Origin of the sequence: Amycolatopsis sp. NPDC049159 (genome assembly GCF_040648295.1) — a bacterium.
Lineage (GTDB): Bacteria > Actinomycetota > Actinomycetes > Mycobacteriales > Pseudonocardiaceae > Amycolatopsis > Amycolatopsis pretoriensis_A.
The window spans coordinates 119,909-235,251 of record NZ_JBEZDL010000015.1; the positions used below are offsets into that span (position 1 = coordinate 119,909).

The window sequence follows — 115,343 nt, forward strand, 5'->3', positions numbered from 1 at the left end:
ACGAGCTGCGCACCTGGCTTGCGTGGTGGTGTGAGAGGCGGAGCTGTTCGCCTGTCTTTCAGGTGGCGTTGACCGGCCTGGATACCGCCGGCGACCGGAATCCTGGTGAGCGCGCTGGGTGGCGTCGACCCGGTCGCCGAGCTGCGCACCCGGCTCTCGCGGTGGCGTGAGCAGCCGCAGCCAGCCCGCTCACCCGTCCTCCGAGTGGCGCTGATCTGCCCAAATGCCCCCGGCGACGGGCAAACCTGGGTTCGGTAGCACCACGGCCCGCCGAAGCTGTGCACATCGCACAGAGAGGCAGGAGCCCATGTTCAAGAAAATCCGCCAGAAGGTCGACGAGGCCACCCAGCAGGGCGCGGCCCGCGGTGCGCAAGCTTTCCAGCAGCACGCGGAGCAGTTCCGGCGGGCGGCCGCGGCCCAGGGGCACGACATCACTCCGCAGCTGCCGACACCGCAGCTCGCCGCGCAGGCTTTCCGGTCGATGACCGCCGATCCCGCGATGGCCGCGTTCCTGGCGCTGCCCGCCGAAGAGCAGCTGCGACAGCAGCAGGAACTGCAGGCCTACGGCACCGAGCTGCGGCGGCTGTACGACACCGGTGAGCCGGCCACGCTCGTCGTCCGGGCGCTGGAGCCCACCGACCGGACGGTCGCCGGGCAGGCCCGGTACACCGCGACGCTGGAGGTCACCCGCGCCGACGGCAGCACCTACCGGACCGTCGCTCCGCTGATCACGCCGCTGGCGACGATCCAGCAGTACGCGCCCGGCACCCGGCACGAGGCCCGCGTCGACCCGGCCGACCCGGCGAAGGTCGCCGTGTTCGGCCCGATCGACTAGGGGGACGCGGTGTTCGCCTTCGGACTGCCGGGGGACCCGCGGCCGGGCCGGCGCGGGCGGCGGCTGTGGCTGCTCGGGGTGCCCACGACGCTCGCCTGGGCGGCCGCGGGCTGGTCCGGCTCGCTCGGGCTGCTGGACGGCTTCCGGCTGATGTCGCTGAACCGCGTCGACGCGTGGGGGGCCGACGCGGGCCCGACGGCTTCGCTGGTGCTGTTCTTCAGCCTCGCGATCACGGTCGCGTCCTCGCTCGGCTTCGCGATGCTGTGGGCGGCGGGCCCGTCCCTGGACCGGCTGGCCACCGGCTTCCGGGCGGGCTCGCTCACCACGGCGCTCGGCGTCGCGCTGGGCAGCGGGCTGGCCATCCCGTCGTGGACGCCGCCGGAGTCGGTGGGGCGGCGGCTGCCGTTCCTCGACGGCGACGCCGAGCCGTGGTCCGATGTGGACTGGGTCGTCTACTACGAGCCCTACCTGGTGCCGGCGGTGGCCGCGCTGGTGGCGCTGGTGCTGATCGCGGTGCAGCTGCGGACGTTCCTCACCGAGGCGGAGGCCGACGACCGGGCCGAAGCCCTGCGCCGCACCGGCCGGGAGGTGACCGGCCACGTCACGCACGTCGAGTTCACCAACGTCTGGGTGCTGGGGAACCCGCGGTTCGTCGTCCACGTCCGGTTCCCGGCGGAGACGGGGGAGTGCACGGTGGTGACGACGATGATCACGCCGTTCCTCCAGGCCCCGACCCGCGGTTCCCGGGTGCGGGTCCGGTACGACCCCCAAAACCCGGAAGCCGTGCTGGTGGAACCGGATCCGGCCGAATCACCCTTCTGAGGAGCTTTCGTGTCCCTTGCCGCCCTGCTGCGCGGCTTCCTCGGCGGCGGTGTCGCCGGGGGCGCGCTGAGTGCCTTCGTCACCGGCATCATCCTCGAAGACGTCCCGCTCATCCTGACCGGCGTGGGCCTGCCCGTCGCCTACGGTGTGCTGCTGTTCGTGGCCGGCGTGCCACGCCGTGCCCGTGAGGCGGCCGTCGTTCCCCGCGTCGCGCTCGCGAAGATCGAAAGCCGGCGCGCCGGGGGTACGGAAACGGGCGACGTGCCGGTCACCCTCGTGCTCACCGTCGCTCCCGACGGGCAGCCGTCGTTCCGCGTCGAGATCGTCCACCACGTCAACCTGGCCGACCTGCCCGACGTCCGGGCGGGGGACGTCCTCGTGGTCCAGTACCCGCCGGACCGGCCGTGGCTGGCGAAGGTCGTGCCGGTCCCGGGGGCGCAGTGGCGGAGCCGGGCGGCGGACGCGGTCGTCGAGTCCGCGCCCGAGTCCGCCGTGGTCGCGCCGCCGCCGGAGGGGTGCGCGGTCACCGTGGCCGCCTTGCTGGGCCTGCTGCTCGGCGCCGCGATCGTCGTGGGGCCCCACCGGGTGGAGCTGTTCAGCAGCCACGAGGAGGAGCCGGGTTCGTCGTCCACCACGGTGGTGACGTCGTCCTCCTCGTCGGTGTCCATGACGATCGTCGTGGACTCGCCGGAAGGATTGCGCGGTGCCCTCGAGTCTTCGGGACTGCCGGCGGAGCTGATCCCCGACCTGGAACGGCAGGCGGCGAAGGCCCTCGACGCCGGAGGGCAGCGGAGGTGGCAGTTCACGGTCGGCGACGTCACCGTCCAGGTCATCCTGCCGCGCTGAGGCTCAGCTGACGGCGGACCGCCGGCTCGTCGATGCCGCGCAGAGCGCCAGCCGCTCGCGGGCGAGCGCCAGCGTCGGGTAGACCGGCAGCAGGTGCTCGAGGCGCAGCGCCGCGATCGGCCGCACGACGGCGTGCTGGTCGCTGGCGATCACGCACGGGATGCCGGCGGCGTGCGCTTCGCCGGTGGTCAGCAGCAGGATCCGCAGGGCTTCGGCCGAGCAGAAGCCGACCCGGGTGAGGTCCACGAGCAGCGCTTTCGGGCGCTTGCGCAGCTCCGCGGTGAGGCGGGCGAACAGGCGCTAGGCGATGTGCTGGTCGAGGTCGCCGACGGCGGCCAGCACAGTGGCCTCGCCGGTCGCGGTGATCGTGACGGTCGTGGTGCGCCGGTGGAACCGGGCTACCGGGTCGTCAGTGCGCATGGTTGCTGCCACCTCCGGTGTGGACGGCGGCTCCACGGAGCCAGGCCGGCGCGAAGTGCGTCACGGCTGCTGGGTTGAACCGCGGATACCTGTGCTCTTACCCAGAACTCGCGCGGCTGAAGCACCGCGTTCTCACCCGGCCGGGTACTGCTCCTTTTCGAGCAGCCGGGCCAGGTGGACGGCGTTGCGCACCAGCGTGGCGTTGGTCGACGCGACGGCCTCGGGAGTCTCGTCGAGGTCGTTGTAGTCGCCGCCTTGCATGGCTTCGCCGTTCCAGTAGGTGCCGCCCTGCGCCGGGATCGAGAACCCGGTGTCGTTGAGCGCCTGGAACAGGTCGGCGATGATCTTGTGCGCGCCGTCCTCGTTGCCGACCGCGGCGGCCACGGCGACCTTGCCGAACATCGCCGGGCGGCCGTCCTCGTCCGTTTCGGACAATTCGGCGTCGAGCCGTTCCAGCACGCGCTGCGCGACGCTGGACATGTGCCCGACCCACGTCGGCGTGGCCACGAGCAGGATGTCGGCCTCGTGGATCTTGGCGCGGATCGACGGCCACGCGTCGCCGTGGCCCATGTCGGCTTCCACGCCGGGCCGGACGTCGTGGTCGACGACGCGCACGGTCTCGCCGGTCACGCCCTGCCGCGCGAAGAGCTCGAGCAGCTGCGACGTGATCAGGTCGCTGCTCGACTTCGCCGGCGAAGGCTTGAGGGTGCAGACGAGGGCCAGGACGCGCATCGGTACCTCCGTGATCGGCGTGGGCGCCGGGGTTTCCCCGCTCACCGGGTGGTAAACCGCGGTCGATCTTGCTCGGCGGGCCACCGACGGCGTCACCGACGACGCCGGCTGATCAGTGGGGGCCTTCGCCGAGGAGACCGGAGCGGTCCGGGATGCCGGCGGCGACGCGCAGCCGCGCGAACTCGATCGCCAGTGCCTCCGGCGGGAAGTGGGCGTTGAGGCCGCTGGGGTTGGGCACGATCCACACGCGGGCGCCGCCGATCGTCGTGGGTTGCGGGCCGAGCTGGGCGGCCGGGGCGCCGAACGCCGCCCGGTAACCCGTCACGCCCAGCACCGCCAGCCACTCCGGTCCGATCTCGCGGATCCGCTCGGCCAGGTCGCGGCCGCCGTCGGCGAGTTCGGCGCGCGACAGCTGGGCGGCGCGGGCCGTCGGGCGGCGGACGATGCTGGTGATGCCCAGGCCCCAGCCGAGCAGGAGGCGCTCGTCCTCCGCGCGCAGGCGGCGGGGCGTGAACCCCGATCGGTGCAGGGCGGGCCAGAACCGGTTGCCCGGGGTGTGGAAGCTGTGCCCGGCCGCCGCCGAGGTGAGGCCGGGGTTGATGCCGGCGAACACCACCCGCAGTCCCCCGGCCAGCACGTCCGGCAACACCGCGTCCGCACCACTTCCCGGTTCCCGCACGCCTCCGACGTTACCGCCGGGCGGACCCGCCGGTGAGCACGTCCCGGCGCCGGTCGTGCGCACCTCGGATCAGCCCGGCATGTCGTGCGTCGAGCAGTGGATCCCGCCGCCGCCGGCGGCGATGGCGTCGATCGGGACCAGGACCACCTCGCGGCCCGGGAAGTGCTCCGCCAGGATGCCGCGGGCGCGGTCGTCAGCCGTGGAGTCGCCGAACTTCGGGAGGAACACCGCGCCGTTGGCCACGAAGAAGTTCGCGTACGACGACACGAACGCGTCGCCGCGGCCGGTGATCCGGTCCGGGTCCGGCTGGGGGAGGTCGACGACCTCGAGGCGCCGCCCGGCGGCGTCGGTGGCCTCGGTGAGCACTCCGCGGGCCTGGTCGCCGGCGCGGGACCAGACGTCCGGGGGTTCGCCCGGGAAAGCCTTGTCCAGCACCACGACCCCCGGCGCGACGTAGCGGACGAGGCAGTCGACGTGCGCGTCGGTGATGTCCTCGCCGCGCACGCCCGCGAGCCAGATCACCGTGCTGACCCCGAGGGTGCTTTTGAGCTCGGCTTCCACCCGTTGCCGGTCCTTGCCGGGGTTGCGGTTGTCGTTGACCAGCGAGCTTTCCGTGACCAGCAACGTGCCCCCGCCGTCGGTCTCCAGCGCGCCGCCCTCCGCGACCAGCGGGGCCACGACGCGGGGGAGCCGGTACTCCGCCAGCACCGCGCGCGCGACGCCGGCGTCGTTCGGGTGCTGCTGCTTGCCGCCCCAGCCGTTGAAACCGAAGTCGATGCCGGCCGGCTTTTCGCCCTCCTGGACGAAAACCGGTGCCGTGTCGCGGGCCCACAGGTCGTCGGTCGGGATGGGGACGACCTCGACGTCGGTGCCCACGGCGGCCTGCGCCTGGTCCCGGTCCGCGGGTTTCGCGAGCAGGACGACGTTCTCGAACCCGGCCACGGCACGGGCCAGCCGCGCGATGTCCGCCTGGACGTCGGGCAGGTCGGCGCCCCAGATCCCCGCCGACGACGGCCAGGACATGAGCGTGCGGGCGTGGTGCTCCCATTCGGCACCGAAGGTCCGCGCGGCCGGGGCAGGGCTCACGGCCGGCGAACCCGGCGAGCCCGGCGGGGTCCGCGTGGTGCACGCGGCGAGGGCGGTGGCGCCCAGCCCGGCCAAAGCCGTGAGAGCGCCGCGGCGGGACAGGAGTTCGGGTGGCATGACCCCAGCCTGACACTGACTGAAAATTCAGTCAAATCGAAACCGGCGGATCACCGGTGACGTCCGGGACAAGGGGGTCAGGAGCCGAGTTCGGCCGTGATCGCGCCGAGCAGCAGGTCGCGTGCCCTGACCAGGGGGAGCGTTCCGGACAGCCAGCGCTCCGACAGGCCTTCGACCAGCGCGGTCAGCCGCTCGGCGACGTCGTCCGCCAGGGCGGCCGGAGCCGCGGCCGCGACCAGCTCGGCGATCTCGGCCACCCACGTCCCGGTGGCGCCGGTCAGCCGGTCGCGCAGCTCGGGTTCGAACACCGCGCTGGCGCGCAGCTCGCCCCACGCGAGGCTGTTCTCCCGGACCTCGTCGACGTCCTGCAGCTCCAGCAGCAGGCTCTGCTCCAGCAGGACCCGCGCGTCCCCGGTGTCCGGCAGCGCCCGGGTCGTGTACCGCTCGGCGCGGTCGTTGACGTGGTCGAGCGTGGCGCTCAGCAGCCCGGCGCGGTCCTTGAAGTGGTAGTAGATGAGGCCCGTCGACGCTCCGGCTTCGGCCGCGACCTCTTCGACCCGCAGGCCGCGGACCCCGTTCCGCGCGATCACGGCGACCGCCGCCCGCAGGATGAGGTCGCGTTTGCCCGCCACGCCGCCGCCTTCCGTTGACTGAAGCTCCAGCCGACACCGTAGCGGGGTCCTCCGGGCCGGGAGGACCCCGCCGCGGGGTCAGCCGGCCGCCGGGAGCGGGGACAGGGCCGGGATCCGGGTGGGCAGGGTCCGCCAGATCTCCGGGGTGTAGAAGTGCCCACCGGGGAGTTCGACGTGCCGGTAGCCGTTCCCGGCCAGCGCCCGCCACTGCTCGGCCGCGTCCGGGACGATCACGTCGTCGTCGGCGCCGGTCAGCACCTCCAGCGGGACGCTCGCCGTCGCGCCTTCGGGGGCCCGGAACGTGTCGCGGACCCGGATGTCGGCCCGCATGAGTTCCAGGGCCATCTCGCTCAGCTCCGGGTCGTCGAGCACGTAGCCGGGCAGCAGGCCGTTGGTGCGCATCCACGCCACCAGCTGCTCGTCGGTGTCCTGCTGGGCCGGGAACATGTCCCGCGGGGTGAGCCCGCGGCTCGGCGCGTTCGCCGACGACACGATCAGCGTCTCCGGCAGCGGGCCGCCCCGCAGCCGCAGGCGGTGCGCCACCTCGAACGCCATCCAGCCGCCCATGCTGTGCCCGAACAACAGGTACGGGCGCGGGCGCGCGGCCGCGGTCACGGCGTCGGTCGCGTCTTCGGCGAGCGCGTCCCAGTCCGGGGCGAAGTCGTCGAGGAAACGGCCGTCGCGCCCCGGGTAGCAGATCGTCACCAGTTCGACGTCCGGCGGCAGCACGTCGGCCCACGGCAGGTACGGGCCGGAGCCGCCGCCGCAGAACCCGAGGCACACCAGCGTCTTCGCCGCGCCCGGGTTGGGTTTGGCGCGCACCACGGTGTTGCGGAGGTTGTCCATCGCCGTGCTCCTTTCAGCTCGTGGCGAGCGCCGAGACGTGCTTGGCGAGGTCGGCCAGCCGGGGGTGCCGGTAAACGTCCTTAGTGGACACCGGAACGCCGAAGTTCTTCTTCAGCCGGGCGACCACGCGCAGGGCGACCAGCGAATGCCCGCCGAGGGCGAAGAAGTCGTCGTCGGCGCCGACGCCGTCGCGGCCCAGCACCTCCGCCCAGACGTCCGCGATCAGTTCCTCCACGGGTCCGCTCGGGGCCGGGCCGCCGTCGGCCTCCGGCTCGGGCAGCGCGGCGGTGTCGAGCTTGCCGTTCGGCGTGCGCGGGAGTGTCTCGAGCCGGACGAACGCGGCCGGGACCATGTGCTCCGGCAGCTTCCCGGCCGCCGTCGCACGCGGGTCGCCGCCGCCGACGTGGTAGGCGATCAGCCGGTCGTCGCGCAGCACGACCGCCGCGGCGGTGACGCCGGGGGCCTCGCGCAGCACCGCCTCGATCTCGCCGAGCTCGATCCGGTAGCCGCGCAGCTTCACCTGGCGGTCGAGCCGGCCGGTGAACTCCAAGGTGCCGCCGTCGGTCCAGCGGACCTCGTCGCCGGTCCGGTACAACCGCGTGCCCGGCGGGCCGAAGGGGTCGGGCAGGAACCGCTCGGCGGTCAGGCCCGGCCGGCCGAGGTACCCGGCCGAGAGCCGCGGCCCGGACAGGTACAGCTCACCCGAGGGCGCCGGCCGCAGGGCGGCGTCGAGGACGTGGGCCCGGATCCCGGCCAGCGGCACGCCGATGTGCGGGGCCGGGCCGGTGATCCACGCCGCCGTGGCGTCCACAGTGGACTCGGTCGGGCCGTAGAGGTTCAGCGCCTCCAGCGGGCTTGCGGCCAGTTCCCGCCACATCGGCTCCGGGATCGGCTCCCCGCCGACGAACAGCCGCAGCGGGCGGTCGAGCAGGTGCTCCCGCAACGCCGTCCAGTGCGACGGCGTCAGGTCGAGGTCGGTGACGCCGCAGTCGTCCAGCCACGCGGCGAGCGCGGCCGGGTCGGTGCGGTGGGCGTCGTCGAGGACCACGACGGTGTCGCCGCGGCAGACGCGTGCCCACTGCTGCACGGAGGCGTCGAAGGACACGCTGGCGTTCCAGGCGGCGACCCGGGGCCCGGCCGCGTACATGCCCGCCTGCTCCAGCGCGGCGACGAGCGCGGCCACCGCGCCGTGGTGCGCCGGGACGCCCTTGGGGCGCCCGGTCGAGCCGGACGTGTAGATCACGTAGGCGGGATCGAAGTCCGACACGGCGGTGTCGGCCGCGGCCGGTCCCTCCGCACCGGGTGCGACGACGACCGCGTCCGCCGGGAGCCAGCCCGGCGTCGTCGCCGAGACCAGGGCCCGGATCGCCGCGTCGCCGGCCATGAAAGCCAGCCGGTCGGCCGGGTAAGCCGGGTCGAGGGGGACGTAGGCGGCGCCGGTCCGCCAGACGGCGAGCAGGGCCACCACGAGGTCGGTGCCCCGGCCGAGAGCGACCCCGACGCGGTCGCCGCGCCCGACGCCGTGAGCGCGCAGGGCACCGGCCAGTGCGGCGCTCCGGCGGTCGAGTTCGGCGAAGGTCAGCGCGGAATCGGTGTCCCGCACGGCGATCCGCTCGGGCGCGCGGCGGACCGCGTCGCGGAAGCGGGGGAGCAGGCCGGCCATCAGCGGGCCCCGGCCGGCGGGACGGTCGGCGCGCAGTCGGCGACGTCGACGGGCTCGCCCATCGCGACGACGATCTTGCGGTCGCCGCGGAACGGGTCGCGCCCGTGGGTGTTCAGGATGTTGTCGACGAGCAGCAGGTCGCCCGGCTGCCACTGCTTGCGCACGGTCGCGGCGTCGTAGGCGGCGTCCAGTGCGGCCATCTCCTCGCGGGTCAGCGGGCTGCCGTCGCCGATGGCGGTGTTGAACGGGAGGTCGTCGCGGCCGAACTCGTCGATCAGCGTCTCGCGCAGTTCCTCGTCGAGCGACCACTCGTTCCAGAAGGCCAGGTGGTTGAACCAGACCTCCTCGCCGGTGACCGGGTGGCTGATGACGCCGGGCCGCACCTGGCTGGTCCGCAGGTGCCCGTCGGCCTGCCAGCGGGCCGCGATGAGGTTCTCGGCGCAGTAGCGTTCGACGTCCTCGCGGGTGGTCGCGGCGAACGCGGTCCGCCAGTCGGTCGAGATGTGCTCGGAGTAGCTGCGGTCGAGCAGCCAGCCGTGCGCGCGGACCTTCGCCACGAGCTCCGCCGGCAGCGCGCGCAGCACCTTGCGGACGTCGGCGACCGGCGTCGCCCCGCCCTCGGCCGGGGCGATCAGGCAGGAGAACATCAGCAGGCCGGGGAAGGTGAGCGTGTAGCTGTTCTCGTTGTGCATCCGGATCCGCTGGGCGGCCGGCAGGTCGGTCGAGGAGAAGACGCCGTTGCCGAAGTCGCTGCGCGGGGTCGCCTTCTCGCGGTACGGCGTGCGGGCCGGCATCAGCGTGTCGCGGACGCGCCCGAAGTCCTCGACGCTCGCGATCGGCAGGCCGCGCAGGTGCACCGCGCCGTGGCGGTGCAACGCCGCCCGCAGCGACGGGGCCGCTTCGGCGAGCCACGCCACGGCGGCGTCGAGATCGGTCAGCTCGCGCACTTCGGCGCTCGCCGGCTCGCCGGGCTCGACCACCCAGTCGAGCGGCAGGAACTCTTTGACGCCCAGTGAACCCATCGTTTGTCCTTTCGCCGCACCCGCCGCGGGCGTCCACAGTGGAGCCACCCGGGTTCGCTCGTGAGCCGACGCTAGGCCGCGTCCCGGCCGCGCGGCGGCAGCCGGTGCGGCAGTGCGGCGGCAGTTTCGGTGCCCGCCGGGTTGCCGCCGCCCTCCTGCCGCCGCAACTGCCGGTCGGGCTCCGTTGCCCCGCTTAGGTTCGGGAACGTGACTTCGGAACTTCGCCCGGTCGCGGTGGTCAGCAGCACGGCCTCCGACGCGCACACCTGGAACCTCGTCTACCTGCAGCTGCTGCTCGAAGAGCTCGGCTTCGCGGTGACGAACCTCGGCGCGTGCGTGCCGGACGAGCTGGTGGTGCGCGAGTGCCGACGGCTGGACCCGGACGTGGTGGTGCTCAGCACGGTCAACGGCCACGGGCACACCGACGGCCTCCGCCTGGCCCCGCGCCTGCGGGCCGCGCTGGCCGGCGCGGCCCTGGTCATCGGCGGCAAGCTCGGCGTCGACGGCACCCGGGGCGTGGCGGCGGAAGCCGAGCTGCGCGCGGCGGGCTTCGACCGCGTCTTCGGCGACGGCGACATCGCCGCCTTCCGGCGCTACCTGGCCGCGCTGCCGGTGCGGGTGGCGTCGTGAGCGTGCCGTTCGGGGCGTTCGTCGCCCGGGAGCACGCGGCCGGCCGGCTGGTCGTCCAGCCGCGGATGGGTTTCCCGGCGCCGGACGTCATGCGGGACGGCCTGCGCCGCACCCGCGACGCGGCGGCCACCACGGTCGGCACGCTGACCCTCGACAGCTACACCCGCGTCGGCGACCTCGTCACGGCGGCCCGTGCGCTCGCCGGCGGCGCGCCGCTCAACGGCTTCCCGCTCGTCACGCACGGCCCGGAGGTGACCCGCGAGGTGCTGGCCGGCGTGCTCGGCCCGGGCTTCCCGGTCCAGGTGCGGCACGGTTCGGCCGCTCCGCGCGACATCGTCGCCACGCTCGTCGCCGCCGGCCTGGACGCGACCGAGGGCGGGCCGGTCTCGTACTGCCTGCCCTACAGCCGCACCCCGCTGCGGACGGCGGTGCGGCACTGGGCCGACGCCTGCGCCCGGCTGGCGGCGGCGAGCGGCACGGCCCACCTGGAGACGTTCGGCGGCTGCATGCTCGGCCAGCTCTGCCCGCCGGGCCTGCTGGTCGCGATCAGCGTCCTCGAAGCGATCTTCTTCGCCCAGCACGGACTCCGCAGCGTCTCACTCAGTTACGCGCAGCAGACCGACCCGGCGCAGGACGAGGAAGCCGTCCGGGCGCTGCGCCTGCTGGCCGCCCGGTACCTGCCCGGAGTCGAGTGGCACGTCGTGGTCTACGCCTACATGGGCGTCTACCCGCGGACGCCGGCCGGCGCGGCCCGGCTGCTGACGTCCGCCGCGCGGCTCGCGGTGCGGTCCGGCGCGGCCCGGCTGATCGTCAAGACGGCCGCGGAAGCCCACCGGATCCCGACCGTCGCGGAGAACGTCGACGCGCTCGAGCTCGCCGCGCGCGTCGCCGCCGGGACGCCGGCCGGGGCCGGCACCGAGGACACCGGCATCCACGCCGAGGCCACCGCGCTCGTCGAAGCCGTGCTGGACCTGGATGACGACCTGGCCGGCGCGCTGCCGGCCGCGTTCGCCCGCGGCCTGCTCGACGTCCCGTACTGCCTGCACCCGGACAACGCCGGCCGGGCCCGCAGCTACCTCGACGCCGGCGGCCGCCTGCAGTGGGCGGACACCGGCGGGCTGCCGATCGGCCCGCCGTCGCGCGCCGCCCGGCCGCACCGGACCGGCTCGGCCGGGTTGCTGGCCGCGCTGTCGCACGTGGAACGGAAGTTCGACACGCCCCCGCCCGGCCGGGCCGGGGCCGGACCCGACAGGAGCGCCATGACCGACACCCCCGACGGGCAGCTGCCACCGCCGCTGCCCGTGCACCTCGCCTCACCCGTCACCCAGGCCGCGCTGCGCGTCCAGCACCAGGTGCTGAACGCCGTGCGGGAGTTCCTCGGCGGCGAGGGGTTCACCGAGCTGCTGCCGCCGGTGATCGGCCCGGTCACCGACCCCGGTGTCCGCGGCTCGAAGCAGCTCGACGTCGACTACTACGGTCACCGCTACAAGCTGATGACCAGCGGGATCCTGTACAAGCAGGCGTCGCTGCTGGGCTTCGGCAAGATCTTCTACATCGCGCCGAACGTCCGCGCGGAACCGGTCGAGACGTGCTCGACGCGGCGGCACCTCGCCGAGTTCCACCAGATCGACGTCGAGGTCGCGGGCGCGAGCCGGGCGCAGGCCCAGGACGTCGCCGAACGGCTGCTGACGCACGTCGTGAAGCACGTGCTCGCGACGGTCCCCGGCGAGCTGACCGGGCTGGGCCGCGACCTCGCGGCGCTGACCGGCGTGCTGTCCGGGGCGTTCGGCCGCACCACGCACGCCGCCGCCGTCGCCCGGCTGCACGAGCTGGGCCACCCGCAGAGCCCGGACGCGGAGCTCGACTGGGCCGGCGAGGAACTGCTGTCCCGGGCCACCGACCGGCCGTTCTTCGTCGACGACTACCCCAAGGGCTCGCGCGGCTTCTACGACCGCGAAGCCACCACCGAGCCCGGTGTCCTGCGCAACTTCGACCTCCTCGCGCCCGGCGGCTTCGGCGAACTGGCCAGCGGCAGCGAACGCGAGTCCGACTACGCGCGGATCGTCACGCGGATGCGCGAGACCGGCGAGAACCCGGCCAAGTACGGCTGGTACCTCGACATGGTCCGCGAGGGCATCCCGGCGAGCGCGGGCTTCGGGCTGGGCCTGGAGCGGCTCGTCCGGTTCCTCACCGGCCTCGACGCGGTGTGGCGGGTCAACGCCTACCCGAAGGTCCCCGGGCTGGTGGCGCCGTGAAGGCCCCCGGCTTTCCCGAGGCGGCGGTCCGGGACCGGGCCGCGCGGGGCGCCGCCGCGGTGTTCCCGGCCGAATCCGCCTACGGCAGCGAGGTGTTCGGTGCGGCCGGACCGGAGGGCGACGAGCTGGACCGCGCGCGGCTGGTGCCACCGGTGTTCGTGCCGCTGCGGCTGGAAAAGCTGATCGAGCTGGGCCGCGAACCGCTGTTCTCCGACGTCGAGCTGGCGACCGGGATCGGCGGGTTCGCCTCGCCGCTGCCGGTGTACCTTTCGGCGTTCGGCTCGACGCAGCTCGGCGGCGGTGACCTCGCGATGGCGGCGTCGCGCCAAGCCGGGCGGCTGGGCCTCCCGATGGTGCTCGGCGAGAACGTCGTGCCGGTCAACGGGTACGCGAACGCCCTGCTCACGCGCGTGCGGGCGTACGCCGGGGAGGTGCCCGACGGGCTCGGCGGGGTCGTGGTGCAGCAGAGCACCGAGGACGCCGACGCCGAGGTCTGGAACCTCGTCTACAGCGACCCCGCGGCGTCGGCGCTGCTCGACGGCGGCCGGCTCGGGTTCGAGCTGAAGGTGGGGCAGGGCGCCAAGCCCGGTCTCGGCGGGATGACCCTGCTGGATGCGGCCGCCGCGGCGCGGGTCGACGGGCAGTACGCGCTCACCGAATTCGGCCCGCGGAAGTTGCGTTCGAGCAGTCCCGGGACGTTCACCGCCGAGATCCTGCGGCAGCAGGTCCGCTTGATGCGCAACAACTTCCCGCGCGCCCGCGTCTGGGTGAAGCTGCCGCCGGGCCGGGACGTCGCCGAAGCCGCCCGGGTCGCGTGGGCGGCCGGCGCGGACGCCGTCACCGTCGACGGCGCCGAAGGCGGCACGGGCTGGGCGCCCACGGCGTTCCTCGGCCACGTCGGGCTGCCGCTGGCCGAGTGCCTGCGCCGGATCGGGTCTCCGGCGGGCTGCCTGCTGGCGGGCGGCCGCATGTGGGAGGGCACCCGGGTGGTCAAGGCACTGGCCCACGGCGTCCGCGCGGCGGCGCTGGGCCGGGCGGCACTGGTCGCCGTCGACGAAGACCGCGCCGAGGGGCTGGTGCGGCTGGTCGAGGCGCTGGCGCTGGAGGCGCGGCTGCTGATCAGCGCACTGGGCAAGTACCGCCCGGACGCGCTGACCGCCGACGACGTCTGGCCTGCCGCTCCTGCCGCCGCGGAACTGCCGCTCGACCTGCCGGTCGCGGCGGTTCCCACCGCTTAGTTTTTCCCTCAGTGGCGCGGTCCCCGCGCCCAGCAGGTTCCGTGTCCGTCCTTTGTGGTCAGTTCGGGGTGAGCCCAGCATGTCGGTGCAGGACGAGAAACCGGCCGTGACGATCGATTCCACCCGCCCGGCCTTGCGGTGCGGGGCCCGGACGCTCACCTACGGCGAGCTCGAGGAGCTGGTCACGGCGACGGCCGAGCGCCTGACGGCGGCGGGCGCCCGGCCGGGTGACGTGGTCGCGGTGCGCAGCGAAGACCGGTTCGACCAGGTCACCGGGCTGCTCGCGATCTGGCGGGCGGGCGGGGTGCACCTGCCCCTGGACCCGGCGGCGCCGGCCGAACGCACCGAGCGCTTGCTGGCGGGAGCCGGCGCAAGGCTGCTCCTGGACGGCGGGGCAGTGCGGCCCGGCGGCCGTGAGTCCGCGGTACCGGTCGGCGGCGTGGTGCGGGTCGTGCGGCCTGGCGGCCGTGAGTCCGCGGTACCGGTCGGCGGCGTGGTCCGGGTCGTGCGGCCTGGCGGCAGTGAGTCCGCAGCACCGGTCGGCGGCGTGGTCCGGCCCGGTGGCAGCTGTCCCGAGCCCGCGGGCGGCGAGGCCCTCGCCTACCTCATCCACACCTCGGGCACCACGGGCGAGCCGAAGGCCGTCGCCGTCGGGCACCGCGCCCTGGCCGCGCACGTCGAAGCCATCTCCGCCCGCTTCGACCTCCGCGCCGACGACGTCGTCCTCCACTTTGCGCGGTCCACTGTGGACGTCGCCGTCGAGCAGATCACCAGCGCGCTGAGCGTCGGCGCCTGCCTGGTCGTTCCCGAAGCGAAGCTCCGCTCCGCCGAGGAGTTCTGGCAGCTGCTCGAAGCCGAGCACGTCACCGTCGCGAACGTCGCCGCCGGGTACTTCCACGACCTCGTCGCGTCGGTGCGGGCCGGCCGGGCCGTGCCGCCCACGCTGCGGACCATGGTCTCCGGCAGCGACCGGCTGTCCCCGGCCGCGGCCGCCACCTGGCTCGACCGGACCGGCGTCCGCCTGCTCAACGCCTACGGCCCCACCGAGACCGTCATCACCGCCACCGTGCACGAGGTCCGGCCCGGTCAGCCGGTCACCGTCGGCACGCCGGTCGGCGACCGCGTGGCGCACCTGCTCGACGAGCACCTCCGGCCGGTCGACGAAGGCGAGCTCTACCTGGGCGGCTCCCTCCTCGCCGCCGGTTACCTCGGCGACGGCGGGCGCACCGCGGCCCGGTTCGTCGCCGACCCGTTCTCGGCCGAGCCCGGCGCCCGGATGTACCGCACCGGCGACCGCGCCCGCCGCACCGCCGGTGGCGAGCTGCAGTTCCTCGGCCGCGCCGACGACCAGGTGAAGATCCGCGGCTTCCGCGTCGAGCCCGGCGAGGTGGAGAACGCGCTGGCCGCGCACCCCGCCGTCACCGCCTGCGCGGTCGTGCCGCACGAAGCCGCGAGCGGCACCCAGCTCGCCGCGTACGTCGTCGCCGAGCACCCGCTCGAATACCCGGAATTACGCGAGTTCCTCGCCCAGTCGTTGCCGGAGCACCTGATCCCGGCGAGCGTGACGCCCCTGCCGCAGCTGCCGCTCACCGCCGCCGGCAAGGTCGACCGCGCCGCGCTGCCGGAGCCGGCCCGCGCCGAGGCTGGCTACCGCGCCCCGCGCACCCCGGCCGAGCAGCTGCTCGCCGCGATCTGGGCGGACGTCCTCGGCGTCGGGCGCGTCGGCCTCGACGACAACTTCTTCCACCTCGGCGGCGACTCGCTGACCGCCGTGCGGGTGGCCGGTCGCGTGCTCGAAGTGTTCGGGCCCGTGTCGCCGTACCGGATCTTCGACGCGCCGACCCTGGAGCGCTTCGCCGCCGAGATGCACGACGGCGACGAGCGCCCCGGCCCGGTCCGCGCCCAGGCGTCCGACGCGCCGCTGTCCCGGTTCCAGCGCGGGTTGTGGCTGCTGGACGCCTGGCAGCCGGGCACGCCGACCTACAACGTGCCGTGGGTGTTCGACTTCGACGGCCCCCTCGACGCCGGCGTCCTGCGCGCGGCGCTTCAGCGGGTCGTGGATCGCCACGAGGCGCTGCGCACGACGTTCGAGGTCGCCGGGAGCCTGCCGCGCCAGGTGATCCACCCGCGCCTCGACGTCCCCTTCGAGATCACCGAGGCGGCCGACCCGGCCGGGCTGATCGCGGCCGACGCGCGGACGCCGTTCGACCTCGCGGCCGGGCCGCTGCTGCGCGCCCGGCTGGTCCGGACGTCGGCGACGACCGCGACCCTGGCTCTCGTCTTCCACCACATCGTCTGGGACGAGGGCTCGCTCGCCGTGCTCGACCGGGAGCTGCGCGAGTGCTACACGGCTCTGCTCGAGGGCCGCGAACCGCGGCTGCCGGAACTGGCCGTCCAGTACGCCGACTACGCGAACTGGTTGCAGGACAACGGGATTGCCGAAGAGCAGCTCGCCTTCTGGGCCGGGCACCTGCGCGGCCTGCCGGACCGCCCGGCGCTCGCGCCCGACCACCCGCGGCCCGCCGAACCGGCGCACCGCTGCGGCTACCACCGCTTCGCGTTCGACGCCGGCCTCGCCACGGCGGTCCGGCAGTTCGCACGGGAGGCCGACGCGACCCCGTTCATGGTGCTGCTGGCCGGCCTCGTGCTCGCGGTGCACCGGACCGGCGGCACCGCCGACCTCGTCGTCGGCACCCCGGTCAGCGTCCGCGAACGGCCGGAGCTCGACGCCCTCATCGGCTACTTCATCACGCTCCTCCCGCTGCGGTTCCGCGTCGAGGCCGAGGCGACTCGGCGGGACGTGCTCGACCACGTCCGCGGCGTCGCCCTCGACGGCTACCGCCACCAGGACGTGCCGCTGGAGGAGATCACCGGCCGGGTGCTGGGGGAGCGCTCCGGCGACCGGAACCCGTTGTTCCAGCTGGTCTTCGAGATGCACACCGCCGACCCGGACCCGCTGCCCTACGGCGAAGCGAAGCTCTCGCGGCGGCTGCACGTCAACGAGCTGTCCCGGTTCGACCTGTCGTGGTCGGTCGAGGACGACGGCACCGGCTTCGGCGGCCGGATCGAGTACGACACCGACCTGTTCGACGCCGCGACCCTGACCGCGCTCGGCGAAGCCTGGCTGACGGCGGTGACCGAGCTGGTCACCGAGCCGGACGAGTTCGTGCGGCCCGAAGAGACCGAGACCGCCGTCCTCCCCGTGCACGAGCTGTTCGAGCGGCAGGCCGCACTGAGCCCGGACGCCGTCGCCCTCGTTTCCGGCGACGACGAACTGAGCTACGCGGAGCTGAACGCGCGTGCCAACCGCGTCGCCCGGCGCCTGCGCGCCCACGGGGTGACCGAAGGCGCGGTCGCCGCCGTGCTGATCGAGCGGGACACCGACCTGGTCGTGGCCCTGCTCGGCGTCCTCAAGGCGGGCGCGGGCTACACGCTGCTGGACCCGGAGCTGCCGGAAGCCCGCCGGGCGGACGCGATCGCGGCCTCGGGAGCCCGGCTGGTCGTGGACCGCGCGTTCGTCGCGGCCGCCGACGGCCCCGAGGACGACCTCGGCATCGCCGTCAGCGTCGACGCGGTCGCGTGCGTGATGTTCACGTCCGGCTCCACCGGCCGGCCGAAGGGCGTGGCGGCCTCGCACCGCGCCCTCGCCGGGACCTACCTGGACCAGGACTACGCGCTCTTCGCGCCCGGCGAGGTGTGGCTGCAGTGTTCGCCGGTGTCCTGGGACGCCTTCGGCCTGGAGGTCTACGGCCCGCTGCTGTTCGGCGGCACCTGCGTGCTGCACCCCGGCCAGCGGCCGGACCCGGAGACGATGACCGCGCTCGTCGCCCGGCACGGCGTCACGCAGCTGCAGCTGTCGGCCACGCTGTTCAACTTCCTCGTCGACGAGTTCCCGGCGATCTTCGCCGGCCTGCGGGTGGTGTTCACCGGCGGCGAGCGCGCCTCGGTCGCGCACGTGGCCCGGCTGCGCGAGCGGTACCCGCACGTGCGGATCGTCAACGGCTACGGCCCGGTCGAGAGCATGGGCTTCACCACGTGTCACGTCGTCGGCGCCGCGGACGTGACCGCGGCCGCGATCCCGATCGGCGTCCCGGTCGCGCACAAGGACGTCCGGGTGCTCGACGAGCACTTCCGGCCGTCGGCCCAAGGTGAGCTCTACGCGACCGGGGCCGGGCTGGCCCTCGGGTACGTCGGGCAGCCGGGCCTGACCGCGGACCGGTTCCTGCCCGACCCGCTCGGCCCGCCGGGCTCGCGGATGTACCGCACCGGCGACGTCGGCGGCCGCACCACCGGCGGCCTGCTCACCATCACCGGGCGCGCCGACGACCAGGTGAAGATCCGCGGCTTCCGGGTCGAGCCCGGCGAGGTCACCGCGGCGCTGGCGCGCCACCCCGGTGTCAAGGACTGCGCGGTCGTCGCGCACGGGGGCGGGCTCGCGGCCTACGTCGTCGTGCGGGACGCCGCGCCCGGCTACCAGGACGTCTGCGACCACCTCGCCACGCTGGTGCCGGACTACATGATCCCGGCGAGCGTCACCGTGCTCGACGCACTTCCCTCGACCCCGAACGGAAAGCTCGACCGGGCCGCGCTGCCCGACCCGGACGGCGTCGTCGAGGCGGTGCCGGCGGAGCCCGCCGTCACCGAGGCCGAACGGCTGGTCTCGGCGGTGTGGGCCGAGGTCCTCGGGGTCGACGCGGTGGGTGTCGACGACAGCTTCTTCCGGCTCGGCGGCAACTCCCTCGCCGCGGTCCGCGTGGCGCTGCGGCTGTCCACCGAGACCGGCACCCGGGTCGCGCCGCGGCTGGTGTTCGCCTCCCGGACCGTCCGCGCGCTGGCCCGCCGGCTGGAGGTGCGGGCATGACCGGCCGCACCGCCCCGGTGTCCGGGCTCCAGCGCGGGCTGTGGTTCCTCGACCGCTGGAACCCCGGCTCCGCCGCCTACACCGTGCCGTGGGTGTTCACCTTCGACGCACCCGTCGACCCGGCCGTCCTGGAAAGCGCCCTCGACGGGATCGTCCGGCGGCACGAGGTCCTGCGCACGACGTTCTCGGCCGGTCCGGACGGTCCACAGCAGACGGTCCACGACGACGTCCGGATCCCGGTGCACCGCGGTGAACCCGACCTGACCGCCGGGTTCGACCTCGAAACCGGTCCCTTGCTGCGGGTGACCCTGGCGGACCCGGTGACGCTGGTTCTCGTCGTGCACCACATCGTCTGGGACGGCTGGTCGTCCGGGGTGTTCGAGCGGGAGCTGGCGGAGCTCTACACCGCGGCCGTCGAAGGCCGGGCTCCCGTGCTGCCCGAGCTGACCACCCAGTACGCCGACTACGCCGCCGAACCCGAGCCGTACGACGAACCGCTGGCGTACTGGCGCGAGCAGCTGGCCGGCGCGCCCGAGCGCCTCGCGGTGCCGGCCGACCGGGAAGCGCCCGCCCGGCAGGACTTCGGCGGCGACACCCGCGAGTTCGCGCTCCCGGCCGGGCTGGCCGCCCGGATCGGTGAGCTCGCCGCCGAGCTGGACGCGACTCCGTTCGTCGTTCAGCTGGCCGCGTTCGCCGCGCTCCTCAACCGCTACACCGGCGCGGCCGACCTGGTCGTCGGCACCCCGGTGACCACCCGCGACCGGCCGGAGCTGGCCGACCTGATCGGCTACTTCGTCAACATCCTGCCGCTGCGGCTGCGCGTCGACCGCGCCGCGGGCTTCCGCGACCTCGTGGAGCACGTGCGCGACACCGCGTTCGACGCCTACGCCTGCCTGGACGTGCCGTTCGACGTCGTGGTCGACGCGCTGGCCCTCGAGCGCTCGGCCCGGCACGCGCCGCTGGTGCAGGTCGTGTTCGGGGCGCACGCGGAGGAGTCCGAGCCGCTGCGGTTCGGGCCGGTCACCGCGACCCGGCGGGTGCACCACAACGGCACGAGCAAGTTCGACCTCACCTGGTCGACGTTCGACGACGGCGAGCTGCGCGGCGAGGTCGAATACCGCACCAGCCTGTTCGACGCGGCGACGATCGACCGGATGACCGGGCACTGGCGCACCCTGCTGGCCGCCGTGCTGTCCGAACCGGACAGTCCACTGTGGAAGGTCGAGCTGGCGCCTTCGCCGCCCGCTGCCGTCACCGCCGGCGAGTCCCGGTGCCTGCACGAGTCCTTCGAGGACACCGTGGACCGGTTCCCGGACCGGCCCGCGGTGACCTTCGGCGGCGTGAGCGTGACCTACGCCGAGCTGGACCGGCGGGCCAACCGGCTCGCGCACGCCCTGATCGCGGCCGGCGTCCGCCCCGGCGACCGGGTCGGCCTGCTGCTGGAGCGCACCGACGCGATCGTCGTCGCGATCCTGGCCGTCCTGAAGGCGGGCGCGGCCTACGTGCCGGTCGACCCGGCCGCGCCGGACGACCGCGCGGCGTTCGTCTTCGGCGACACAGGTGTGCGGCTGGTCGTCACCGACCAGGACACCGGGGGGCCGGTGTTCGACGTCGGGCAGGACGTTTCGGCCTACCCCGCGGACCGGCCGCGGGTGCCGGTCCGCCCCGGCGACCTGGCCTACGTGATCTTCACCTCCGGCTCGACCGGCCGGCCCAAGGGCGTCGCCGTGGCCCACGAGCACGCGGGGCGGCTGATGGCGTCCGGGCGCGCGCACTTCGCGTTCACCGAGACCGACGTCTGGACGCTGTTCCACAGCTACGCCTTCGACTGGACGGTCTGGGAGCTGTGGGGGCCGCTGCACCACGGCGGCCGGCTGGTCGTCGTGCCCTACCTGACCAGCCGGTCCCCGGAGGCGTTCGCCGAGCTGCTCGCGGTGGAAGGCGTCACCCAGCTGTGCCAGACGCCGTCGGCGTTGCGGCAGCTCGAAGCCACCCTCCGCGGCGGGCCCGCGTTGCCCGCCCTGCGGCAGGTCATGCTCGGCGGCGAGGCGCTGGACCCCGCGGTGGTGCGCCGCTGGTTCGCGCTCGGGCTGTCCGCGCCGCTGTGCAACCTCTACGGCATCACCGAAACCACCGTGCACGTCACCACCCACGACGTCACCGGACCGGACGGGTTCGCGCGCAGCCTGATCGGCGCGCCGCTGCCGCACCTGAGCGCCCACGTGCTCGACGAGTGGCTGCGGCCGTGCCCGGCCGGCGTGCCCGGCGAGCTGTACATCGGCGGCGGCGCGCTCGCGCACGGCTACTGGGGCCGGGCCGGGCTCACCGCGCAGCGGTTCCTGCCCGACCCGTTCTCGCCTTCGCCGGGCGCGCGGCTCTACCGCACCGGGGACGTCGCCCGTCGGCTTTCCGGCGGTGGTCTCGAGTACGTCGGCCGGTGCGACAGCCAGGTCAAGGTCCGCGGCTTCCGCATCGAGCTCGGCGAGATCGAGCACGCGCTGGGGACGCACCCTTCGGTCGGCGCCTGCGCGGTCACCGTGCACGACGACCGGCTGGCCGCCTACGTCACCGTGCCGCTGGACTACGCCGAGGTGCGGTCGTTCCTGGCGAAGTCGCTGCCGGAGCACATGATCCCGGCGACGGTGACCGTGCTCGACCGGCTGCCCGTCACGGTCAACGGCAAGCTCGACCGGGCGGCGCTGCCGGCGCCGTCCGCGCCCCGGCCGACGCGGGAGTACGCCGCGCCGAGCACAACGGGGGAGCGGCTGCTCGCCGAGCTGTACGCCGACGTCCTCGGCGTCGGCGGCGCCGGGGCGCACGACAACTTCTTCCACCTCGGCGGCGACTCCATCCGCGCGGTGCACCTGGCGGGCAAGCTGCGGGACCGCGGCTGGACGCTCACGCTGCCCGACCTTTTCGCCGCGCCCACCCCGGCGGCCCTCGCGCCGCTGCTGAAGCCGTGTGCCGCGGTGGCTCCGGCCGCGCGGCCGTTCGCCGGACTGTCCGAAAAGGACCTGGCGAAGCTGCCCGCGGACGTCGTCGACGCCTACCCGATGGCGGCGATGCAGCTCGGGATGATCTACCACATGGAGCTGTCGGGGGACGCCGGCGGCTACCACAACGTCAACAGCTACCGCGTCGCCGGCCGACTCGACGAGGACGCCCTGCGCGGGGCGGTCGCCGACGTCATCAAGCGGCACCCGGTGCTGCGGACGACGTTCGACGTGATCGGCTACCGCGAGCCGATGCAGCTGGTGCACGCTTCGGCGCCTGCGCCGGTCTCCACTGCGGACCTTCGCGGCCTTTCTCCTGCGGCGCAGAGATCCGCGGTGGGGGAGGTGTTCGACGCGTTCTGCGCGATGCGCTTCGACCTGCGTTCCGCACCGCTGTTCCGGGTGTCCGCCCAGCGGCTGGCCGACGACGTCTTCCAGCTGACCATCGCCGAGCACCACTCCATTTTGGACGGCTGGAGCTTCACCTCGCTGCTCACGGAAATCCTGGAGCGGCACGCCGCGCCGGACTCGCCGCTGGCGCCACCGCCCGCGTCGACGTTCCGCGACTTCGTCGCCGCCGAACAGGCCGCCGCGGCTTCTGCCGAGAGCGAGCAGTTCTGGCGCTCTCGCCTGGCGGGCGCGGACGGTGCTCTCTGGTCGGCCGACTCCGGGTCCGCGGCGGCGACGGCGGAGATCCCGCGCACGGTCGAGCGGGTCCTGCCGGACGCCCCGGCCCAGCTCGCGGCGCTCGCGTCGGCGGCCGGCGTCCCGATCAAGGCGGCCGCGCTGGCCGCGCACGTCCGGGCGCTGTCGCGGATCACCGGCCGCGACCGGGTCACGACGGGCCTGTCGGTGAACGGCCGGCTGGAGGAACGCAGCGGCACCGAGGCGTACGGGCTGTTCCTGAACACGGTCCCGCTGGTGGTGGACGCTGCGCAGGCGGACCTCGTGCGCGCGGTGCACGAAGCCGAGGTCGAGCTGCTGCCGCACCGCCGGGTCCCGTTCGCCCGCCTGGCCCGGCTCATGGACTCGCCGCGGCTCGAAGCGTGTTTCGCGTTCCTGCGGTTCCACGCACTCGGCCGGCTGGCGGGCTCGGCGACGAGCATCGTCGACGACCGGATCGGCTGCGAACCGGACATGCGGTACGAGCCGACCAACTTCGCGCTGGGTGTGGCACTGGTGCAGGACCCGGCTTCGGACCGGATCCTGCTGGCCGTGGACCACCTGCGGTCCTTGGTGCCGGACTCCGTCGCGGACGCGTACGTGACCGCGTACGCCGAAGAACTCGCCGCGCTGGTCGCGGAAAACCGTCAGCTGATCTGAGAGAGGAATCCACTGTGGACGCGTTCAAGGACTTCACGGTCGTCGTCAACGACGAGGAGCAGTATTCGATCTGGCCGGCTTCGCTGGACGTTCCGGCGGGCTGGCAGCTGGCGGGCAAGAGCGGCAGCCGCGAGGAGTGCGTGGCGTGGGTCGACGAGACGTGGACCGACATCCGCCCGAAGAGCCTGCGCGTCGCGCTCGGGGTTTGACGTGCTGGCGACGATCGCGGCGATGTGGGCCGAGGAGCTGGGCGTCCCCGAGGTGCGCCCCGAGGACGGTTTTTTCGAGCTGGGCGGGCATTCGCTGACCGCGTTGCGGGTGGTGTACCGGGTCCGCGACGAGTTCTCGGTCGACCTGTCCCTGCGTGATCTGATGGCGGCGGCGACGTTGACGGACTTCGTGTCGACGGTGGCCGCGGCCCGCGAGACCCCGGCCCGCCCGAAGGTGGCGCTGGTGGGCCGCCGGGGCACGCGATGACCCTCGCGGCCCCGCGCCCGGCCCTCGCGGGAGACTGGTGCTACCGGCCGTATCCGTTGACGGGCGGGGTGCCGCAGCTGGTGTGCTTCCCGCACGCGGGCGGCGACGTGACGGCGTTCAGCGGCCTGGCGGCGGAGCTGGTCCCGGACCTGGAGGTCTGGGCCATCCGCCTCCCGGCCCGCGGCGGCCGCTTCACGGACCGGATGCCGTCCGGTTTCCGTGAGCTGGTGACCGCGGTCGTGGCGGGTCTCGTCCCGCACCTGCGGCCGGGATCGGTGTTCTACGGTCAGAGCTTCGGGGCGCTGCTGGCTTACGAGGTCGCCCGTGCGTTGCCCGCGGATCGATGTCCCCGGCTGGTGGTCCCGGCGTGCGCGCCCCCACCGTCGGCGTGGCCGGGTTCGATCCCGCCGACCGACGAGGGTGCCGCGGAACTCCTCGCGCGATGCGGGCTGGCCGGGGCATTGCCGGACGACGAGACGATCCGCGAACTGGCGGTGGCGACGATCCGGGCGGACCTGACGGTCTGCCGCACCTACCGCCCTCCCGGCGTTCCGGCGACGTTCGCGATCCACGCGGTGGCCGGCGCCGGGGACGAAGCCCTGCCGCCGGGGACGCTCGCGGGGTGGTCGGCCGCGACGACGGGCCGCTTCACGACGTCGGTCGAGCCGGGTGGGCACCTGCTGGCGACGCCGCTGACCCGCGGCCCGGCGGACTTGCTGCGCAAGCTCCACCCGGCCGCACCCGCATGACCCGACCACCCAGCCGGCACTGCGGACTTGCTGCGCAAGCTCCACCCGGCCGCACCGCTTGACCCGGCCGCCCAGCCGGCACTCCGGCAGCCGAGCCGGCTACGGCGGCAGCCGCCCAGCTGGCCAGCCGGCGCCGGGGTTGGCACCCGGCCGCCCAGCTGGCACTCCGGCAGTCGAGCCGGCCAGCACCCGGCCGCCCCGGGGCGCCCGGCCGGCACCCGGCGCCCCGGCTCGCAGATCCCGTCTGCCAACGAGCCACCACCCCAGCCACATCGCCGAAGCCGCTCATCCCGCCCGAGGAGGCGCCCGTGTCCACCGTTACCGTCGATCTCACCGACCCAGGGCTCTGGGCCCGGCCCGACGTCGGCGAAATCGTCGCCGACCTGCGCAGCCGGGCTCCTGTCCACCGCACCGAAACCGCGCTCGACGGGCCCGTTTGGTCCGTGCTCGGCTACCACCTCGGCTCCCGCGTCCTCACCGACGCCGCCACGTTCAGCTCCACCGGCGGCTCGCTCCTCGGCACCGGTGGCACCCCCGCCGGCGCCGGCAAGATGATGGCCCTCTCCGACGGTCCCCGGCACCGCGAACTCCGCGCCCCCGTCCTCCCGTACTTCTCACCCAAGGGCGTGCGCACCACCGCCGACCGCATCACCGAACTCGCCGCGGAAGTCGTCGAATCCGCCTTAGATCACGAAACAGTCGACCTCGTGGACGTCCTGGCCACCGTCCCGCTCGTCGTCATGTGCGACCTGCTCGGCATCCCGGGCGACGACCGTGACCTCGTCGTCGCCGTCTGCGACGAAGCCTTCCTCGCCCAGACACCGGACGCGCGCCGGGCCGGCCACCAGAAGCTGCTGCCCTACCTCTTCGAAAAAGTCGTGCAGCGGCGCAAGAACCCGGGTGACGACCTCATCAGCACCCTCGCCACCCACCGGATCAAGAACCGGCTGCTGCCCATCGAAGACGTCGTCTTCAACCTCGACAACATCGTCGTCGGCGGGGTGCAGACCGTGCGGCACACCGCCGCCATGAGCATCTGGGCGCTGATGAACCACCCCGACGCCTGGCACCAGCTGAAAGACGCCGACCTCGACCTCGCCACCGACGAGCTGCTCCGCTACACCTCCGTCGGTCTGCACGTCCTGCGCACCGCCACGACCCAGGTCGAACTGGGCGGGCACGTCATCGACGCCGGGGACAAGGTCGCCGTCTGGACGTGGTCGGCCGATCACGACACCGCCGTCTTCGACCGGCCGCACGAACTCCTGCTCGACCGGTCGCCGAACCGGCACCTGGCCCTCGGGGTCGGGGCGCACTACTGCGTCGGCGCGCCGCTGGCGAAGGCCGAACTCAAGGCCATCTACGCCGCGCTGCTCGACCAGGTCGCCGGGCTCGAGCTCGACGGCGAGCCGGTGCACAACCGGTCGATCATCAACTTCGGCTTCGACCACCTCCCGGTGCGCCTGCGGGCCCGCTGAGCGCGAACGGATACCAGCCATGACACAAGCTCCGGTGCACGAAGCCCGGCCCACCGCGCCCTGGGGCCGGGTCGGGCTGCTGCTCACCGGTCAGGGCGTCTCCCTGATCGGCGACCAGGTGTTCTTCATCGCCGCCGTCTGGGCCGCCGCCCAGCTCGGCGGGACGGCCGCCGTCACCTGGGTGACGCTGGCCGAATCGGTTCCCCGGGCCCTCGCGATGATCTTCGGCGGGGTGATCTGCGACGCCTTCGGGCCCCGCTCGGTCCTGCTGCGGACGACGTCGGTGCGGATCGCCGTGCTGGCCGTCTCGGTCGTCGTCGCGCTGTCCGCGCAGTCGGTGACGCTGCTGGTCGTCGTGGCCGCGCTGGAAGGCGCGATGCTGGGCCTCGGCTCGCCGTCGTTCGGCACGCTCATGCCGCGCATGGTCCCGAAGGAACGGCTGAGCACGGCGAACTCGGTCCGCACCATGGTGGCGCGGTTCGCCCCGATCCTCGGGTCGCCGTTCGGCGCCTGGCTGGTCGCGACCGGGCACCTCGGGGTCGCGCTCGCGGTCGTCTGCGGCGGCTGCGTGGTCTCCCTCGCCTGCCTCGCCCCGGCGACGAAGGCGATCGACGCGCCGCGGACGGTGTCGAACGTCCCGCTGTGGAAGCGCTCGGGCGACGGCCTCAAGCTCCTGCGCGCCGACCGCCGGCTGCGGCTGCTGTTCCTTTCCGGGCTGTGCCTGGACTTCGCGTTCGCCTGGCCGATGAACCCCGGCCTCCCCGAAGTGGTCATCGAACGCGGCTGGGCGGTCTCCGCCGTCGGTCTGCTCATCGCCTGCTGGGCCGCCGGCGCGCTCGTGTCCGCCGGGCTCGGCGCGCTGCTCGGCGAGCGGGTGCCGATCTCCGTGCGGCTCGTCGGCAGCGGGATCGGCATCGGCGTCCTGCTCTTGGGCATGGTCCTGGTGACGTCGCTGCCCGCGATGGCCGCGATGGCCGTCGCGCTGGGCGTGTGCTCCGGGCAGAACGGCCCGGCCGCCGTGACGCTCTACCAGCAGGCCGCGCCCAGCGAACGGCTCGGCGTCGCCATGTCCATGGTCTCGCTGTCCGGCATCGGCTGCGCGCCGCTGGCCTACGCGGTCTCCGGCGCCATCGCCAGTTTCACCACCCCCGTCGTCGCCTGGATCTGCAGCGCCCTGCTCGCCTTCGGCGGGCCGGTGGCCGCGGCCCGGGCCCTGCGCCTGCCCGAGTGAAGGGATCCCTCCCGTGCGTCCGTTGTCGTTCGGCCAGCAGCGCCTGTGGTTCCTCGACCAGCTGGAAGGTCCCGGCGCGACCTACAACGTCCCCTTCCCGCTGCGGCTGCGCGGCCCGCTCGACCGCCGCGCGCTGCGGCACGCCGTCGCCGACGTCCTCGGCCGGCACGAGGTGCTGCGGACGGTCGTCCCGGTCGACGGCGGCGTCCCCGGCCAGCGGGTGCTCCCGCTCGAGGAGGCGACCCGCCGGCTGGTCTTCGACGTCCGGCCGGGTGCCGGCCTCGCCGCGGCCATCGCCCGGCCGTTCGACCTCGCCGAGGACCTGCCCCTACGGGTCACGCTGTTCGAACTCGGCCCGGACGACCACATCCTGCTCCTCGTGCTGCACCACATCGCCTGCGACGGGTGGTCGCTCGGCCCGCTGGGCCGCGACCTCGCGGCCGCCTACACCGCCCGGCTCGACGGCCAAGCGCCGGACTGGGCGCCGCTTCCGGTGCAGTACCTGGACTTCAGCGAGTGGCAGCGGGAGGTGCTCGGCACCGAGGACGACCCGGACAGCGTGCTGAGCGCCCAGCTCGCGTACTGGACCGAGCGGCTCGCGGACCTGCCGGCGCGGATGGTCCTTCCCGCGCACCGCACCGGCGGCACGACCGGCGCCGCGGGCCTCGTCGAGGTCGAGGTGCCCCAGGAGCTGCACAACCGGCTCGTCGCGGTCACGCGGGCCGCGCGCTGCACGCCGTTCATGGGCCTGCAGGCGGCACTCGCGGCGCTGCTGCACCGCTGGGGCGCGGGCGACGACGTCGTCCTCGGCACCCCGGTGTCCGGCCGGAGCGAGGCGGCGCTGGCCGACCTCGTCGGGTTCTTCGTCAACACCCTCGTCCTGCGCACCGACCTGAGCGGCGACCCGAGCTTCACCGAACTGCTGGCGCGGGTCCGCGACACCGGCCTCGACGCCTACGCCCACCAGGACGTCCCCTTCGACCGGCTGGTCGAGCGCCTCGGCGCCGGCCGGTCCGCCGCCGCGCACCCGCTGTTCCAGGTGATGGTCGTCCTCCAGCACGACGACGGAACGGACCTCACCCTGCCCGGCCTCGACGTCCGGCCGGTGCCACTGGACCTCGCGACGGCCAAGCTGGACCTCAGCGTCGTCTTCGCCGAGCACGCGAACGGCGTCACGTGCCAGTTCGAGTACGCCGTCGACCTGTTCGAGAAGTCCACGGTGGACGAGATGGCCGCGATGCTGGTGCGGCTGCTCGAACTGGCGCTCGCGGACCCGGAGCGTCCACTCGGGACACTCGAACTGGCGCAGGTCGCGGCCGTCGCCGTCGAAGCCGAGCCCGAGGACGAGCCGGTCGTGTTCCGGGCGGCCCGCACCGCGCGCGAAGAGATCCTCTGTGGACTTTTCGCCGACGTGCTCGGGCTCGACACCGTCGGCCTCGACGACGGCTTCTTCGCACTCGGCGGCCATTCCCTGCTCGCCACCCAGCTGATCAGCCGCGTCCGCACCGCGCTGCACGCCGAACTCGGCGTCCGCGCGCTGTTCCGGGCCCCGACCGTCGCCGGGATCCTGGCCACCCTCGACGCCCAGGCGCCCGGTCCCGTCCGCCCGGCCCTCACCCGGCGGCCGCGCCCGGACCGCGTCCCGCTGTCTTCGGCCCAGCGGCGGCTGTGGTTCCTCGCCGGGATCGACGGCCAGGACCGCGCCTACAACATCCCGCTGACCCTCGGCCTCGCCGGCCCGGTGGACGTCCCGGCCCTGGCCGCCGCCTGCCGGGACGTCGTCGCGCGGCACGAGACCCTGCGGACGGTGTTCCCGGTCGAGCACGGCGAGCCGGGGCAGCACGTCCTCCCGGTGCCCGCCGACGTGCTGGAAGTCGCCGAGTTCACGCCGGCGGCGGTCGACGCGGCCGGGAGCGCGCCGTTCGACCTGGCCCGCGAGATCCCGCTGCGCGCCCGCCTGTTCCGGGACGGCGACGAGGCCGTTCTCGTGCTCTGCCTGCACCACATCGCCGCGGACGGCTGGTCGACCGGGCCGCTGCTGGCCGACCTCGCCACGGCCTACCGGGCCCGGCTCGACGGCGAGGCGCCGGCGTGGCCGCCGCTGCCCGTCCAGTACGCGGACTACGCGCTCTGGCAAGCCGAGTTGCTCGGCGACGAGGGCGATGCGGAGAGCCTGGCGGCTCGCCAGCTGACCTACTGGACCGAGGCGCTGGCCGGCCTGCCCGACGAACTCGCGCTGCCCGCCGACCGCCCCCGGCCCGCGGTGCCGACCCACCGCAAGGACGTCGTCTCGGCCGAGGTCGACGCCGCCACCCGCACCGCGCTGGTGGCACTGGCCCGCGACAACCAGGCGACGCTGTTCATGGTCGTCCAGGCGGCGTTCGCGCTGCTGCTGACCCGGCTCGGCGCGGGGGAGGACGTGCCGATCGGCACCCCGGTCGCCGGTCGCGCCGACGAAGCGCTCGACGACCTCGTCGGGTTCTTCGTCAACACGCTCGTCCTGCGCACCGACACCTCGGGCGCACCGGCGTTCCGCGAGCTGCTCACCCGGGTCCGCGACGCCGACCTCGGCGCCTTCGCCCACCAGGACCTGCCGTTCGAGCGGATCGTGGAGGAGCTGAACCCGCCCCGCGTGCTGGCCCGGCACCCGCTGTTCCAGGTGCTGCTGTCCTTCCTCGACGCGGACACCGCCGGGGGCGGCTGGACGCTGCCCGGGCTGACCGTGACCGCCGGTGACACCGTGTCGGGCACCGCCAAGTTCGACCTGAGCCTCACGGTCGAGGACCGCGGCACCGGGCTCGGCTGCAGCCTCGAATACGCCACCGACCGGTTCGACCGGGCCACCGCGCAGGACGTCGCCGACCGCCTGGTCCGGCTCTTCGCGATCGTGGCCGCCGACCCCGAATCCCGGGTGGACAGTGCCGAGCTGCTGTCCGAAGTGGACCACCGAAGACTGGTGAGCTGGAACGACACCGCGGCCCCGGTCCCGGCGGCGACGCTGCCGGAGCTGTTCGCCCGGCAAGTCGCGCTGACCCCGGACGCGACCGCGGTCGTCTTCGAGGGCGAGTCGCTGACGTACGCGGAGTTCGACGTCCGGGTGGACCGGCTCGCCCGGGTCCTGCGTGAGTGGGGTGTGCGGCCGGGCGACGTCGTCGCGGTGCAGCTGCCGCGCTCGATCGACCTGGTCACCGCCGTGTACGCGGTGCACCGCGCCGGCGCGGCCTACCTGCCGGTGGACCCCGGCTACCCGGCCGACCGGGTGGCGTTCATGCTCGCCGACGCCCGGCCCGCCCTCGTCCTCACGCCCGGATCGGACCTCGGGGAGCCCGTTTCCGATGCCCCACTGCCCGCGGTCACCCCGGGCCACCCGGCCTACGTGATCTACACGTCCGGGTCGACCGGGCGCCCCAAGGGCGTGCTCATGTCGCACGCGGGGATCGTCAACCACCTGGCGTGGATGCAGGCCGAGCACCCGCTTGCCGCCGGCGACCGGGTGCTGCAGAAGACACCGTCCAGCTTCGACGTCTCGGTGCTCGAGTTCTTCCGCCCGCTGATCGCCGGGGCGGCCCTGGTCGTCGCGAAACCGGACGGCCACCGCGATCCCGCCTACCTGCTGGACACCATCCGGCGCGCGCGGATCACCGTGCTGTACGTGGTGCCCGGCATCCTCGACGGGATCCTGAGCCTGTCCGAAGGGGACGCGCCGGCGCTGCGGCAGGTGTTCTGCGGCGGGGAAGTGCTGACCGCCGCGCTGGCCGAGCGCTGCGCGAAGACGTTGAGCGCCGAGCTGATCAACCTCTACGGCCCGACCGAGGTCGCGGTCGACGCCACCGCCCACGTCGTCACCGGCGCCCCGATTCCCATCGGCGCGCCGGTGTGGAACACCCGCGCGCACGTGCTGGACGCGCGGCTGAGCCCGGTGCCGCCGGGCGTGCCGGGCGAGCTGTACCTCGCCGGGGCCCAGCTCGCGGACGGTTACCTGCACCGCGGCGGCCTGACCGCCGACCGGTTCCTCGCCGATCCGTTCGGCGGGCCCGGCGCGCGGATGTACCGCACCGGCGACCTCGTCCGCTGGACCGACGGCGGCGAGCTGGACTACCTCGGCCGGACCGACGATCAGGTCAAGCTGCGCGGCCTGCGCGTCGAGCCGGGGGAGATCGCGGCCGTCGCCGCGGAGCACCCGGGCGTGCGGGAGGCCGCCGTCGTCCTGCGTGAGGAGCGGCTCGTGGCCTACGTCGTGGGCGACGTGGGCCCGGCCGAGCTGGCGGAACACGTCGGCGCGTTCGTGCCGCGGCACCTCGTGCCCTCGGCGTTCGTCGTGCTCCCCGCCCTGCCGCGGACCCCGAACGGCAAGCTGGACCGTGGCGCGCTCCCGGCGCCGGACTACACCGCCGGGGTCTCGCGAGCGCCCCGGGACGCCCGCGAGGAGATCCTGTGCGGGCTGTTCGCCGACGTCCTCGGGGCCGAACGGGTCGGGATCGACGACGGGTTCTTCGACCTCGGCGGCCATTCCCTGCTCGCCACCAAGCTGGTCAGCCGGATCCGGGCCGCGTTCGACGCCGAGATCGGCATCGGCGACCTCTTCGACGCCCCGACCGTCGCCGAGCTGGCCCCGCGGCTCTCCGGCGCCGGTGCGGCCCGCCCGGCGCTGCGGCCGGTGCCGCGGCCCGAGCCGATGCCGCTTTCCCCGGCCCAGCAACGGCTCTGGTTCATCCTGCAGTTCGGCGACGACACCGGCGCGTACGACATGCCGCTGGCCTTGCGGCTGCGCGGCGAGCTGGACCGGGACGCGCTGAGCGCCGCCCTCGCCGACGTCGCCGAGCGGCACGAGGTCCTGCGCACGATCTTCCCGGCCGTCGACGGCGAGCCCCGCCAGGTGATCCTGGACGGCTGGCGACCCGAGCTGACGGAGCCCGGGACACGGCCGTTCGACCTGTCCTGTGAGCCGCCGTTCCGCGCCTCGCTGGTCGCCGACGCCCCGGACGAGCACCTGCTCCTGCTGACGCTGCACCACATCGCGGCCGACGGCTGGTCGCTGGGCCCGCTGGTCGCCGACCTCGCCGAGGCGTACACCGCCCGCCGCGCGGGCCGGGCGCCGGAGTGGGCGCCGCTACCGGTGCAGTACGCCGATTACACGCTCTGGCAACGGGATCTGCTCGGCGACGCGGCCGATCCGGAGTCGCTGCTGGCCGCCCAGCTGGCCTACTGGCGCACCCAGCTCGCCGGGATCCCCGACGAACTGCCGCTGCCGTTCGACCGGCCCCGCCCCGCGGTGGCGTCGCACCGGGGCGACTCGGTGCCCGTCGAGATCGATGCCGGGCTCGACACCCGGCTCCGCGCGCTGGCCGGGTCCGCGCAGGTGACCCTGTTCATGGTGCTGCAGGCCGCGCTCGCCGCGGTGCTGACCCGCTCGGGCGCGGGGGAGGACGTCCCGATCGGCACGGCGATCGCCGGGCGCACCGACGAAGCCCTCGACGGGCTCATCGGCTTCTTCGTCAACACCCTCGTCCTGCGGACCGACACCAGCGGCGCGCCGAGCTTCCGCGAACTGCTCGCCCGCGTCCGCGAAACCGACCTCGCCGCCTACGCCCGCCAGGACGTCCCGTTCGAACGGCTGGTGCACGAGCTCAACCCGGCCCGTTCCCTCGCGCGGCACCCGCTGTTCCAGGTGTTCCTGGTGCTGCAGAACACCGGCGACGCCGGTCTGGCGCTGCCGGGCCTCGACGTCACGCCGGAGGTCCTGGACTCCGACGCGGTGAAGTTCGACCTCGGCCTGAACCTGGCCGAGCACGACGGCGGGATCAGCGGGTCGCTGTCCTACGCCGCCGACCTGTTCGACCGCGCCACCGCCGAGGCGCTGGCCGGCCGGCTGGTCCGCCTCCTCGACGCGGTCGCGGCCGACCCGGACACCCCGCTGGACCGGATCGGCCTGCTGTCCGAAATGGACCTTCGCTCGCTCGCCGGGTGGACGGCGACCGGGGAGCCGATCTCGGCGGAGACGTTGCCCGCGTTGTTCTCCCGCCAGGTGGCCCGCACGCCGGACGCGACGGCGGTGGTGTTCGAAGGCGAGTCGCTGAGCTACGCCGAGCTGGACGGCCGCGTCGAGCGGCTGGCGCGTGCCTTGAGCGCGCACGGGGTCCGGCCCGGCGACGTCGTCGCGGTGCAGCTGCCGCGTTCGTTCGACCTGGTGGTGGCGGTGCACGCCGTCCACCGCGCCGGCGCGGCCTATCTGCCGGTCGATCCCGGCTACCCGGCCGAGCGCATCGCCTTCCTCCTCGACGACGCCCGGCCGTCGCTGGTCCTCACCGCGGAGACGCGGCTGAGTGGCGACGGGCCGCTGCCCGAAATCACCGCGGCCCACCCCGCCTACGTGATCTACACGTCCGGGTCGACCGGGCGCCCCAAGGGCGTGCTGATGCCGCACGCCGGGATCGTCAACCACCTGGCGTGGATGCAGGCCGGCTACGCGCTCGGCGCGGACGACCGGGTGCTGCAGAAGACGCCGACCGGGTTCGACGTCTCGGTGTGGGAGCTGTTCTGGCCGCTGCTGACCGGTGCGGCCCTGGTGCTCGCGCGGCCCGGGGGGCACCGCGATCCCGCCTACCTGCGCGAACTCATCCGCACCGAGGGCATCACCGTGGCGCACTTCGTCCCGGCGATGCTCGAAGCCTTCCTCGCCGAACCCGGTGCCGTGCCGTCGCTGCGGCAGGTGTTCTGCGGCGGCGAGGCGCTCACCCCGGCGCTGGCCGAGCGGTGCACGGCGGCCCTGGACGCCCGGCTCTCCAACTTCTACGGCCCGACCGAGTTCGCCGTCGAGGCGAGCCACCACCCGTTCACCCCCGGCGAGCCCACTGTCCCCATCGGACGTCCGGTGTGGAACACCCGCGCGTACGTCCTCGATGGAAGGTTAGCCCCCGTGCCGCCCGGTGTGCCCGGTGAACTCTGGCTCGCCGGGATCCAGCTGGCCGACGGCTACCTGCACCGGCCCGGCCTCACCGCCGAGCGGTTCGTGCCCGACCCCGGCGCGCCGGGCGAGCGGATGTACCGCACCGGCGACCTCGTGCGCTGGACCCACGCCGGTGAGCTGGAGTACCTCGGCCGCACCGACGACCAGGTCAAGCTGCGCGGACAGCGCCTCGAACTCGGCGAAGTCTCCGGAGCCGCCACCCGGCACCCGGGCGTCACGCAAGCCGTCGCCGTCGTGCGCGAGGACATCCCGGGTGACCGGCGGCTCGTCCTGTACTGCACCGGCACCGCCGAACCGGCCGACGTACGGGGTCACCTCGCCGCTGTGCTGCCCGAGTACATGGTGCCGGCCGCGGTCGTCGTCCTGCCGGAACTTCCGCTGACCCCGAACGGGAAGGTCGACCGCCGGGCCCTGCCCGCCCCGGTCACCGAGCCCGGCTCGCTGCGGGCGCCGCGGAACCCGGCCGAAGAGATCCTTTGTGGACTGTACGCCGAGCTGCTCGGCGTCGGCCGCGTCGGGATCGACGACGGGTTCTTCGACCTCGGCGGCCACTCGCTGCTGGCGACGCGGTTGATCAGCCGGGCCCGCTCCGCGCTCGGCGTCGAACTGGGGATCCGCGACCTGTTCCAGGCCCCGACCGTCGCCGGGCTCGCCGCCCGGATCGACCACGGCCGGGCCGTCCGGCCCGCGCTGCGCCCGCGGCCGCTCCCGGACCGGATCCCGCTTTCCCACGCCCAGCAACGGCTCTGGTTCCTCAACCAGCTGCACGGCCGCGACGCCGGGTACGCCGTGGTCTGCGCGCTGCGGCTCACCGGCCACCTCGACCGGGCCGCGCTGACCGCCGCGCTGGCCGACGTCACCGGCCGCCACGAAGCCCTGCGCACGATCTTCCCGGAGCTGGACGGCAGCCCGTGCCAGCAGGTCCTCGCCGCCGACGGTGCCCTCGACGTCCGGCCGATCGACGAGTCCGGGCTGGCCGAGGCCCTCGACGCGGCCTCGGCGGCGACGTTCGACCTCACCACCGATCGGCCGTTCCGGCCCGGGCTGCTCGTGCTCGGCGCGGACGAGCACGTCCTGGTGCTGGTGCAGCACCACATCGTCAGCGACGGCTGGTCGATGGGCCCGCTCGTCCGCGACCTCTCCGCGGCCTACACCGCCCGGTGCGCCGGAGACAGTCCGAAGTGGACTCCGTTGCCGGTCCAGTACCGCGACTACGCCCTGTGGCAGCACGAAGTCCTGGGCGACCCGGACGACGACGGCTCGATCCTGGGCGCCGAACTGGCGTACTGGCGCGAGCGGCTGGCCGGGCTCCCGGAGGAACTGGCGCTGCCGGCCGACCGGCCGCGGCCCGCGGTGGCCGGGCACGGCGGTGCGTCGGTCCCGGTCGAGATCGACGCCGCCCTGCACGCCGGGCTCCGCGACCTGGCCCGCGAGGGCGGGGTCACGCTCTTCATGGTGCTGCAGGCCGCGTTCGCCGTCCTGCTGAACCGGCTGGGCGCCGGGGACGACCTCCCGATCGGCACCCCGGTCGCCGGCCGCACCGACGAAGCCCTCGACGACCTCGTCGGGTTCTTCGTGAACACGCTGGTCCTGCGCGTCGACACGGCGGGTGCGCCGACGTTCCGGGAGCTGCTCGCCCGTGTCCGCGAGACGGACCTGGGCGCGTTCGCCCACCAGGACGTGCCGTTCGAGCGGCTGGTGCACGAGCTCAACCCGGCGCGGTCGCTGGCCCGGCACCCGCTGTTCCAGGTGCTGTTCGTGCTGCAGAACGCCGACGACGCCGAGCTCGAGCTGCCCGGCCTGCGGGTGAGCGGCGAGCCGGTCGCCGTCCGGACCGCGGCCTTCGACCTGGCGCTGTCGCTGCACGAACTCGACCCGGGCCGCGCGAGCGGGATCGGCGGCGGCCTCGCCTACCGCACCGACCTGTTCGACCGCGAGACCGTCACCGGTTTCGTGACGCGGCTGCTCCGGGTCCTCGCCGCGGCGATCGCGGCGCCGGACACCCCGATCGACCGGCTCGACGTGCTGGCCCCGGACGAGCGGCGCCGGTTGCTGACCGCGCCGGACCCGGTGGACTTCGGCCCGTGGCGCCCGGTTCCGGCGCAGATCGCCGACCGCACCGACGGTGTCGCCGTCGTCAGCGAAGCCGGGGAACTCGGCTACGCGGAGCTGAACCGGCGGGCCAACCGGCTGGCCCACCACCTCGGGATCACCCGCGGCACCCTGGTCGGCGTCTGCCTGCCGCGCGGGCCGGAACTGCTCGTCGCCCAGCTCGCCGTGCTGCGGGCCGGCGGTGCGTACGTGCCGCTCGACCCGGGTTATCCGGCGGACCGGCTGGCGTTCATGCTCGCCGACGCAGCCGCGCCGGTCGTCATCACCACGACGGACCTCGCCCCGCGGGTCGAGGGGACCGCGCGGGTGCTGTGCCTCGACGCCGAAGCCGCCGCGATCGCCGCGCGGCCGGCGGAAGCGCCCTCGGTGACGCTGAGCCCGCGTGACGCCGCCTACGTCATCTACACGTCGGGGTCGACCGGGCGGCCGAAGGGCGTGGTGCTCGACCACACCGGGCTTTCGCACCTCTGCGCCTGGTACCACCGCGAATTCGGCGTCACGGCCGCGGACCGGGGCGGGCACGTCGCCGCGCTCGGGTTCGACGCCGCCGTGTTCGAGACGTGGCCGCTGCTCACCGCGGGCGCGTCGGTGCACCTGCCCGCCCAGCGCGTGCTGGACGACACCGGCGCGCTCGCCGACTGGCTCGCCGGGATCACGGTGGCGTTCCTGCCGACGCCCCGGCTGGAGCTGATGCTCGACGAACCCGGGTTTCCCAGCCCGGACCTGCGGGTCGTCGTTGCCGGCGGGGACCGGCTGCGCCGCCGTCCGCCCGCCGGGGCCGAGTTCCGGCTGGTCAACGGCTACGGGCCGACCGAGTGCAGCGTGATGGCCACCGGCGGGGACGTCACGCCGGACGGCGACGGGCCGCCCGACATCGGCGGGCCGGTGCCGAACACCCGGGTGTACGTCCTCGACCGGCGGCTGAACCCGGTGCCCGCCGGGGTGCCGGGGGAGCTGTACCTCGCCGGGAGCGGGCTGGCCCGCGGCTACCTCGGGCGGCCGGGCCTGACCGCCGCCGCCTTCGTCGCGGACCCGTTCGGCGAGCCGGGGGAGCGGATGTACCGCACCGGTGACGTCGTGCGGTGGCGGCGCGACGGCCGGCTCGACTTCCTCGGCCGGGCCGACCACCAGGTGAAGGTCCGCGGGGTGCGGATCGAGCTGGGCGAGATCGACGCCGTGCTCGGCCGCTGCCCCGGCGTCCGGCAGGCGGTGACCGTGCTGCGCGAGGACCGGCTCGTCGCCTACCTCGCGGCGGCCCCCGGCGTCTCGGCGAAGGCGCACTGCGAGGCGTTCCTGCCCGGGCACATGGTGCCGTCGGCATTCGTGGTGCTGGACGACCTCCCGCTCACCCCGAACGGGAAGCTGGACCGCACCGCGCTCCCCGCCCCGGTCACCGCCGTGGTGGCGGGCCGGGCCCCGCGGACCGCCCTTGAACGCGCGTTGTGCGGCCTCTTCGGCGAGGTCCTCGACGTGCCCGACGTGTCGATCGACGACGGCTTCTTCGACCTCGGCGGGCACTCGCTGATTGCCGCGCGGCTGATCAGCCTGATCCGCCGGGAACTCGGCGCCGAACTGGGCATCCGGGTGCTCTTCGAGACCCCGACCGTGGCCGGGCTGGCTCGCGCGCTGGGCACGGGCACCGCGACCGGTACCGACCGCGACGAACTGGCGGTCCTGCTGCCGTTGCGTTCGGCGGGTTCCGGTGCGCCGCTGTTCTGCGTCCACCCGGCCGCCGGCCTCGGCTGGGTGTACTCGGGGCTGCTGGCGCACGTCGACCGGCCCGTCCACGCCCTGCAGTCGCGGGGCCTCACCGAGCCCGACCGGCGGCCGGCGACGGTCGACGAGCTCGTCAAGGACTACCTGGAGCAGCTTCGCCAGGTGCGGCCGCGCGGGCCGTACCACCTGCTGGGCTGGTCGTTCGGCGCGCAGGTCGCGCACGCGATGGCCGCGCAGCTGCAGGAGCAGGGCGAGAAGGTCGGGCTGCTGGCGATGCTGGACGGCTACCCGCCGTCGGGTGCCGTGGCGGCCCCGCCCGACCCGCTGGCCGCGCTGCTGGCGTCGCTCGGGCACGACGTTCCCGACGCTGTGGACCTGGCCTCGTTCCGGTCGATCCTGCTTTCGGAGGGCAGTCCCTTGGCCGCCCTCGCGCCGTCGGTGGTGGACGCGCTGCCCGCGGTGTTCGCCCACAACAGCGCCCTCGCCCGCGCGCACCGGCCGGACGGGTTCGCCGGCGACGTCCTGTTCTTCCGCGCCACGGAAGGGAAGCACGTCGATTCGCCGAGGCCGTCTTCGTGGGAGCCGTACGTCGAGGGCCGGCTGGAGGTGCACGAAGTCGCGGTCCGGCACGGCGAGCTGACCACGCCGGCGGCGCTGTCCGCGGTCGGTCCGGTGGTGGCGCGCCGGCTCGAAGGTCGCGAATGACCCATTCGGGACCGCCGGGGTCGCGAATGAGTCCTTCGCGACCCCGGCGGGGAGCCGCAGCGCTCAGACCGCGATCCGCTCGCCGAGGCCGAGGGCGTTCACCAGGTCCAAGGTGCGGAAGCGGGTGCGGTCCTGACCGGCCGGACGGACCAGGCCGTGCAGGACCAGGCGGCGGACGAACCGGGCGCCGGCCGCCGCCGGGATGCCGGTCAGGACGGCCACGTCGCCGATCGACCAGCCCGCGTCGAGCCCGGTCAGGCGCGCCAGCAGGGAGACTTCGGCGTCGTCCAGGCCGCGGACCGCCGAGTCGAGGGTGTCGCGCAGCCCCGGGCGGTGGTCCGCGGTGAGCGCGAACGGGTCGGTGCGCACGTGCTCCAGGACGTCGGCCGGCTCGTAGACCAGGAACCAGCAAGCGGCCGCCTCGAGCGCGGCCGGGATGCCGTCGAGGCGGCGGCAGAGCGCGGCGACGTCGGCCGCCGTGGTCCGGTCGACGGTGAACCCGGGCCGGACCTGGCGCACCTCGCGGACCAGCAGCCGGACGGACGGCACGGCCGCGAGCGCGCCGGGGTCGTCGACGCCGGCGTCGGGTACGGCGAGCGGCGACAGCGGGAAAACGCGCTCGCCGGGCAGGCCGAACGGCGCCGGGGCGGTGGCGAGGACCCGCAGCCCGCGGCACTCGCGCAGCAGGACGGCCAGGTCGTCGAGCCGGACGCGGTCGGCCGGGTGCCCGTCGAGGACCAGCAGCGCCGGGCGGTCGCCGACGAGGACGGCGAGTTCCCCGAGGCCGGTGGTTCTCAGCAGGTCTTGGTGGCTCGTCGCGGACGACCACAGCACGAGCACGCCGCCCGATTCGTGCGCCCCGACGGCCACCTCCTGGGCGAGCCGGCTCTTGCCGACGCCGCCGAGCCCGGTGATGGTCACCAGCCGGTGGCTGCCCGCGGCCAGCAGTTCGTGGACGGCCGCGACCTCTTCGTCGCGGCCGAGCAGCGCGTCCAGCGGCGCCGGTGGTGGCGCCGGGTCGGCGCACCGGAGCCGGAAGTCGCCGTCCGCCGGGTGGGCACCGGCCGCCTCGAAGGCCGCGCGTTCGCGGCCGCGCAGGCCCAGTCCGTCGGCGATCAGCCGCACGGTGTCCCGGCGCGGCCGGTGCGCCCGGCCCGACTCGAGGTCGCGGATGGCGCGAATGCTCACCGTGGACAGGTCCGCCAATTGCCGCTGGGTGGCGCCGCGTTTTGCGCGGTGCGCCTTCAGCAGTTCACCGAAATTCCGCTGCACGAATAGTCCGTTCTCGTCAGCGCCGTTCCCGATCGCGGGGCCCGGCTTGGTCCGGATGCGGTTTCCACCACGGACCGAGCATCGTGAGCGCGGCTATCCCGGCGGTATCACGCAGCCGCACGGTGGGGGATAGCCCGCGTGATAGCGCGCCGATATCGGGATTTCCTAACGTCGGAGGCACAAATCCAGCGCCCACTCCGGACGAAAAGAGACCAACGGTGCGTATTCTCCCGGCCCTGACCGCGATCGCCGCGGCGCTCCTCCTCCCGCTCCTCGGCAGCACGACGGCCCAGGCGGACCCGGCGGACACCCCGTGGTCGACGACGGCGGACACCCCGTGGAGCGCGAGCCCGGTCGACACCCCGTGGGCGGCCCCGCTGGACACGCCGTGGAACGGGACGTCGGCCGACACCCCGTGGTGAACCGGCCCGGCGCTTGGCCCGGCCGCGCCGACAGCGCCCGGCTCCGCTCAGCCGGGCAGGGCCTCCAGCGCCGCGAGGTCGGCGCGCACGCCTTCATCGGGATCCCCGCCCGTGATGCGGTTCTGCAGGTCCAGCGCCTCCCGCAACAACTTCCCGGCCTCGTCGCGGCGGCCGAGGTGGGCGTGGGCCAGGCCGAGCCGGTGCAGGATGCGGGCTTCGCCGGCCAAATCACGGGCCGCGCGGGCTCGCGTCAGCAGGCCCGTCAGCAACTCCACCGCTTCCTCGTGCCGGCCCTGGCGCATCAGCAGGCCGCCGAGCCGGTAGCGCAGCTGCACCTCGACGCGGGGTGTTCCCGTCCGGTCGCAGATCCGCAGCGCCTCCGCCAGGTACGCCCCGGCGCGCTCCTCGTGGCCCGCGTCGAGCTCCGTCTGCGCCAGCCTGCCGAGCACGTACGCCTCGCCGACCGGGTCGCCGGCCAGCCGGAACTCGATGAGCGCGCACTCGAACCGGGCCTGGGCCTGTGACTCCGCGCCGCGGGCCTCGTCCAGCAGGGCCAGGTTGCGGTGCGCCATCGCCTTGCCGTGGGCGTCGCCCAGGTCTTCGAACGTCGCCAGCGCGAGGGCGAGCGGCTCGGCCGCCGCGTCCGGGCGCGCGCGGCTCAGGTGCAGCGAACCCAGTGAGCACAGCAGCGCCGCCTCGCCCCGGCGGTTGGCCGACGCGCGGACGGCCGTCAGCGCCAGCCGGTGCGTGCGCTCCCAGTCGTCGAAGTAGCAGCGGTTTTCGAACAGCGCGACCAGCGTGACCGCCAGGTCCCACGCCCACTCGTCCAGCCCCGCCTCGGCGGCCAGCGCGACGATCGAGCACAGGTTGTCCTGCTCGTCCTCGAACCACACCAGCGGATCGGTGAGGATCCGGTCGACCGCGCCGGCCGGCGGGCTCAGCCGGGGCGCCGAGCCGTGCAGCACGGTGAAGTCGCCGCCGTAGATGCGGTGGTGCGCCTCGCGGGCCAGGCCCAGCCAGCCGCTCGCGACCCGGGCGAGCGCCGCGCGCCGGCCGGCCGCCTGCTCGTGCTCGTCGAGCTGCTCGCGGGCGAACAGCCGGATCAGGTCGTGGAAGCGGTAGCGCGGGCTGCCGTCCCGCTCGACGGCCGAGATCTCCAGCATCTGCGCGTCGACGAGCCGTTCGAGCAGGTCGGCCGCCCGCATCGGGTCGGTCTCCAGCAGGGTCGCCGCCACCCAGACCGGGAAGCTGAGCCGGTCCAGGCAGCTCAGCAGCCGCAGCAGACGCCGGGCGTCGTCGGCCAGGCCGTCGTAGGTCAGGGCGAGGCTGGCCCGCACCATCAGCTCGCCGTGCGCGAGCTCGTCGAGCCGGCGCCGTTCGTCCGAAAGGCGCTCCAGCATCCACGCGAGCGACCAGCTCGGGCGCGCGGCGAGCCGGGCCGCGACGATCCGCAGCGCGAGCGGCAGCCCGCCGACGAGCCGGACCAGCGCGGTGGCCGCGGCCGGCTCGGCGGCCACCCGCTCCGCCCCGATCATCGTGGCGAGCAGCTCGGTCGCCTGCTCCGGGTCGAGCACGTCGACGTCCAGCACGCCGGCCCCGGCCAGCCCGGTAAGCCGGACGCGGCTGGTCACCAGCACGACGCAGCTGGACCGGCCCGGCAGCAGCTCGCGGACCTGGCGCTCCGACTCGGCGTCGTCCAGCACCACCAGCATCCGCTTGCCCGCCAGCCGCTGCCGGTACAGCTCCGCGCGTTCGTCGACCGACCCGGGCACCGCCGGGCCGGGGACGCCGAGTGCGCGCAGGAACCGGCCGAGCACGTCGAGCGGCTCGGCCGGGTGCGCGCGGGTCCCGCCGAGGTCGCAGTAGAGCTGGCCGTCGGGCCAGTGGTCGTCGGCGATCCGGTGCGCCACGTGCACCGCGAGCACGGTCTTGCCGACGCCGGGCTTGCCCGCCAGCACCACCACCGGCGTCGCGCGCCGGCCCGGGTCGCCCAGCAGCAGCCGTTCGGTGTGCTCGACGAGCGCGTCGCGGGCGCTGAAGTCGGCGATGTCGGCCGGCAGCTGGAACGGCACGACCGGCGGCTGCGCCGGCGCCGCGGGTGCTTCGGGAACCGGGCTCCGCCGGAGCGCGACGTCGTCGAGGAGGATCGCGGACTCCAGCCGGCGCAGCTCGTCACCCGGTTCGAGCCCGAGCTGCTCGACGAGCAGTTCCCGGCCCGCGCGGTAGGTTTCCAGCGCCTCGGCCTGCCGCCCGGACCGGAAGAGCGCGAGCATCAGCTGGCCGCGCAGGCGTTCCCGCAGCGGGTTCTCGCTCACCCGGCTCGCCAGCTCACCGATCAGCTGGTGGTGCCGGCCGAGCCGCAGCCCGAGGTCGAAATGGGCTTCGACGGCGCTGAGCCGCTGTTCGTCGAGGTGGTTGGCCTTCGCCTCCAGCAGCCGGCTCCCGGTGCCACTCAGCGCGGGGCCGCGCCAGAGGGCGAGCGCGGTGTCGAGCGTGCGGGACGCGTCTTCGAGCGCACCCGCGCGCGTGAGCGCGGCGGCCTCGGCGACGAGGTCGGTGAACGTCCGGGCGTCGAGCTGCCCGTCGGCGACCTGCAGTTCGTAACCCGGGCCGCGCGTCACGAGCGTGTCGGGACCGACCGCGGCCGCCAGCGCGCGCCGCAGCCGGGAGACGCAGATCTGGACCTGCGTCCGCGCCGTCGCCGGGGGACTGGCGTACCAGATCGCTTCGATCAGCTGGTCCAGGCTCACCACCCGGTTCGCCTCGACCAGCAGCGCGGCGAGGACGATCTGCTGCCGCCCGGGCGGGATGCGCAGTTCGCCGCCGGTGGTGTCCCGGATCTCGAGGGGGCCGAGGATGCGGTAGACGGGCTGCTCGCCGGACGGCCCGCTCGTCGAACTCACGCTGTTCCTCAATGCCGATCCGTGGCCGGGCACCGCGCTGCCCCGCGCTCACCCGGCCGTTCGTGGATTCCCCCTGGAACCGAAGTCTGTCTTCTGCGTGCGGATAAGCCCATAGTCCGAAAGCGTGAAGCTGTCGACGAAGGCGGTATTTGTACTTCCGCCGTTCGGCCCAGCCACGGCAATGTCCCCTGCCGCCACGACCTCACCGTGCGTCACCGTCACGGTGTGCAGGGTGTACCGCCGGACCGGACCGGTCGCGCGGAATTGTTCAATGGCGCCCCGACCGCGGATCGGCGCCATTCCCGGGTAATGCAGAACGGCGTCGGCCGTGAAAAGCGAACCGTATCCGTCGATGTCCCCGATATCGAGGTAGTGGTAACTGAGCCGCACGTGGTCGATTCCGACGGCGACGGTGTGTTCCCCTGCCTCCGCAGGCGCCATTCGGCGTCCCTCCGCTGGGTCGTCCCGGGCCGGGGCCCCGGGGTCGGCCGCCGCCAGGACCGGCGGGTCCGCCCAGCTTGACCGGGCCCGCTTCCGAACCGCTATCAGCGGGCTATCGTCGCGACAGGAGACCGTGGAAGCGTGCCCGACGCGGATTCCGGGCCGGCCGCGCTCGGCGAGGCCGGCTACCCGAGGTGACGATCTCCGCCGCCGGGTCCGGCCCGGCCCCGGCAGGTCAGGTTCCTGGCCGGGACGACACCGAAGCCGGGCCGTCGCCGAGTGCGGTGCTGCTCGCGGCCGGGGTGCCACCGCGGCCGGGGACGCAGGTGGTGGCGGTCGGCTGAGCTCAGGCGGCCTTCAACGCGAGCAGGCTCTCCGCGGTGTCGGCGATGGTGTCTTCGATCGGCCGCGGTGACCAGCCCAGCACCCGCTGCGCCTTCGCCGAAGTGGCGTCGTAGTTCCGGCCGAGCTGCGGGCCCAGGATGCGCAGGCCGGGGTTGATCCGGGCGAGGGCCCGCGCGGTCCACACCGGCAGTTCGCGCGTGGGCACCTTCGCCGCCCGGTCGCCGAGGCGCTCGCGCAGTACCGCCGCGATCTCGCGCACCCAGAGGCTGTGCCCGGAGATCGCGAGGAACCGCTCGCCCGCCGCGGCCGGGTCGGTCATCGCCCGCAGGTGCAGGTCCGCGACGTCGCGCACGTCCACATAACCCATGGCGAACTTGGGCAGCGCGGGCAGGTCCCCGGCCAGCATCCGCTGCACCAGCCCCAGCGACGGGGAGTAGTCCGAGCCGAGCACGCCCACCGGGTTCACGACGGCGAGTTCGATGCCGCTGTGCTCGTCGACGAACCGCCAGGCCGCCTTTTCCGCGAGCGTCTTGGACTTCCGGTACGCCGGGATCCCGGCGTCCACATCGGACCAGTCCGCTTCGGTGAACACCCGTGACTTCACCCCGGCCCCGCGCGCGGCCCGCAGCACGCGCAGTACGCCGTCCCGCGCGGGCACGACCATCTCGTCGTCTTTGGGCACACTGGTGAGGGTCGGCGAAGCGACGTGGAGCACGTAGTCGCAGCCCTCGACCGCTTCGCGCCAGCCGGCGTCCTGCTCGAGGTCGGCCGGCAACACGGTCAGCTTCGCGTCCGAGGGCGCCCCACCCGCCGTGAGCATCGCCCGTACCGCGGGCTCCTTCTCCAGGTCCCGCACGGTGGTGCGGACCGTGTGGCCGTCGGCCAGCAGCGCGAGCACGCACCAGCTGCCGATGTACCCGGAGCCGCCGGTGACCAGTACTTCGGCGATGAGAAACCTCGCAAGTCGGTAGGAGTGCCTGGCGGGACGAGCGGCGCTCACCTATGGTTCCGGAGAGGTCTCCACCTAAGGTGGTGGAGACCTCTCCGGATAGCAAGGACGGCACATGGTTCGCTCGGACGCCCGGGAAAACCGGGCACGCATCCTGCAGGTCGCCCGCGAGGCGTTCACCGAAGGGGGCGACGTCTCGATGAACCGGGTCGCGCAGCTCGCGGGCGTGGGGCCCGGCACCCTGTACCGGAACTTCCCGACCCGGGAGGCGCTCGTGCTCGCCATCTACCAGGACGAGGTCGACCGGCTGCTCGCGTCCGTCGAGACGCTGCTCGCGGAGCTGCCGCCGCTGGAGGCGCTGCGGAGCTGGACGGTCGAGCTGGTGGCCGCGATGCGCAAGAAGCACGGCCTCGGTGACGCGCTCAGCCCCGGCGGCCACCAGGCGATCACGGAGCAGACCTACGGCCCGGTCATCGCCGCGATCACGCGGCTGCTCGACGCGGGCAAGACCGGCGGAACCATCCGCGCCGACGCCGACCCCCGCGACTTCCTGCAGCTCACGGGTGCCCTCTGGCGGGCGGCGTCGGGACCGGAGGACCGGTCGGGGTCGATGCTGGCGTTGATCCTCGACGGCTTGAGTGCCCGCCGCTGAAGCGTCGTGGGGTACCGCTGGGCATGGCTGACTCCCGGTGAGCCGGCCCCTGTGCGGGTGGCGGTGCCACGCAGGAGGATCGGGGTGGAACCGGTTCCGAGGATCGCTCCGCGGGGCCGAACTGTCAAGCCTTGACAGGCCGGTGCCGGTGGTATGAACCTTTCTACCGATCGTCCCCGCCGGCCCCCGTGGGCATCCGCCCGGCGCTCAGGGGCGAGCCGGACGACGCCGTCCCCTGACCGGCGGCGGGTCCGCCCACTTCCCCGGCCAGGGAGGAACCATGCCCACGAACGCCCCGCCGCGGCTGCGTCGCCGCGGACCCAGCACCCGACTGGCGACCTTGGCGGCGGCCCTCGCGGTCGCCGTGCTGGGGCTCGCCGCCCCCGCCGCGAACGCGGCCGACCCCCTGATCTCCCAAGGCAAAGCCGTCACCGCGTCCTCGGTCGAGAACGCCGGGACCCCCGCGACCGCCGCCGTGGACGGCAACACCGCCACCCGGTGGTCGTCGCAGTTCAGCGATCCACAGTGGATCCGGATCGACCTCGGCGGCGCCGCGACGGTGAGCCAGGTCGTGCTGCGCTGGGAGGCCGCCTACGCCACGGCGTACCAGATCCAGGTGTCCGACAACGGATCCACCTGGTCCACTGTGTACCAGACGACGACCGCCACCGGCGGCACCCAGACGCTGAACGTCACCGGCTCCGGGCGGTACGTGCGCCTGAACACCACCGCGCGGGCGACACCGTACGGCGTCTCGCTCTGGGAGTTCCAGGTCTACGGCACCGGCGGCGGCACCGTCCCGACGCAGCCCGGCACCCCGCCGGACTCGTTCTGGGGTGACACGAGCACCATTCCCGCCGCCCGCAACGTGCTCACCGTCAAGGTGCTCAACCGCACCAACGGCAAGTACCCGGACAGCCAGGTGTTCTGGAACTTCGGCGGCCAGACCCACTCGATCGCCGAGCAGCCCTACATCGACATGCCCGCCAACTCCGCCGGGCGGATGTACTTCTACCTCGGCACCCCGAACGGCCAGTACGCCGACTTCATCGAGTTCACCGTCGGGCCGGACGTCTTCAACGGCAACACCACCCGCGTCGACGCGTTCGCGCTGAAGCTGGCCATGCGGCTGCACGCCCACGACGGCTACGACGTCCAGGTGGGCGACGACTACCCGACCTTCCAGGAGGACCGGTCGGCCACCTTCGCGAAGTTCCAAGCCGAGGTGCCGACGGAGTTCAAGGGCCTGGCGACGGTGAACGCGCCGTACCGGATCCCCGCGCCGGGCAGCGCGCCGGACTTCCGCGCCGGCGGCAAGTACGCGAACTACTTCACCGCCTACGCGCAGTCGGTGGGCGTCAACGAGCCCACGTCGAACATCACCGGGTGCGCCGGCTCGCTGGCCGGCAACCCCGACATGTGCGCGGCGCTCAACCGGCACACCGCGCACCTCCCGCAGTCGCAGTGGCAGGACCCGGCGCGGTACTACCAGGCGGCGCCGGCGAACTACTACGCGAAGTTCTGGCACGACCACGGTATCAACGGTCTCGCGTACGGCTTCCCGTACGACGACGTGGCGGCGCAGTCCTCGTTCGTGTCCCACGGTGACCCGCAGTGGCTGGTGGTCGCCGTCGGCTGGTGATCCCCGGTGACGACGGCGTGGCGGCCCCGGTCGCCACGCCGTCGTCCGCTGTCCGGGCTCAGCTCGTGGTCGCGGCGGCGCGGCGGGCGCGGTAGGCGCGCATCTTGTGGCGGGCGCCGCAGACCGACGTCTCGCACCAGCGGCTCACCGCGTTGGGGGAGCGGTCGTAGTAGGCCCACAGGCAGTCTTCGGCACCGCAGATCTTCAAGCGCGCCAACGAGCCGTCGAGGCGCGCGGTGACCAGCGTGGCCAGCACCCGGGTGATCGCCGTGTCCAGCGCCGTGGCGCCGTCGCCGACGAACTCCGCGCCGGGCGGGCCGGCCTGCAGGAGCGGGCGGGTGCCGGTGCGGGCCAGTTCGCCGTTGAGCACGGCCGCCGCGGCGGGTGCGCCCTCGCCGCCGTGCAGCAGTTGCCGCAGCGCCTCGCGAACCCGGCTCATCCGGGTCAGGTCCGCCTCCGATGGCCGGGCCGGGCAGGGCAGTCCCTGCGCTTCCGACCACGCCAGCAGGCCGGCCGGCGCGGTGAAGTCGTCGCGGTTTTCCAGCAGCTCGCGGGTGTTCACCAGGCTCTGGAGCACGGTGAGCGGGGGTGGTGCCGCCGGTCTCGGGGTCATGACCAGCAGATTACCAGTAACTCCCACTGCTGGTTACCACGAACGGCGCAACCCTGGTGTTTCAGGTGTTTACCGAGAAATTTGCCGGGTAGTGCCACTCGGCCGGGTTACCAACACTCGGGTTGGTTGGTAACGTTGATCGTGTCGAGCCCGAGGAGGTGAACATCGTGACCGAAACCACCGCTGAACGCCGTTCACCGGCCCGGGTCGTGCGCCCGGTGCTGCCGGTGGCCGCGGCCGACCTGGCGGACGGCATGGCCTTCGGTGCCCTCGCGGCCTCGGTCGGGATGGGTGTGCTGGCCCCGGTGGCCATGTCGCTGCTGGTGTTCTCCGGCAGTGCCCAGTACGGCGCCGTCGCTGTCATCGGGCAGCACGGCTCGGTCTGGGCCGTGGTCGGCGCCGCGGCCGCGCTCAACGCGCGGTACCTGTTGATGGGCACCACGATCGCCCCGGCGCTGACCGGGTCGGCGTGGTCGCGGGCGGGAACGGCGCTACTGATCACCGACGGGTCCTGGGCGATCGCCCACCGCGGTGACGGGCGCTACGACCTGCGGACCCTGCGTGTGGCCGGAGCGCTGTGCCTGTGCGGCTGGACGGCGGGGACGGCGCTGGGCGCCCTGCTCGGCGACGCCATCGGCGACCCGGGCCGGCTCGGCCTGGACGCCGCCTACCCGGTGTTCTTCCTCGGCCTGCTGCGCGCGCACCTGAAAACCGCGCGCGCGTGGATCCTGGCGGTCCTCGGCGTCGTCGCGGCGGGTGCGCTGGTTTCGTGGGCGCCCCCGGGTGTCCCGGTGCTGGTCGCCGGCGCCGCGGGTGCCGTGGCCGGCGCGGCTTTGGGGGTGCGGCGATGACGTACCAATGGGTGATCGTGCTGGCGCTCGGCGCCACCGCGCTCACGTTGCGGGTGGTCGTGCCGCTCGCGGCGGGCGGGCGGGAACTGCCTCCCTGGCTGCGCAACGCGCTGACGTGCGCGACCCCGGCCCTCATCGCCGGGCTCGTGGTCACCTTGCTGTGGCCGACCTCGGGGGACGTGTCTTCGACGCGGACGCTCACCGCGCTGGCGGGCGTCGGCGCCGGGGTCGCGTTGCTGGCCGGCAAGCGGTCCATCCTGACCGCGATGATCGGCGCCGCCGTCGTGAGTGCCGTGCTGCGTCTGGTGTTCGGCTGATTCGAAGTCGGGGCAAGTGGCTCGGCCGTGAAACGCAGGAAAAGCTCGCAGGTTCGAAAAGTGTGCTCATCCCGCGGAGAGGATGAAGGGGATGACGGGGCGATGCTGGTCTTTTGGAGTGAAGGACGTTGCCGTACCGGCCACGGCGGGTGAAAGCGCCGAGCGCCGCCGCCCGCCCGATGGGAGCAGTTTCCCGGTCCGGGCCGGGTGGTATCCGCAAATCGGAAAACAAGAGGTCTTCCACCGGCGGGAAAACGCCGCGGATGCCGATCGGGGGAACGTCGTCGTGAAGGGTGCCGTGCCGGTGGTTTGCCACCGGCCGCTGGGAGGTTTCGTGTCCGGGTCCGGGTTGCTCCACCGCCGCGAGGACGCGGCCGATCGGAGAACTGCTCAACGCGACCACGGCGTGCGTGCGGCGGTGCCGCGAAAATCCACCCCGTTCAGCGAAAGGAACACTCGCCCTGGTACGGGGTTCGAACCCCGTACCGCTCGCGCGGACCGGTGGTGAACCGAGCTGTGGACACCGCATCGTTGACGACCTTCCTGAGCGTCGCCGAGAAGTCCAGCTTCACCAAGGCGGCCGGTGACCTGAGCGTCGCCCAGCCGACGGTCACCGCCCGGATCAAGAAACTGGAGCGCGACCTCGCCTGCGACCTGTTCCACCGCACCGGCGCGCTCGTCCGGCTCACCACGGCGGGTCAGCGCTTCCGGCGCTACGCCCACAAGATCGTGAAGCTGAGCCGGCTGGCGGAGGAGACCGTGCTGGAAGGCACCGCGGTCGGCGACGTGCTGACGGTCGGCGCCGACAGCGGCCTCACGTCCTACCGGCTGGTGCCGATCGTCGAGTACCTGTACCGGCGGCACCCCGAGCTGGCGCTGGAGATCCGGCCGCTGGAGGAAGACCCGTGGAGCCGGATCGGCGATTCCGATGTGGACTGTGCCTTTTTCATCGACGTCTGCGAATCGTCGTCGAAGGCCGACTCGACGTTGCTGTGCCCGGAGCCGCTCGTGGTGGTCGCCGGCCAGGACGGCCCGGTCGGCTCGGAGCCGGTCCCGACGGCGCGCCTGGCGCGGCTACCCCTGCTGTGCGCCCATCGGGGAAGCGGTTACCAGCGGCTGTTCGAGCGCACACTGGGCGACGCCGCCGACACCCGGGTGCGTGCCCTGACGTTCGGCTCGATCGACGCGGTGAAGCACGCGCTGACGGCGGGCCTGGGTATTTCCCTGCTGCCTCGCCTCAGCGTGGCGAAGGAGCTGGCGGAGGGCCGTCTGGTGGAGGTGCCGTGGACGGCGCCGTTCCAGGTCTTCACCCAGGTCGCCTGGCACCGTGAAATCCGCACGGACCCGAGGTTTTCGGTGTTGCTGGACGCGGCCGCCCGCGCGACGGCGGAGCAGGTCGCGGACGCGGGCATGCGCCCGGCTCGCCGTTCTGCTCTCTGAACCGAGTTCGCCCGGCAAGAAGCCCGGCCCGCCGATCCGGCGGACCGGGCTTTTCGGGCTTCGAGCGTCTGGGATCGCCAAGGGGCCTGCCGCCGACGATTGCGGTGCGGGGTTGCGGCACGCAGACCTCGCGGGCCGGTGCCGATCCGGCTGGGGACGCGGCCGACCGAGGGCCGGCTTGCCGGAAGCGGGCGAGGGCGCCGGAAGCAGCCGAGCGCCGGGCCCGCCGGAAGCAGGCCGAGCGCCGGGCCTTCCGGGAAGCCGGTGCCGGGCGTTCCTGATCGCTCATCCTCGAGAGGGTTTCGCCGCCGCCCGTGAGGCACTGTGGGCCAGCAGCGCACAGCAAAAAACCCGGCCCGCCGATCCGGCGGGCCGGGCTCTCCGGCTCCTCAAGCCCCCAACGGGTACTGCTCCCTCCCGTAAAGCACCGTCGGGGCCGCGTTCGTGTCCCGCAGCCAGACCACCTTGCCCACCACCACCGTGTGGTCCAGCAGCGTCGCGGTGTCTCCCACCTCGCAGACCAGGGCCATCCCCGCCGCCGAGAGCACCGGGATGCTGCGCTCCGGTTGCCACGGGACGCCGTCGAAGCGCTCGGCCGGGCTGCCCGTCGCGAATTTGCGGGTCAGCGCCCGCTGGGACCAGGACAGCGTGTTGACGGCGAACGATCCTGTGTCGAGGATCGCCGCGAGGGTGCGGCTGTGGGTGCCCAATGACACCAGGACGCTTGGGGTGTCCGCCGAAAGGGACATCACCGCGTTGGCCGTGCAGCCGACGGGGGTGTCCTCGGTGACCGTCGTCAGGACCGTGACGCCGGTCGGCAGTTTCGCGATCGCGCGGCAGAACCCTTCCGTCGGCACCAGGTCCGGCACGGTGGCGAGCGGGGACTGGGTGGCTTGTGCGGTTCCCATGGTCTTCCCTTCCGGTGCGCCGGCGGTCATCCGCGCTGCCCGATCGCGTGCGCGGTGAGTGCCGAACGGTCGATCTTGCCGTTGACGTTGAGCGGCAGCGCGTCCAGCACGGTGAGCCGCCGGGGCACCATGTACCCGGGCAGCCGGGCGGCCGCCGCGGTGAGCAGCCGGTCGGGGTCGAGGCCCGAACCCGTGCACACCGCTTCGAGCTCGGTCGTGCCGCCGCTGCCGGGCAGGGCCAGCACGATCGCGTCGCGAACCGCCCCCTGGTCCCGCAGCACGGCCTCGATCTCGCCGAGTTCGACGCGGTAGCCCTGCACCTTCACCTGCTGGTCCGACCGTCCCAAGTGGACGAGGGCACCGTCCTGCCAGGACACCCGGTCGCCGGTGCGGTACCAGGCGGTGTCGTCGAGCTCGTCGTCCGCGCCGTGCAGCCGCGCGGTCTCCTCGCCCGGGCCGAAGTGGTAGAACCGGCCTTCGTTGGCGGCCGGGTCGAGGTAGCCGGGGAAGCGCTGGGGGCCGCGCGCGCAGAGTTCGCCCTCCACGGCGGGACGGCCCTGGTCGTCGAGCACGACGTGGCTGACGCTGGGGTGGGGTCGCCCGATCGGCACGGTCCCGTTGGGCGTCACCGGCCAGTCCGCCGGGTCGGCAGGCAGCCGGAACTCCGCGCAGCTGATCGTCAGTTCCGTGGGCCCGTACAGGTTTTCCACGACGCCGCCGGGTGCGGCGCGCTGCCACGCCTCGGCCTGGTGCGTGGTCAGCGGCTCGCCGCAGAAGAGGCTCCAGCGCAGCGACGGCATGCTGTCCGGCCGCAGGCTGCGCAGCCGCTGGGCGTAGGACACCATCGACGGCACGGCGAACCAGTGCGTGAGCCGCTTCTCCGCGACGAACCGCACCGGCGCCAGCAGGTCCTCGCGGCTGGGGACGACGAGCGTCGCACCGCCGCTCCACGCCGTGAACATGTCGAACACCGACAGGTCGAAGGTCAGGTCGAACGTCTGCGAGACGCGGCTGCCCGGCGCCATCCCGTACCGCGGCACGACGTGGCCGAGGTAGGAGCAGACGTTGCGGTGCCGGATCGGGACGCCCTTGGGCTTCCCGGTCGAGCCCGAGGTGAACAGGATGTAGGCCAGGTCACCGGTGCGCGGCTCCGGCGGGGTGCGCGCGGCGCCGTCGCCGGGTTCGGCCATCACCAGTTCCGGCACGCCGAGGCCGGCCGTCTCCTCGGTGAGGACCAGGTCCAGGCCGGCGGCTTCGGCGATCATCCGGTTGCGCTCTTCGGGAAAGGCCGGGTTGAGCGGGACGGCGGTGCTGCCGAGCCGGTGCGCGGCCAGGTAACCGGCGTACGTCAGCACGCTGCGCTCGGCCAGGATGCCGATCCGGGCGGGCACGGACCCCACCGCGGTGACGGCTTCGGCGGCGATGTGCCCGGCGAGCTCTCGCAGTCCGGCGTAGGTCAGGGTGCGCGCTCCGACTTCGAGCGCGGGTTCGGCGGCGTGCTTTTCGGCCGACTCGGCGAACCACTGGTACAGGGTCTCCATGGTGCTCATGCCTCCGATACGGGCTCGGTGGTCGTCTTTTCCTGGACGCGCAGCAGGTCGTCGAAGGTCCGCCGCAGCAGGCCGGCGCGCGGCCGCCCCCGGACGGCGGATTCCGCGGCGAACCGGACGACCTTCGGCAGCTCGCCCCAGCTGACCGCCGCCGCGGCCGCGGCCTCCGCGCAGATGTCGCCGTTCGCGGCGAGCACTTCGAGGTGGTAGGTGTAGTGCCGGCTCGCCGCCCAGAGGTCGTCGCCGTAGCGGGCGGCGGCGGTCTCGTCCCCGGTCAGCACCTCGCTGACGCGCTCGAGCGTCTCGGGCAGGCCGTGCGTCCAGGGGGCCGGGTCGTCGGCGGGCGTCTCGCCGGTGGTGCGGGCCAGCCAGCGGAACCGGTCGGCGTGCACCGGTTCGGCGGCGGTGCCGAGCGCGTAGCGGTCGCGGTTGGCGATCTCCGCCGGCCACGGCGCGTGCGGGGCCAGCGCGCGCTCCAGCGTGGCGTCGTCCAGCCAGCCGAGGAACGGTTCCTGTTCGCCCAGCGGGGTCAGCGCGCGGAAGTGGTCGGCCACCAGCCACCGCCCGTCACGCCGGGCGAGCAGCAGCAGCCAGTGCGGCGAGTGTGCGATCTCGCACGCCGGCGACCAGGGCAGGTGGAAGGTGTCGGCGACGGTCAGCACCCGCCCCGACTGGGCGATCTCGGCGTGGAACCCGGCCGCGGCCCCCTCCCAGCCGGTCGCGCCGAAGTAGCCGAGCGGCGCGCCGTCGTCGACGCGGGTGTGCTGGGAGAACACCAGGTCCCCGGGCCCGCTGTCGCTGCGGACCGCCAGCCGGACGGCGTGCGCCAGCCGGGTCTTGACGCCGGGGTCGTCGACTTCGAGGTAGGCCACCAGGTTGGTGGTGTAGCAGCTGAGTTCCGGGACTACGTCCGGGGCGTTGATGAGGTGCACGTCGACCTCCCTTGTCGTGGTGGGTCACCGGTGGGGTGCGGGGTGGAAGGCGCAGCTCAGCGGCACCGGCGACCGGGTGCGCAAGCTCAGCCAGGTGAAGCCGCCCCAGCGCCCGGACAGCGCGCCGGGCGGGACGTCGATCGACCAGGGCCGTCCGCTCATGCCGGTGCCGGCCGCCTTGACGCACGCCTCCTGCACGGTCCACACCCAGGCGAACTCCTTCGCCCGAAGGAGCCGGGGCAGCCCGGCGACGGCGGCGGCGTGCGAGCCCAGGCACCGGCGGACGGCCGAGTCGCTCAGCCGGTCCGGCGGCAGCTGGACGTCGACGCCGACGTCCCCGTGCGCGCAGACGGCCGCCGCGATCCGCTCCCCGTCGTGGGAGACGGTGATGCCGGGCAGCGCGAGGTCCGGGGCGCCGTGCAGCCGGGGCTTCCCGGCCGGGTCGGCGTGGACCGGCAGCGCGGCCAGGTCGGGCCGCACCCGCCGGAGCAGGCGTCGGAGGAGGTGCCGCCCGGCGAGGAATTCCGGGCGGTGCCAGGCCGGCCGGGTGGCGGCTTCGGCGAGGTCGTCCGGGTGGACGGGTCCGTCGCCGAGGTCGGTGCGGTCGGCCGAGGCGACCCAGACGCCGGGAGCGACCTGGGTGCCGTCGGCGGTCACTTCGGGGTGGCCGTGGGGGTCGACCCGCGGCTCGCCGAGGCCGGCGACGGTGACGGCCTCTCGGCGGACGGCGGCGTATTCACGGGAGAGCGCCGCTCCAAGGCCCGCACTTTCACGTGAAAGTGCCGGTTCGAGGGCCGCACTTTCACGTGAAAGTGCGGGGGTGGGGGTGCTTTCGCGGCAAGGTGCGGGGGCGTGCCCGGCACCGTCACGGGAAAGGCCGAGGTGGTCCCGCGCCGGCCCGCCGTCCGCTCGGGTGCTCATGTCCGCAGCTCCGTGAGCAGGGACTCGGCGTCGTCGGCGATCGCGCCGAGCATCAGCTCGGTCACCCCGCCGCCGATGCCGAACACCGCCGCCTCCGCGCGGACCAGCTGGAGGCCGTCGTCGGCGAAGCCGTCGGCGCCGCGCCAGCGGGCGCAGCTGGACAGGACCTCGTCGGCCGTCAGGCCGATCGACGCCTTCAGCAGGGCCGCGCTCGTCGTGTCGTGGTCCGTCACCACCCGCTCGCCCAGCGCCTCGTGCAGCGCGCGCAACGAGCGCACCCGCACCAGGCAGGCCGCGAACTCCTGGCGGATCGAGTCGTGGTCCCACAGCGCGCGGCCGTCGATCTCCCGCCGCGTCAACGCCTCCCGCGTCTCCGCCAGCACCCGGCTGGTGAGCGCGGTGGCCCACTGGGCGCCGGCGAGGCGCTCGGTGCCCATGTGCCGGGCGAACAGCGCCAAGCCGCGGCCCTGCCGGCCGAGCACCGCCGACGCGGGCAGCCGGACGTCGCAGAACTCGACGTGGCCGATGCCCGCGCCCGCCAGGAGCGTCGTCGTCGCCGGGGTGACGCGCACGCCCGCCGCGTCCGCCGGGACCAGGACCCAGGTGAACGCCGTGAAGTGCCGCCCGGGCCGGTGCCGGGCCAGCACCAGGAAGTACGCCGCCCGGGTCGCCGTGGTCACCCACCGCTTCCCGCCGTCCAGCCGGACCGTGTCGCCGTCGATCTCGACTTCGGTGCCGAGCCCGGTGAGGTCGGAGCCGGCCGCCGCGGTGTCCGTGGCGGCCAGCGCGACCTCGCAGTCGCCGTCGGCGACGCGGTCGAACTCCGGCCCGGTGCCGGCGGCCAGGATCGGCAGGGCGCTCGCCGACTGGACCAGCACGCTCAACGTGATCCCGTTGTCGCCGCGGGCGTCGACCTCGCGCAGGGTGGCCGCGAGCCGCGCGGGGTCGGCGACCAGGCCGGTCGGCGTGCGCTGCCGGTACTGGTCGCGCAGCACGCCGGCCGAACCGAGCCGCTGCCACACCCGGGCGCCGCCGGCCGCCGCATCCACAGTGGACAGCACGCCGCCGTCCAGGAGGGCTGTGTCAGGCAAAGCGCACCTCCTGGTCGAGGAGGGTGAGCCGGCCGTCGGCGAGGTGCAGCCGGTCGTTGCTGTAGTTCAGCACCGCCGAACGCAGGTCCCGCAGCGACTGCTCCAGCCGCGTGGGGGAGTCCCGCAGGTAGCCGTGGCGCATCCCGACCGCGTCGACCAGCTCGTCGACCGCGCGGTAGCACTCCTCGGCCGCGGTGATCTTCACGGCGTTGATCAGCAGCTGCACCTTCGGCACGCTCAGGTCCGCGGTGGTCTCGACCACCTGGCGAGCGTGCCCGATCAGCGCGTGCACGGTGTCCAGCCGCTGGCGCGACCGCGACAGCCGCGTCAGCAGCAGCTCCGAGTTCAGGTCCGTCTTGCCGCGGCTGCCGCGCACCGACGCGATCACCCGCGACAGCGCCCCGGCCGCCGTGCCCAGCCAGCAGGACGCCCAGCCGAGGTGGGCCAGCGGTCCGAACACGGTGGTGACGATGGTGTGGAAGTCGCCGTGCCGCCCGACGACCTGGTGGGCGGGCAGCCGGCCGCGCAGCTTCATGGCCCCGCTGTCGCTGGCCCGCATGCCCAGCGGGTTCCAGCCACCGGCGGGCTCGATCTCCACCTGCTCGCGGGACGCGTAGACCAGCGACACCTGGTTGTCGGCTTCGGAGTCCGGCGACCGCATCGTGATGAGGAACCCGTCGGCCTGCTTGCCCCCGGTGACGATCGGGGCGAAGCGGTCGACGAGCAGCTCGCCGTTCTGCCACGCGGCGGCGGACTCGGCGGTCAGCAGGTGCCCGCCCTTGCCCGCCTCGGTGGTCACCGAGCCGAGGTAGAGCCGGCCCGCGGCGATCTCCGGCACGAGCTCCGCGCGCAGCTTGCCTTCGGCGTGCGCGAGCACGGCGGCGACCTGCTGGCAGTGCATCGCGAAGATCATCGCCAGCGACATGTCCACGCGGCCCAGCTCGGTGCTGGCCTCGAGCACGTCGGCCAGCGATCCGCCGAGCCCGCCGTCTTCGGCGGGCACCAGCAGCCCGAGCAGTCCGGTCGCGCGCAGCTCGTCGAGCGCCTCCACCGGGAACGTCGCTTCGTCGTCGGTCCGGCGGACGTGCTCCTCGGCGACCTTGGTCACGCGCCCGACGAGTTCGGCGAGCGGTGCGGTGGTCATGACGAGACCCCCTCGCGCTCGAGCTGGGCCTGCACGGCGGTCCACAGCGTGCCGCCGGTGGCGAAGGTCGCGTCGGTGATGTCCTCGTCCGGCAGGGAGACGCCGAAGACGTCCTCGATCTCGAACAGCACGTTGATCGACTGCATCGAGTCGAGCCCGCGCTCGCGCAGGGAGTCGTCCGGGCCGAGCTCGCGGCCGTTGAGGAACTTCAGGTACGGGGTCAGCAGTTCGGCCATGCGGGGGTCCATGTTCACTCCTCATCTCGGGGGTCAGTGGTCCTGACCAGGCCCACGCGGGAGGTCCGCGCGGGGGCGCCGGGGCGGTCGCCGTCGACGACGACCTCCGCCGGCAGGGGGTGGCCCAGGAAGGCGACGAGGCTGGCGTACAGCCCGTAGGCGCCGACGTTCGGCACCGCGACCAGGTCGCCGGGGCTCAGTTCGGGCAGTTTCGCGGTGCGCGCCCAGGTGTCCAGCGGCGTGCACAGCGGTCCGGCGACGAGCGCCTCCAGGACGTCCGGGCCGCCCGGGCCGAGCAGGCGGGGTGCGAGCGGGGGCAGCCGCCGCATCCCCGACATGCCGCCGAGGTGGTTGATGCCCGACTCCAGCACGACGATGTCCTTGCCGTGCGAGCGCTTGACGTCCAGCACCGCCGTGACGAGGGTGCCCGCTGTGCCGACGAGATAACGCCCGGATTCGAACACGATTTCCGGGCCCTCTTCGCGCCAGCCCGGCAACTCCTCGGCGAACAGCGTCTCAAGGCCTTCACGCAGCCCGGGCAGGTCGACGGCGGTGCCGTCCTTCGCGAACGGGGCACCGAAACCGCCGCCCAGGTCGAGGGTCCGGAAGCGGACCCCGTGCGGGGCCAGGGCTTCCCGCAGCCGCGCGGCGGTGGCCAGCGCCCGGCGGAACTGCCCGAGCAGGTCGTCCACTTCGGTCAGGTTGGTGCCCATGTACAGGTGCAACCCCACCGCCTCGGCGTGCTCGCCGCCGGCGAAGCGGGCGGGTTCGGCGACGATCCAGCCGGTGTCGGCGCCGAACTGCGAGGGCACGCCGGTCATCGCGAGGCCCTGCCCCGGTACCGGCTGGTCGTCGTTGACGCGCAGCAGGTAGCGGGCGCGGACCCCGGCCTCGCCGGCGAGCCGGTCGAGCTGGGTGATGGCGTGCGGGGAGTCCACGGAGAACTCCCGCACGCCGGCCCGCAGCGCGGCCGTGATCTCGGCGTCCCGCTTGGCGGGTCCGGTGTAGAGCACCTGCGCGCCCGGCCAGCCGGCGTCGAGCGCGGCCCGCAGCTCGCCCGTGGAGCAGACCTCCGGTCGGGCACCGGCTTCGCGCAACGTGCTCAGCACGTCCGGGTGCGGGTTGGCCTTGAGCGAGTACAGCAGCCCGGTGCCCCCGGGCAGGGCGCCGTCGAGCCGCCGGTGGTTGCGGCGGACCTCGGCGAGGTCGTAGACGTAGGCGGGGGTGGGCAGCCCGGCGAGTCCGCCGGGCAGCTCCGGGAGCCCCGCGGGTCGCTCAGCGAGCAGCTCCACCGGACACCTCCTCGGCCATCGACGCCAGCGCCTTGCGGTCGACCTTCCCGTTGCCGGTCAACGGAAGCGTCTCCACGCGCAGGCAGCTCGCCGGGATCTTGAACTCCTCGATCCGGGTGCGCATCCCGTCGAGCACGCCCTCGGCGGCCAGCTCGCCGGTGACGAACAGCCAGGCCGGCCGGGTGTCCTTCGGGACCAGCACCGCGGCTTCGCGGACACCGGGCACCCCGCGCGCGGCGGACTCGACTTCCGTGGCGCTGACGCGGAACCCGCGCTCCTTGTAGATGTCGTCGCGGCGGCCGTCGAAGTAGAGGTAGCCCTGCTCGTCGAGCCGGCCGTAGTCGCCGGTGCGCAGCTCCGGGAACAGCCCGTCCACGCGAGGGAACTTCTGCGCGGTGAGCTCGGGACGGCGCCAGTACCCGGCCATCACGTTCGGGCCGCGCACCACGATCTCGCCGACCTCCCCGGCGGGCAGCCGCTCGCCGGCGTCGTCGATGACGAAGACCTCCGTGCCGGGCAGGGCGCGGCCGCTGGAACCGGGCCGGTCCAGGTCGCCGTCCACCGGCATGATGGTGGCGCGCTTGCACTCGGTCAGCCCGAACATCAGCTGCACGCGCAGGCCGGGGATGGCCGCACGCAGGGATTCCAGCGTGCCGGTGGGCATCGCCGCGCCGGTGTTGGTGAGCAGCCGCAGGTCGGGTGCGGGCTTCGGGCGGCGCCGCAGCAACGCGCTGAGCGCCTCGGCGACGGCCGGGACGGCGGGTAGCACGGTGGCGCCCGAGCGCACCAGGTTGCCGACCAGCGACGGTCCCACCTCGGTGGGCGCGCCCAGCACCAGGTTCGACCCCGCCGTGACGGACAGGAACACCTGGTACAGGCCGTAGTCGAAGGACAGCGGCAGCGGGCTGTAGACGACGTCGTCGGTGCGGTACTCGAGCACCGACGCGATCGCGCCGGTGGCGAACAGCAGCTGCTGGTGCGTGCTGACCACGGCCTTGGGCAGGGACGTCGTGCCCGAGGTGTAGATCAGGCACACCGGGTCGACCGGCAGCGGGGGAGCGGGTAGGTCGACGGTCCGGCCGGGACCGGCGGCCAGCTCCGCCACCGAAGCCGTCGGGACGCCGGCGGCTTCGGCCGACTTCCGCACGTCCTCGTCGTCGGTCACCACGAGCACCGGCTCGGAGTCGGCGAGCACGTGGTCGAGGCTGCTGCCGCGAACCTGTTCGTGCAGCAGCGAAAACGCGACCCCGGCCCGGGCGGCGCCGAAGACCACGGCGGGCAGCAGTGTGCTCGCCGGGGCGTTGATCAGCAGCCGGTCGCCGCGGCGGGCGCCCCGGACGGCGAGCGAAGCGGCGACCCGCTGGGCGGCGCCGGCGAGCTCCTCGTAGGTCGCCGAGGTGCCGCGGCAGGTCAGCGCGGTCCGGTTCGGCCACAGCCGGGCGGCGTGGTCGAGCAGTTCGTGGAGCACTCGCGGTGCGTAGGTCATCGGGTTCCTCCTGCGGCCAGGACAGCCCGGCACAGGCCGTCGACGTGGGTGAGTTTTTCCGGGACCAGGTCTTCGGCGGCGAATTCGACGCCGAGGTCGCTTTCGATCCGCTCGACGATCTCCATCATGCGGAACGAGCTGAAGCCGGGGATCTCGCCGAGCGTGCGGGCGTCGGCCGGGGGCGGGGTGCCCAGCACGGTCCCGATCACCGCGGTGACGGAGTCGCGCACCCCGGTCGGCACCTCGTCGCTGTCCACTGTGGACACCGCCACCGGCTCGGTGGGCTCGGTGAACGCGACGTGGTCGGTCGCGAGGCACTCGAGGAGCCGGTCGTACACCGCGCGCGGTTCCGCCCGGCCCGCGGAGACCCGGCGGCTCGCCAGGTAGACCTGCTTCGCGAGCGCGTTCCACTCGCCGAGGTGCGCCCGGACGGTGTCGGTGTCCAGTCCCATGGCCGCGGCGTGCAGGTGGCGGCTGCGGCTCAGCAGCCACGTCTGCAGCGTCAGCCCCCGCACCGCCCGCACCCGGTCCGGGTGGTCGGCGTAGGCCGCGACGTACGTGCCGGCGTCGGCCAGTTCGACCAGCGGCGTCCGGTCGGCCGGACGGTCCCCGGCGGCGATGTCGAAAGTCAGCGCGCCTTCGGGAAGCGCTTCCGCGAGCTCCTCGCGGCTGAGGGTCCACCGGCCCGGCCGGGCCGCGCCCCACTGGGTGTCGTTGTGGTAGCCGTCCACGACGGCGACGCCGTCGCCGTCCGGCTCGACCAGGAAGCTGTGCTGCAGGTGCTCCTTGCGGTGGTAGGGGACCCACGGCAGGTGGTAGGCGTCCGCCACCGCGTAGCAGCCGGGGCCCGGTTCGAGTTCGCCGGCGGAGGCGATCCGCGCACGGCGGGTGACGCGCAAGCCCAGCAGCGCGGCGGACTCGGCCACCTGCGAGTCTACCTGCGGCTCGACGGTGGGGAGCGCGTCCGCGCCCGGGCGGGGCCAGAAGCGCAGGACGCGGCCCATCGCGAGGTGGGTGCCCGTGCCGTGCAGGCGGTCGGCGAGTTCGGCCAGGTTGACCTGGACGCAGTCGAAGAGGCGGTGGTCCAGCTGCTCAGCCATGGTGACCACTCCCCGCGACCGCCAGTCCCTGGACCGGCTTCAGCCGATCCATCGCCGACACGAGCGCCTGCTCCGCGGGCGGCTCGGCGGTGAGCTCGCCGTCGAGCAGCTGCTGGTAGGCCGACAGGTCGAGGTAGCCGTGCCCGCTCACGCAGGCGACCACGCCGCGGTCCGACCCGCCGTCGGTGGCCAGGCGCGCGGCGACGGCCAGCGCGTGCCCGGATTCCGGTGCGGGGAGCACCATTTCCGACCGCGTGAAGGCCTGGCCGGCCTCCAGCGCCTCGACCTGGCCGACGGCCTGCGCGGTGACCTGGTCCCGGTGCCGCATGGCGGAAATGACCTTCGCGGCACCGTGGAAGCGCAGGCCGGCCGAGTGCGAGTCGGGGATCGGGTAGCTGGAGCCGATCGTGTACATCGCCTCCATCGGGCTGACCCCGGTGGCGTCGGTCTTGTCGTAGGCGTAGACGCCGCGGGTGAGCTTCGGGGTGGTGCTGGACTCCGCGGCCACCAGCCGCGGGCACTCCGCCCCGGTCGTCGCGGCGTCGGCGAAGAAGGGCAGCGCGATCCCGCCGAAGTTCGAGCCGGCACCGACGCAGCCGACCACACTGTCCACAGTGGCCTCCAGCTCGGCGAGCTGCTCGATGGTCTCCAGCCCGATCACGGACTGGTGCAGGATGCTGTAGGTCTCGCCGCTGCCGATGCAGAACGCGGCCCCTTCGGTGCGCCCGGCGTACTCGACGGCTTCCCCGATGGCCAGCGCGAGGCTGTTCACCCCGCCGCCGACACGGGCGGCCACGTCGGTCAGGTCGCTCGGGCTGGCGTGCACGGTGGCGCCGAGGGCCCGCATCAACGTGCCCCGGTAGGGCTTCTTCTGCAGGCTCGTGCCGACCATGAACACCCGGCAGCGCAACCCGAACATCGTGCAGGCGGCGGCGAGGGCGGTGCCCCACTGCCCGGCCCCGGTGCCGGTGACCAGTTCCTTCACGCCGGCCTTGGCGTAGTAGTGGGCCTGCGCGAGCGCGGTGTTCAGCTTGTGGCTGCCGGAGATGTTGCCGCCCTCGTACTTGACGTAGATCGGCACCCGCGCGCCGATGGCGTCCTCGAACCGGCGGGCCCGCCACAGCGGGGTGGGCCGGAAGCTGCGGTAGGCGTCGAGCACCTCGGCGGGGATGTCCCAGAACTCGCGGTTCTGGGTGGACTGGCGGACCAGCGCGAACGGCAGGTTCACCGACACGCCGGCGTCCGAGCCGCCCGCGGGCGACTCCGGGCTCTGGTCCGGGGGCAGCGGCTCGTCCAGGTGCGGCAGCACGCTGCGCCAGCTGGTGGGCAGGGAAGTGCGGCTCATCGCAGTGCCTCCGTTCCGGTGGCGCCTTCGGCGACGACGTCGACGAGGTCGTCGACGGTCTTGAACGTGCGGCCGACGAACAGGTCGTCGGGCAGGGTCACGTCGAGCGCGTCTTCGAGGTGCACGAGCATGCCGACGAACCCCAGCGAGTTGAGGTGCAGCAGGTCGCCGTTGAGCGGTTCGTCGTCGTGGATCTCCTCCGGTGCCAGCGAAAGCCGGGATTCGGCGATCACCACGCGTTTGACCGAGTCGGAGACCGTAGTGCGATCGGGTCCGGTCGTCATCGTTGCCCTCCAAGGGGTTTCGGGGATCGGTTTCGTGCTCCGGTCAGGAATTCGTCGAGGTGGGCGAGTACGTCGGGTAGCGCTTTCCCGTCGAACACGTCGAAGTGGCCGCAGTCCAGTTCGCGGACCCGCAGCCGCGGGGACAACCGGGTCCAGTTCTCGACCTGGGTGCGGCGGTGCGGGCTCGCGCAGGCCATCAGCAGCGCCGGGCCGGGGTGGGTGCTGGTCACCCGGTGCCGTCCCGACGCGGTGACGTGCGCGTGGGCGGTGGCTTCGGCCCAGCGCTGGTCGCGGGGTGCGACCTTGGCGTGCACCGACCGCATGATCCGCTCGACGACGTCGGCGCGGTGCACCGAGCCGAACTCGTCGCGGCGGGTGAAGCTGTCGATCATCACGACGGCGGGAGCGGGCCCGGTCCGGGCCAGGCGTGCGCCCAGTTCCCAGGCGAGGACGCCGCCCATCGACCAGCCGATGAGCAGTTCCGGGCGGCGGGGCAGGGTGTCCAGCAGCGGCAGGTACCGCTCGACCATGGTCTCGATGTCGTCGTCGGGCCGCTCACCGGCGAACAACCCGCCGGCCCGGATCCCGCTCACGCCGTTGCGGCGGGCCAGCCGCACGGCCAGCGGGGTGTAGGGGCTCAGGCCACCGCCGCCGGGGTGCACGAGCACCGCCTGCGACGCTTGCGGCCGCCGGCTGAGCGGCAGCAGCAACGGCGGCGGCGCCGTCGTCAGGGTCGGCATCAGCTCGCCTCGCGCAGCCGGCCGTTGGCCTCGATCACCCAGCAGTAGTTCACCAGCGCGGCCAACGTGATCGGCCCGCGGGCGTGCAGCCTGCTGGTGCTGATCGCGATTTCCGAGCCCAGCTCCAGGGTCGGGCCGTCGTTGAGGCGCAGGGAACCGTTGACGACGATGGTGGCCGCGTCGACCCGGTTCGTGAACTCGCCGGTGACCGCCGGGTCGCTCGCCGCGATCGCCTCGCTGTGGCCGGAACCGTGCTGTTGGATGAACTCCACGGCCTCGCCGGGGGAGTCCACCGCCACCACGCCGATCGTGCTGTCGAGGAACTCGCGGCCCAGGTCGTGCTCTCCCAGCGCCTCCACCCGCCAGTCGCCGGTGGTCTCCGGCCGCGCCAGGCCTTCGCCGACCCGGATGGTCAGCGGGCGGCCGTCGTGGCGGGCTCCTTCCAGCAGCGCCTTCACGAATTCGTCGGCCACCGGGCGGTCGACCAGCGCGACCTCGAGCGAGGTGCAGCCGGCCGGGGCGGGGAGCTTGCTGTCCAGCGCGATCTCGACCGCCTGGGCCAGGTCGGCGCTCGAGTGCACGTAGAGGTGGTTGACGCCGCCGCCGCTGGCCAGCACCGGGATGGTGCTCGCGCGGTGGCAGTAGTCGATGAGGGACGGGCTGCCGCGCGGGATCAGCACGTCGATCGCGTCCGGGCGGCGCAGCAGGTCGCGCAGCACCGAGCGGCTGGGGTCGTCCAGCACGGAGACCAGGCCCGCCGGCAGTCCCGCGTCCGCCAGCGCGGCGGAGACGGCGGCGCCGAGCTCGGCGTTGGTCCGCGCGATCTCTTTGCCACCACGCAGGATCACCGCGTTCCCGGCGGCCACGTTCAGCAGCGCGCCCTCGACGGTGACGGTCGGGCGGGCCTCGAAGATCATCAGCACCACGCCCAGCGGCCGCGGCACGCGGTGCCGCACGCCCCAGTCGCCGATCGGGGTGCCCGGCGGGCGGCTGGTCAGCTCGTCCAGTTCGCCGGCGACCGTCGAAGTCAAGGCGACCAGTGCGGCGAGGTGGTCCTCGGTCAGCCGGAGCCGGTCGACGAGCACGTCGGGCAGGCCTTGCTCCCGCGCTCGTCCGACGTCGGTGTCGTTCGCTTCGCGGATCCGCGGCCACGCGGCGGTGAGCCGGTGGGCCAGCCCGGTGCAGAACCGCCCGTACGCTTCGGTGCCCAGCGGCGGTGCCGCGGTCGTCGCCGCACGTGCGGCGTCGATGATCTTGTCGACCATTGTTCTCCGATCTCGATTTCCCCCGTCGGATACCTCACGCTCTCAGCGGGAAATGATCCGGGCAAATGTGATCATGGACCGGTTGATGGGGTCATCAGGACTTTTGATAACCCCATTCGCGGCCCCTTCATCCGCGGCTTTAAACGTTGACTACGCGGAAATTTGCTTGGAGTGTCTTGAGGTATGGAACATCGACGACTCGGCCGCAGCGGCCTCTCCGTGAGCAGGATTTCCTACGGCAATTGGATCACCCACGGTTCGCAAGTGGCGGAGGAACAAGCCCGGAAATGCGTGGAAGCCGCGCTGGACGCCGGCATCACCACGTTCGACACCGCCGACATGTACGCCAACACCCGCGCCGAAGAGGTGCTGGGCCGCGCGCTGTCCGGCCTCCGCCGGGAGAGCCTGGAGATCTGCACCAAGGTCTACTGGCCGACCGGCCCCGGCGGCCCCAACGACCAGGGCCTGGGCCGCAAGCACATCATGGAGTCCGCGGACGGTTCCCTGCGCCGCCTCGGGACCGACTACCTCGACCTCTACCAGGCCCACCAGTTCGACCCCACGGTCGAACTGGAGGAGACCATGCTGGCCTTCGCCGATCTGGTGCGCCAGGGCAAGATCCTCTACGTCGGCGTCTCGGAGTGGACCGCCGAGCAGATCACCCGCGCCGCCGCGCTGGCCCGCGAGCTGCGGATCCCGCTGATCGGCAGCCAGAACCAGTATTCGATGCTGTGGCGGGTCATCGAGAGCCAGGTCATCCCGGCCTGCGAGCGGGAGGGCATGGGCCAGCTCGTCTGGTCCCCGATGGCGCAGGGCGTGCTGACCGGGAAGTACCTGCCGGGCAAGCAGCCGCCGGCCGGTTCCCGCGCCACGGACGGCGAAGGAAGCAGCTACATGGTCCGCTGGCTGCAGGACGACGTGCTGCGCCGCGTGCAGGAACTGCGCCCGGTCGCCGAGCAGCTCGGCCTGACCATGGCGCAGCTGGCCCTCGCGTGGGTGCTGCAGAACCCCAACGTCGCCACCGCCATCACCGGCGCCTCGCGCCCCGAGCAGCTCACGGACAACCTCAAGGCCGTGGACGTCGTGCTCGACGACGCCGTGATGCAGAAGATCGACGAGCTGCTCGACGGCGTCAGCCGCTTCGACCCGACGTTCATCGGCGTGCCGCTGACGGCCCTCGTCTGACCCAGGGAGGACCCGTGCCGGACACCGAGTGGGCCTACGACGGGAAGCGGTACCGGATGCACCGCTTCCCCGCGGAAGTGCGGGCCCGGATGAAACCCCTCAACCGCAGCGACAACTGGCACGCCGGGCTCGCCTGGCTCGAGGACGTCGTGTGGATCGCGGCCTGCGTGTGGCTGTGCGTCGCGGTTTCGTGGTGGTGCTACCCGCTCGCGGTGCTGGTCATCGGCGCCCGGCAGCGGGGGCTGTCCACGATCCTGCACGATTGCGCCCACGGCGTCGGGGCCGCCGACCACCGGGTGCGGATGCTGCTCGGCACCGTGCTCACCGCGTACCCGATCTTCCAGCAGCACTACGCCTACAAGGTTTCGCACGTGTTCACCCACCACCCGCGGCTCGGCGACCCGGACCGCGACCCGGACCTGCGGTTCTTCATCGAGCAGGGCGCCTACCGGGCCGCCTCGCCGCGGACCTACGTGCGCCGGGTGGTGCTGATGCCGCTGTTCGGCACGCAGACCTGGGCCTACCTGCGCTACCTCGTCCGCAACCGGTACCGCGTGCTGCGCGAGGGCCGCGGCCCGGAGGCGCCGCAAGCGGTCCGCGGTCCCAAGCGGGCGTTCGACCGCGCCGGGTTCTGGCTGTTCTGGGCCGCCGTCGCCGGCGTGTGCTGGTCGCAGGGGTGGACGCTCGAACTGCTGCTGTTCTGGTTCGTGCCGTACCTGACGAGCTTCCAGATCCTGGGCTGGTACATCGAACTCTCCGAGCACACGCCGCTCGTCCGCGACGCGCGGGTGGACCTGCACATGACGCGCAACCGCAAGAGCCGCGGCTGGGAGAAGTTCCTCACCGGCATCCACAACGACAACTACCACCTGGAACACCACCTCGATCCGCGCACGCCGTTCTGGAACCTCGGCAAGGCGAGGCGGGTGCGGCTGGCCGATCCGGACTACGCCGCGGTCGACGCCGTGCTGGGCGGGCTGTTCACCCGCGGTCCGCAGGGCCAGCCCAGCGCCGTCAGCGCGATCGTCACGTCCATGTCCGAACCGAGGGAGCTGTCCCATGCCGGTCACTGAACGCCCCGCCAGCACGCCTAAGCAGTTCCGGCGGGCCGAGTCCGCCGTGATGCACGCGGGCGCCGAGCTGCGCGCCGGCCCGACCGCGCCGGTGATCACGCCCATCTTCCAGACCGCGGCCTACGAGCTGCCCGACACCGGTGCGGCCGCGGGCATCTTCGAGCTGAGCGAGGACGGGCACGCCTACACCCGCCTCAACAACCCCACCTGCGACGTGCTGGAAGCGCGGATCGCCGCGGTCGACGGCGCCCCGGCCGCGCTGGCCGTCTCCACCGGGCAGGCCGCGACCACGGTGGCCCTGCTGAACCTCTGCCAGGCCGGGGACAACATCGTCAGCTCCGACGAGCTCTACGGCGGAACGTGGAACCTGCTGGCCAACACCTTCAGGCGGTTCGGCGTCGAGACCCGGTTCGTCAGCCCGGAAGACCCGAAGAACTTCGCCGCCGCCACCGACGAGCGCACCCGCGCCTACTTCGGCGAGACGCTGCCCAACCCGAAGCTGCGCATCTTCCCGATCGAAGACGTCGCCGGGCTCGCCGAACAGGCGGAAGTGCCGCTGGTGCTGGACAACACGCTGCTGCCGATGGTCTGCAACCCGCTGGACTTCGGCGCGAACATCCTCGTCTATTCGGCGACGAAGTACATCGGCGGCCACGGCAGTGCCCTGGGCGGGCTCATCGTGGACGGCGGCACCTTCGACTGGACCCGCCACGCCGCGCGGCACCCGCTGCTGACCGAGCCCGACCCGGCGCACGGCGGCGCGGTGTGGACCGAGACCGGCGCCGGGCTCGACAGCGCGCTGGGCCGCAGCCCGTACCTGCTCAAAGCGCGGGAAACGCTGCTGCGCGACCTCGGGGCGTGCCTGAGCCCGTTCAACGCCTTCCTGCTGATCCAGGGCATCGAAACGCTTCCGCTGCGGATGCGCGCGCACGGTGAGAACGCGGCCGCGGTGGCGAAGTTCCTCGACGCGCACCCGGCGGTGGCCTCGGTCAGCCACCCGACCCTGGCCGGCGGCGAGCAGGAGGAACTGCTGCGGCGCTACCTCGGCGGCAACGGCGGCCCGCTGGTGCAGTTCGAGCTCACCGGCGGGCAGGCGGCCGGCCGCCGGTTCATCGAAGCGCTCCGCCTCTTCGCGCACGTGACCAACATCGGCGACGTCCGGTCGATGGCCACGCACCCGGCGTCCACCACCCACGCCCAGCTGCCCGAAGCCGACCAGCTGGCGGCGGGCGTCACCCCCGGCTCGATCCGGCTTTCGCTGGGCCTGGAGCACCCGGACGACCTGCTCGAAGACCTCACCCGCGCGCTGGCGGGGGCCCGGTGAGCGCCCGGCCGCTGGTCGCGCTCGCCGCGTCGGCCGAACCGATCGGCGTGGTGCCGCACCTCGCGGTGCGCGAGGTCTACGTCCGGGCGCTGGAACGGGTTTCCGGCTGCTCGGTGGCCGTCGTCGGTGGTCCGGCCCCGGACCTGGCGGAGCTGCTCGGCCGGTTCGACGGCGTCGTCTTCGGCGGGCACGAGACCGACGTCCAGGCCGCCCGCTACGGCGGTCCGCCCCAGGACGGGCCCGTCGATCCGGCCCGCGACGAACTCGCGCTGCGGGTGCTGCCGGCCGCGCTGCGGGCGGGGGTGCCGGTGCTGGGGATCTGCCGCGGGCTGCAGGAGCTGAACGTGGCACTGGGCGGCACGTTGCGCGACCTGCCCGGCGACGAGCACCGCGAGGACCTTTCCCAGCCCCGCGACCGGCAGTACCTGCCCGCGCACGACGTCGACCTCACCGAAGGCGGCGTGCTGCGGCAGCTGCTCGGCTATGCGCGCGTGCCGGTCAACTCGCTGCACCACCAGGCGATCGACCGGGTCGCGCCGGACCTGCGGGTGGAGGCGGTGGCCGCGGACGGCGTGGTCGAGGCCGCCTCGGCGGGCGACGGGTTCTGCCTCGCGGTGCAGTGGCACCCGGAGTGGTACGCCGAGACGGACCCGGTCTCCACCGCGATCTTCCACGGGTTCGGCGTGGCGGCCCGGCTCGCCGCCGGGCAGCGTGCTCAGGGCGTTCCCTTGCCCCGTCCCATGTCCAGCATCGGCATGAACAGCTGAGCGAGCGGCCCGATCGCGCAGGCGTACAGCAGGGTCCCGATGCCCACGGTGGCGCCGAGCGCGAACCCGATCACCAGCACCGCGATCTCGATGCCCCAGCGCACCGCCCAGATCGGGTGCCCGCGCCGGGCGAGCCCGGTCATCAGCCCGTCCCGCGGGCCCGGGCCCGCCTGCGCGCCGATGTAGCAGCCGGTGGCGAACCCGTTGAGCACGATGCCGGCGATCAGCACGACCCAGCGCAGCCACAGCTGGCCGAACGGCGGCAGCACCGCCAGCGCGAGGTCCATCGAGGTGCCGACGAGCAGGACGTTGCACAGCGTGCCCAGCCCCGGCTTCTGCTTCAGCGGGATCCAGAGCAGCAGCACGGCGGCGCCGATCAGGTTGGTCCAGACGCCGATGCTGAGCCCGGCCGTGCGGGTCAGCCCCTGCGCGAGCGCGTCCCACGGCTCGACCCCGAGCCCGGCGGCGACCACCATCGCGTCGCTGAAGCCGTAGAGCACCAGCCCGGAGAGCAGCTGGGACACCCGCCGGACCGGCCGCCCGGGTGGCACCAGCGGTGACTGCACCAGTTCGGCCACCCGCACGCGTGCTCCCCCCGTTCGCCGGCACTTCGCCCTGCCAGGGTAACGGCGGCGGGGCCCGCCGGCCGGGCGGCGGGCGCTCGACCGTCCACACCGGACACCCGGTCCGCGGCGCACCGCGGGCCGGGTTGTGCCAGGGTGGAGGGGACCACCTCCGAAAGGGAACCGATGCACCGGCTCACCGTGCTCGACCCGCCGCCCGCCGACGAAGCCCACTTCCGGGAGTACTACACCGGCACCCACCTGCCGCTGGCCGCGAAGCTGCCTGGCCTCCTGCACTCGGAGTACTCCTTCGACGTGGCCTCCCTGGCGGGGGAGCGGAAGTACTTCGCCGTGTTCCACGCCGACTTCGAGTCAGCGGAGACGATGGCCACCGCGCTGGGTTCCGAAGCGGGCAAGGCCGTGGCCGCCGATGTCCCCCACTACGCCACCGGCGGCGTGGAGATGATCCACTACCCGCTCAGCGGCGGCCGCTGATCGTGCTCGCGCCGGCGTAGCGCGCCTCCGAACCGAGCTCCTCCTCGATGCGGATGAGCTGGTTGTACTTGGCGGTGCGGTCGGCGCGCGACAGCGAGCCGGTCTTGATCTGGCCGCAGTTGGTGGCGACGGCGAGGTCGGCGATCGTGGTGTCCTCGGTTTCGCCGGAACGGTGGGACATGACCACGGAGTAGCCCGCCTTGTGCGCGGTCTCCACCGTGGTCAGCGTCTCGGTGAGGGTGCCGATCTGGTTGACCTTGACCAGGATCGAGTTCCCGATGCCGCGCTCGATGCCGTCGTTCAGCAGGTTCACGTTGGTGCAGAAGACGTCGTCGCCGACGAGCTGCACGCGGTCGCCGATGGTGTCGGTGAGCTGCTTCCAGCCGTCGTAGTCGTCCTGGGCGAGGCCGTCTTCGATCGAGACGATGGGGTAGCGGGCGGTCAGGTCGGCGAGGTAGGCGACGTGCTCCTCGACGCTGCGCTTGCGGCCCTCGCCGGTGTAGTCGTAGACCTCGCCGGTGTAGAACTCCGACGCGGCCGGGTCGAGCAGCAGGGCGATGTCCTCGCCGGGGGTGTAGCCGGACTGCTCGATCGCGCGCAGCACGAACTCGAGCGCCTCGTCGGCGGAGCTGAGGTTGGGCGCGAACCCGCCTTCGTCGCCGACGTTGGTGCTGTGCCCGGCGTCGTGCAGCGACTTGCGCAGCGTGTGGAACACCTCGGAGCCCATCCGCACGGCCTCGGCGAACGTCGGCGCGCCGATCGGGCCGATCATGAACTCCTGGAAGTCGATCGGGTTGTCCGCGTGCGCGCCGCCGTTGATGATGTTCATCATCGGCATCGGCAGCAGGTGGGCGAACACGCCGCCGGCGTACCGGTAGAGCGGCAGGGAACTGGCGGCCGCGGCCGCCTTGACCACGGCGAGCGAAACACCCAGCGTGGCGTTCGCGCCGAGGCGTGCCTTGTTCGCGGTGCCGTCCAGCGCGATCAGCGCCCGGTCGACCTCGGCCTGCGCTTCGGCGTCCAAGCCCACGACCGCTTCGGCGATCTCGGTGTTGACGGCGTCGACGGCCTTGCGCACGCCCTTGCCGTGAAAGCGCGCCTTGTCCCCGTCACGCAGCTCGACCGCTTCCCGGGTCCCGGTGGAGGCGCCCGAGGGTACCGCGGCCCGCCCGAGCGACCCGTCCGCCAGCTCGACGTCGACCTCGACGGTCGGGTTGCCGCGGCTGTCCAGAACTTCGCGGCCCTTGACCCGGACGATGGCAGTCATTGCGCTCCTCGGTGAGTTCGCCTAAACGGGGGCGGCGTCACAGTGAGCCGCGAGACAGGGGCGAGGCTAGCAGAAATCTCTGAATCGATCCCGAACTTTCCGCGGCGACCGGTCGGCCGATTCGGCAGCCCCCGGCGTTCGGATTAGAGTCGGGTCTGCCAGGCAATGCTCAGCAGAGGAGTTCGCATGCAAGGAGTAGACCCCGCGGTGCCGCCCAGTGGCCCGGGCTGCGCGGACTGCGACGCCGCGGACCCGCAGGGCTGGTGGTTCCACCTCCGCCGGTGCGCGGAATGCGGCCGCATCGGCTGCTGCGACTCCTCACCGGGCCAGCACGCGAGCGCTCACGCGGCGGCCTCGGGCCACCGGATCGTCCGCAGCTTCGAGCCGGGCGAGGAGTGGTTCTGGGACTACGAGGAAGAGACGATGTACGAGTCCGGCCCCACGCTGGCGGCCCCGGAACACCACCCCTTGACCCAGTCGGCCCCGGGCCCGGCCGAGCGGCTGCCGGAGGACTGGCCCCAGCACCTGCACCGTTGAGGGGGATGGCCCGCGGAGTGCGCCGTGGGCTCGACGGGCGGGTCTCGGCCGGGCTGCCGCGCGGCCGAACCCGGAACCGCTCGAGACACGGCGCGCCGCGGCTCAGGCGCCCTGGTGGTCCGCCATGTACCGCGCGTACCAGGCCGGCCATTGCTCGTCGTGCTCCCCGGTCTCCTTCTCGTGCTCGCCGTGCGCCGCGGCGGCTTCGCGCAGGGCGCGCTCGAGGTCCTCGGCGGAGCCGTACGTCACGCCGTCGACCCGGCCCGGGAAGCGGTCGGTGATCTCCTGCAGCAGCCACGTGTTGCCGTCGGGGTCGCTGAACGACGCGAACGACGAGTACGTGCCGCGGTCGGGGTGGATGCCCGGGGCGAGGCGCCGGTGGCGTCGCGGTGGAAGACCTCGCTGACCGCGACCCGTGCCCGGCGAGCTCGGCGCGGGCGGCTTCGACGTCGGTGACCACCAGGTAGGTGTTGCGCACGCCGCCGGGGGTGGCATCGGTGATGCCGGTGCCGAAGTGCACCGACGTGCTCGATCCAGGCGGAGTCAGCTGGACGATCCGGGAAGCGCCGAAGTCGATGTCGGCGTCTTCGCGCCAGCCGAGGCTCTGGTAGAACTGCTTGGTCCGGTCGACCTCGGTGACGGGCAGGACCACGACTTCGAGCTTCATGTCCATGAGCGGAACTCCTTCGGGGTGACGGCCGGTTCGCCGCGGCTCCCCAGTGTCGTCCCGCGCGGGTCCGTTCGCCCCCGGTACCTCAGCCCCCGCGGGGGTCGTCGGCGTAGTTCACCGTGATGTTCTTGAAGCCGAGCGACTGCAGCAGTCCCGTCAGCATCGCTTTCGTGTTCCGCTCCGCGTCGGCGATCAGCGTGCTCTTCGCGGCCGCGGCCTGGATCTGCTTCTGGGCGAGCTCGTAGAGCGCCTGCTGCGAGTTCGGGTTGCCGCTGAGGAACTCGTTGACGCGGGTGAACAGGCCCTGCTGCTGCGCGTAGACGTGCGACTCGTGCACGTCCAGCGTCGCCGGCTCCAGCTGGGCGTGCGCCAGGGTGACCGTGGCGGACAGGCGGTCGTCGGAGACCTGGACCGCGTCGCCCTTCAGCCCGGAGAAGTCCACGTAGGCGTTGTCCGTGCCGACGCCGATGAACATCGTGTCGCTGCCCACGAGGAAACTGGGCAGCACCGAGCTGGTCGTGATGTCGACGACCACCTGGAACGACCCGCTGGCGGCTTCGTAGCGCGAGAGCTCGACGATCGACTGCAGCAGCACCGGACCGGAGTGCTCTTCGGTCTGCGTCGCGAACGGATTGCGCAATTGGGGTAACAGGTGAACCGCCGATCCGACGAGCGCCGCGACGGCGAGAACCACGATAGCGACGGCGATTCCGACGAGCCGCTTGCCCCATGCACCCATGCCGGAGGATTACCCAAGCGAGCGCTTGACGAACCGGTTCCGGGGGTACGTTGTGGTCGTGCGCAAGTTGTGGCTGTGGGTTCTGGCGATCGCCCTCGTCATCGTGCTCCTCGGCTTGATCTTCGGGGGCTACCGGAAGGGCACGAAGCTCGGTGAGCCCGCGTCGCTCGGTCAGAACTTGACGTGCATGGTGTTGCCGTCGCCGACCTGAACGCCCTGAGAGTCCGTCACCCGCACCGTGAACTTGGCCGGCCGCTCGTCCCGAGCACCGAGTTCGGCCAGCAAAGCGCGCGCGGCCGACAGAACCTCCGGATCGCTCGCCGTGTCGGCTGAGGTCAGCGCCGCCACCAGCTCGTCGCGGTGCTCGTCCGGATTTGCCGCGTACGCCTCCAGCAGCGAAGCTTCGCCCGGTGAGTCGTCGCGGGCCAGCAGCCGCCGGATGCCGTTCTGCAGACCGGCGTACGCGTCCTTCACCGCCGCGGTCGCGGTGTCCTTCATCCCCGCGGCGGCGCCCGCGGTCAACGCCGTCACGACCAGTTCCACCGCTTCGACAGCCACGCGTGCCACTCCCTCCGCCCGGCGGCGCCATGTCGGCGGAGTGCTCGACCGGCCGCCGAAGTCGTGCCGAGGTTACGCCATGACCCGGCTCAGGTCGGGCAGACGGTGTAACGATGGGTAGCACCTCGGCGACTACAACGCGTCATGCCCGGTCATGATCGGGTGAACGGGAAGAACTGGTCAAGCCGAAACAGAGGGCGCGTGACGACTGGCGACTCGGCCGCGGAACGAGATTTCCCGCAACCCCGTCGGACCTACGACGTACCGATCGACCGCGGTCTCGGCAACGTCGTCGGCGACGGGAACGTGCAGAACGTCTACATCGGCGATCCCGCGCAGGGCGTCGGCGTCGGAGCCATCCGGGTCGGTGCGGTTCCCCGGCGAGCCAACTGCTTCCGGGACCGCGCGGTTCTCGTCCCGCTCGCGGCGTCGCTGCCAGAACATCGCGAGGGCGTTCCAGGGACCAGGGGAGCCGCTGCGCAGGTCCTGTCGGGGCTGGGTGGCGTCGGCAAGACCCAGATCGCTGCGCAACACGCCGAACAGCAGTGGCAGGCCAAGGAGATCGACCTCCTCATCTGGATCACGGCGTCCTCTCGCGAAGCGATCATCACCGGTTACGCGAACGCCTCGAAACGAGTTCTGCAGCTCCCCGACGCCGCATTGCTCGACGCCGCCATGCGGTTGCTGGACTGGCTGCCCGGTACCGGCAAGAAATGGCTGATCGTGCTCGACGACCTCCAGCACCCCGGTGACCTGAAGGGGCTCTGGCCGCCCGCCACGGCGACCGGACAGGTCGTCATCACCACCCGCCGCCGCGACGCGGCGCTGACCCGCACCGACCACACCCTGATCGACGTCGGTGTCTTCACCGCCGAAGACTCCCTCGCCTACCTGGAAAGCGCGCTCAACTACGCACCTGACTTGATCGACACCGCCGCCGAACTCGCGGACGATCTCGGGCACCTCCCGCTGGCCTTGGCGCAGGCAGCTGCGTACATGACCGATCGAGGGCTCAGCTGTGACGAGTACCGCCGGCGACTCGCTGATAGGCGGAAGACCTTGCACGACGTGTTCCCCACACCGGACGAGCTCCCCGACGACCACAGCCACACCGTGGCCGCCACCTGGTCGCTGTCCATCGATCTGGCCGACCGGCTCCGGCCCAAAGGTCTCGCGCGGCCGCTCCTCGAGGCGGCCGCTCTCCTGGATCCCAACGGCATCGCCGTGGATGTCTTCACCAGTAAGAGCCTCGTGGGCTACCTCGGCCGGCGGACCGGCTCGCCGGTCGTCGCCGACGACGTCCGTGATGCCTTGCACGTGCTGCACCGGCTGAACCTGATCCTCCTCGACGCCACACAGCCCCACCGCGCGGTCCGCATCCACCAGCTGGTCCAGCGGGCGACCAGGGAGCACGAGCTCAGCCGCGCCCACCGGGAAGTGCTCGCCCTCGTGTGCGCCGACGCTCTCGTCGAGGTGTGGCCGGAGATCGAGCGCAGCCCCGAGTACGCGCAGATGTTGCGGGCCAACACCGACATCGTGCGCGACATCGCGGACGGTGGCCTGTGGCGGCCTCGGCTGCACGGCGTACTCCTGCGGGCCGCACGCAGCCTCGGACAGGCCGGGCTCGTCGAAGCGGCGGTTTCGCGCTGCGCGGATCTGCACGACCGCGCGCAGGGAGTCCTCGGTGCCGATCACCCCGATACGCTGACCATCCGGAACGACCTCGCCTATTGGCAGGGGCGCGCGGGTGACCCCGCGGGTGCGGCGACCGCGTTCGACGGACTGCTGGCGGATCGATTGCGGATACTGGGCCCCGATCACCCCGACACCTTGACCACCCGGAACAACCTGGCGCGGTGGCGTGGTGAGTCCGGCAACCCGGCGGGTGCCGTCGCGGCGCTCGAGCAGTTGTTGACGGATCGGCGCCGGATCTTGGGTGAGGAGCACCCGCACACCCTGAGCACCCAAGGGAACCTGGCGCGGTGGCAAGGTGAGGCGGGGGATCCCGCCGGTGCGGCTTCCGTCTTCGCGCAGCTGTTGTCCGAACAACTGCGGGTGGTCGGCCCCGACCACCCCGATACTCTGGCCGCCCGGCACAACCTGGCCTACTGGCGGGGAGAGGCGGGCGATCCCGCCGGTGCGGTGAGCGCTTTGGAGCAGTTGCTGCCCGACCAGGTGCGAGTTCTGGGCCCCGACCACCCCTCCCCGTTGCTGACGAGGGGAAGCATCGCTCGATGGCTGGGCGAAGGCGGCGATCCCCGGAAAGCCGTGTCCGCGCTCGAAGAGCTGCTCTCGGACCGGCTCCGGATACTCGGCCCCGACCACCTCCACACGCTCACCACCCGCGGCAGCCTGGCTCGGTGGCGGGGCCGGGCGGGTGATCCGGCAGCTGCGGTGACCGCGCTCGAGGACTTGTCGGCCGATCAGTTGCGGGTACTCGGTCCGGACCACCCTTCGACGTTGACGGTGCGCACCTATCTGGCCGACTGGCTGGGCGAGGCAGGCGATCCCGCGGCCGCCGTCACAGCACTCGACCGGCTGATCACCGACCAGCTGCGGGTGCTCGGCCCGGACCACCCCGCCACGCTCACCGCGCGAGCGAGTCTGGCGCACTGGCGGGGAAAGTCCGGTGACGTGAGCGGTGCCGCGGCGGCGTTCGACGACCTGCTCCGCGACCGCCTCCGGATCCTGACGCCGAGCCATCCCGAGATCGCCAGGACCCGTGCCAAGCTGGAACACTGGCGGGTGAAACTGGCGGACGGCGTCGAATGAACATTCGTTTCGACGATTTGGCCTTCTTTGTTCGGTGGCGACGCGGCGGCGGATGACCCGTTCGGATCAACTTTCGTGATCGGTTCGGAAAATGTCCTGCTTTTGTCCACAAATCAACGGTGTTGGCCTGCGCGCGACGTGTTGCGGTGTGGCGGGATCGCCCTAGACTGCAGGCTGGAAGCGAGAGGTATCCAGGGAGGGTGCGATGTCGAGCAAGGTCGTGCAAGGCGCGCGATTCTTGTCCCTGCGGATACTTCTGACCGAGCGGTGCAACTTGGCCTGCGTGTTCTGCCACAACGAAGGGCAGGAGGGTCTCACCGGTCTTTCGCCGCTAAAGGTGCGTGACCTGCGGACGTTGCTCGACGCGGCCGGGGGCCGAGGGTTGCGGCAGATCAAATTCTCCGGTGGCGAGCCGACGCTCTTCCCCGGCCTGCCCGATCTGGTCCGGCTGTGTGTCGAGGCGGGCTATGACACAGCGGTCATCTCGAACGGTGTCGATCGCCGGGCGCTCGAATCGGTCGCCGCCGCGGGCGGCCGGATCTGCGTCAACGTTCCGTCGGCGGATCAGGCTGCCTACGCACGATTGACCGGTGGTGTTTTGGAGCGCGTACGGGTGACACTCGACGCTCTCCGTGGTGTCGGGGCGGAGGTTGCGATAAACAGTTATGCCCGCCTGGTCCCGGATGTGAAGCACATTGAAAGCATGCTCTCGTTCGCGAACGAGTACCGGGTTCCGGTCAAATTCCTGCTTCCTTGCCAGGTGTCCGCGATTGAAAAGCAGAACCGCGCCCATCTGTCGTACGGTGAAGCGCTCACCGGATTCGGTTACACGCGATCGGCGGATACCCCCTACGACAGTACGTGGAACGGCGAACACGGCCGGCGGGTCCGGGTGGTCAAACCCTGGTGTCCCAGCGCTTGTCACGAGGTGGCGTCGCACTACCGCAGCATCAGGCTGACGACACGGCTGCAATTGCGGCCGTGCTTCGGGAACGGCCGGTTCGGAGAGACGCTCGATTTCGGTTCCGTGGAAGCGTGCGGGCGGGGCATCGATCGGGCGCTGTCGTCATTCGCCGAAGCGTGTGGCGACCGGGCCGGCGTCCGGGTCCGCCGACGGCACCTGGCAGGCGTGGCCGAGCGGGAGAGCCATGTACGTTGAGCGCGAGTGGCGGTTCCGGCTGACCGAGGACCGGTACCGCCGGCTGAAATGCGAATTCGACTGGAGTCCGCCGGTCCGGGTCATCGACGTCACGCTCGGCTTGGACGGCCCGGTGAGCATGAAGACGCAGGGGTGGGTCGCGCGGCTTCGATGGGTCGACGGGGTCAGCGCGCTGCAGTACAAGGGGGCGACCGCCGCCGAAAACGCGTACCTCGAAGCCGAGGTCGGTGTCGAGACGGTGCGTGGCGCGGCCGAAGTGCTGAGCCTGATGGGATTGCGGCTGGGGTTGGTGATCGACCGGACGCGAAGGAGTGTCCGCGTCCGTGACGCCCTGTTGACGTTGGACGACGTCGCCGGGTTGGGCACGTTCGTGGAAGTCGAGCTGTGTGGTGGTGCGGCCGACCACGAGTTGTCCGTGCTCGCCGCCGAGCTCGGTCTGGCCGAGTCCTGTCCGGCCTACGGGGACCAGATCCTGCACAGCGTCGAATCGTCACCGGAATGGGCGGAACGCTATGCCCGCGCGAAGGTCGAGGTGATCTCGGAGCTGGGGCTCGAGCGAGTTCTGGCGGTCGAAGACGCCGGTCAGCCGACCCGGTCATGATCTCCCAGGAACTGCTGGGTGTCCACCCCGCCGAGGTGATGCTCGAGCTCCTGGAGCGGGCAAAGCTCGACGTGCTCTTCGAAGCGCAGCACATCGGGCGGAAGGAGCCATCGGCGGCGACGGCTGGCACGATGCTCTACGCCGCGGCGATGATGCGTCCGATTCCCGACGAGACGCTCGAGCCGTACTTCGCCGAGCTGTGTTGCCTGCTCAGTGAGGCGGGATCGATCGAGGTGCCGTCGCGGTACCGCGTCACCATCGAAACCAACTGGTCGGACGCGTGGTGCTTGGCGGCACTGGTGCGCCGGCCCCGGCTGGCGAGTCCGGGCGCCGTCGAGAACCTGGCGTCGTCGTTCTTCGACCGGCAGGATTCTTCGGGTGGCTGGGGCTTGCGGCCCGACCGTCCGGGCCGGCCGCACCCGTTGTTCTGCCTGCCGGCCGCACTGGCGATCCGGAGCCTGGTCGACGACGGGGGGCCGCTGGCGCGGAAGGCCGTGGCCGCGCGTCGGAACCTCGTCTCGTACCTCAGGCGCTCACCGGCCGAAGAACCACTCGTCCAGGTCCTTCGCGAGGCGGTGCTGAAGATCGTCGGTGCACCTTCGGCGCCGGAGAAGCTGGAGCGCCTGCACGGCTTGATCTGGCGCGGCGGGGTCCTGGCCATGGAGTCGGTCTGGCTGGGCCGGGAAGATCAGCCGTTGTGGTACACCACGATCGATCGTTCGCTGATGCTGCTGGCGACGCGCCAGTTGTGGCCGGTACTCGATCCGGTCAACGTTCAGCTGGCGGGGGAGTTGCTGGACGGGTTCGACAGCGACCGCGGTGGCTGGTGCAACGACATCTCGGACACCAACGTCTGCACGTGGCGCACGGCCGAGGCATCCTTGGCGGTCGATCGCCTCGGCCGAGATCTGGAGAGCTCGCGGATCACGGCCGACGGCTGGCGATCGCGTCGCGAGGAATCCGCGGTGCTCCGGGTGACGGACGGCTTCGACGTCGGCATCTCCTTTTCCTCGATGCAACGGGGCATAGCCGCCAGGATCAGGGAAAAACTGAGAGCCGCCGGCTTGACCGTCTTCTACGACGAAGACTACGAACACGAACTCCTCGGCGCCGACCTCAACATGTACCTGCACGACACGTACATCCGTCGGTGCCGCTACGCCGTCGCCATCCTGTCGGCCGACTTCGTGAAGTCGAAGTGGAGTGGCAGCCTGGAGTGGCGCGCGATCCTTTCCCGGTTGCAGGAGGCACGGGGCAACTTCCTGCTCCCTTACTACGTCGACGAGGTGGAGGTGCCCGGCCTCAGTCCCTCGATCGGCTACATCCGGAGCCGCACCCATTCGCCGGAAGAGTTCGCGGACGTCGTGCTGCGGAAAGTTCTGGCGCACGGCGCGAGACCGCAAGAGGGGGATCGACGGTGACGAGGCGGCTGGCGGAGTCCGGTGGCAGGCGCGAACTGCTGACCGATGTCGGTGAGTACCACGTGCACGAGATGATCGAGAACCTGGTCAACGTTCCCGGCGGCCGGGTCGTCGGGGACGACTGCGCGGTCTACGAGCTGGACGGCCGCGAATCCCTGCTGCTGAACGTGGATCGTCTTCCGTTGAACGTCGAGACGTACAACCGCGCGAGACTGTGCGTGGCGCAGACGTTGTCGGACATCTTCTGCATGGGTGGCCGTCCCTGCAGCTTCATGGTCGCGCTCACCTTGCCTCGCAGCACGACGCTGGCGGCCGTCGAGACGCTGATGGCCGATCTGACGGCCGAGCTGGCGCGCTACGACGTTCGGCTGGTCGGCGGTGACACGAAGGAGGGGCCGGCCTTTCACATGGTCGGGTTCGCGTGGGGCAGGGCGGCCTCCGGTCGCCTGGTCCGGCGCACCGGCGCTCGACCGGGCATGGTCGTGGGGGTGACTTCCGCCAAGGCCAAGGACTGGGGGCTGAGGTGGGCCAACGCGGTGATCCGCGAGCTCGGCCTGTCGGTCCCGGCCGCCACCCGGGAGTTGTGCCGGTCGGCCGACGAAGTCATCGAACTGCCCGAATCCGAGTCCCGGGCCGCGATAGACACGGGCAGAGTGCGTGCCGGGCTCGATCTGTCCGACGGGGTAGGAGGCGGTATTCGCATCTTGGCCCGTGTTTCGGCGGTGAAGCTGGCGCTGGACAGGGCTGCGTTGGCAACGCTGCCGGATCGTCGGTTGCAGCCGGTCGCCGAGGCCCTGGAACTTCCCCTCGAAGCGTTCGCTCTCTCGCCGGGTTACGACTGGGAGAACATGTACGTCGTCGATGCCGATGGGGTGGAAGAGGTGGTCGACGCGGTGGCGTCGGCCGGCGGTCGCTTCACGGTGATCGGACGAGTCGACGAGGGAAGCGGTGTCGAGCTCGATGGCCTGGCGATCGACGAAAATCGACTTCCGGTGGACGAGAAGTTCGCCAGGGACTATGTATGGGAGCAGAGGTTTTCGGCCTGGCGGGACGATTGTCGCGCCGTTCTAGGGAACGGGTAGGTGACTGCCGTGTCATATCGAGACCCCGGTGAGCTGGAATCGGATGATTTCCTGCTGTTGCGCAAAGCTCGTGACGTCGGCAGGAATGCCTTCAACCCTGTTTCCGGGTTCTTGGTCGGTGCGGCGGTCCGTGACCGGCACGGACGGACCTTCGCCGGTACGTTCCTCGAGTCTTCGGCGTTGCCGCTGAGCGTTTGCGCGGAGCCCGCCGCACTGCTGGCGGCGTTCTCGGCAGGCAGCCGCGATCTGGTGACGATCGCGGTGGCGGGCGGCGATCCCACGGATTCCGGATCTGACATCCCCATCACGCCGTGCGGGGGGTGCCGGCAACGCATCTACGACACGACCGGTGGAGCCGCGGTGAACATCAGGGTCCTGTGCTCGAACCTCGCCTTGGACCGGGTGCTCGACGTGCACATCCTGGATCTCCTGCCCTACGCCTTCGATTCATCGGTGCTACCGGCCGCGGCCTGGAAGGCCTGAGGCCGCTGGTGCAGGTACGTTGAGGCGATGACCGAGGGGGTCTCGAACGAGGTCGGCACCGCGTACGGGCCCGTCGTGCAGGCGCGGGACATCCACGGTGACGTCCACGTCCACCCGTTCCCGCCGGCGTCGCCCTTGGTCGAGCGGCCTATCTCCGGGTGGTCCGCGCGGGAGCTCGGCGTGCACGAAGCCATCACGCTGGATCCCGCGGCCTCCGCCGAACCGCCGTGTTACGTCGTCCGGCCGCACGATGGCGAGATTCGCGGGCTGCTGCGGGATGCGGCCGGGTCGAGTTCGATGGTCGTGCTCGTCGGGGGTTCGGCGGCCGGGAAGACGCGTGCCGCCTACGAAGCCGTGCGGGCCGTGGCGCAGCTGGGGGAGTGGCCCGTCGTGCGGCCGAGCGGGCCGCGGCAGCTGGTGGAACTACTGGCTCGCGGTCTTCCGCCGCGGCGGGTGGTGTGGCTGCCCGATCTGCAGCGGCGGTTCTTCGACCTGCCGCACGGGCCCGCGGTCGCGGAAGGGCTCGCTGACGTCCTGGGCGGGCCGGGGCCGGTGCTGGTGGTCGGCGACGTCTGGACCGCGCACTGGGCTGCTTTGTCCACTGTGGACTCACCGGCGGTGCGGGCGTTGCTCGATCTGCCGCAGGTGCGGATGGTGCGGATCGCCGAGAGCTTCGCCGGCGCGCAAGCGGAACTGACCCGGTGCGCCGGTCTCGACCCGCGGCTGGCGCTGGCCGTGCGCACCGCCGGGGCGGCGGTCACCCAGGTGCTTTCCGGCGGACCGCAGCTGCTCCGCCACTACGTCGACGGCCTGCACGGCCCGCGGACGCACGCGGTCGTCACCGTGGCGATGGACGTGCGGCGGCTGGGGCACGAGAGCGCGATCAGCGCGGACGTCCTGCGCGCGGCCGCGGCGGACTACCTCGACGAGCGGGATCGCGTCGTCACCGGCGACTGGTTCGCCGACGCGCTGGCGGGCGCGACCCGGCAGCACCACGGCATCGCCGCCCTGACCCCCACACGGAGCGCCCCGGGGCTGGGACCGCCGGACGGCTACGTCCTGCACGACTTCCTGGACCACCACGCCCGCGACGCCCGGGAGGGTGAGCGGCCGCCGGCCGGTCTGTGGAACGCGCTGGCCGAGCACGTCACCGCGGCCGACGACCGCTCGCGGCTGGCCACCGCGGCCCTGCAGCGGGGGCTGTACCGGCTGGCCGCGCGGTACGCCGTGCCCGCGGCCGAGGCCGGGGACGTGCCCGCGATGCGCCTGCTCGCCTTCCTCCTGGAGTTGCGCGGTGCCACGGCGGAGGCGCACGCGTGGACGCAGCGCACCGGCGATCTGGACCGCACCCCGCTGCCTCTCGACCTGCTGCTGGACAGCGGCGGCGAACCTGAGGTCGAGCCGGATCCGCACGACGCCGTGTGGCAGCTCTTCCGGCTGCGCGAGGACGAGGGCCGCGACGACGAAGCCCTCGCCCTGCTGCGGCGGCTCGCCGAGACCCAGCCGCTCGCGGTGTCCATGCTGTCGGTCCGGCTGCGTCGCCGCGGCCTCGACCACGAAGCCGAGACGCTCCTCCGCGCCCATGCGGAGGCCGGTGATCCCGCGGCGATGTGGTACCTCGGGGAAATGCTCCGGGAAAGAAAAGAGATCGACGAGGCGGCCGGCTGGTTCCGGCGCAGTGCCGAACTCAGCCTGCTCGCGGTGCCGTTGCTGGCGGACGCACTGGCTGACCTGGGCCGGCTCGAAGAGGCCGAGGAGCCGTTGCTGATCCAGACGAGCAAGGGTCACCGGCTGGCGGCCAAGCACCTGGCAGCCTTGTCGGAGCGCCTCGGCCGCCCCGCGGAGGCCGAGGCGCGCTTGCGCGTGAAACTCGAAGAGGGCGGGGGCCAGGGGATGGTCCGGCCGGCCGAGCCGCACTGGATGAAACTGCTTACCGACCTCCTGGACCGGGCCGGCCGCACGGACGAGGCGGAGCAGCTGCGCCGGTACGGGATCGAACCCGGCGGCACCACAGCGGCCCCGTGGGAACTTCCGGTGCGTCCCTAGCCCGCGGCCGGCTCGTGCTCCGGGCAGTCGGTGCGCAGGGCGGTCCGGGGGAGCGGGGTCCGCAGCAGGTGGCAGTGGTGGGGTACCGCGGGGTCGGGGTGCTCGTCCCGGCCGAAGAACCGGCACGTCGTGCACGTCCGCATCGCGCCCAGCACGCCGGAGCGCTGCAGGCCGCCGATGACGTCGAGCACCGTCTGCAGGGTGGCGGCGCGCTCCGCCACCGGGACGCCGGCCAGCGCCGTCGTCAGCGGATCGTCCCAAGTGGACAGTTCGCGGGCGATCGCGTCGCCCGCCTCGGTCAGTGACAGCACCCGGCGGCGGCCGTCGCTGGTGGGGGCGCGGCTGACCAGCCCTTTGCGCTCCAGCGCGGCGATCGCGTCGACCATGGTCGGGGTGGTGACGTCGGACTCCTTGGCCAGCGCCGCCACCTCGCGCCGGCCTTGCGGCTGCCGGGCCAGCGCGAGGACCGCCTGCTGCTGCAGCGGCGACAGCCCGTGCCCGCGCGCGGTCCGCTGGGCCAGCGAACGCAGGCCGTTGCCCAGCCGTTCGAGGGCGTCGGCCAGCCTGCGGTCGAGGTCGGCGGTGCCGTCGAGACCCGTCATGCGGTTCCCCTTCGGGTAGGAGTCCTAGCGGTATCGTACCCGCGGCCCGGCCGGCACCTGCCGTGCAGGTCAGCCGTTTCCGGCGGGGCCGAGAGGGTCGCTCCGAGTGCGTTTGGTGAACGGCGGGAGGCGCGAAAACGGCCGGTGACCCTCCGAATTCCTCGCCCAATTTCGTTACGGTCCAATCGGGTGATCTGCTCCCTGTCCTGTTTCCCAGGCCGTGGGAACACCGCGAATTATGTGAAATAAAGACGGTAGCGGGGTGCACGATACGGTGCACGTGCGTCCGGCCGTGCTGGTTGACTCACCGGTAATTGACGCCGGGAAGATCGAGAATCGCGTTTCCGCAGTTGACGGGCCTGCGCGACCGCCCCGATCCCGGGCCGCAAAAGTGCCGCGAGATCCGTTGTTTGACCCCTTGTGGGGCCGGGTAACAGGCTTCAGCGGCCCCGGAACGGCTGACTGAACCAGCCGGCGGGGTGGTACGGCGATTGGCCGCTGCCCGCCGTTGTTCGACGTGTCCGCAAGTGCCGGAAACCGTCGGGTAAATGGCTGCTCAACTCGTGGAATGCTGTCGTTGTGGTTGCTACGTTGGGTAGCTCCGAACCGGCCCGATCGCAGGTTGGGATCCCACGATTGGCGGTACTGACGATCACCGGCAAACAGGCAGCGTATTAATTCCAGCGGTTCCGCGAGATGCGCTGGCGGGGATTGCGCGGGACGGCTGTGGTCTTGGTCATTCATTGTGGGCGAGCTTTTCTTGTGATATCGGAGGGTCGGGTCATGCAATCCGTGCGAGACGGTCGAAACGCCTCGGACAGACGACGGGTGACGGCGCAACAGCTGCACGCGGTGCTGGGGCGCGCCGCTCGACGGCACCGGGTGCCGGGGGCGCAGCTCGCGGTGCTGCGGGACGGCGAGCGGGTGGTGGTCCAGACCGGTGTCGAGGACCAGGACCGGGGCACGCCGATGACCGAAGACTCCGCGGTGCCGACCGGCTCGGTCACCAAGGTGGCCACGGCCACGGTGGTGATGGCCCTCGTGGCGGACGACGACCTCGAGCTGGATCAGCCCGTCGCCGACGTCCTCGGCGTGGCCGGCCTGTCCGGCGCGCTCACCCCGCGCCGGCTGCTCAGCCACACCAGCGGGCTCCCGTCCGACCCCGCCGACCCCACCGCGGGCTGCCTGAGAGAGGTGCGCGAGGCGGTCCCCGTCTGCCCGCCGGGCAGCGCCTTCTCCTACTCGAACCTCGGATACGCGCTGGTCGGAGCCGTGATCGAAGCCGTGACCGGGATGACCTGGCGGGAGGCCGTCGAGGCGATCGTGCTGCGGCCGTCGAAGATCGAGCCGGTCTACGCCGGGAGCGCGCGCGGCGTCTCCGGCCACGGGCGGGCCGCCGGTCCGGCCGGGGCGCGGCCGGTCGAGCAGGTGCTGCCGCCGATGCTGGAGCCCGCCGGGGCGCTGGCGCTGAGCGCGCGTGACCTGGTCGAACTCGGCCGGATCCACCTGGGCAAGCCGGGGCTGCTCGACGTCGTGACCGCGGCCGACATGCACCGGCTCGTCCCGGAGGCCGACCCGTTCGGGCTCGCCGACGGCTGGGGCCTGGGCATCGCCCACTTCGGCACGGGCGACGACGTCTGGCTGGGCCACGACGGCACCGCCGACGGCACGTCCTGCCACCTGCGCATCGACCAGGCGGGCGCGTGCGTGGTCGCCTTCACCGCGAACGGCGCGGCCGGCACGGACATGTGGCACGAGGTCGCCGGCGACCTGCGTGAGCTGGGCTTCGACCTGCCCGAACAGCGCTTCGGCAAGCCCGGCGCGCAACCCGTCCCGGTCCCGGACGGCGACTTCGGCACCTACCGCAACGGTGTCATCGACTACACCGTCCGCGCCGACGGCGCGGGTGCCGCGCTCGTCGTCGACGGCGAGGTCTACCCCGGCCTCGTCCTGCACGACGACGGCAGCTTCACCGTCCGCGACCCCGCGACCGGCCGCGCCACCCCGTGCGGCCGCTTCCGTGGCGCGCCCGGCGCTTCGACCGCGGTCGAAATCGGTGGCCGCCTCGCGCGGCGCTGCTGACCGGAACTCCCCCTCCCCGGGCCCGCCGTGCCGGCGGGCTCCTCAGCCTGCGCCCGGAAGGTACGACCGACGATGACCGTGCAAGACACCCCGGCGAGAACCGGGGTCCTGACCGAGCTGTTCGCCGCCCGGGTCCGCGAAACCCCCGGCGCCGTCGCGGTGGACGGTGCCGATCGGCTCACCTACGCCGAGCTGGCCGAGCGCGCCGAGCGGCTCGCCGCCCACCTGCTCCGGCTGGGACTGTCCCCGGAGGACCGGGTCGGGTTGCTGCTGCGGCGCTCGGCCGAGCTCGTCGTCGCCGAGCTGGCGGTCGTCCTGGCCGGTGGCGCCTACGTGCCGCTCGACCTGCGGGCCCCCGACGACCGGCTCCGGCTGGTGCTCGCCACGGCCGGGGTTTCGGTGCTGGTGACCGACGAACCCGAGCGCGCCGCCCGCGTCCACGGTGGACCCGTGGTCGTCGCCGGGCAGGAACTCCCGGAGCGGGACCGCGCACTGCCCGATGTGGACGGTGACCGGCTGGCCTACCTCATGCACACCTCGGGCTCGACCGGCGCGCCGAAGGGCGTGGCGGTCCGGCACCGGGACGTGGCGGCGCTCGCCGCGGACCGCCGGTTCGCCGGCGACGCGCACCGCCGGGTGCTGCTGCACTCGCCGGCCGCGTTCGACGCGACGACGTACGAGCTGTGGGTACCGCTGCTGAGCGGCGGCACGGTGGTCGTCGCCCCGCCCGGCGACTTGGACGTGGAGACCCTGCGCGGCCTCGTCGAGCGGCACGCCGTCACGGCGCTCTGGCTGACGGCCGGGCTCTTCCGGGTCGTGGCGCAGGAAGCGCCGGACTGCTTCCGCGGCGTGCGGGAGGTCTGGACCGGCGGGGACGTCGTCCCGGCCGCGGCCGTGCGGCGGGTGCTGGGCGCCTGCCCCGGCCTCACCGTCGTCGACGGGTACGGCCCCACCGAAACCACGACTTTCGCCACCAGCCACCGGATGCCGTCGGCGGACCGGGTGCCCGACGCGGTCCCGATCGGCCGCCCGCTCGACGACGTCGGCGTGCGGGTGCTGGACGCCGCGCTGAACCCGGTCCCGCCCGGCGAACCCGGCGAGCTGCACCTGGCCGGGGCCGGGCTGGCCCGCGGCTATTGGGCGCGGCCCGGTGCGACCGCGGACCGGTTCGTGGCCGACCCGGCCGGGGCGCCCGGCGAGCGGATGTACCGCACCGGCGACCTGGTGCGCCACAACGCCGAAGGCGAGCTCGAGTTCCTCGGCCGCGCCGACGACCAGGTCAAGGTCCGCGGCTTCCGCGTCGAACTCGGCGAGATCGAGACCGTGCTCGCCGCCGCGCCCGGTGTCGCCGAGGCCGTCGTCGTGGCCCGGGAGGACCGGCCCGGCGCCAAGCGGCTGGTCGGCTACGTCGTCGCGGCTCCCGGCGCCGTGCTCGGCGACCTGGGGGACGTCGTCGGCGCGGCCCTGCCGGACTACATGGTGCCGTCGGTCTTCGTCGTCCTCGACGCGCTTCCGTTGAGCGGCAACGGGAAGGTTGACCGCCGGGCGCTGCCCGCGCCGCCCGCGGACCCGGGCGAGCGCGGCGCCGAACCGCGGACCGAGGCCGAACGCGAGGTGGCCCGCGTGCTGGCCGGCGTGCTGGGCGTACCCGGCCTCGGCGCCGACGACGACTTCTTCGCCATCGGTGGCGACTCGATCCTCGCCGTGCAGGCGTTGTCGCGGTTGCGCCGCACGTTCGGCGTAAGGCTTTCAGCGCGGGCGGTGTTCGACGCGCCGAGCGTCGCCGGGCTGGCCCGGCTGATCGAAGACGCGCCGCGCGCCGACGACGCGGCGATCCCGGTCACCCCGCCCGCCGAGGTGCTCCCGCTGTCCCCGGCCCAGCGGCGCCTGTGGTTCCTCGACGAGCTCGTCGGCAGCAGCGCCGAGTACAACACCGCCGTCGGGCTCACGCTGTCCGGCCCGCTCGACGTCGACGCCCTGCGCGGGGCACTCGCCGCGTTGTGCGCCCGCCACGAGTCGCTGCGCACGACGTTCGACGCGGTCGACGGCGAAGGCGTCCAGCGGATCGCCCCGGCCGGCGAGATCCCGTTGCGCCTGGCCGGAACCCCGGCGGACGACGACGTCCTCGCGGCCGAGCTGGGCACCCCGTTCGACCTGCGCACCGGGCCGCTGACCCGGGCCGTGCTCTACCCGCAGAAACCGGGCGAGCACCTGCTCGTGCTGTGCCAGCACCACATCGTGACCGACGGCCGGTCGATCGGCATCCTGACCGGCGAACTCCTCGACCTGTACGCCGGAGCCACCCTACCGCCGCTCCCGCTGGGTTACGGCGACTACACGCGCTGGCAACATCAGTCCGAAGTGGACAGCCAGGCCACGTACTGGCGCGAACGGCTCGACGGCCTCGAGCCGCTCGGTGTGCCGACCGACCGCCCACGCCCCGCGCAGCGCGACACCGCGGGCGCCGTCCACCACCACGACCTGCCCGCCGGTCTCGTGCACCGCCTCACCGAAGCCGGCCGTCCGCTCGGGGCGACGCCGTTCATGACGCTGACCGCGGCCGTGCAGCTGCTCCTGGCGGCCTACGGCGGCCAGCGCGACATCGCCGTCGGCACCGCCGTGGCCGGGCGAGACCGGCCCGAACTCGAAGCGCTGACCGGGTTCTTCGTCAACACCCTCGTGCTGCGGTCCGCTGTGGACGGTGACCGGCCGTTCACGGACTTCCTCGCCGCGTTCCGGGAGACCGTGCTGGAGGCGTTCGCGCACGGCGACGTCCCCTTCGACCGCGTGGTCGAGGAGGTCCAGCCCGACCGCGACCCGTCGCGGACGCCGCTGGTGCAGGCCGTGGTCGTGCTGCAGACGCCGCTGGTCCGACCGCGCGAGGTGGCCGGGCTGCGGGTGCGCGAGCACGACCTGCCGCGCCCGTCCGCCCGGTTCGACCTGGTGATCGAGTTCTGGCCGCGCGAGGACGGCCTGCGGGTCACCGTGGAGTACGCCACCGCGCTCTTCGACGCGGCCACGATCGCCCGGCTGACCGCGAGCCTCGAAGTGCTCCTCGAAGGCATCGCCGCCGACCCCGCCCGCGCGATCGGCGCGCTCCCGCTGCTCACCGCGGACGACCGCCGGTTCCTGCTCCCGGCCGCGGTGGACGACCCGCCGGGGGACACCGTCACGGACGTCTTCGACCGCGTCGCGGCGAGCCGGCCCGAGGCACCCGCCGTGCGCTGCGGCGACATCCGCTGGGACTACGGCGAACTGCGTGTCCGAGCCGACCGGCTCGCCGGGCGCCTGGCCGGGCTCGGCGTCCGCCCCGAGGACCGCGTCGGCGTGCTGATGGACCGTTCGGCCGACCTCGTCGTCGCCCTGCTGGCGATCCTCAAGGCCGGCGGCGCCTACCTCCCGCTGGACCTGCGCGCCCCGGAAGACCGGCTGCGGCTGCTGCTCGACGGGACCGATCTCCTGCTCACCGACGAGCGGTGGCACGGCACCGCGACGACCGTCCACGACGGACAGACGCTGATCGTGTCCGATGTGGACGAGCCGGCGACCGCTCCCGACGTCGCGATCGACCCCGAGAACCTGGCCTACGTCGAGTACACCTCCGGGTCGACCGGACTGCCCAAGGGGGTCGCGGTCCGGCACGCCGACGTCGTGGCGCTGGCCGCCGACCCGCGGTTCGCCGGTGGCGCCCACGAGCGCGTGCTGGTGCACTCGCCGCTGGCGTTCGACGCGTCCACCTACGAACTCTGGGTGCCGCTGCTGACCGGCGGCACCGTCGTCGTCGCCCCGCCGGGTGACCTCGACGCCGACGTCGTCCGGACGCTCACCGCGGCCCACGGCGTCACCGCGATGTGGCTCACGGCGGGGCTGTTCCGCCTGTTCGCCGAGGACGCCCCGGACTGCTTCACCGGGCTGCGGGAGGTCTGGACCGGCGGGGACGTCGTCCCGCCCGACGCCGTGCGCCGCGTCCTGGCCGCCTGCTCCGGCCTGGCCGTCGTCGACGGGTACGGCCCGACCGAGACCACGACGTTCGCGACGTCCTTCCGGATGACCGGCGCGGTGCCCGAAACCGTGCCGATCGGTACTCCGCTGGACGGCATGCGCGGGTACCTGCTGGACGAGCACCTGCGCCCGGTGCCGCGCGGCGCGCTCGGCGAGCTCTGCATCGCCGGGCCCGGCCTCGCCCGCGGGTACGCCGGCCGGCCCGGCGCGACCGCCGACCGGTTCGTCGCCTGCCCGTTCGGGATCCCCGGCGAGCGGATGTACCGCACCGGCGACCGCGCCCGGTGGCGCACCGACGGGACCCTCGAATTCGCCGGCCGCGCCGACGACCAGGTCAAGATCCGCGGCTTCCGGGTCGAACCGGCCGAGGTGGAACGCGCGCTGGCCGCCGAACCCGCGGTGGCGCAGGCCGTCGTCGCGGTGCGGGTCACCGGCGGCCGCAAGCGGCTGGTCGGTTACGTCGTGCCGGCCGGGGAGACCACAGTGGACACCGAGGCGCTGCGCGGCGCGCTGGGACGCACGCTGCCGGACTACCTGGTGCCCTCGGCCATCGTCGTGCTGACCGCATTGCCCTTGAGCGCCAACGGCAAGGTCGACCGGCGCGCGCTGCCGGAACCGGTGTTCGAGGCCGGTGGCCGCGCGCCCCGCACCGAGCGGGAGGCCGTGCTCGCCGGGATCTGGGCGGAGGTGCTCGGCGTCGACCGCGTCGGCGTCGACGACAACTTCTTCGCACTCGGCGGCGACTCGATCCTCAGCATCCAGGTCAGTGCCCGCGCCCGGCGGGCCGGGCTCGCGGTGACCACCGCCGACCTGTTCCGGCACCAGACGATCGCGGCACTGGCCGCGGTGGTCACCGAGGCCGGGGCGGCCCCGGTGCGCGGGCCGGTGTCCGGCGCCGTCGTCCCGACCCCGATCCAGCGCTGGTTCTTCGAGACCGCGCGGGTGCCGGAGCGGTTCGACCAGGCGATCGCGGTCGAGCTGACCGAGGACGTCGACGTGGCGGCGCTCACCGCGGCGATGGCCGCGCTGGCGGAGCACCACGACGCCCTGCGGACCCGGTTCACCCGGGACGGCGGCACGTGGCGGCTGCACAACGACGCCGCCGGCGAGGGGCGTTCGCTGCTGCGCTGGTCGCTGTCGGGCCGCGTGCTGCACCTGGCCGCCCACCACCTCGTCGTCGACGGGGTCTCGTGGCGGATCCTCCTGGAGGACCTCGAAACCGCTTACCGCGGCGAGGACCTCGGGCCGCGCACCACCTCGGTCCAGGAGTGGGCCGCCCGGCTGGCCGCGCACGCCGACGCCGGGGGCTTCGACGACGAACTGGACCACTGGCGAGCCTTGCCCGCCGTCACCCCGCTGCCGGTCGACGGCACCGGGCCCAACAGCGTCGCCCAGGAGCGCGCGGTCACCGTCCGGCTGTCGGCCGAGGAGACGCGGGCCTTGCTGCGGCAGGTCCCGGACGTCTACCGCACGCAGGTCAACGACGTCCTGCTGGCCGCGCTGGGCCGGGTCCTGCGGGACTGGACCGGCGAGGTGCCGGTGATCGACCTCGAAGGCCACGGCCGCGAAGAGCTGTTCGACGGCGTCGACCTGTCGCGGACGGTCGGCTGGTTCACCAGCATGTTCCCGGTCGCCCTCGACGTCCCCGAGGACTGGGGCGAGGCGCTGAAGTCGGTGAAGGAGCAGCTGCGCGCGGTTCCCCGGCGGGGGATCGGCTACGGCGCGCTGCGGTACCTCACCGCCACCGCCCCGGCCGTCGACCCGCAGGTGAGCTTCAACTACCTCGGCCGGTTCGACCTCCCCGGTGACTTCTACGCGGGTCCGCCCGGCGACGTGTCTCTGGACGCCGACCTCGCCGACCGCCGCCCGCACCTGCTCGACGTGGTCGGCCAGGCCGACGGCGACACCCTCGGGTTCACCTGGCACTACGCGGAAAACGTGCACGACGAGGCCACCGTCGCGCGGCTCGCCGAGAGCTTCCTCGACGCCTTGCGCGCGATCATCCGGCACTGCGCCGAGCCGGGCGCGGGCGGCCGCACGCCGTCGGACTTCCCGCTCGCCGGGCTCGACCAGGCCGGGGTGGACGCGCTGGGCGACGGCGTCGAGGACGCCTACCCGCTGACCCCGATGCAGGCCGGGATGGTCTTCCACGGCCTGGCCCGCCGCGGCGACCGCAACTACTTCGAACAGATCTCCTTCACCCTCGACGACGTGTCCGACCCACGGCGGCTCGGCGAGGCCTGGCAGCGGGTCGTCGACCGGACGCCGGTGCTGCGCAGCCGGATCGTCTGGGAGGGCGTACCGCAGCCGCTGCAGATCGTCCAGCGGAGCGCGGAAGTCCCGGTGTCCTACCCGGACTGGTCCACAGTGGACGCCGACGCGGAGCTGCGGCGGCTGCTGGCCGGCGACCTCGCCGACGGGCTCGACCTGACGCGGGCGCCGCTCATGCGGCTGGTCATCGCGAAGGACTCGGCCACCTCGGTGCGGGTCGTGTGGACGTTCCACCACGTGCTGCTCGACGGCTGGAGCGTCTTCGGCGTCCTGTCCGACGTCCTCGCCGTGCTGCGCGGTGCGGAGCCGCCCGCGCGGCGGCCGTTCCGCGACTACGCCGCCTGGCTCGCCGCGCAGGACGACGAGCGCGCCGAAGCGCACTGGCGCGCCGAACTCGCCGGCGTGGCGCCGACGCCCCTGCCGGGCGGCCGGACCGCCACCCGCGCGCACACGGCCAGCTCCACCGGCCGTATCCCGGTCGAGCTCGACGACGAGGCTTCGGCCGCGGTCCAGGCGTTCGCGCGGCGGCACCACCTGACGGTCAACACCGTCGTGCAGGGGGCCTGGGCGGCGCTGCTGGCCCGCTACAGCGGCGAGGCCGAGGTGTGCTTCGGCGCCACGGTGTCCGGCCGCCCGGCCGAACTGCCCGGCGCGGACGACATCCCCGGCCTGTTCATCAACACGCTGCCGGTGCGGGTGCGCCTCGACCGCGACCGCGGGGTCGCGGACTGGCTGCGCGAGCTGCAGGCGAACCAGGCCGAGGCGCGCCGGTTCGGCCACCTCGGGCTGACCCGGCTGCAGGCCCTCGGCGAAAGCTCCGGGCAGAGCCTCTTCGACAGCATCGTCGTCTTCGAGAACTACCCCGCCGCCGAGGTACCCGGGCTGCGGGACGTGCGGGCGGCCGAGCGCACCAACTACCCGCTCGGCGTCGTCGCCTACCCGGGCCGCCGGCTGTCGCTGGTGCTGAACCACGACCCGGACCTGATCGGCCCCGCGCTCGCCGGGCGGCTGGCGCACCACCTCGCCGCGCTGGTCCGCGGGTTCGCCGCCGCCCCGCACGAGCCGGTGACCCGGATCCCGATGCTGTCGGCCGCCGAGACCCGGGAGCTGCTGGAAGACCGCAACGCGACGGCGTGCCCGATCCCGGAAGACACGCTGCCCGAGCTGTTCGCCGCCGCCGTCCGGCGGGACCCCGGCGCGGTCGCGCTGGTCACCGACGACGAGTCCGTCACCTACGCCGAGCTGGACGCGCGGTCGAACCGCCTGGCCCACCGGCTGCTCGAGCTCGGCGTCCGGCCGGAAGACCGGGTCGCGGTGCTGATGGGCCGCTCGCCCGCCCTCGTCGCCGCGGAGCTGGCGATCGTGAAGGCCGGCGGCGCCTACCTCCCGCTGGACCTGCGGGCCCCGGCCGAGCGGATGCGGCTGCTGCTGCGCGAGGCCGGTGCGGACGTCCTGGTGGCCGACGAGAAGTGGCTGGCCACGGCCGAAGACGTCCACAGCGGAGTGATCGTCACCGGCTCCGGCGACGCCCCGGCGACCCCGCCGGCCGTCCCGACCCACCGCGACCAGCTCGCGTACGTCATCTACACCTCGGGCTCGACCGGGACGCCGAAGGGCGTGGCCGCGCGCCACCGCGACGTCGCCGCGCTGGCGGCTGACCGGCGCTTCGCCGCGCACGACCGCGTGCTGCTGCACTCCCAGCAGGCGTTCGACGCCGCCACCTACGAGCTGTGGGTGCCGCTGCTCAACGGCGGCACGGTCGTGCTCGCCCCGCCCGGCGACCTCGACGTGCACACGCTCGGCCGGGTGCTCACGACCCACGGCGTGACCGGCGCGTTCCTCACCACCGGCCTGTTCCGGCTGGTCGCCCAGGAGGCACCGGAGGTCTTCGCCGGCGTCCGCGAGGTGTGGACCGGCGGGGACGCCGTGCCCGCGGTCGCCCTGCGCCGCGTCCAGGCGGCCTGCCCGGACACGCTCGTCGCCGACGTCTACGGGCCCACCGAGACCACGACGTTCGCGACCGTGCACCCGCTGCCCGGCGAGGTCCCGGACGTCGTGCCGATCGGCGCGCCGCTGGACAACACGCGCGTCTACGTCCTCGACGGCGAGCTCCGGCTCGTCCCGCCGGGCGCGCCCGGCGAGCTGCACATCGCCGGCGCCGGGCTGGCCCGCGGCTACCTCGGGCGCCCCGGCCTGAGCGCCGAGCGGTTCGTCGCGGACCCGTTCGGGCCGCCGGGGGAGCGGATGTACCGCACCGGCGACCTCGTGCGCTGGGACGACGAGGGCGCGCTCGAGTTCGTCGGCCGCGTCGACGAGCAGGTCAAGGTGCGCGGCTTCCGCGTCGAGCCGAGCGAGATCGAAGCCGCGCTGGGCGAGCACCCGGCCGTCGTGCAGGCCGCGGTGCTGGCCCGCGCGGACGGCGGCGTCAAGCGGCTGGTCGCCTACGTCGTCGGCGAGACCGAGGGCCTGGCCGAGTTCCTCGGCCGGACGCTGCCGGACTACATGGTCCCGGCCGCGTTCGTCCGCCTCGACCGCTTCCCGGTGAACGTCAACGGCAAGCTCGACCGCCAGGCCCTGCCCGCGCCGGACTTCGGCGGCCACGACCACGTCGCGCCGCGCACCGACCGGGAACGGGAGCTGACCGCGATCTGGGCCGAGGTGCTCGGCGTCGAACGCGTCGGGGCCACCGACGACTTCTTCGAGCTGGGCGGCGACTCGATCCTCAGCATCCAGGTGGTGTCCCGCGCCCGGCGCGCCGGGCTGGAACTGCTGCCCGGCGACCTGTTCACCCACCGCACCCCGGCCGCGCTCGCGGTGGCCGCCCGCGCCGCCGAGGAGGTCGCCGACCGCGGCCCGGTCAGCGGCCCGGTCCCGCTCACCCCGATCCAGCGCTGGTTCTTCGCGACCCAGACCGCCGAGCCGGCGCACTTCCACCAGTTCGTCCGCCTCGGGCCGGACCAGGTCGACGTCGCCGCGGCCCGCCAGGCCGTCGAGGCGCTGCTGGAGCACCACGACGCCCTGCGGATGCGGTTCACCGGCGAGCAGCAGGAGAACGGCCCGGTCGGCGCCGAGACCCCGTTGGTGCGCCTCGACGTTTCCGCGAGCGAAGTCCGCCTCGCCGTGCACCACCTCGTCGTCGACGGCGTTTCGTGGCGCGTGCTCGCCGAGGACTTCGACCGCGGCTACGCCCAGGCGCTGACCGGCGAGCCGATCGACCTCGGGCCGCGCACGACGTCGTTCCGCGAGTGGGCCACCCGGCTCACCGAGCACGCGGCGGCCGGCGGGTTCGACGACGAACTCGGCCACTGGCGCGGCCTGACCGGGGAGACCTCGGTCCCGGTCGACGGCGCCGGGCCGAACACCGTCGCCTCGATGCGCTCGGTCACCGTCCGGCTCTCCGCCGCGGAGACCGGAGCACTGCTGCGCGAGGTGCCCGCGGCCTACCGCACGCAGGTCAACGACGTCCTGCTGACCGCGCTCGGCCGGGTGCTGCGCGACTGGACCGGCGGGGTGCCCGTCGTCGACCTGGAAGGCCACGGCCGCGAGGACGTCTTCGACGGCGTCGACCTGTCGCGGACGGTCGGCTGGTTCACCAGCGTCTTCCCCGTCGCGCTGGACGTCCCCGACGACTGGGGCACCGCGCTCAAGTCGGTGAAGGAGCAGCTTCGCGCGGTGCCGCGCCGCGGCGTCGGCTACGGCGCCCTGCGGTACCTGAGCGGGACGGTCCCGGCGATCGACCCGCAGGTGAGCTTCAACTACCTCGGTCAGTTCGGCTCCGGCCGGCTGGAGTCCGACGAGAGCCCGCGCTCGGCACGGGCGCACCTGCTCGACGTCGTCGGCCGCGTCGAGAACGGCGAGCTGGAACTGACCTGGTACTACGCCGAAGGCGTGCACCGGGAGTCCACTGTGGAGCGCCTCGCCGCCGGGATGGCCTCGGCGCTGGGCGAAATCGTCCGGCACTGCGCGCAGCCGGACGCGGGCGGCCGGACGCCGTCCGACTTCCCCTTGCTGCGGCTCGATCAGTCCACTGTGGACGAACTGGCCGGGGACGGCCGGGCGGTCGAGGACATCTACCCGCTCACCCCGATGCAGGGCGGCATGGTCTTCCACGCCCTCGCCCAGCGCGAGGAGCGCGTCTACTTCCAGCAGGTCGCGTTCGTCCTCGAAGGCGTCACCGATCCCGGCGCGCTCGCCCGGGCGTGGCAGCGGGTCGTCGACCGGACGCCGGTACTGCGCACGCGGATCGTCTGGGAAGGCGTCCCGGAGCCGGTGCAGGTCGTGCAGCGGCAGGTCACCGTGCCCGTCACCCACCTCGACCGGCGGGGTGCCGAGCAGGACCAGGCCTGGCAGGACGTCGTCGCCGCCGACCGCGCCGAAGGCCTCGAGCTCACCGCGAGCCCGCTGCAGCGGCTGACCCTCGTGCGGCTCTCCGACACCGAAGTCCGCGTCCTGTGGACGTTCCACCACGTGCTGCTCGACGGCTGGAGCGTCTTCGGCGTGCTGTCGGACGTCTTCGCCGCCTACGCCGGTGGCGAGCTGCCCGAGCGGCCGCCGTTCCGCGACTACGTCGGCTGGCTCGCCCGCCAGGACGACGCCGAGGCGGAACGGTACTGGCGCGGTGAACTCGGCGACCTCGCCGCGCCCGCCCGGCTGCCGTTCGACCGGGCGCCGGCCCACGCCCACGCGACCCGCTCGTCGCAGTGGCTGCGCGTGCCGGTGGAAAGCTCGGCCCGGCTGCAGGACGCCGCCCGCCGCGCGGGCCTGACGATGAACACCGTCCTGCAGGGCGCGTGGGCGCTGCTGCTGTCCCGGCTGAGCGGCGAACGCGACGTCTGCTTCGGCACCACCGTGTCCGGCCGCCCGGTCGACCTGGCCGGCGCCGACGAGATCACCGGCATCTTCATCAACACCCTGCCGGTGCGGGTCACCGCGGACCGCGCGCCGGTCGCGGACTGGCTCGCCGCGCTGCAGGCCCGGCAGGTCGAGGCCCGCCGGTTCGGGCACCTGCCGCTGACGAAGCTGCAGGCGTGGAGCGGGACCACGGGGAGCCTCTTCGACAGCCTCGTCGTCTTCGAGAACTACCCGGTCGACGCGGCCGCGGGCGCGGCACAGGGGCTGCGGCTGCGCGACGTCGACGCCGCCGAGGCGACCAACTACCCGCTGAGCGTCGTCGCCTCGCCGGGGGAGCGGATCACCCTCGACGTCGGCTACGACCCGGACCTCTTCGACACCGCGACGGCCGAGCGGATCGCCCGGCAGCTCATCGGCGTCCTCGACGCCTTCGCCGAGGACCTGCGCCGCCCGCTCGACGGCATCGACCTGCTGACCGCGGCGGATCGCCACCAGGTGCTCGTCGCCTGGAACGACACCGCCCACCCGGTGCCGGACGGCACGCTGGCCGAGCTGTTCGCCGCGCAGGTGGCCCGGACCCCGGACGCCGTCGCGCTCGCCGGCGACGACGTCGAGATCAGCTACGCGGAGCTGGCCGAGCGCGCCGGTCGGCTGGCCCGGCACCTGGCGTCCCTCGGCGCCGGGCCCGAGACGGTCGTCGGCGTGCTGCTGGACCGCTCGCCGGACCTGGTCGTCGCCGAACTCGCCACCGTCCTGGCCGGGGCGGCGTACCTGCCGCTCGACACCCGGGCGCCGGCCCCGCGGCTGAAGACGCTGCTGACCGGCGTGCCGATCCTCGTCACCGACGAGAACCGCTCGGCGGCCGCCACCGAAGTCCACAGTGGACACCTGGTGGTGCCCGGCGGTCCGCGCGCGGAAGCCTCGCCGCGGCAGGCCGTTCCGGAGAACCTCGCCTACGTCATGTACACCTCGGGCTCGACGGGCAGGCCGAAGGGCGTGGCCGTGCGCCAGCGGGACGTCGTGGCGCTGGCCTTCGACCGGCGGTTCGCCGCGCACGAGCGGGTGCTGCTGCACGCGTCCCCGGCGTTCGACGCCTCGACGTACGAACTCTGGGTGCCGCTGCTGTCCGGCGGCACGGTCGTCGTCGCCCCGCCGGGCGACCTCGACGTCGAGACCTACCGGCGGATCATCGCCGAGCACCGCGTGCACGGCGCGTTCTTCACCGCGGGCCTGTTCCGGCTGCTGGCCCAGGAAGCCCCGGACACCTTCCGCGGGATGCGCGAAGTCTGGGCCGGGGGCGACGCCGTCCCCGCCGCCGCGGTCCGCCGGGTGCGGGAAGCCTGCCCGGAGACCGCCGTCGTCGACGGCTACGGCCCGACCGAGACGACGACGTTCGCGACGTCGCACCCGATGCCGGGCGCGGTGCCCGAAGCCGTCCCGATCGGGAAGCCGCTGGACAACATGCGGGCCTACGTCCTCGACGCGGACCTGCGGCCGGTGCCGCCGGGCGCGCCCGGCGAGCTGCACCTGGCCGGCGCGGGCCTGGCTCGCGGGTACTTCGGCGATCCCGGCCTGACCGCCGACCGGTTCCGGCCCGACCCGTTCGGGCCGCCGGGGGAGCGGATGTACCGGACCGGCGACCTCGTCCGCTGGAACGCCCGCGGCGAACTGGAGTACACCGGCCGCGCCGACGAGCAGGTCAAGGTCCGCGGGTTCCGGATCGAACCCGGCGAGATCGAGGCCGCGCTGGCCGCCCACCCGGGCGTCGGCCAGGCCGCCGTGCTGGCCCGGGAGGACCACGGGATCAAGCGGCTCGTCGCGTACTACACCGGGGAAGCGGACGACCTCGCCGCGTTCCTCGGCCGGACGCTGCCCGACTACATGGTGCCCGCCGCGTTCGTCCGGCTCGAGCGCTTCCCGTTGACCGTCAACGGGAAGCTCGACCGGCGGGCCCTCCCCGCACCGGAGTTCGGCGCGGCCGGCGCGCGCACCGCCCTCACCACCGAAGCCGAGCGGACGCTGGCCGCGATCTGGGCCGACGTCCTCGGCACCGGCGACCTCGGCGCCGACGCGAACTTCTTCGCACTCGGCGGCGACTCGATCCTCAGCATCCAGGTCGTGTCGCGGGCCCGCCGGGCCGGGCTGACCCTGCTGCCGCACGACGTCTTCCGGCACCCGACGCTGGCCGCGCTGGCCGCGCACGCCGGCGGTGAAGCCGGGCCGCGCGCCGAGCAGGGCCCGGTCACCGGCACGGCCCCGCTCACCCCGATCCAGCGCTGGTACTTCGCCACCCAGCCGGCCCGGTTCGACCAGCGCGTGGTGCTGGAGTTCGCCGAAGACGTCGACCTGCCCGCGTTGCGCCGGGCCCTCGACGCGGTCTGGGCCCACCACGACGCCCTCCGCCTGCGGTTCGAGCAGACCCCACGCGGACGCGTCCAGCACGGCGAACCGGTCTGGCCGGCGCGCTTGCTCACCGACGACGTCGATTTCGACGCCGGGCACGGGCCGCTGCTGGCCGCGGTGCTCGACGGGCGGCGGGTGCTGCTGGCCGTGCACCACCTCGTCGTCGACGGCGTGTCGTGGCGGATCCTCCTGGAGGACCTCGAAACCGCCTACCGCGGCGGCGAACTCGGGCCGAAGACGACGTCGTACCTCGACTGGGCCCGGCGGCTGGCCGGGCACGCCGAGGCCGGCGGGTTCGACGACGAGCTGGACCACTGGCAGGCGCTCCCGCCGGTGCCGCCGCTGCCCATCGACGGCGACGGGCCGGCCACGATCGACGGGACCGCCGAGGTGACCGTCCGGCTCACCGGCGACGAGACGCGCGCGCTGCTGCGGGACGTTCCCGACGTCTACCGCACGCAGGTCAACGACGTCCTGCTGGCCGCGCTGGGCCGCGTGCTGCACGACTGGACCGGCCACGCGCCGGTGATCGACCTCGAAGGCCACGGCCGCGAAGAACTGTTCGACGACGTCGATCTTTCGCGGACGGTCGGCTGGTTCACCACGATGTTCCCGATCGCCCTCGACGTCCCCGAAGACTGGGGCGAGGCGCTCAAGGCGGTGAAGGAGCAGCTGCGCGCGGTGCCGCGGCGGGGGATCGGCTACGGCGCTCTGCGGTACCTGACCGGCACCGCCCCGGACATCGATCCCCTGGTGAGCTTCAACTACCTCGGCCGCTTCGACGACACCACGGAGGGCTCGTTCCGGACCGGCGCGCTCGACGCCGACGTCGATCCCGACGCGCCCCGGACCCACGCGCTCGACGTGGTCGGCCGGGTCACCGGCGGGACGCTGGAGCTGACCTGGTCGCACGCCACCGGCCTGCACCACCGCGAGACGGTCGAGGCGCTGGCCGACCGGATGCTGGCCGCGTTGCGGGAGATCATCGCCCACTGCGCCGAGCCGGCCGCCGGCGGCCGCACGCCGTCGGACTTCCCGCTCGCCGCGCTCGACCAGGCGGGAGTGGACGAGCTGGCCGGCGACGGCCGGGCGGTCGAGGACGTCTACCCGCTCACCCCGATGCAGGGCGGGATGGTCTTCCACGGCCTTTCCCAGACCGAGCAAGGCATGTACGTCGAGCAGGCGACGTTCGTGCTCGACGGCGTCACCGACCCGGACCGGCTCGCCGAGGCGTGGCAGCGGGTCGTCGACCGCACCCCGGTCCTGCGCACGGCCTTCGTCTGGGCCGGCGTCGAGGAGCCGCTGCAGATCGTGCGGAACGGGGTGCGGCTGCCGGTCCGCCGGCTCGACTGGACCGGCCTCGACGCGGCCGCGGAACTGCCGCGGCTGCTCGCCGAGGACCGAGCGCGGGGGCTCGACCTCGCTGTCGCGCCGCTGATGCGGGTCACGCTCGCCCGGGTGTCGGCGACGGAAGTCCAGGTGCTGTGGACGTTCCACCACGTGCTGCTCGACGGCTGGAGCGTCTTCCAGGTGCTTTCGGACGTCTGCACCGCCTACGCCGGGCAGCCGCTGCCGACCCGGCCGCCGTTCCGGGACTACCTGGCCTGGCTGGCCGGGCACGACCAGGCGGAAGCCGAACGCTTCTGGCGCGCGGCGCTCGCCGGGGTCGAAGGCCCCACGCCGATCCCGGGCGACCGGGCGTCGGGGAGTGTTCCCTGCTCCTCCGAGTGGCTGCCGGTGCACCTGGCCGAAGCCGGGACCGCGCGGCTCGACGCGTTCGTCAAACGGCACGGCCTCACCCACAACGTCGTGCTGCAGGGCGCGTGGGCACTGCTGCTGGCGGCCTACAGCGGGCACGACGACGTCGTGTTCGGCGCGACCGCGTCCGGCCGCCCGGCCGAGATCGCGGGCGTGGACGAGATCACCGGCATCTTCATCAACACGCTGCCGGTCCGGGTCGCCGTCGACCGCGGTGCCGCGGTGGCCGGGTGGCTGGCCGCCCTGCAGGCCGCGCAGGCCGAGGCCCGCCGCCACGGCCACCTCCCGCTGGCCAAGGTCCAGGCCTGGGCCGGGCTGCCGGGCGGGGTGAACCTGTGCGAAAGCCTGGTGGTGTTCGAGAACTACCCGATCACCGCCGCCGAAGCCGGGCACGGGCTGACCGTGCGCGACCTGTCGGCGCGGGAGACGACCAACTTCCCGCTCACCGTCGTCGCTTCGCCGGGCCGCGAGCTGGCGGTCGACTTCGGGTACGACCCGGCGCTGTTCGACGCCGCCACGGCCACCCGGCTCGCCGGGCACCTGCTGACGCTGCTGCGTGAGCTGACCGCCGACGGCGACCGCCCGGTCGGCGCGGTCCGGATGCTCTCCCCGGCCGAGGACCGGCTGCTGCGCGAGTGGACGACGACCGGCGCGGAGCCGCCGTCGCGCTCGCTGCCGGAGCTGTTCGCCGAGCAGGTCCGCACCCGGCCGGACGCGGTCGCGGCCGTCCTCGACGGCTTCGCGATCAGCTACGCCGAGCTGAACCGGCGCGCGAACCGGCTGGCCAACCGGCTGGTCGGGCTCGGGCTGCGGCCGGAGGAGCCGGTCGGCCTCGCCGTCGGGCGGGCCGGCGCGGTGGTCGCCGAGCTCGCGGTGGTCAAGGCGGGCGGGGCCTACCTCCCGCTCGACACGCGCGCGCCTCTGGACCGGCAGCGGCTGCTGCTGGACGGCGTCCGGTTCGTCGTCGCGGAGGACGAGTACCCGCACGCGAACACGATCCTGCTGTCCTCCGTGGACGACGAGCCGGACACCGACCCGGTGGTCGCCGTCGACCCGGAGCAGATCGCGTACGTCATGTACACCTCCGGCTCGACCGGTACGCCGAAGGGTGTCGCGGTGCGCCACCGCGACGTCGCCGCGCTGGCCGCGGACGAGCGGTTCCGCGGCGGCGCGCACGAGCGGGTCCTGCTGCACTCGCCGCTGGCGTTCGACGCGACGACGTACGAGCTGTGGGTGCCGCTGCTGACCGGCGGCACGGTCGTCGCCGCGCCCGGTGACGGCGTCGACGAAGTGGCGTTGCGGGCGCTGATCCGTGAGCACCGGCTGACCGCGATGTGGCTGACCGCGGGCCTGTTCCGCGTGCTGGCGCAGGAAACCCCGGACTGCTTCGCGGGGCTGCGCGAGATCTGGACGGGCGGCGACGTCGTGCCCGCCGCCGCGGTGCGCCGGGTCCTGGCCGCGTGCCCGGGGCTGCGGGTCGTCGACGGCTACGGCCCGACCGAGACGACGACGTTCGCCACCGCGCACCCGATGGCCGACGTGGTCCCGGACCGGATCCCGATCGGCAGCCCGCTCGGCGGGATGCGCGCGTACGTGCTGGACCGCTCGCTGTGCCCGGTGCCGCCGGGCGTCCCGGGGGAGCTGTACCTCGCGGGCGCGGGCCTGGCCCGCGGCTACCGCGGCCGGCCCGGGCTGACCGCCGACCGGTTCGTCGCCGACCCGGCCGGTCCGCCCGGGGAACGCATGTACCGCACGGGGGACGTCGTCCGCTGGACGGCGGTGGGCACGCTGGAGTTCCTCGGCCGCGCCGACGACCAGGTCAAGCTGCGCGGCTTCCGCGTCGAACCCGGCGAGGTCGAGGCGGTGCTGGCCCGGCACCCGGCGGTGACGCAGGCGGCGGTCGTCGTCCGCGAGGACCAGCCGGGCGTCAAGCAGCTCGTGGCGTACGTGGTTTCGGACGCCGAAGCTTCGGAGTTGCGCGAGTTCCTGACCGGCGTGCTGCCGGACTACCTGGTGCCCTCGGCGTTCGTCGCACTGGACCGCATCCCGGTGAGCGCCAACGGCAAGCTCGACCGGCGGGCACTGCCGGCACCGGCGGCCGCCGCGACCGGGCACGTCGAGCCGGCGACCGACACCGAACGCGCCCTCGCGGCGATCTGGGCCGAGGTTCTCGGCACGGCCCGCGTCGGCGCCGAAGACAGCTTCTTCGCCCTCGGCGGCGATTCGCTGAAGAGCCTGCACATCGCGGCCAAGGCGAGCGCACTGTTCGCGGTCCGGGTGACCCCGGCCGACGTGCTCACCGCACGCACGGTCACCGGGCTCGCCGGCACCGTCGAGGAACTCATCCTGGGCGAGCTCGAAAGCCTCGCCTCCGACCAGGAAGCCTGAGGCGCCCATGACCGTGCGCCTCGTTCCGACGGCGGGCAAAGCGCCCCGATGTGGCGTTGGGTGCGTCCAACGCACCGAACGCAACATCGGGTGCGTCAGATGCACCGAACGACACAGTGGGGGCATGCCTCCCGAACTCATCTTGGGCGAGCTCGAAAGCCTCGCCTCCGACCAGGAAGCGTGAGACCCCCCATGACTTCGTCCAGACAGGACCGCATCGCGGCACTTCCCGCCCACCTGCGGGAGAAGCTGCGGGCGCGGATGGCGGGCACGGCCGGCGCGACTCCGGAGATCCCGGCCGCCGACCGTTCCCGTCCCTTGCCGCTGTCGTCCGCCCAGCGCCGGCTGTGGTTCCTCAGCCGGCTGCGCCCGGACGACCCGGAGTACAACAGCGCCTTCGCCCTGCGCCTGACCGGGGCGCTCGACGTCGCCGCCCTGGCGACGGCGCTGACCGCGCTGGTCGCCCGGCACGAACCGCTGCGCACGACGTTCGCGGAGGTCGACGGCGAGCCCGTGCAGCGGATCGAGCCGCCGTACGAGGTCGTGCTGCCCGTCGTCGACGTCGACCCCGGTGACCTGGACGCCGTGCTGCGGGCCGAGTACGCGAAGCCGTTCGACCTCGGGCGCGGGCCGCTGCTGCGCGCCCTGCTGGCGAAGCTCGGGACGGACGAACACGTCCTGCTGGTGAGCGTGCACCACATCACCACCGACGGTGCGTCGATGGGCGTGCTCACCTCGGACCTCGGCGTGCTCTACCGCGGCGGGGACCTGCCCGCGCAGGCGGTGCAGTACGCGGACTTCGCGGCTTGGCAGCACGAACGCCCGACACGGGCGGCCGGGCTGGCGCACTGGAAGCGGCAGCTCGACGGCGTCGTCCCGCTGGAGCTGCCCACCGACCACCCGCGGCCGGCCGCCAAGGGCACGGCGGGTGCGGTGACCGAGTTCGCCGTGCCGGACGACGTTTCCGCGCGGCTCGCCGAGCTGGCGCGGACGTCGGAGACCACGCTGTTCACCGTGCTGCTGGCCGCGAGCCAGGCGCTGTTCGCCCGGTGGTCCGGGCAGGACGACATCGCGCTCGGGACGGTCGTGCAAGGGCGCGACCGCCCGGAGCTGGAGCGGGTCGTCGGGTTCTTCGTCAACACCGTCGTGCTGCGCTCCACTGTGGACACCGAACGGCCCTTCGCCGCGCACCTGGGGGTGGCACGGCAGACTGTGCTGGACGCGTTCGCCCACGACGACGTGCCCTTCGACGAACTGGTCGGCACCACCCGCGACCCGGGCCGCAACCCGCTGTTCGACGTGATGGTGCTGCTGCACACCGCGACCGGCGGCGGGATCTCCCTGCCGGGACTGGCGGTCGAGGCGGTCGGCGTCGGGCGCGACTCGTCGAACTTCGACCTCACGGTGGAGTTCGAGGAGTCCGGCGGCCGGCTGGCCGGGCTGGTGGAGTACAGCACCGAGCTGTTCGACGCGCCCACGATCGACCGGCTCGTCACGCACCTCGTGCGGCTGCTGTCGGCGATCGCGGCGGACCCCGGCCGGCCGATCGCGGAGCTGCCGCTGATGACCGGGGCGGAGGAGCGGCGGCTGCTGGAGTGGGGGACCCGCACCGGCGACGTCCCCGCCGGCACCGTCGTCGACTCGCTCGACCACCACGCCCGCACCCGCCCCGACGCGACCGCGCTCGTCTGCGGCGCGACCCGGCTCACCTTCGCCGAACTGGCCGCCCGCACCGACGCCTTGGCCGCGGACCTCGCCGCCCGGGGCGCCGGGCCGGACCGGGTCGTCGCCGTGCTGCTGCCGCGGTCCGCCGACGCCATCGTCGCGCTGTTCGCCGTGCTCAAGGCCGGTGCCGTGCACCTCTCGATCGACCCCGGCCTGCCGCCGGAACGGATCCGGGTGCTGCTGGCCGACACCGACCCGGTCGTCGTCCTCGAAGACGTCACCGCCCCGGCAGGCACGTGCTCCTGGAGACCGCGCCCGGCCGACGCCGCCTACGTCATCCACACCTCCGGCTCGAGCGGGACCCCCAAGGGCGTCGTCGTCGAACACGCGGCGCTGATGAACCTGCTCGCCGACCACCGCACCGTCTTCGGCGGCGAACCCCTGCGCGTCGCCCTCACCGCGACGCTGTCCTTCGACACCTCCTGGGAAGGCCCGCTCCTGCTCGCCGACGGGCACGAGCTGCACCTGATCGACGACGAGACCCGCCTCGACCCGGCCGCGCTGACCCGGTACGTGCGCGCCGAGCGCGTCGACTTCCTCGACGTCACCCCCTCCTACCTGCGCCAGCTGCTCCCGGCCGGCCTGCTCACCGGCGAGCACCGGCCGCGGTTCCTCATGGTCGGCGGCGAAGCCCTCGCCGACGACCTCTGGCGCGAACTCGCCGCCGCGGACACCCGCGCGCACAACTACTACGGGCCGACCGAGTCCACTGTGGACGCCACCCGCACGCTGATCGACGGCGAGCGGCCGGTGATCGGGCGGCCGCTCGGGAACGTCCGGGCGTACGTCCTCGACGAGCACCTCCGGCTCGTCCCGCCCGGCGTCCCCGGCGAACTCTGCCTCGCCGGTGCCCAGCTCGCGCGCGGCTACCTCGGCCGCCCGGGGCTGACCGCGGACCGGTTCACCGCCGACCCCTTCGGTGCGCCCGGGACCAGGCTCTACCGCACCGGCGACCGCGCGCGGTGGACCGCCGACGGGCAGCTGGAGCACCTCGGGCGCCTCGACGACCAGGTCAAGGTCCGCGGCTTCCGCATCGAACCCGGCGAAGTCGAAGCGGCGCTCCGGGCGCAACCCGGCGTAGCCGACGCCGCCGTGGACGCGCGCGGCGGGCGGCTCGTGGCCTACGTCGTCGGCACCACCGACGGCCTGCGCACCGCTCTGGGCCGGACCCTGCCCGCCCACCTCGTCCCGGCGGCCTTCGTCCCGCTCGACCGGCTGCCGCTCACCCGGCACGGCAAGCTGGACCGCCGCGCGCTGCCCGACCCCGAACTCGCCGCCGCCACCGAATACGTCGCCCCGCGCACCGAGCGGGAGCAGCTCGTCGCCGACGTCTGGGCGGAGGTCCTGGGTGTCGAGCGCGTCGGCGTCGACGACGACTTCTTCGACCTGGGCGGGGATTCCCTGCGCGGTATCCGCGTGGTCGCCCGGCTGCGGGACGCGCTCGGCACCGACGTCCCGGCCCGGCTGGTCTTCACCGCGCCGACCCCGGCCCGGCTGGCCGCCGAACTGCCCCACGCGGCGATCCCCGCCGAGCGGATCCCGCTCCTGCCGCGCGACGGCGGCCGCCTCGAAGCGCCGCTTTCCTTCGCGCAGCAACGGCTCTGGTTCCTCGACGAGTTCGAGCCGGGCAGCACCGAGTACGTCTCGCCGACCGCACTGAGGCTGCGCGGCGAACTGGACACCGCCGCGCTCGACCGGGCGTTCACCGCGCTGGTGGCCCGGCACGAATCCCTGCGCACGACGTTCGCCACGGTCGACGGCCACGGCGTCCAGATCGTCCACCCGCCGCACGCCGTGCGGGTGCCCGTGACCGACGGGGACCTGGACTCCGCGCTGGCCGGCGCGGCCGGGCCGGTGGACCTGCACACCGGGCCGCTGCTGCGGGTCGCGCTCACCCGGCTCGCCCCCGACGACCACGTGCTGACCCTGGTGCTGCACCACATCGTCACCGACGGCTGGTCCGCCGGCGTGCTGCTGGCCGAACTCGCCGCGCTCTACCGCGACGAGGAACTGCCGCCGTTGCCGATCCAGTACGCCGACTACGCGGTCTGGCAGCGCCGTCGCCTCGACGGCGCCGAGCTCGAAGGGCAGCTCAGCTACTGGCGCCACCGCCTCGACGGCGTCCCGGTGCTGGACCTGCCCACCGACCGGCCGCGCCCGGCGGTCCGCACGAAGAACGGTTCCCTGCACGAGTTCGGCATCCCGGCCGGGACCACCGCGCGCCTGCAGGAGCTGTCCCGCCGCCACGGCGGCACCCTCTTCATGACACTGCTCGCCGCCTGCCAGCTCCTGTTCGCCCGCTGGTCCGGGCAGCGCGACATCGCGGTCGGCACCGTCGTCTCCGGCCGCGAGCGCACCGAACTCGAAGGCCTGGTCGGGTTCTTCGTCAACACCCTCGTCCTGCGGTCCACTGTGGACCTGAAGGCCGGCTTCGGCGAGTTCCTCGGCGGCGTCCGCGACACCGTGCTCGACGCGTTCGCCCACCAGGACGTCCCGTTCGACCGCGTCGTCGACGACCTGCAACCCGACCGCGACACCAGCCGCACCCCGCTGTGCCAGGCGATGGTCGTGCTGCACAACACCCCCGACGCGCGGCCGGCCATGCCCGGGCTCGACGTCGAGGAGCTGGCGCCGCCGGTCGTCACCGCGGGCTTCGACCTGATGGTCCACTTCCAGGAGACGGCCGGCCGGCTCGACGGCGTCGTCAACTACAACACCGACCTCTTCGACGCGGCCACGATCGAGCGGCTGACCGGCTGGTTGCACACCCTCCTCGACGGCATCGCCGCGACCCCGGACCGCCCGCTCGCCCGGCTGCCCTGGACCACCGCCGCCGACCGCGAGCTCGTCCTGACGCGGTGGAACCCGGCCGCGGTCGCCGCCGCGGAACCGACGTTGCCGGAGCTGTTCGCCGCGCAGGCCGCCCACACGCCGGACGCCGTCGCGGTGACCAGCGGGCGCACCGAGCTGACCTACCGCGAGCTGGACCGGCGCGCGAACCGCCTCGCCCACCGGCTGATCGCCGAGGGGGCCGGGCCGGAGCGGCTGGTCGCCTTGCGGCTGCCGCGCTCGGCCGACCTCGTGGTGGCGGTGCTCGCCGTGCTCAAGGCCGGTGCCGGCTACCTGCCGATCGACCCCGCCTACCCGGCGGCGCGGATCGAGGCGATGCTGGCCGACGCGAACCCGGTGTGCGTCGTCGACAGCGTCGCCGCCGACGGGCGGCCCGACACCGATCCCGGGGTGCGCGTCGACCCCGGCAACACCGCCTACGTCATCTACACCTCGGGCTCGACCGGCGTGCCCAAGGGCGTGCTCGTCCCGCACGCCAACGTCACGCGCCTGTTCTCCTCGACCGCGCACTGGTTCGGGTTCGGCGAGCGGGACGTCTGGACGCTGTTCCACTCCTACGCCTTCGACTTCTCGGTGTGGGAGCTGTGGGGCGCGCTGCTGCACGGCGGCCGGCTCGTCGTCGTGCCCGCCGACACCGTCCGCTCGCCCGAGGACTTCCTCGCGCTGCTGGCCGAGCAGCGGGTGACCGTGCTCAACCAGACGCCCTCGGCGTTCTACCGGCTGGGCACGCTGCCGTCCCCGCCGCTGAGCCTGCGGTACGTGGTCTTCGGCGGCGAAGCGCTGGACGCGTCCCGGCTCGCCGACTGGCGGCGGCGGCACCCCGGCGGCCCGCGGCTGGTGAACATGTACGGCATCACCGAAACCACCGTGCACGTCACCCACCGGGTGCTCGACGAGCACGGTCCGGCCACCGCCGGTGTGCCGATCCCGGACCTGCGCGCCTACGTCCTCGACGCCGATCTCGAGCCGGTCCCGCCCGGCGTCACCGGCGAGCTGTACGTCGCCGGCGCGGGCCTGGCCCGCGGCTACCTGAACCGGGCGGGCCTGACGGCGTCCCGGTTCCTCGCCGACCCGTTCGGCGCGCCCGGCACGCGGATGTACCGCACCGGCGACCTGCTGCGCTGGACCGGCGGCGGCGAGCTGGACTACCGCGGCCGCGCCGACCAGCAGGTGAAGATCCGCGGCTTCCGCATCGAACTCGGCGAGGTCGAGGCGGCGCTGAGCGCGCACCCCGACGTCACCGGGGCGGCCGTGCTCGCCCACGGCACGGGCGACGCGCGCCGGCTCGTCGCCTACCTCACCGGCGCCGTCCCCGGCACGACGGCGTTGCGGGAGTTCCTCGCGCGGTCGCTGCCCGCGCACATGGTCCCGGCGGTGTTCGTGCCGCTGGAGAAGCTGCCGCTCAACGCCAACGGCAAGCTCGACCAGCGCGCGCTGCCCGAGCCGGGTGCGCGCACCGAAACCCGGTACGTGGCCCCGCGCACGGACGTCGAGACCACGCTCACCGGCGTGTGGTCGGCGGTGCTCGGCGTCGACCGGGTCGGCGTCGAGGACAACTTCTTCGGCCTGGGCGGTGACTCGATCCTCAGCATCCAGGTCGTCGCCCGGGCCCGGCAGGCCGGGCTGACGGTGTCGTCGAAAGACCTCTTCCGGCACCAGACCATCGCCGAGCTGGCCCGCGTCGTCACCGCGGGTGCCCCGGTGGCACCCGCACCGGAGGAACCGCGCGGCCCCGCGCCGCTCGGCCCCATCCAGTCGTGGCTGTTCGAGCACCTGGCCGAACCGTGGCGGCTCACCATGTCCGTCCACCTCGTTCTGTCCTCCGTGGACGTTCCCGCGCTGGTTTCCGCGCTGCGCCGCGTCGCCGAGCGGCACGACGCCCTGCGGATGCGGTTCTCCCGCGGTGACGGCGGCTGGACGCAGGAGCCCGCCGGAACCGAAGACGCCGATGTGCTGCGGCACGTCGATCTGTCCGAAGTGGACGACGTGCCCGCTGCCCTGCACGCCGAAGCGCTGCGTGCGCAGACGTCGCTCGACATCGTCGCCGGGCCGGTGTGGCGCGCGGTGCTGTTCACCTTCGCCGACCGCCCGCCGCAGCTGTTCCTGACCGCGCACCACCTGGTCATGGACGGCGTCTCGTGGCGCATCCTGCTCGCGGACCTCGACCGCGCCTACCACGGCGAAGCACTGGAACCGGTCGGTACGTCCTTCACGCACTGGGCCCGCACCCTGGCCGCGCACGCGAAACTGGGACACCTCGACAACCAGGTCGAGTACTGGGAAACTGCTCTGCGCGAGGCGCCGCCGGAACTCCCGGTCGACCGGTCCGGCCGCGCCACCGCCCGATCGGGGCGCGCGGTCTCGGTGTCACTTGGCCGGACCGAGACCGCGGCGCTCCTCCAGGACGTGCCCTCGGCGTACCGGACCGAGGTCAACGACGTCCTGCTGAGCGCGCTCGGCCGCGTACTCGCCCGCTGGACCGGCCGCGAGCGCGTCCTGGTCGCGATGGAGGGCCACGGCCGCGAGGAAATCGCGGCACCGCACGAACTGTCCCGCACGATCGGCTGGTTCACCGCCCAGTACCCGCTGGCCCTCACCGTGCCCGGCGGTGACTGGGGTGAGGTCCTCAAGACCGTCAAGGAACAGCTGCGCGCGGTCCCCGACAAGGGCGCCGGCTACGAAGCCCTGCGCTACCTGGGCGACGCCGGCTTCCGCGACCACCCCGCACCGCGGATCTCGTTCAACTACCACGGCCGCTGGGACGTCGGGAGCGACGACGACGGCTGGTACCGCGGCCGGGGCGAGAGCCTCGGGCACGACGTCGACCCGGACGCCACCCGGCCCTACCTGCTCGACGTCATCGGCGTCGTCGAGGGCGGCGAGCTGCACCTGACCTGGGAGTACTCGACCGAAGTCCACGACGAGAGCACGGTCCGCGCGCTCGCCGACGAGACCTTGGACGCCCTGCGCGGCATCATCGGCCACTGCGCCGAGGCGGGCGGGCGCACGCCGTCGGACTTCCCGCTGGCCCGGCTCGACCAGGCCGGTGTCGACCGCTTGGCGGGCGACGGCCGCGACGTCGAGGACATCTACCCGCTCACCCCGCTGCAGGCCGGCATGCTGTTCCACAGCCTGGTCGACCAGGGCTCGAACGCCTACTTCGACCAGTTCCGGCTGCGGCTGGCGGGCGTCGGCGACCCGGCCGCGCTCGCCGAGGCGTGGCAGCGGGTCGTCGACCGCACGCCGATCCTGCGCACCAGCACCGCGTGGGACGGCGTCGAGGAACCGCTCCAGCGCGTCCACCGCGACGTGCGCGTGCCGGTCACGCACCACGACTGGCGCGGCCGCACCCCGGCCGAGCTGGAGACCGGGCTGGCGGACCTGCTGGCCGCCGACCTGGCCGCGGGCATGGACCTGACCGCGCCGCCGCTGATGCGCCTGGCCATCGCCCGGCTCACCGACGACGAGGTCCAGCTGCTGTGGACCTCCCACCACGTCCTGCTCGACGGCTGGAGCACCGCGCAGGTGTTCGGCGAGGTCGTCGAGCAGTACGCGGCGATCGCCGACGGCCGGGCCGCGCGGCTGGTGCCCCGCCGTCCGTTCCGCGACTACCTCGGCTGGCTCGCCGAGCAGGACCGCCGTGAGGCCGCAGACCACTGGCGTGAAGCACTCGCCGGGTTCACCACGCCGACGCCGCTGCCGTACGACCGGCGCCCGCTCGAAGCTCACCGCGCCGAGTCCGCGGACGCGGTGCTCGTCGAGCTCACCCCGGAGGAGTCGGCCGGCGTGCACGCCGCGGCGAAGGCCGCCGCGCTGACCGTGAACACCGTCGTGCAAGGTGCGTGGGCGGTCCTGCTGGCCCGCTACGCCGGGGAATCCGACGTCCTGTTCGGCACCACCGTGTCCGGCCGCCCGGAGAACCTGCCGGGTGTCGAGGCGATGATCGGCATGTTCATCAACACCGTGCCGACCCGCGTGGAAGTCCGGAGCGGACAGCCGGTGGCCGGGTGGCTGCGCGAGCTGCAGGCGGCGCAGGCCGAGGCCCGCCGCCACGACTTCCTGGCGCTGTCCCAGGTGCAGGCGTTCACCGGGGTCCCGGCGGGCACCGCGCTGTTCGACAGCGTCGTGGTGTTCGAGAACTACCCGATCGAGGACAGCGGGCAGGACGGCGTCCGCGTGGTCGACGTCGATTCCCTCGACACCACGAGCTTCCCGCTGAACCTGACCGCGTACCTGCACGACCGGCTGGGCCTGGAACTGTCCTACGACCCCCGGTTGTTCGACGAGGCCACCGCGCGGCGGCTGGCCGGGCAGCTCGCCGGGCTCGTCCGCGCCTTCGCCGCCGACCCGGAAGGCCGGCTCGGCGCGCTGTCGTCGCTGACCGCCGCCGAGCGGCACGACCTGCTGACGTGGGGCCGTGGTGAGCCGCGGGAGGTTCCCGAGGGCACGATCCTCGACGTCTTCGAGGCGACCGCCGCCCGCGTCCCGCACGAGACCGCGCTCGTCTTCCGCGACACCGTCCTGGACTTCGCCGAGGTCGACGCGCGAGCCACCCGCCTGGCGCGGGACCTGGTCGCCCGGGGAGCCGGGCCGGAGCGGGTGGTCGCGGTCGCACTGCCGCGCTCGGCCGACGCCGTCATCGCCGTGCTGGCGATCTTCAAGGCGGGCGCGGTGTACCTGCCGATCGACCCGGACCTGCCCGAAGAACGCGTGCGGTTCCTGCTCGAAGACGCGCGCCCGGCGCTCGTCCTCGGCCGTCCCGTCGACCCTGCGGTCCCGGCACCCCCGACGGCGCCCGGGCGGGCGAGCGCGGACACGGCGGCGTACGTCATCTACACCTCCGGCTCGACCGGCACGCCCAAGGGCGTCGTGGTCGAGCACCGCGCACTGGTGAACCTCCTGGCCGCCCACCGCGGTGGCTTCTTCGGCCGGTCGCGGGAGCGGTTCGCGCTCACCGCGTCCCTGTCCTTCGACACCTCGTGGGAAGGGCTGCTGGCGCTGGCCGACGGGCACGAGCTGCACGTGCTCGACGACGACACCCGGCTCGACCCGGCGGCCGCCGTCCGCTACCTGCACGGGCACCGGATCGACCTGCTCGACCTCACCCCGGCCTACCTGCGCCAGCTCGTGGACGCCGGGCTGCTGACCGGGGACCACCGGCCGGGCACGGTGATGGTCGGCGGCGAGGCGACCGGCGAGGCGCTCTGGCGGGAGCTGGCCGCGTCCGGCGTGACCTGCCTCAACTACTACGGCCCGACCGAAGTGACCGTCGACGCCGTGCACGAGCCGGTGACCGGGGACCGGCCGCTGATCGGGCGGCCGCTGCCGAACCTGGCCGCGTACGTGCTCGACGCCGACGGCGAACCGGTGCCCGCGGGGGTGCCGGGGGAGCTGTTCCTCGCCGGGCCCCAGCTCGCCCGCGGCTACCTCGGCCGCCCGGGGCTGACCGCGGACCGGTTCGTGGCCGATCCCTTCGGCCCGCCCGGGGGCCGGATGTACCGCACCGGCGACCGCGTCCGCTGGACCGGCGACGGCCGGCTCGACTACCTCGGCCGCGTCGACGACCAGGTCAAGATCCGCGGCTTCCGCGTCGAACCCGGCGAGGTCGAAGCGGTCCTGCGCCGGCACCCGGCGGTCGCCGACACCACCGTGGCCGCCCGCGACGGCCGGCTCGTCGCCTACGTCGTCGGCGAGACCGGCGGCCTGCGCGACTGGCTGCGCGACCGGCTGCCCGGCCACCTCGTGCCGACGGCGTACGTGTCACTGGACGCGTTGCCGCTGACCCGCAACGGCAAGGTCGACCGCCGCGCGCTGCCCGCGCCCGGCCTCGACGCGACGAGGGAGTTCGTGGCCCCGCGGACGGAAACCGAACGGCGGCTGGCCGCGATCTGGGCCGGCGTGCTCGGCCTCGACCGGGTGGGCGTCACCGACAGCTTCTTCGAGCTGGGCGGCGACTCCCTGCTCAGCATGAAGATCACCTCGCGGGTGCGCGCCGAACTCGGCGTCGAGGTCTCGCCGCGCGTGCTGTTCACCGCGCCGACGCTGGGCGGGTTCGCCGCCGCGCTGCCGGCCGGGCCGTCCGCGGTCGAGCCGATCCCGGTCGTCGCCCGCGACGGCGCCCTGCCGCTTTCCTTCGCCCAGCAGCGGTTGTGGTTCCTCGACGAGTTCGAACCCGGCGGCACCGAGTACCTGTCGCCCACGGCGTTGCTGCTGCGCGGCGACCTCGACGTCGAGGCGCTGCGGCGGGCGCTGGACACGCTGGTCGCGCGGCACGAGTCGCTGCGCACGACGTTCGGCGCGGTCGACGGCCGCGGCGTCCAGTACGTGGGGGAGCCGTACGCGGTCGACCTGCCCGTCGAGGAGTTCGACGAGGACGCGCTCGCGCGGGAAGCCCTGCGGCCGTTCGACCTGCGCACCGGCCCGGTGCTGCGGGCGCGGCTGTTCCGGCGGTCGCCCGGCGAGCACGTGCTCCTGCTGGCGATGCACCACATCGTCACCGACGGCTGGTCGGCCGGGGTGCTGGCCACCGAGCTCGACACCTGCTACGCGGCCCACCTCCGCGGCGACGAGCCGGACCTGCCGCCGTTGCCGGTGCAGTACGCGGACTTCGCGGCCTGGCACCGCGACCGGCCCGAGCCGGCCGAGCAGCTGGGCTTCTGGCGGGACCGGCTGGCCGGGCTCGCCCCGCTGGAGCTGCCCACCGACCGGCCGCGCCCGGCCGTGCGCACCACGGAAGGGGAGTGGTTCGGCTTCGACGTCCCGGCCGGCGTCGCCGCGAAACTGCGTGAGCTGGCGAGTGCCCAGGGCGGCACGCTGTTCATGACGCTCGTGGCCGCCTGCCAGGTGCTGCTGGCCCAGTGGGCCGGGCAGGACGACGTCGCCGTCGGCACGGTCACGGCCGGGCGGGACCGCGCCGAACTGGAGCGGCTCGTCGGGTTCTTCGTCGGGACGCTGACCCTGCGCTCCACAGTGGACACCCGCCGCACCTTCCGGGAGTTCGTGGCCGGGGTGCGCGAGACCGTGCTGGACGCGTTCGCACACCAGGACGTGCCGTTCGAGCAGGTGGTGGACGCGGTGCAGCCGGTCCGCGACC

The 115,343-nt window shown here is 73.5% G+C and carries 71 protein-coding genes and 1 pseudogene (1 of these 72 cut by a window edge); 39 read left to right on the forward strand and 33 right to left on the reverse strand.

The window, feature by feature from the left end; translation table 11 throughout:
• The first annotated feature begins 307 nt into the window (after window positions 1–307).
• The 3 genes from AB0B33_RS27135 to AB0B33_RS27145 are packed head-to-tail and all read left to right on the forward strand — an operon-like array spanning window position 308 to window position 2,503.
• Entirely contained in the window at window positions 308–835 is a 528-nt protein-coding gene (locus AB0B33_RS27135) for a hypothetical protein (protein ID WP_247022733.1), read from the forward strand.
• Between the two features lie 9 nt (window positions 836–844).
• Window positions 845–1,657: a DUF3592 domain-containing protein gene (locus tag AB0B33_RS27140; protein WP_360776828.1), complete on the forward strand. Its 813-nt coding sequence runs from the start codon at window positions 845–847 to the stop codon at window positions 1,655–1,657.
• A gap of 9 nt (window positions 1,658–1,666) precedes the next feature.
• On the forward strand, window positions 1,667–2,503 hold the full coding sequence (locus tag AB0B33_RS27145) for a hypothetical protein (RefSeq protein WP_360776830.1): 837 nt from the start codon (window positions 1,667–1,669) through the stop codon (window positions 2,501–2,503).
• Between the two features lie 3 nt (window positions 2,504–2,506).
• Here the strand turns inward: AB0B33_RS27145 and AB0B33_RS27150 are convergent, their stop codons facing one another.
• The 8 genes from AB0B33_RS27150 to AB0B33_RS27185 all read right to left on the reverse strand — a co-directional run bounded on the left by AB0B33_RS27150 (window position 2,507) and on the right by AB0B33_RS27185 (window position 9,700).
• Complete coding sequence (locus AB0B33_RS27150) at window positions 2,507–2,800, reverse strand: STAS domain-containing protein (RefSeq protein ID WP_360776989.1); 294 nt, start codon at window positions 2,798–2,800, stop codon at window positions 2,507–2,509.
• 255 nt (window positions 2,801–3,055) lie between these two features.
• Window positions 3,056–3,655: an NAD(P)H-dependent oxidoreductase gene (locus AB0B33_RS27155; protein WP_360776832.1), complete on the reverse strand. Its 600-nt coding sequence runs from the start codon at window positions 3,653–3,655 to the stop codon at window positions 3,056–3,058.
• A gap of 112 nt (window positions 3,656–3,767) precedes the next feature.
• Entirely contained in the window at window positions 3,768–4,334 is a 567-nt protein-coding gene (gene mug / locus AB0B33_RS27160) for a G/U mismatch-specific DNA glycosylase (protein WP_360776834.1), read from the reverse strand.
• Window positions 4,335–4,403: 69 nt separating this feature from the next.
• Entirely contained in the window at window positions 4,404–5,537 is a 1,134-nt protein-coding gene (locus AB0B33_RS27165; protein WP_360776836.1) for an agmatine deiminase family protein, read from the reverse strand.
• 77 nt (window positions 5,538–5,614) lie between these two features.
• Window positions 5,615–6,169, reverse strand: a complete 555-nt coding sequence (locus AB0B33_RS27170; protein WP_360776838.1) for a helix-turn-helix domain-containing protein — start codon at window positions 6,167–6,169, stop codon at window positions 5,615–5,617.
• A 78-nt stretch (window positions 6,170–6,247) separates the two neighbouring features.
• Window positions 6,248–7,015: an alpha/beta fold hydrolase gene (locus AB0B33_RS27175; RefSeq protein ID WP_247022741.1), complete on the reverse strand. Its 768-nt coding sequence runs from the start codon at window positions 7,013–7,015 to the stop codon at window positions 6,248–6,250.
• A 13-nt stretch (window positions 7,016–7,028) separates the two neighbouring features.
• Window positions 7,029–8,678 carry a non-ribosomal peptide synthetase gene (locus tag AB0B33_RS27180; RefSeq protein WP_360776840.1) on the reverse strand — a complete coding sequence of 550 codons (1,650 nt, stop codon included), beginning with the start codon at window positions 8,676–8,678 and terminating at the stop codon, window positions 7,029–7,031.
• Window positions 8,678–9,700 carry a TauD/TfdA family dioxygenase gene (locus AB0B33_RS27185; protein WP_360776842.1) on the reverse strand — a complete coding sequence of 341 codons (1,023 nt, stop codon included), beginning with the start codon at window positions 9,698–9,700 and terminating at the stop codon, window positions 8,678–8,680. The genes AB0B33_RS27180 and AB0B33_RS27185 overlap by 1 nt, the downstream gene beginning before the upstream one ends.
• 207 nt (window positions 9,701–9,907) lie before the next feature.
• Here AB0B33_RS27185 and AB0B33_RS27190 point away from each other — a divergent pair, with 207 nt between their 5' ends.
• The 12 genes and pseudogenes from AB0B33_RS27190 (at window position 9,908) to AB0B33_RS27245 (ending at window position 38,435) form a co-directional block, all read left to right on the forward strand.
• On the forward strand, window positions 9,908–10,330 hold the full coding sequence (locus tag AB0B33_RS27190) for a cobalamin-dependent protein (RefSeq protein WP_247022744.1): 423 nt from the start codon (window positions 9,908–9,910) through the stop codon (window positions 10,328–10,330).
• Window positions 10,327–11,544, forward strand: a pseudogene (locus AB0B33_RS27195) (methylaspartate mutase); the annotation flags it as partial. The gene AB0B33_RS27190 and the pseudogene AB0B33_RS27195, both read left to right, overlap by 4 nt.
• A 45-nt stretch (window positions 11,545–11,589) precedes the next feature.
• Entirely contained in the window at window positions 11,590–12,585 is a 996-nt protein-coding gene (locus AB0B33_RS27200; protein ID WP_360776991.1) for an asparagine synthetase A, read from the forward strand.
• Window positions 12,582–13,823 carry a glutamate synthase-related protein gene (locus AB0B33_RS27205; RefSeq protein ID WP_360776844.1) on the forward strand — a complete coding sequence of 414 codons (1,242 nt, stop codon included), beginning with the start codon at window positions 12,582–12,584 and terminating at the stop codon, window positions 13,821–13,823. Before AB0B33_RS27200 ends, AB0B33_RS27205 begins: the two co-directional genes overlap by 4 nt.
• 106 nt (window positions 13,824–13,929) lie before the next feature.
• Complete coding sequence (locus AB0B33_RS27210; RefSeq protein ID WP_360776846.1) at window positions 13,930–18,684, forward strand: amino acid adenylation domain-containing protein; 4,755 nt, start codon at window positions 13,930–13,932, stop codon at window positions 18,682–18,684.
• Entirely contained in the window at window positions 18,681–23,000 is a 4,320-nt protein-coding gene (locus tag AB0B33_RS27215; protein ID WP_360776848.1) for an amino acid adenylation domain-containing protein, read from the forward strand. Before AB0B33_RS27210 ends, AB0B33_RS27215 begins: the two co-directional genes overlap by 4 nt.
• Window positions 23,001–23,014: 14 nt before the next feature.
• A complete protein-coding gene (locus AB0B33_RS27220; RefSeq protein WP_360776850.1) occupies window positions 23,015–23,209 on the forward strand; it encodes an MbtH family NRPS accessory protein in 195 nt (64 codons plus the stop codon).
• A gap of 1 nt (window position 23,210) precedes the next feature.
• Entirely contained in the window at window positions 23,211–23,477 is a 267-nt protein-coding gene (locus AB0B33_RS27225; RefSeq protein WP_247022749.1) for a phosphopantetheine-binding protein, read from the forward strand.
• The gene (locus AB0B33_RS27230) at window positions 23,474–24,226 is read left to right on the forward strand and encodes an alpha/beta fold hydrolase (RefSeq protein WP_360776852.1); all 753 of its coding nucleotides are present in this window, start codon (window positions 23,474–23,476) and stop codon (window positions 24,224–24,226) included. The genes AB0B33_RS27225 and AB0B33_RS27230 overlap by 4 nt, the downstream gene beginning before the upstream one ends.
• 308 nt (window positions 24,227–24,534) lie before the next feature.
• A complete protein-coding gene (locus AB0B33_RS27235; RefSeq protein ID WP_360776854.1) occupies window positions 24,535–25,704 on the forward strand; it encodes a cytochrome P450 in 1,170 nt (389 codons plus the stop codon).
• Window positions 25,705–25,723: 19 nt separating this feature from the next.
• On the forward strand, window positions 25,724–26,935 hold the full coding sequence (locus AB0B33_RS27240) for an MFS transporter (RefSeq protein ID WP_360776856.1): 1,212 nt from the start codon (window positions 25,724–25,726) through the stop codon (window positions 26,933–26,935).
• Between the two features lie 13 nt (window positions 26,936–26,948).
• Entirely contained in the window at window positions 26,949–38,435 is an 11,487-nt protein-coding gene (locus tag AB0B33_RS27245; protein WP_360776858.1) for an amino acid adenylation domain-containing protein, read from the forward strand.
• 63 nt (window positions 38,436–38,498) lie between these two features.
• On the opposite strand, the gene AB0B33_RS27250 is transcribed toward AB0B33_RS27245, so the two are convergent.
• A complete protein-coding gene (locus tag AB0B33_RS27250; protein ID WP_360776860.1) occupies window positions 38,499–39,707 on the reverse strand; it encodes a helix-turn-helix domain-containing protein in 1,209 nt (402 codons plus the stop codon).
• Window positions 39,708–39,925: 218 nt separating this feature from the next.
• Here AB0B33_RS27250 and AB0B33_RS27255 point away from each other — a divergent pair, with 218 nt between their 5' ends.
• A complete protein-coding gene (locus tag AB0B33_RS27255) occupies window positions 39,926–40,129 on the forward strand; it encodes a hypothetical protein (protein ID WP_360776862.1) in 204 nt (67 codons plus the stop codon).
• A gap of 47 nt (window positions 40,130–40,176) precedes the next feature.
• Here AB0B33_RS27255 and AB0B33_RS27260 read toward each other — a convergent pair whose 3' ends face one another.
• Window positions 40,177–43,032 carry a BTAD domain-containing putative transcriptional regulator gene (locus AB0B33_RS27260; RefSeq protein WP_360776864.1) on the reverse strand — a complete coding sequence of 952 codons (2,856 nt, stop codon included), beginning with the start codon at window positions 43,030–43,032 and terminating at the stop codon, window positions 40,177–40,179.
• A gap of 48 nt (window positions 43,033–43,080) precedes the next feature.
• Complete coding sequence (locus AB0B33_RS27265) at window positions 43,081–43,473, reverse strand: nuclear transport factor 2 family protein (protein WP_360776866.1); 393 nt, start codon at window positions 43,471–43,473, stop codon at window positions 43,081–43,083.
• A 194-nt stretch (window positions 43,474–43,667) separates the two neighbouring features.
• Between AB0B33_RS27265 and AB0B33_RS27270 the strand changes: the two genes are divergently transcribed.
• A complete protein-coding gene (locus tag AB0B33_RS27270; protein ID WP_360776868.1) occupies window positions 43,668–43,817 on the forward strand; it encodes a hypothetical protein in 150 nt (49 codons plus the stop codon).
• Window positions 43,818–43,819: 2 nt separating this feature from the next.
• Here AB0B33_RS27270 and AB0B33_RS27275 read toward each other — a convergent pair whose 3' ends face one another.
• Window positions 43,820–44,818 carry an NAD-dependent epimerase/dehydratase family protein gene (locus AB0B33_RS27275; RefSeq protein WP_360776870.1) on the reverse strand — a complete coding sequence of 333 codons (999 nt, stop codon included), beginning with the start codon at window positions 44,816–44,818 and terminating at the stop codon, window positions 43,820–43,822.
• A 64-nt stretch (window positions 44,819–44,882) separates the two neighbouring features.
• On the opposite strand from AB0B33_RS27275, the gene AB0B33_RS27280 reads away from it, so the two are divergent.
• Window positions 44,883–45,419, forward strand: coding sequence for a TetR/AcrR family transcriptional regulator (locus AB0B33_RS27280; protein ID WP_247022759.1), 537 nt, complete (start codon window positions 44,883–44,885; stop codon window positions 45,417–45,419).
• 280 nt (window positions 45,420–45,699) lie between these two features.
• Window positions 45,700–47,061: a beta-1,3-glucanase family protein gene (locus AB0B33_RS27285; protein WP_360776872.1), complete on the forward strand. Its 1,362-nt coding sequence runs from the start codon at window positions 45,700–45,702 to the stop codon at window positions 47,059–47,061.
• Between the two features lie 58 nt (window positions 47,062–47,119).
• On the opposite strand, the gene AB0B33_RS27290 is transcribed toward AB0B33_RS27285, so the two are convergent.
• Window positions 47,120–47,674, reverse strand: a complete 555-nt coding sequence (locus tag AB0B33_RS27290) for a CGNR zinc finger domain-containing protein (protein ID WP_360776874.1) — start codon at window positions 47,672–47,674, stop codon at window positions 47,120–47,122.
• A 167-nt stretch (window positions 47,675–47,841) separates the two neighbouring features.
• On the opposite strand from AB0B33_RS27290, the gene AB0B33_RS27295 reads away from it, so the two are divergent.
• The 3 genes from AB0B33_RS27295 (at window position 47,842) to AB0B33_RS27305 (ending at window position 50,282) form a co-directional block, all read left to right on the forward strand.
• Window positions 47,842–48,525, forward strand: coding sequence for an AzlC family ABC transporter permease (locus AB0B33_RS27295; protein ID WP_360776876.1), 684 nt, complete (start codon window positions 47,842–47,844; stop codon window positions 48,523–48,525).
• Window positions 48,522–48,842 carry an AzlD domain-containing protein gene (locus tag AB0B33_RS27300; RefSeq protein WP_247022762.1) on the forward strand — a complete coding sequence of 107 codons (321 nt, stop codon included), beginning with the start codon at window positions 48,522–48,524 and terminating at the stop codon, window positions 48,840–48,842. The genes AB0B33_RS27295 and AB0B33_RS27300 overlap by 4 nt, the downstream gene beginning before the upstream one ends.
• Before the next feature lie 531 nt (window positions 48,843–49,373).
• Window positions 49,374–50,282 (forward strand): LysR family transcriptional regulator, encoded by a 909-nt coding sequence (locus tag AB0B33_RS27305; protein ID WP_360776878.1) that lies wholly within the window; start codon window positions 49,374–49,376, stop codon window positions 50,280–50,282.
• Between the two features lie 389 nt (window positions 50,283–50,671).
• On the opposite strand, the gene AB0B33_RS27310 is transcribed toward AB0B33_RS27305, so the two are convergent.
• The 14 genes from AB0B33_RS27310 to AB0B33_RS27375 are packed head-to-tail and all read right to left on the reverse strand — an operon-like array spanning window position 50,672 to window position 64,576.
• The gene (locus AB0B33_RS27310; RefSeq protein ID WP_360776880.1) at window positions 50,672–51,190 is read right to left on the reverse strand and encodes a flavin reductase family protein; all 519 of its coding nucleotides are present in this window, start codon (window positions 51,188–51,190) and stop codon (window positions 50,672–50,674) included.
• 26 nt (window positions 51,191–51,216) lie between these two features.
• Window positions 51,217–52,740, reverse strand: coding sequence for an amino acid adenylation domain-containing protein (locus tag AB0B33_RS27315; protein ID WP_360776882.1), 1,524 nt, complete (start codon window positions 52,738–52,740; stop codon window positions 51,217–51,219).
• Entirely contained in the window at window positions 52,737–53,672 is a 936-nt protein-coding gene (locus AB0B33_RS27320; protein WP_360776884.1) for a hypothetical protein, read from the reverse strand. Before AB0B33_RS27320 ends, AB0B33_RS27315 begins: the two co-directional genes overlap by 4 nt.
• A gap of 24 nt (window positions 53,673–53,696) precedes the next feature.
• Complete coding sequence (locus AB0B33_RS27325; RefSeq protein ID WP_360776886.1) at window positions 53,697–54,593, reverse strand: 4'-phosphopantetheinyl transferase superfamily protein; 897 nt, start codon at window positions 54,591–54,593, stop codon at window positions 53,697–53,699.
• Complete coding sequence (locus AB0B33_RS27330; protein WP_360776888.1) at window positions 54,590–55,684, reverse strand: acyl-CoA dehydrogenase family protein; 1,095 nt, start codon at window positions 55,682–55,684, stop codon at window positions 54,590–54,592. The genes AB0B33_RS27325 and AB0B33_RS27330 overlap by 4 nt, the downstream gene beginning before the upstream one ends.
• Window positions 55,677–56,828, reverse strand: coding sequence for an acyl-CoA dehydrogenase family protein (locus tag AB0B33_RS27335; RefSeq protein WP_360776890.1), 1,152 nt, complete (start codon window positions 56,826–56,828; stop codon window positions 55,677–55,679). The genes AB0B33_RS27330 and AB0B33_RS27335 overlap by 8 nt, the downstream gene beginning before the upstream one ends.
• Window positions 56,825–57,076 (reverse strand): phosphopantetheine-binding protein, encoded by a 252-nt coding sequence (locus AB0B33_RS27340; RefSeq protein ID WP_247022770.1) that lies wholly within the window; start codon window positions 57,074–57,076, stop codon window positions 56,825–56,827. Before AB0B33_RS27340 ends, AB0B33_RS27335 begins: the two co-directional genes overlap by 4 nt.
• 2 nt (window positions 57,077–57,078) lie before the next feature.
• Complete coding sequence (locus tag AB0B33_RS27345) at window positions 57,079–58,356, reverse strand: type III PLP-dependent enzyme (protein ID WP_360776892.1); 1,278 nt, start codon at window positions 58,354–58,356, stop codon at window positions 57,079–57,081.
• On the reverse strand, window positions 58,340–59,842 hold the full coding sequence (locus AB0B33_RS27350; protein WP_360776894.1) for a class I adenylate-forming enzyme family protein: 1,503 nt from the start codon (window positions 59,840–59,842) through the stop codon (window positions 58,340–58,342). The genes AB0B33_RS27345 and AB0B33_RS27350 overlap by 17 nt, the downstream gene beginning before the upstream one ends.
• Window positions 59,839–60,942, reverse strand: a complete 1,104-nt coding sequence (locus tag AB0B33_RS27355) for an acyl carrier protein (protein ID WP_360776896.1) — start codon at window positions 60,940–60,942, stop codon at window positions 59,839–59,841. Before AB0B33_RS27355 ends, AB0B33_RS27350 begins: the two co-directional genes overlap by 4 nt.
• Complete coding sequence (locus AB0B33_RS27360) at window positions 60,935–62,287, reverse strand: TrpB-like pyridoxal phosphate-dependent enzyme (RefSeq protein ID WP_360776898.1); 1,353 nt, start codon at window positions 62,285–62,287, stop codon at window positions 60,935–60,937. Before AB0B33_RS27360 ends, AB0B33_RS27355 begins: the two co-directional genes overlap by 8 nt.
• Complete coding sequence (locus AB0B33_RS27365; protein WP_360776900.1) at window positions 62,284–62,571, reverse strand: acyl carrier protein; 288 nt, start codon at window positions 62,569–62,571, stop codon at window positions 62,284–62,286. Before AB0B33_RS27365 ends, AB0B33_RS27360 begins: the two co-directional genes overlap by 4 nt.
• On the reverse strand, window positions 62,568–63,311 hold the full coding sequence (locus AB0B33_RS27370; RefSeq protein WP_360776902.1) for an alpha/beta fold hydrolase: 744 nt from the start codon (window positions 63,309–63,311) through the stop codon (window positions 62,568–62,570). Before AB0B33_RS27370 ends, AB0B33_RS27365 begins: the two co-directional genes overlap by 4 nt.
• A complete protein-coding gene (locus AB0B33_RS27375; protein WP_360776904.1) occupies window positions 63,311–64,576 on the reverse strand; it encodes a glutamate-5-semialdehyde dehydrogenase in 1,266 nt (421 codons plus the stop codon). The genes AB0B33_RS27370 and AB0B33_RS27375 overlap by 1 nt, the downstream gene beginning before the upstream one ends.
• Window positions 64,577–64,759: 183 nt before the next feature.
• On the opposite strand from AB0B33_RS27375, the gene AB0B33_RS27380 reads away from it, so the two are divergent.
• From AB0B33_RS27380 to AB0B33_RS27395, 4 genes are read left to right on the forward strand one after another with little or no spacing between them, the layout of a single operon-like run.
• Window positions 64,760–65,761: an aldo/keto reductase family protein gene (locus AB0B33_RS27380; protein WP_247022778.1), complete on the forward strand. Its 1,002-nt coding sequence runs from the start codon at window positions 64,760–64,762 to the stop codon at window positions 65,759–65,761.
• Window positions 65,762–65,775: 14 nt separating this feature from the next.
• On the forward strand, window positions 65,776–66,834 hold the full coding sequence (locus AB0B33_RS27385; RefSeq protein WP_360776906.1) for a fatty acid desaturase family protein: 1,059 nt from the start codon (window positions 65,776–65,778) through the stop codon (window positions 66,832–66,834).
• Entirely contained in the window at window positions 66,821–68,158 is a 1,338-nt protein-coding gene (locus AB0B33_RS27390; RefSeq protein WP_247022780.1) for a PLP-dependent transferase, read from the forward strand. Before AB0B33_RS27385 ends, AB0B33_RS27390 begins: the two co-directional genes overlap by 14 nt.
• Window positions 68,155–68,925 carry a gamma-glutamyl-gamma-aminobutyrate hydrolase family protein gene (locus tag AB0B33_RS27395; protein WP_247022781.1) on the forward strand — a complete coding sequence of 257 codons (771 nt, stop codon included), beginning with the start codon at window positions 68,155–68,157 and terminating at the stop codon, window positions 68,923–68,925. The genes AB0B33_RS27390 and AB0B33_RS27395 overlap by 4 nt, the downstream gene beginning before the upstream one ends.
• Here AB0B33_RS27395 and AB0B33_RS27400 read toward each other — a convergent pair.
• Window positions 68,874–69,509, reverse strand: coding sequence for a hypothetical protein (locus AB0B33_RS27400; protein WP_360776908.1), 636 nt, complete (start codon window positions 69,507–69,509; stop codon window positions 68,874–68,876). The two genes, AB0B33_RS27395 and AB0B33_RS27400, sit on opposite strands and share 52 nt — an antisense overlap.
• Before the next feature lie 165 nt (window positions 69,510–69,674).
• On the opposite strand from AB0B33_RS27400, the gene AB0B33_RS27405 reads away from it, so the two are divergent.
• Entirely contained in the window at window positions 69,675–69,983 is a 309-nt protein-coding gene (locus AB0B33_RS27405; RefSeq protein WP_360776910.1) for an EthD family reductase, read from the forward strand.
• On the opposite strand, the gene eno is transcribed toward AB0B33_RS27405, so the two are convergent.
• Window positions 69,967–71,250 carry a phosphopyruvate hydratase gene (eno, locus tag AB0B33_RS27410; protein ID WP_247022784.1) on the reverse strand — a complete coding sequence of 428 codons (1,284 nt, stop codon included), beginning with the start codon at window positions 71,248–71,250 and terminating at the stop codon, window positions 69,967–69,969. The genes AB0B33_RS27405 and eno overlap by 17 nt on opposite strands.
• Before the next feature lie 186 nt (window positions 71,251–71,436).
• On the opposite strand from eno, the gene AB0B33_RS27415 reads away from it, so the two are divergent.
• Window positions 71,437–71,787 (forward strand): UBP-type zinc finger domain-containing protein, encoded by a 351-nt coding sequence (locus AB0B33_RS27415; RefSeq protein ID WP_247022785.1) that lies wholly within the window; start codon window positions 71,437–71,439, stop codon window positions 71,785–71,787.
• Between the two features lie 102 nt (window positions 71,788–71,889).
• Here AB0B33_RS27415 and AB0B33_RS27420 read toward each other — a convergent pair whose 3' ends face one another.
• Together AB0B33_RS27420 and AB0B33_RS27425 are read right to left on the reverse strand one after the other, a co-directional pair.
• Window positions 71,890–72,282: a hypothetical protein gene (locus tag AB0B33_RS27420; RefSeq protein ID WP_360776913.1), complete on the reverse strand. Its 393-nt coding sequence runs from the start codon at window positions 72,280–72,282 to the stop codon at window positions 71,890–71,892.
• Window positions 72,283–72,542: 260 nt separating this feature from the next.
• A complete protein-coding gene (locus AB0B33_RS27425) occupies window positions 72,543–73,097 on the reverse strand; it encodes a DUF4230 domain-containing protein (RefSeq protein ID WP_360776915.1) in 555 nt (184 codons plus the stop codon).
• 157 nt (window positions 73,098–73,254) lie between these two features.
• Between AB0B33_RS27425 and AB0B33_RS27430 the strand changes: the two genes are divergently transcribed.
• The gene (locus AB0B33_RS27430; protein ID WP_360776917.1) at window positions 73,255–73,407 is read left to right on the forward strand and encodes a hypothetical protein; all 153 of its coding nucleotides are present in this window, start codon (window positions 73,255–73,257) and stop codon (window positions 73,405–73,407) included.
• On the opposite strand, the gene AB0B33_RS27435 is transcribed toward AB0B33_RS27430, so the two are convergent.
• Window positions 73,368–73,754: a hypothetical protein gene (locus AB0B33_RS27435; RefSeq protein ID WP_360776919.1), complete on the reverse strand. Its 387-nt coding sequence runs from the start codon at window positions 73,752–73,754 to the stop codon at window positions 73,368–73,370. The genes AB0B33_RS27430 and AB0B33_RS27435 overlap by 40 nt on opposite strands.
• 162 nt (window positions 73,755–73,916) lie before the next feature.
• On the opposite strand from AB0B33_RS27435, the gene AB0B33_RS27440 reads away from it, so the two are divergent.
• The 7 genes from AB0B33_RS27440 to AB0B33_RS27470 all read left to right on the forward strand — a co-directional run bounded on the left by AB0B33_RS27440 (window position 73,917) and on the right by AB0B33_RS27470 (window position 83,318).
• Window positions 73,917–76,526: a tetratricopeptide repeat protein gene (locus AB0B33_RS27440; protein WP_360776921.1), complete on the forward strand. Its 2,610-nt coding sequence runs from the start codon at window positions 73,917–73,919 to the stop codon at window positions 76,524–76,526.
• 205 nt (window positions 76,527–76,731) lie between these two features.
• Window positions 76,732–77,685: a radical SAM protein gene (locus tag AB0B33_RS27445; RefSeq protein WP_360776923.1), complete on the forward strand. Its 954-nt coding sequence runs from the start codon at window positions 76,732–76,734 to the stop codon at window positions 77,683–77,685.
• Window positions 77,675–78,286 (forward strand): CYTH domain-containing protein, encoded by a 612-nt coding sequence (locus tag AB0B33_RS27450; protein ID WP_360776925.1) that lies wholly within the window; start codon window positions 77,675–77,677, stop codon window positions 78,284–78,286. The genes AB0B33_RS27445 and AB0B33_RS27450 overlap by 11 nt, the downstream gene beginning before the upstream one ends.
• 38 nt (window positions 78,287–78,324) lie before the next feature.
• Window positions 78,325–79,707, forward strand: coding sequence for a toll/interleukin-1 receptor domain-containing protein (locus AB0B33_RS27455; RefSeq protein WP_360776927.1), 1,383 nt, complete (start codon window positions 78,325–78,327; stop codon window positions 79,705–79,707).
• Complete coding sequence (locus AB0B33_RS27460) at window positions 79,704–80,789, forward strand: AIR synthase related protein (RefSeq protein ID WP_360776929.1); 1,086 nt, start codon at window positions 79,704–79,706, stop codon at window positions 80,787–80,789. Before AB0B33_RS27455 ends, AB0B33_RS27460 begins: the two co-directional genes overlap by 4 nt.
• A 9-nt stretch (window positions 80,790–80,798) precedes the next feature.
• On the forward strand, window positions 80,799–81,272 hold the full coding sequence (locus tag AB0B33_RS27465) for a cytidine deaminase (protein WP_360776931.1): 474 nt from the start codon (window positions 80,799–80,801) through the stop codon (window positions 81,270–81,272).
• Window positions 81,273–81,299: 27 nt separating this feature from the next.
• Window positions 81,300–83,318, forward strand: a complete 2,019-nt coding sequence (locus AB0B33_RS27470) for a hypothetical protein (protein ID WP_360776933.1) — start codon at window positions 81,300–81,302, stop codon at window positions 83,316–83,318.
• Here the strand turns inward: AB0B33_RS27470 and AB0B33_RS27475 are convergent.
• Window positions 83,315–83,920, reverse strand: coding sequence for a MarR family winged helix-turn-helix transcriptional regulator (locus AB0B33_RS27475; protein ID WP_360776935.1), 606 nt, complete (start codon window positions 83,918–83,920; stop codon window positions 83,315–83,317). The genes AB0B33_RS27470 and AB0B33_RS27475 overlap by 4 nt on opposite strands.
• Window positions 83,921–84,748: 828 nt before the next feature.
• Here AB0B33_RS27475 and AB0B33_RS27480 point away from each other — a divergent pair.
• The 3 genes from AB0B33_RS27480 to AB0B33_RS27490 all read left to right on the forward strand — a co-directional run.
• On the forward strand, window positions 84,749–86,002 hold the full coding sequence (locus AB0B33_RS27480; RefSeq protein ID WP_360776936.1) for a serine hydrolase domain-containing protein: 1,254 nt from the start codon (window positions 84,749–84,751) through the stop codon (window positions 86,000–86,002).
• A gap of 72 nt (window positions 86,003–86,074) precedes the next feature.
• Window positions 86,075–103,675 (forward strand): non-ribosomal peptide synthase/polyketide synthase, encoded by a 17,601-nt coding sequence (locus AB0B33_RS27485; protein ID WP_360776938.1) that lies wholly within the window; start codon window positions 86,075–86,077, stop codon window positions 103,673–103,675.
• 192 nt (window positions 103,676–103,867) lie between these two features.
• Window positions 103,868–115,343: the 5' portion of a non-ribosomal peptide synthase/polyketide synthase gene (locus tag AB0B33_RS27490; RefSeq protein ID WP_360776940.1), read on the forward strand. Its footprint extends 3,284 nt past the window's final position; 11,476 of the gene's 14,760 nt are visible here — the first part of the coding sequence; its start codon is at window positions 103,868–103,870; the stop codon falls past the right edge of the window.

What these genes read in the sequence shown, in the direction of transcription:
- AB0B33_RS27290 (WP_360776874.1), bottom strand. Translation starts at nt 47,674, where the DNA reads ATGACCCCGAGACCGGCGGCACCACCCCCGCTCACCGTGCTCCAGAGC.
- AB0B33_RS27470 (WP_360776933.1), top strand. Translation starts at nt 81,300, where the DNA reads ATGACCGAGGGGGTCTCGAACGAGGTCGGCACCGCGTACGGGCCCGTC.
- AB0B33_RS27135 (WP_247022733.1), top strand. Translation starts at nt 308, where the DNA reads ATGTTCAAGAAAATCCGCCAGAAGGTCGACGAGGCCACCCAGCAGGGC.
- AB0B33_RS27300 (WP_247022762.1), top strand. Translation starts at nt 48,522, where the DNA reads ATGACGTACCAATGGGTGATCGTGCTGGCGCTCGGCGCCACCGCGCTC.
- AB0B33_RS27165 (WP_360776836.1), bottom strand. Translation starts at nt 5,537, where the DNA reads ATGCCACCCGAACTCCTGTCCCGCCGCGGCGCTCTCACGGCTTTGGCC.
- AB0B33_RS27185 (WP_360776842.1), bottom strand. Translation starts at nt 9,700, where the DNA reads ATGGGTTCACTGGGCGTCAAAGAGTTCCTGCCGCTCGACTGGGTGGTC.
- AB0B33_RS27240 (WP_360776856.1), top strand. Translation starts at nt 25,724, where the DNA reads ATGACACAAGCTCCGGTGCACGAAGCCCGGCCCACCGCGCCCTGGGGC.
- AB0B33_RS27365 (WP_360776900.1), bottom strand. Translation starts at nt 62,571, where the DNA reads ATGACGACCGGACCCGATCGCACTACGGTCTCCGACTCGGTCAAACGC.
- AB0B33_RS27350 (WP_360776894.1), bottom strand. Translation starts at nt 59,842, where the DNA reads ATGACCTACGCACCGCGAGTGCTCCACGAACTGCTCGACCACGCCGCC.
- AB0B33_RS27175 (WP_247022741.1), bottom strand. Translation starts at nt 7,015, where the DNA reads ATGGACAACCTCCGCAACACCGTGGTGCGCGCCAAACCCAACCCGGGC.
- AB0B33_RS27375 (WP_360776904.1), bottom strand. Translation starts at nt 64,576, where the DNA reads ATGGTCGACAAGATCATCGACGCCGCACGTGCGGCGACGACCGCGGCA.
- AB0B33_RS27445 (WP_360776923.1), top strand. Translation starts at nt 76,732, where the DNA reads ATGTCGAGCAAGGTCGTGCAAGGCGCGCGATTCTTGTCCCTGCGGATA.
- AB0B33_RS27420 (WP_360776913.1), bottom strand. Translation starts at nt 72,282, where the DNA reads ATGCCACCCCCGGCGGCGTGCGCAACACCTACCTGGTGGTCACCGACG.
- AB0B33_RS27390 (WP_247022780.1), top strand. Translation starts at nt 66,821, where the DNA reads ATGCCGGTCACTGAACGCCCCGCCAGCACGCCTAAGCAGTTCCGGCGG.
- AB0B33_RS27355 (WP_360776896.1), bottom strand. Translation starts at nt 60,942, where the DNA reads ATGGCTGAGCAGCTGGACCACCGCCTCTTCGACTGCGTCCAGGTCAAC.
- AB0B33_RS27475 (WP_360776935.1), bottom strand. Translation starts at nt 83,920, where the DNA reads ATGACGGGTCTCGACGGCACCGCCGACCTCGACCGCAGGCTGGCCGAC.
- AB0B33_RS27335 (WP_360776890.1), bottom strand. Translation starts at nt 56,828, where the DNA reads ATGACCACCGCACCGCTCGCCGAACTCGTCGGGCGCGTGACCAAGGTC.
- AB0B33_RS27370 (WP_360776902.1), bottom strand. Translation starts at nt 63,311, where the DNA reads ATGCCGACCCTGACGACGGCGCCGCCGCCGTTGCTGCTGCCGCTCAGC.
- AB0B33_RS27360 (WP_360776898.1), bottom strand. Translation starts at nt 62,287, where the DNA reads ATGAGCCGCACTTCCCTGCCCACCAGCTGGCGCAGCGTGCTGCCGCAC.
- AB0B33_RS27340 (WP_247022770.1), bottom strand. Translation starts at nt 57,076, where the DNA reads ATGGACCCCCGCATGGCCGAACTGCTGACCCCGTACCTGAAGTTCCTC.
- AB0B33_RS27455 (WP_360776927.1), top strand. Translation starts at nt 78,325, where the DNA reads ATGCTCGAGCTCCTGGAGCGGGCAAAGCTCGACGTGCTCTTCGAAGCG.
- AB0B33_RS27485 (WP_360776938.1), top strand. Translation starts at nt 86,075, where the DNA reads ATGACCGTGCAAGACACCCCGGCGAGAACCGGGGTCCTGACCGAGCTG.
- AB0B33_RS27415 (WP_247022785.1), top strand. Translation starts at nt 71,437, where the DNA reads ATGCAAGGAGTAGACCCCGCGGTGCCGCCCAGTGGCCCGGGCTGCGCG.
- AB0B33_RS27405 (WP_360776910.1), top strand. Translation starts at nt 69,675, where the DNA reads ATGCACCGGCTCACCGTGCTCGACCCGCCGCCCGCCGACGAAGCCCAC.
- AB0B33_RS27315 (WP_360776882.1), bottom strand. Translation starts at nt 52,740, where the DNA reads ATGAGCACCATGGAGACCCTGTACCAGTGGTTCGCCGAGTCGGCCGAA.
- AB0B33_RS27265 (WP_360776866.1), bottom strand. Translation starts at nt 43,473, where the DNA reads ATGGCGCCTGCGGAGGCAGGGGAACACACCGTCGCCGTCGGAATCGAC.
- AB0B33_RS27200 (WP_360776991.1), top strand. Translation starts at nt 11,590, where the DNA reads ATGACCGACACCCCCGACGGGCAGCTGCCACCGCCGCTGCCCGTGCAC.
- AB0B33_RS27450 (WP_360776925.1), top strand. Translation starts at nt 77,675, where the DNA reads ATGTACGTTGAGCGCGAGTGGCGGTTCCGGCTGACCGAGGACCGGTAC.
- AB0B33_RS27180 (WP_360776840.1), bottom strand. Translation starts at nt 8,678, where the DNA reads ATGGCCGGCCTGCTCCCCCGCTTCCGCGACGCGGTCCGCCGCGCGCCC.
- AB0B33_RS27230 (WP_360776852.1), top strand. Translation starts at nt 23,474, where the DNA reads ATGACCCTCGCGGCCCCGCGCCCGGCCCTCGCGGGAGACTGGTGCTAC.
- AB0B33_RS27310 (WP_360776880.1), bottom strand. Translation starts at nt 51,190, where the DNA reads ATGGGAACCGCACAAGCCACCCAGTCCCCGCTCGCCACCGTGCCGGAC.
- AB0B33_RS27325 (WP_360776886.1), bottom strand. Translation starts at nt 54,593, where the DNA reads ATGAGCACCCGAGCGGACGGCGGGCCGGCGCGGGACCACCTCGGCCTT.
- AB0B33_RS27155 (WP_360776832.1), bottom strand. Translation starts at nt 3,655, where the DNA reads ATGCGCGTCCTGGCCCTCGTCTGCACCCTCAAGCCTTCGCCGGCGAAG.
- AB0B33_RS27215 (WP_360776848.1), top strand. Translation starts at nt 18,681, where the DNA reads ATGACCGGCCGCACCGCCCCGGTGTCCGGGCTCCAGCGCGGGCTGTGG.
- AB0B33_RS27285 (WP_360776872.1), top strand. Translation starts at nt 45,700, where the DNA reads ATGCCCACGAACGCCCCGCCGCGGCTGCGTCGCCGCGGACCCAGCACC.
- eno (WP_247022784.1), bottom strand. Translation starts at nt 71,250, where the DNA reads ATGACTGCCATCGTCCGGGTCAAGGGCCGCGAAGTTCTGGACAGCCGC.
- AB0B33_RS27280 (WP_247022759.1), top strand. Translation starts at nt 44,883, where the DNA reads ATGGTTCGCTCGGACGCCCGGGAAAACCGGGCACGCATCCTGCAGGTC.
- AB0B33_RS27380 (WP_247022778.1), top strand. Translation starts at nt 64,760, where the DNA reads ATGGAACATCGACGACTCGGCCGCAGCGGCCTCTCCGTGAGCAGGATT.